Below are 115,343 nucleotides of genomic sequence, written 5' to 3'. Positions count from 1 at the left end.
CAGGAAGCCCAGGGCACAGAGCATGGATGGGTGGTCGGTCCGGATGGTGAAGGGTTCGACGTCGATCGCACTGTAGCTGCCGTCCTGTATCCGGGGGCCCACCATGCCGTCTGCGACCTCACGCCAGAGGGGCGGGACTTCCAGTCCCAGGCGCTCGCGCCATTGAGCCGCGGCCCGCAACGCCCACTGCCAGTAAGCCAGCTCGAACGTGGGATTCGTGACCGAGGACCGGCTGGCCTCGTAGCTTTCCTGTGCCGGAATCAGCGGCGGGCCAAGTTCGAAGCCGCGGTCTGTCCGGTGCGCAAAACTTGCCATGAACTCGGCGGATTCGGACACCACCTCGGCGAATTCCTCGAGGATTTCCTGCGACGGCGACGCCCGGTACACAAGCTCAGCCAGGTAGATGGGGTGCGGTTGCTGCCAGATCAGGAAGGTGCCGATAGGGCTGGGGCTCTCCCGCCCATCCGGCCCCACCTGCTTGGGCCAGCGGACGCCGTCGAACCCTTGGTTCCGGGCAGTGGCTCGTGAAGTTTCCAATACCGTGCGGTACCAGCGCAGTGACGGCAGCAGCAGCTCCGGCCGGTTCCACAGCGCGAAATGGGCGCCATGCCACCAATGCATCTCCAGGTGGAAGCGGCCGCGCCACGAGTTGCACACCAGCCCGGTCTCTTGCGGCGGGAGCGAGCCGGCGCAGTTGATGGCCGTGAGGTACTGCGACAGGACCACCCTGCGTTCCAGTTCCCTGGCGCGGGAATCGCCATGACCATCAAGTTCGACGGCGGCACCACCGGACCAAAATTCCGGCCAGTAGGTGCCGGAAGCGGCGGCGACGGCGCTGCCAGGGCTGTTGTGCCCGCTTGCGGGAGCGTCGTGGATGGCGGACCGGTTCGATCCGCGAGGTACGCAGCCGCCGCTGCCGGAGGGAAGGAACCCGAGCGAGATATCGAGGGTCTCGGGCGTTGATTCGGCACTGCTGATCCGGACGCAGTGGCGGCCGGTCTGCTCGACCCGGGCTTCGCCGTCGATAGACAGCTGATAACGGGCATCGTCCAGTTCCCGTTCCACGCGCCATCCCGGCGCTCCGCCGTCCTCAGCCCTGATGAGTGTGGTGGTGTGGGCGCTTGGGCGGCTCCAGTCGGTGGCGTTGTGCCAGGCCTCCGAACCGTAGGGGAAAGCCACTGATACCACCAGGCCGTGGCTGAGGGCGGGGGACTGGACCTGCAGGCCAATGTAATCCCGGTCCGGATGACAGGCTGTCCTCACGGTCACCTGCTGTCCGGCAAGGATGAAAGTGCTGGTCACCACGCCGATCCAAAGATCCAGGGTCTGGACGGGCTGCTCGATGTCTGCCGGCCGGAGCGGTTGTTCGAAGCTGTCCCGGACCAACGCAAAACCGATCCGGCCCAGATCCAGACGGTGGGGATTGGCCCGCAGCCAGGTCTCCGCCCGCGAGGTGCTGTCCTCCTGGTCGTCCACGATCCGGCCTGCCATGTCCACGTACGGGACCGGTCCTCGCGGAGAATCGTAGGTGACAGTGGAGCCGGACAGCTCGTAGGTTTCAGCGGGCGGAGTAGTGTGCCACCCCCACTGGGCCTGGGTCCCCAGGAGCGTGCCCGCCGGCGGTTCTCCGCGGTCTTGTACGGGGTAGGCATCCGGGAAGGACTGTAGCCCGGTGAGGTCAACGGTGAACGCAAACTCGCCGTTCCCCACTGAGACGGGGCTGCGCGGATCAAGGGTGCGCTGCTCAACATTGTGCCGGCGGACGAGGGCTTGGCGGTTGATGTCGGCGGGCGCGGCGGGGGCTGCCGGACTCTCATTGCTGGCTTGGCTCTGCACGAGCTGCGTCCTCCTGTTGCTGTCGTCGGTGACGGCGTTGAGACGAGTTGGAAACCGGTTTCTGACCCGTCCCAGTCTTTAGCGCCGCGCTTCTGCTGTCAACCTCCCTGGCCCGGCTGCCAGTTTTTAGAACGGCAACCATTGCCGTTCCCGAAAGTTGCTGATACTTTCCAAGAAAACGGTTCCCAGAAAGTGTTGGTCAATGGTGCGAAACATCTTCAAGAAAACGGGCAAGGCTTTTGCCGTGACAGCGATAGTGGGCCTGATGGGTCTCACGGCAGCATGTTCCGGCGGTACGAATCAGGCGCAGGACGGAAACGTCGAAATCAGGTTCTCGTGGTGGGGGAACGAAACCCGGGCGAAGCTGACGAATGAGGCGATCGCCGCGTTCGAAGCGGAAAACCCGGGCATCAAGGTCAAAGCCGAGTATTCGGATATCAGCGGATACTTCGACAAGTTGGCCACCCAGGTGGCCGCCAATGATGCGCCCGATGTCATTACTTTGGGCGGAGCCTATCCTGCCGAATACGCCAACCGCGGCGCCCTGTTGGACCTCGCGGAGGTGAAGGACTCCCTTAACCTTGGCAGCCTGGATGAGGGGACTGTGCGCAACGGTCAGGTGGACGGCGTCCAGTACGGCGTTTCCACTGGAGCGAATGCCTTGGCTATCGTGGTCAACCCGGCAGTCTTCCAGGCGGCAGGGGTGGAGATACCCGACGACGAAACGTGGACCTGGGATGACTTCGCGGCAGTGGCCGCCAAGGTTACCGCGAACAGCCCCCAGGGAACCTACGGCACCGCCACTGTCCTGACGCACGATTCCCTGGACGCTTTTGCCCGGCAACAGGGCGAGGCCCTGTACACCGCGGACGGGAAACTGGGCATTGACCAGGACACCGTGGCCGACTTCCTGGAGTATTCGCTCAAGCTCAGCGAGGCCGGTGGCGCTCCGGGGGCGTCGGAAATTGTGGAGAAGCTGAACGTCAGTACCGAGCAGACGTTGATGGGCACCGGGCAGGCCGCCATGATGCTGAACTGGAGCAGCTCCATTACCGCCCTGGGAAAAGCCAGCGGGGCCGAGCTGCAGTTGCTCAAGCTTCCCGGGGAAAATCCCACGCCCGGAATCTGGTTGCAGTCCTCGCAGTTCTACACCATCTCGTCCCGCACCAAGCAGGCTGACGCCGCGGCCAATCTGGTGAACTTCCTGGTCAACAATGAGAAAGCGGCCAAGAGCATCCAGAACGATCGTGGCGTGCCCAGCAATTCGGAGATGCGGGCCGCCATTGCGGAGAACCTTAGCGCGCAGGGGAAGGTGGAGTCCGCGTATATCGACGAAATCGGGGAAGTGGAGTTCGCGCCCACGTTCATCGGTCCCACAGGATCCACGGCGGTATCTGAGATCACGGCCCGCGTCAGCACCGAAGTCCTGTTCAGACGCCTCACGCCTGAAGAGGGCGCCGCGCAGTGGATGCAGGAGAGCAAAGCGGCGATCGGACAATAATCCGGCAGCACCGGGGCTCATACCGGCTGCTGGTAGGGTCTGCCCATGGATGAAAACCTGGGGAAGTTCATCGACGATTTTGCCGAACTGGTGCGCCTGGCGCAGTCCGGCCAGCACCGCGTGAAAGCCGGAACGCAGCTGCTGGATACGCTGACGGAGCATCTGGGAGTGCCGGCGCAGGGCTTGTCCCTGGTAGTGGAGGAGGTCCCGCCGCACCGCTTTGTAGATGCCGACATCATCATGGCGGAACTTGCCGCCGAGGGTGCAGACTTCCGCTTGGTGGGCATCGGCGGTGGAGACCAGCGCCACCACCAGACGCTAAGCGACATGCTGCAGCAATCGCAGTTCTTCCCACAGTTCCCGCTGTCGCAGCCGGACTACAGAAATTTGGCTGTAGGCCCGGATGAACAGCGGCAGGCCGTAGCACTGGGGTTGTGGCTTTTCCATTTCAATGGCCAGCCAATAGCGGTCTGGCAGCGGGACGCAAACCCCCGGTACGGGCGGGCTACCGCTTCCCTCGAAGTCCTTGCCGCAGATACCGGCGCCACCGCGGACTTCCTGGCGGAGTTTCGACGCCGAATGCAGCACCAAAGCGTCCTGAAGGGCCAGATTATCTCTTTGGTGATGGGGGAGTACGGTCCCAGCGCCGCAGGTGTGACCTTCCATGCGCGCCCGGTCCTGCCGGCGTCGGAAGTTATTCTGCCCGACGGATTGCTGCAGAAGGTGTCAGGTCATGCGGTGGGCATCGCTGAACAGCGGGAGGCGCTCAGCAACTACGGGCAGCACCTCAAGCGCGGCATCCTCCTGTACGGCAAACCGGGGACTGGCAAGACCCACACCGTCCGCTATCTCCTCAGCCAGAGTGAAGGAACTACGGCGATCCTGCTGTCCGGCGGATCGCTGGCCAGGATATCGGACGCCGCCATCATGGCCCGCGCACTGCAGCCATCGATTGTTGTCCTGGAGGACTGTGACCTGATAGCCGAGGACCGCAGCTTTGGCCACGGACCGCAGCCGCTCCTGTTCGAAGTGCTGGACGCGATGGACGGCCTGGACAAGGACGCGGACGTAGCCTTCGTCCTCACCACAAACCGTGTGGACATGCTGGAACGTGCCCTGGCCCAGCGGCCGGGCCGCGTGGACCTGGCGGTGGAAATTCCGCTGCCGGCCGTGGATGAGCGGATCAGGCTGGTGAAGCTTTACGCACGGGGAATCCCGTTCAGCGAACAGGCAATCCAGGATGCGGCAACCCGCACCGAGGGGACCACCGCCTCGTTTGCCCGCGAACTGGTGCGGCGGGCTGTGGTGAGTGCCGCCGTCGAAGGCGTTGCTGTTGGCGATGGACACCTGAGCGCGGCGGTTGGCGGGCTGATGGCCGACGGCGAGGCCCTCACCCGCAGCCTGCTGGGCAGCGGTCCGGAGTCGCCATCAGGATCCGCGCCAGCGTGGCCGCAGGCTAACTAAGCCGTGTTCCCCGGGGCGGCGGCAGGCAGCCGGGACACTGCTTCTTTGCTGACGGGAACCGCCGTGGATCCATCCGAACCCGGCTCATCTGTGCGGTACCAGGCCTTTGCATGAAGCTGTACGACGGCGGCAGGGAAGTCCCAGCCGGACCCATCCACGGCGTCCTGCCCAATATAACCAGCTTCCCGGCAGTCCAAGGGGGCTCCGGGGAACAGTGCGGATGACGTGAGTCGTGGAACGTCCAGGACCTCGTTGATGACTTCGGGCTCGTCGTTTGGTGCCTCCCTTCCAAGGTGACAGGGCACTGTACCGTTGGTGGTAGTGTCCGTTCGAGCCACGTCCGCCCGGGATCCTACGAATCTGGCCGGTACATGTCACCAGGCGTACGCTTCGGGTGCCTGGCCGCCTGGCCCGGGCCAGATCTCGTTCAGGGCATGAAGGTGCTCGGTGGAAATCGTTAGCTTCAGGGCGTCGAGGGCACTGGTAAGTTGATCAGCTGTTCGAGGTCCAATGATAGGGGCGGTGACGGCGGGCTGGTGTAACAGCCAAGCGATGGCGAGCACGGCCGAATCGACCCCAAGTTCATCGGCGAAGCGTTCGTACTTCTCGATCTGGACAAGCCGTTCGCCGAGGCGGTCGAGATCCTGTGATCGGGACCGGTCGGTCTTGCGCAGGACACCTCCGAGTTGTCCACTGGCCAGGGGGGACCATGGTAAGATTCCCATCCCGTATTCCTGTGCTGCCGGGATGACCTCGAGCTCAACGAGTCGTTGCGCGAGGTTGTAGACCGACTGCTCCGTGACGATGGGGAGCTGGTTCCGGGCAGAAGCGTGTTCACGGTATTGGGCAATATTCCAACCGGCAAAATTCGACGACCCGAGGTAGAGAATTTTGCCTTGCGCTCGGAGCGTCGTGAACGCGTCGAGGACTTCATCGATAGGAACGGCCCGGTCAATATGGTGCATCTGAAAGAGGTCGATACGGTCGGTCTGCAGCCTCCGCAGGGAAGCGTCGACAGCGGCGCGGATGTGCAGGGCGGATAGTCCACGATCGTTCTTGCCATCGCCCATGGGTCCATACGCTTTTGTCGCGAGGACGAGGCAATGCCTGTTGTTGCGCGTTCGCATCCAGTCGCCGAGTAGTTCTTCGGACTGGCCGGGTTGGTCTCCCCACGGGTGGCCGCCGTAGACGTCGGCGCTGTCGATGAAGTTGATGCCGTTGTCGATTGCGAGGTCGAGGATGCCGAAGGACTCGTCCCGTCCGATGACGGGGCCGAAATTCATCGTGCCTAGGGCAAGTCTGCTGACAACGGCACCCGAGGAGCCGAGGCGCGTGTATTCCATGCCGGATTCTTTCTCGAAAAATGGTTACGGACGGGACTGGAGCCGATCGGGGAGGAAAGGGAGCGGGGCAGTTAATGCCTGGTTGATTGCCGGGGTACGAGCAGGGGATCGAAGCGGGTGCGGACCTTCGAGGGCGGCACGGCGTTGAGCTGTTGCAGGAGCAAACGTGCAGCGTGGGCGCCCATTTCATGGGCTGGCTGCCGGATGGATGTCAGGGGCACTACCGCTGCGGAGGCGAAGTCGATGTCGTCGTATCCGATGATTGCGATCTCGCCGGGAACCGAGATTCCGTGCCGCACGAGGCTTTGTAGCACTCCGAGCGCGACGTGGTCATTTGCGGCGAAAATTCCGTCAGGCCGCTCGGTCGGCGGGAGGTCTGCTATACGATCGCCGACGTCCCGGCCAATTCGGGGGTTAAGGGTGGCGGTCTCGATGAAGGTGAATTGGGCGCCCGCAGCCTCGACCGTGGATCGCGATCCTTCGTAGCGTTCGCGCATTTGGTCGACGCTGAGCGGTCCTCCGACGAAGGCGATATGACGGCATCCGCCCTGAAGGAGGTGCTCGCTCGCCATGGAACCGCCGGCGATGTCGTCGAGTGAAACAGAGGAAAAGACTCCATCTCGGTCGGCACGGTCGACGAGAACGACGGGGACGTTCCGCTGTCGGAACCGTTGAAGCATCGCGGTCGAGCTTTGAACCGGTGCGATGAGAATGCCGTCCATTCGCTGCCGTTCGAACAGGTCGAGGTGCCGCAGTTCCCGTTCTTCGGAGTCGTAGCTGTTGCCCACGATGATCGAGTAACCGGCCAGCTCGGCTTCTTCTTCAGCTCCAAGTACCACGTCGGCGAAGAACGGGTTGGTGATGTTAAGGACCGCCATGCCGATCGCGTTGCTGCGTCCGGCCCGAAGCTGCCTGGCGGCAGTATTGGGAACGTAACCGAGATGGGTGATGGCTTCGGCGACACGGTGTGCGGCGGAGCTGGAAACGAGCTCGGGTCGGTTGAGGGCATTGGATACCGTGCTAACGGACACGCCTGCCCTTGCCGCGACGTCCCGGATACCTATCTCACCCATGGTCCCCCTTTAGACGCCTGAGGCTCTGAAGCAACTTGATGCGGTTGTCAACCTTACCTGCGGCCGGTCCGTGAACGAGCGTGAAGCCTAGGTGTTCCTTGGTCGGTGAGGTGAGCCGAACTGTAAAGCCATGACCGCTGGAGAGAGCAATAGTGGTGCTCCTGTCAGGGACGACCGCTAGACCGGCACGAGAGCGCAGCACCTGCCCGGACAGCTGCGGCGGAGTATCGAAGGTGAGGGTGATCGAGCCTTCCTCGGCCTCGGACATTTCGCACACCCGGCGCCCGTGGCTGGCAATTTCGAGGCGATCCTCTTTGGGGTCGCCGGAGGAATGCGACACCATCAGGTACCCTGCCACAACACGCCACTCAGGATCTTCAGCTATATAGACGTCGGGGAAGGCCGACAACAATCGCGTTTCGTCACGTCCGAGCCAGAGGATTTCGTAGTGCACCGGATCGATGACCAGGGAGCCATGGCGCGCGACCGTCATGATTTTTCTCCAAAGCCGGTATTAGCGACCCAGCGGACAAGCGTCAGGAAAGCCTCCTGGTGCCGGATGGAACCGTAGGACTCTACACCGTGACCGAGAGCAACATATGCAACCCGACCCCAGTCCGGACGACCGTCGATGACCCAGATGAGGGGATGCGTCATCCCGTCCTCGGTGTGGAAAGCCAGAACCTGGGCCTGTTCCGATGTTTCAAGGTGAGTGTACCGCTCGTCGTAAACCGTGAAATCGCCGAGACTCAATTCAACAGCTGTGTCGGGGACGGCCTGAATGAGGGCGTTGCCTATCTGGGGGTGCATGGTAGTTCCCGGCACCCAACGGCCTCCGAGCAGTGCAGCCCATCGAGCGTCGTCCCTGAAGGCTAGAGCGGAGGAATGCGACGCCAGTACTCCTCCTCCTCGGCGTGAATGGGAGGTGATGGCGTCGACGATGGTGGTCGAGTCGGGTGCTTCGTGGGACAGGTCGCTGCTGGCGTTGACTATGAGGACCCCGGCGTCCGCGAGGGCCTCGAGGACTTCCGTCGGCGCGTCCGTGCTGACAACGTGAACATGGTTATACCCGTTATCGAGCAGTAGATCGGAGATCTTTTTACTGGTGGCGGGGAGAGCGTGCCACGGGTCGCTGTGCTGCCCTGTCCCGACCAGCAGCACGATGTTCGGAGCGCCCGCGGTTGGGCCGCCGTCAGTCATTGATCCACGTGGAGCGGTCCGGGCACAGGGCGTCGAGCTCTTCCCACAATGTGTGCGGTATTTCGATGTTCATGTTGAAGATCGCTTCGTCAAGCTGCTCAGGGGAGACGACTCCGCAGATTGTCGAGGAGACGCGGGGGTCGCGCACCGAGAACTGGAGTGCGGCCGCACGGAGCGGAACGCCGTGTCGTTCGCAGGCGGAACCCATTGCATCGACTGCCAACAGAAGATCGGAGTGGGCTTCGGTGTAATGGTAGCGGCTGGTTGACCGCGGCCAGTCGGCGAGTAATCCGCCCCCGTACACGGCTGCGTTCATCACACCGACCCCCGTCCGTGTGGCGGCGTCGAGGAGGCGGTCTGCGGTGCGGTCCACGAGCGTGAAGCGATTGTGAGTAATCAGTACATCGAAGCGTCCGGTTTCCACGAACTGCTGGAGCATGCCGGCAGGCCCCCCGGAAATACCGATGTGGTCAGCGTAGCCCTCGTCGCGGAACTGCTGCAGCGCATCCACTGGCCCGCCGGGTGCCACCGCCGCGTCAAAGCCGATGTGTTCCGGGTCATGTAGATAGAGGATAGGCACGCGATCGAGCCCGAGACGTTCGAGACTTTCCTCAAGTGAGGCGCGCAACCGCCCGCCGTCGAAAGTGTTCGTCGTCGGATCTCGGTCCAGCTTCGTCTGAATAATGAATCCGTCAGGTAGCCCGTAGCGCTGGATGGCCCTCCCAATACGACGTTCGCTCTCACCATCGCCGTAATTGTTCGATGTGTCCAGGATATTCACCGGCCCGGTGAACGCCCTTCCGGCCGTTTCCAGGGCGGCGTTTTCACTGACCGTGAGCCCGTGCACAGGGGAAGACACCCCCCATGCAGCGGTGCCGAGACAGAGACGCGAGACTCGCAAGCCTGTTCGTCCGAGAACACCTGATTCAAGAGTGGGTTGGGTCATTCGAATTCGTCTCCTCCGCGGAAGCGGTCGACCAACACTGCGGCGAGCAGGATGAATGCCACAATCAAGTCGAGGTAGTCAGGGTCAAAGAACTGGACGTTGAGGATGTTGGTGATTCCGGCGATGACCAGCAGGCCGAGCAGTCCGCCGAGGGGGTTGCCGACGCCGCCGCGGGTGATCGAGTAACCGCCGATCATGAGTGCCGCGTAGATCTGGAACTCAAGCCCGGTCCCGAGTATGTTGGACGCCGAACCGAGTTGTCCGACGTACAGGATCCCGCCGATGGACGCTCCCACCGCGCTGATCACAAGAGCGATTACCCGCACTTTCGACACCGAGATTCCCGCCCGGGCGGCGGCGCGATGGTCACCGCCCACAGCTTGCACCTTGCGTCCGACCCTCGTATGCGCGATGAACCCGGCGGCGATCAAGGTGAGGCCTGTTCCGATCAGCAGGAGAGTCGGGAAACCGAGCAGGGCACCCTGCGTGACGTTGTACAGCGGATCGATCAGCGTCGTGGGAGGGGCGTTCACCACAGTCGCCTGGCTGAGTCCGCGGAGCAAAGTGAGCATGCCTAGTGTGACCGCAAGGGGCTCGGCGCCAAAGTAGACAATGACGAAGGCGTTGGTGAGGCCGACGACGACACCGACGCCGACTGTGATGGCGGCGACCAACCACGGGTTAAGGCCGGTTGCGACAAGCTGGTTGAAGACCACAGCACCGAAACCGACCATGGAACCAATGGAAAGGTCGACGACGCCCGCCAGCAGTGCGAAGGATGCCAGCACGGCGACGATCAGGGGGATGGCAACGTTCACGCCGACGATCTGGATGTTCGACGGGGCAAAGAAGTCGGGCCCGACCCAGACCAATCCTACGAGTAGGGTGAAGGCGAGAGTCGTTGTGATGCTGCCGACTGGTCCGCTAAAGGAATGGAGGGCTCGCTGCCGTAGAGACTGCGGGCGGTCCTCGAACAACGGCGGGCTCATGGTGGTCATCGCGTGGTCCTCTTCAGCCGGGCACCGTCAATGCCTACAGCGGTGATCAATAGTGCGCCTTGGAAAACGAACGACCAGGCCGGTGGCAGCCCGAAGAAGGCGATGGACGTCGGAATCGTGGACAGGAAGCCGACGCTGAGCAGGAGTACGAGCAAGTTTCCTTTGCCGCCTGAAAGACTGATGCCGGCGAGGATTACTGCTCCAATAACGATCAGTTGGAAGCCAGCCCCGGAGGCGGGCGTAAAGCTCGGGTTGACGGCCGAAAATAGGACGCCAGCGAGGCCGGCAACAGCGCCGGCGCCGGCGAAGGTTGCCAGGCGAATACGGCGGAGGTCCAGGCCTCGCGCTTTGGCCGCCCGGGGATTGCCCCCGACTGCAATGAGCCTGCGGCCCCAGCGGGTGAAGGTCAGGGCAAGGCCGAAGAGGACGATCGTGATCACCATGGGCCAGAAGATGTTGGGCAGTCCGAGGAATCGGCCGAGCCCGTACTCCCGCAGGGCGGAATTAGAGGGGATCTGTGCGGATTTGAAGAGAAGCAACATGATCGCCAAACCGCCGAACCCCGTCGCCAAGGTCACGATGATCGGGTTGAGTTTCCCGAATACGACGATGATGCCGTTGAGTAGACCCCACAGAGCACCAGCTGCAAGTCCGAGGATAACGGCGGCCAGCGTAGGTAGTCCGGCGTTGAGTGCGCTGACAGTAGCCCATGCACTCAGCGTGAGGGATACGGGGAGGCTAAGATCCAGGAGCCCCCCACTGATTACAATCAAGGCCTGCGCGACCGCCAGGATGCCCACAATGCCCATCGTGAAAGTCACTGCAAGCAGGGTCTGGGCTGAGAGGAAATCGGGGCGGACTATCAGTGTGGCCGCGCAAAGAAGTGCCCAGACGCCGGTGATGCTGACCGCATCCCGGAAAGAGGTGAAGGTATGCGTGTCCTTAACCGAGTGATGGGGCTTATTTGACGGCCCGGTGACAACCGGATCGTTGTCAATGATGTGCGATGTGGTCATGGTGTGGTGTCGTCTCTGACCTGTCCGGTCGCTGTCATGGCTGGGTGGCACCCTAGAATTTGCAGAACAAATCGTGTTCGGTGGTCCCCTTAGGTGCAGAGGCGAGTTCGGAGACACGCTCATCTATATCCGGGATTGCTGCGGCCTGCTCCTTTGTGACCGGGCACGGCTTCACACTGACCGCCGCGTTGTCGCCGGCGTCCTTGACCTCCGGTGCGTTGCCTTCCGCTACCTGATCAGCGATCTCGAATGCGGAGGCCGGGTACCCTTCAAGGAAGTACATGACACTTCCCGCGAGGTTCGGATCGACGTTATCTCCGGTAATCAGCCCACCATCCTGACCCCAGCCCATGATCGAGCCATCCCGTCCAAGCTGGGTCGCTGCTTGTAGCGCACCGACGACAGCTTGGTCGTTCAACCCAACGACAAGGATGTTCTCCGCCTCGGGGTGCGCGGCGAAAACGCCGGGCGCGTTGGCGAGGGATGTAGTGAGGTTACCGTCGGCTTCGTAGGAGACATAGTTGTCCTCTGGAATGTCGGGACAGGTTTCCTTGATCGCGGTTCGGGCGTTTCCGGTTCGCCACTCGTTGATTTGGCCAGCCGAGGTTCCTTCGGCCGAGATGACCAGGTCGACGTCGCAGTTCCACTTTTCCTTCGCGAGCTGGGCGAGCTTGGTTCCTCCCTCGGTGCCAGCAGCGGCGTTGTCGACTCCTACGAAGTACCACCCGGGCTGGGCGATGTCGAAGGTCACCACAGGGATGCCAGCATCTTTGTATTTTTTAGCGATCACAGGGTTAGCAGAGGGCTGGCCATTGAACATCATCACCATGTCCACGCCCTTCTGGATGAAGATGTCGGCGTTTTTGGTAGCTGTCGCTTCACTATTGTCATTGGAGAGCTCAACGAACTCCCAACCCCGCTGCTCCGCCAAACCCTTAGCGACATCGCCCTGGAGCTCCTGCCAGTCAGCGTCAGGTTGCCCCCCGACTGCAAAACCCAAGGTAAATGCTCCCTCGTCGACCGATCCGGAACTTGAGCTTCCTGTGGATGCCCCGACCGTGCTGCACCCGGTGAGGGCAAGGACGGATACGGTCAGGCCGACGAGGGTGTTACGGACCAGACGTCCGTGCGTGGTGAAATGCGTCATTGCAGTGTTCTCCTGATAGGTATTTTCCGGGGCTTGTTGTTCGATGTAAGCGGTTGTGCTGAGTGAGGTCGGTGTCAAACTACGAGGGAAGACGTATCCTCAGGTGTTTCCACGTCCGCCGGAATGGCCCCTGTAATGAGCCCGACGATTTTCTCGGGTGTTACGTCGGTGACGTCCCGGGTCGCTATGGTCCTACCAAGGCGCATGACCGTTACACGGTCGGCGACCTGTACGAGCTGCTGCATGTTATGGCTGACGAGGATGACGCTGACACCGCGGTCACGTAACCGGCCGATGAGCTCGAGAACCTGGGCGGATTCCCGTACCCCGAGCGCTGCAGTGGGCTCGTCGAGGATCACGATTTGCCGTCCCCAAATCAGCGCTCGTGCGATCGCCAGGCATTGTCGTTGTCCGCCGGACATGCCGCGGACGGAGACGTTGACTGATTGAATGCCAACGCCGAGGTCCTTAAGGACCTCCCGGGAGCGCGCCCGCATGCCTTTGTCATTGACGATGTTTAGGGCTCTCAGGAGGGGATTCGTGGAAAGCTCCTCCCGTCCGAGATAGACGTTCTGCACGGCCGACATGGTGTCAACCAGGGCAAGGTCTTGATAAACCGTCTCAATCCCCGCTTCGAGTGAATCCGACGGACGGCGGAAGGAAACTGGTTGCCCTGCCACTTCGATTGATCCGGCGTCGGGCGTGACAGCGCCGGACAGGATTTTCAGGAACGTGGACTTGCCGGCACCGTTATCACCTACCAGTCCCATGACTTCTCCTCTGCGAAGCTGCATCGAGGCGGCGGAGAGTGCTATGACAGCACCGTAGCGGCGCTCGATATTGCTTGCCTGCAGGACGATGTCATGGCCTGCAGGAGCCGGAGTATTCATCATTAAGGACCCCTTTGTCCGCAATAAAAACGTTTTAGATGGAACGATTCAGACCAGATTGCCACGGCTTGCAGATGCCGTCAAGAGTCTCACTCACTCATTAAATGAATCAGAGGCCCGGTTTGGCCCGCCCGGAAGTAACCGCTGCACTTGCCTGCCACACTCAGGGGCGAGGAAAGCCCTCACCAGGAGCCTGCTGGGCGGCGGTCCGGAGCCGCGATCAGGATCCGCGCCGGCGTGGCCGCAGGCTAAGTAAGGCGTGTTCCCCGGGGCCCGCGTACCGGAACGATGTCCCGCACTGCAGCCACGGCCGCAGCCGCACTGCTAAAGGTCAGGAGTTCTTCGAGCAGGAACTTGGTGGGCACCATCAGCCGCAACTTCCCGGCCGTTTCCGCCCCCAGGATGTCCGCCACCGCCATCCACTGCGAGGTGCTGGCCTCGGTGGTCTGGTGCCTTGGATCCTGGCCGGGGCGGACGGCGGCCAGGAAAAAGTAGGTGTCGAAGCGCTTGGGCTGGTCTTCGGGGGTCACCCAGTTGGCCCACGGCACCAGCGCATCGGCATCCAGCAGCAGCCCGGTTTCCTCGAAGACCTCACGGCGGGCGGCGGCCAGCAGCCGGGACGCTGCTTCTTCCTTGCTGACGGGAACCGCCGTTGATCCGCCCGAGCCCGGCTCACCTGTGCGGTACCAGGACTTTGCATGAAGCTGAACGACGGCGGCAGGGAAGTCCCCGCCGGACCCATCCACGGCGTCCACCCGGCCACCGGGAAAAACGACCATACCGGCGGCGAAGTCCATGGTGGAAACGCGGTGCTGGATGAAGACCTCGAGTCCGCGCCTGGAACCCGCGGAACCAGCGGAATCGGCCGGGTCGCGGACCAGGATCACGCTGGCGGCTAGCCGCGCCTCTACCGGTTCAGACGTGGATCCGTCGCTGCTGTTGTCCGTGTCGCTCATGCGCCACTCTTTCTGTAACCGGCTGCGCTGATCATTGATGAAGCCTACGCCGCGGGGACCCGGTGTCTCCGGCATGGGTAACAACCGTCCTGGACCTTTGGCGGTCCCTGCCAAGGCTGACTAATCCAAGAATGTACAGCAGATCAACGCCGTCCGCGCGGATCTCGTATCGTGCCCTACGGGGACGGTAGGCCTAGCCGGGCGCGGCAGATCCCCCGGAACGGGTGCCGCGCCCGACGAGTACTCTGGCGGATCAGCGGCAGGTGGGAACTGCGTACGACGCGCTGTAGTCGGCTGTGCCGTCCGCGCCGGTTACCCGCACCGTAACCTCTCCGTCAGCGACGGTGCCGCGCTTGGCGTGCTGCACGACAGTGCGGGACTCGCCGGCGCCGATGTCCGAGAATGTGCGCGTCGCCACCGACGTGATGACGTCGATGTTGACGTTTTCGTCGTCGTTGTTCACGACCTGCACCTTGAGCTTCACGGCATCGCCTGCGCAGGTTGCGGCAACGTCGTAGTCCGGAACGGGCGTGGCACGGTAGGCCGTCGCCAGCCCGGTGAGCGGCTTGGTGATCGACGAGATGTATTCGGAGTGGTCGCCGGCGGTGAGGTTGTACGTGACGATCGCGCCGTACCCCTCGTCGGCGGTGCGCTGCGCGAACGCGGCGGCTTTCTCCAGCGACGTCTGTGTGAGGTCGATCGCGCCGGGCGCGAGCTGAGAGGCATCCATGCCGGGGATCTGCGGCGGCTGCCATGAGCCGTACCACGGATTCCAGGCGTAGTCGATGAGCTCGCCGGCACGGATGCCGTCGTACTCGGTGGCCTCTGCGGCGGGGCCGATGTTGTAGAAGGTGATCAGCTTGTCCGGATCCAGACGGTCGCGCAGCTCATCGACCAGGTAGACGAACGAGCTGGCGTTGGGCTGTCCGGTGCCGTTCTCGCCGTACTTCGACCATTCGTCATCGAAGTCGATGCCGTCGAGATCGTACTCGTCGACGGTGTCGGCGAGTTCCTCGGCGAAGGCGGCGGCCGCCTCACGCGACGGGAAGTTCGCCATGCCGGCGCCCTGGTGGTTGCCAAGGACCGACAGCAGCACCTTGGTGCCGCGCTCCTGCAGCGGGCGGATCTGGGTGTCCGCGTCCCGCAAGGTCTCGGTGACGCGGTCGTTAAGGTGCAGGTAGGCCGCGCTGCGGTCGACGTCGTAGTTGATGTTCGCCGCGAAGATCATGGCCATGTCGAAGGCGGGCCGGTTCGTCCCCTCGAGCGTGTAGTCGGCGACGTGCGCCATGTCATTGTTGTTGACCTCGACGTAGACGGCCCGTTTCGGGTCCTTATCCGCCGACGAATCCTCAGCGGATGCGGATGCCGCGAACGGCACTGCCAGTCCGGTCAGCGCTAGACCGAGCACCGCGGCAACGGTGATCCCCGTCCTCCGTCGTCGTGAAATGAACTTGTTCATGTCGTTTCTTCCTTTCGTTCGTCAGTGCATCCGGGGGAAAGCGTGAGGATCAGTGGGTCGGGTCTCCGAGGTCGAAGAGCTCGAGCTGCCGCAGGGTGACCGGATCGTTCCGCGCGACTACCCGTAGCGTGCGCGCCGTCACCGGCTCTGCGAAGGCGAACGGCGTGGTGCGGTCGGCGATCAGCGGCTCGCGGTGCGTGGTGGCAACGTCGCGCCAGTTCACTCCGTCGTCGCTGGCTTGCCACACGTACGCATGCGCGGGCGTATCCGCGGCCGCCGTGAGCGTCACATCGGTCACCGTCTGGGGCTGGTCAAAAACCCAGCCCGCGAAGGCCGCCGTCAGCGCCGTATCGGGCGCAACCCCATCATCGAACAGGGCGGCATGCGCAGGATCGAGGGGCCGGCCGCTGTCGCGGGTGAGGTCCGGGTGCCACCGTGCGGCATCCTCCTCGCCGGCCCAGAGAGGGCTGGCGGCGACCTCGCCGACGTCGGAGGTGAAGACCAGCTCCAGCTCGACGTCGCCTCTGAGCGCATCGACGGAAAGCACCGCAGGCTTGAGGGGGATGCCATCGAGCGTCGCAGAGACGAGGTAGCGGGCATCAGGATGCGGACGGTGGGCACGCACGCGCAGGCTGCCGCCGTCAGAGCGCCGCACACGGATGTCATCGAACAGCGGTGATCCGATCCGCAGCTCACCGGAGCCGAGCTCGAGCGGGTAAAGCCCGAGCGCGGCCCACAGCCACCACATGCTCATCTCGCCGTTGTCCTCGTCGCCCGGGAACCCCTGCCCGATCATCCCGCCGGCGAACAGACGGCCCGCGAGGCCGTGCACCAGGGCACCGGCCTGCCAGGGACGGTCGCCGTGCACGTGCATCCACGGGATTTGGTGCGCCGGCTGGTTCGAGAGAGCGCACATGCCGCTGCGCTGTGCGCGCGCCTCGCGCTGCTCGTGGATGACTACGCCGTAGCCTCCAGCGAAGGCGACATCCCCGGTCTCCGGCTCTGCGAAAAGCCGGTCGAGATGAACACGCAGACCGTCGCGACCTCCATACAGCTCGGCGAGTCCGGCGCCGTCGTGCACCGGGCTGACCGACATGCCCCAGCCGTTGGTCTCGACGTTGTCGCCGCCCCAGACACGGGGGTCGAAGGTCTCCGAAAACCGTCCGGCGGTATCTTTTCCGCGAAAGAACCCGTGCTCGGGATCGAACAGCGTTCGGTAGGAGAGCGCCCGGTTATCGAAGTACCGCGCGTAGGCCGCCCAGCGGGCGGTGCCGTCTCCTCCCCGCGTGGCAAGCCGGGAAGCGAGGCGGGCGATGCCGGCGTCTGCGATGCTGTTCTCAATGCTCCAACTCATGCCCTCGCGGACGTCGGAGGAGATATATCCGGTGAAACGACCGCGGGCGACGCCCTTGCGTCCCTGGCGCGGGTCGGCACTCGGCTCGCAGGCGTTGCGCCAGGCGGTTTCAAAGGCCGTCTGCTCGTCGAAGACCACGCCCCAGCGCTCCGCGTCAGCGAAGATCTGGTCGCTCGAGGTCCCCACCATGGAGTCGACATAGCCGGGCGCACTCCAGCGCGCCATCCACCCACCGCAGCGGGCCTGCTGCAGTAGTCCGTCAAGCATCCGTCCTGCGCCCTTTGCGTCGAACAGGGCAAGCGCCGGCCAAGCGGTGCGGTATGTGTCCCAGTATCCGTTGTTGACGTGCAGGTCACCGTGGGCCACGGGGGCGCCGGTGGTCTCTTCGCCGTGTGGTTCGGCGGGCACCATCGGGTCGGCGAAGCGCAGCTGCGGTGCCTCGATTGTTCCGGTGTTCTCGGCTGTGGTGTTGGGGTACAGGTGCAGGCGGTACAGGGCGCCGGCGATCTGCGCGCGCGCCTCGTCGTCGGCCAGGCCGCGCCAGGGCTGCCCGGCGGCGTCGGGTTGCGGCAGCTCCACCGCGCCGAGAAGGTCGTTCCATTGCGCGTGCAGCGTGTCGCGCAGGTCATCGAAGCTCCGGGACGCAGGCAATTCCTGCGCCAGGGAACGGCGGGCCTGATCGACGGAGAGGAAGGACTGCGCGATGCGCAGCTCGAGGGCACCCGAGGCGCTCACAGCGCCATCGACCACCTCGCCCTCACCCAGGATGATGCCGGCGAAGTAGGCGCGAGGCGGGTTGCCCCAGTCCGCGGTGCCCTCGGGCGTCCAACCGTCGAAGGTGCCGTGGTCGTGGAAGGTCAGCCGTCCCCGGCCGTCGGGAGCGCCGATCGAGAAACCCACGACAGCGGCTGCCGTGTCTGCCGCGATTTGGAAAGCGCCGCCGTGCGAGGTCGCCGTCATCTGGACGTGAGCGCCGCCGTGCAGCCGCGCCGCGTACAGGTGGGGACGCGCGTACTCGGTTTTGGGCACGATGTGCGGTATGGCGCCTCCGGGTGCCCCCATGAAGGGCCGAACCTGCAGCACTCCGCGGTCGCCGATCCAGGGGCTGGGCTGATGTGAGAACTGCAACGCCGCGAGCGGGCGGCCCAGTTCGTTATCGTGAACCGACCAGCGGTACGGCCAGCGGGTGTCGACGGCATCCGTTGCCGGGGTGAGGAAGCAGAAGCCGTGCGGTGCGGCCGTAATGGGGATGGTGTTGCCGCGTGAGAAGCGGCTGCCGGAGTGGCTGCCACGACGCGTGTCGACCCGTTCGGCGGGCGTCGGCTCGGCAGAGCTGGAGCCGGGGTCGTCCGACAGACTGCTGATGATCACCTCAATGAATCCCTCGACGAAGCAACCGGTAGGGCAGGAATCGGCGAGGCTGGGAGCGCCCAGCACCACCTCAAAGCTCGCGGTCTGACCAGCCCACGGCTCGAGCGAGGCGCTGTCGGCGTTCCACTGCTCGGGCATCGACCAGGCCGCTTCGAACTGCGCGGATGCCGTCACCGGCACGTCGTAGCGGTCACGCACCCGGGCGTCCTCGCTCAGTCGCGTGCCGTCGTCGAACACCACGTCAACGGTGACGGCGAGCGAGGCGTGCGGCGCGTGCACGGCGTCGGGCCCGTCGGCGTAGAAGGCCCAGTGCACGACGGTATCGGGAGCGACCGGCAAACCGGAGAGACCGGGCAACGGGACCCTCTGCTCCCCGCCCGCCGGGTCGAAGCGGAACGCATGCACCTGTCCGCCCAGGATGCCGGCGTGCGGGCGGGAAGAGGGCGGGTCCGCTGGTCCTGCGGCCCGTCGTAGCTGAGCCTGGTTCATCCCTTGACCGCTCCCTCTTGCACACCGTTGAAGAAAAAGCGCTGCATCACCGAGAACAGCACGATGATTGGCACGAGTGCGACCATGGTGCCCGCCGCGATCATGCGGGGGTCGGGCGAGAAGTTGCCGTTCAGGTATGCCATGCCGACCGTCAGCGTGTAGTTGTTCGGATCGGTGAGCACCATCAGCGGCCATAGGTAGTCGTCCCACTGGCCGATGAAGGTGAAGATCGCGACGACGCTCGCCATGCCACGCACGTTCGGCCAGACGATGTGCCGGATGCGTTGCCAGGTGGTGGCACCGTCGACGGTCGCCGCGTCGAGCACGTCGGTGGGGATCATTCGGCAGGCGGTGGCGATCAGCAGCACGTTCATCGCTGCGATGGCGCCGGGCAGGAATACGCCCCACAGGGTGTTTGCCAGCCCCATGGAGTTGATCGTCAGCAGGTTGGCGGTGATCGTCACCTCGCCGGGCAGCAGCATGGTCGACACCAGGATACCGAGGGCGATGAACTTGCCCTTGAACTTCATGCAGGCCAGGGCATAGCCGCCGAACAGGGACAGGACGACGTTGCTGATCACGGCACCGACGGCCACGAGCAGCGAGTGCCAGGCGTACATATACACCGGGATGAGGTCGGTGACCTTGATGTAGTTCTCGATGGTGGGGTCCGTGGGGATCAGCTTCGGCGGGAACGTATAAAGGTCGTCGGCCGGCCCCTTGAACGAGGTGGACAGCTGCCACACGAACGGGCCGATGACGAGCAGCAGCACGACAGTGAGCAGAACGTAGCGGCCGACGAGCCCGCCGAGGGTGGGTTTGCTGAAGTCTCCGGAGCCCTTGCGGCGGTAGCTGCGGTCCTTGCGGACAACCTGCTGCTCATGCTGCTTTTTCTGCTCTTCGACGCGACGTTCAGTCTGGAGGCTCATGCCGGCACCTTGGTCTTCTTCTCACGGTTCAGTAGTGCGATGGCGACGAGCGGGACGACCGTCAGCAGGAACAGCGCGACGCTGATGGCGGCCGCATAGCCGAGGTTTCCATTGAGGCCGGAGCCGACCTGGCGGATGAGCATGACGATCGACATGTCATAGCCGCCCGGGCCGCCAGTGCCGTTGGAGAGGATGTCGAGTTCGGTGAACACACGCATCGCCGACACGGCGACGAGCACCGAGATCAGCAGCACCGCGCCGCGCACGCTCGGAATGGTGACGCTGATGAAGCGGCGCACGGCACCCGCGCCGTCGAGCATCGCGGCCTCGTGGAGTTCCTTGCCGACATTTCCGAGCGCGGCGAGGTAGACGACCATGTAGTAGCCGATGCCCTTCCACACGGTCAGCAGAATGGCGGTGGTCAAGAGCCACCAGCGGTCGACGAGGAAGGCAACCGGCTGATCCACCATGCCCGTCCACTCGAGTCCCTGATTGATGATTCCCCGACTGTCGAACAGCCAGCCCCAAATGAGCGCGACGACCACCACCGAAGCAATCACCGGGAAGTAATAGGTGGTGCGGAACAGCGCGATTCCCGGGATGTTCTTCTCGACGAGCAGGGCCAGCAACAACGGCACGATGGTCAGCAGCGGCACGCACACCACCACGTAGATCAGGCAGGTGATGAGCGCGTAACGGAACTGCTCGTCCGTCAGTAGCCGCTCGTAGTTCGCGAAGCCGACCGGGTTGACCGGCTGAAGGGGGCGTGCATCCGTGAAGCTGAGCACCACGGTATTGATGAACGGCCAGAGGGAGAACATCAGCACCCAGATCACGGGGGGTGCCAAGAGCAGCCAGGGCGTGTACCACCTGTGCGATCTCATAAATCCTGCTTTCTTCGGGTACTGGTGTTCATCCAGACGGCGCGGTACGTCACTTGTCGATGCGGTTGTCGTTCGCGTACTGGACGATCTTGTCGAGCGTCTCTTTTGCGTCGGCGTCCCCACGGATGGCCAGTGCCATCTGCTGGTTCAAGTAGTCGGTCATCGCGCCTGTCCACTGGAACGGCGTGGCCTTGGCATCCTCCAGCGCGTCGAACATGACCTGCATGGCCTTCGCCTGGGCGGGGTCAAGGTCGCTGGAGACGGCGTCCATGACCTCATCGGTGCCCTCGGTGGTGCCGGGTGCGAAGCCTACGGCGAGCTTGGTGAACGCGACCTGGTTCTCCTGGTTGGTGGCGAACTCGGCGAACGCGAGGGCGGCGGCCTTGTTCTCCGAGTCGGCGGAGACGTTAAGGCCCTGTACGAACAGCGGCGGGGTGCCGGGGCGTGGCGCGGCGACGGTGTGCTCGAGCAGCGTCGGAGCCTTGGTGCGCAAGTCTCCGGCGAAACCGGATCCGCCGGTGGCGTAGGCAACCTTGCCCTGCAGATACATCTCAGCGTTGCCGCCATAGCTGCCGGTCAGCGCCTCAGCAGGCATGGCACCGGCCTTGTACGCGTCAGCATACTTTTGCACGATTTCGACGGCCTCGGGCGTGTTGAAAACGAAGGTGCCGTCATCATCCATGATCTTGATGCCGGCGGACACGAAGGTGTCTACGCCCGGCATCGACGAGACGACCTTGACCTTCCCGGCGGAGTCGGCGGCGACCTGCTTGGCCAGATCCAGCCACCCGTCGGTGGTGTTGGGCAGGCTATCCCCGGCGACGCCGTAGGGCTCAAGCTGCTCCATGTTCCACCAGGACTCGTCGCTGCCGAGGTACCAGGGCAGACCGTAGGTGCCCTGGACACCGCTGAACTGGCTGTATGCCTCCCAGCCGCCTTCGTTGTACTTGCCTGCCAGGCCCGGATCGGCCTTGTCGAGGTCGAGCAGTTTACCCGCCGTGACCAGAGGGAACGCGATGTCCGGCGGCAGATTGAGCACGTCCGGCAGGGTGTTCGAGTTCGCTTGGCTGAGGATCTTGTCCTGGTAGCCGTCACCCGGCTGGTCAAGCCAGTCGACCTGCACGTTTGGGTGCTCCTCCTCGAAGGCTGTGATGAGGTCCTCAAAGTACGAGGTGAACTTCTCGTTCTTCAACGACCAGGTCTGGAACTGGATGGTGCCGCTCAGTTCGCCCGAGGTGTCGATGGGGCCGGCTGCACTGCCGCCGCCCGCCGTGCCTCCGGTACAGCCCGTCAGGGCCAGGGCCGTCGCCGCGGCGATGGCAAGAGTGGATCGGATCTTCATGGACATTCTCCTTCGAAGGGGTCCAGATGCGCCAGCGTAGTTGGTTCGCATCCCTAAGCTAAAGCGTTATAGTGATAAGCATTACATACGGGTGCTTCCTCGTCCAGTTACGACTTGATTCAGTTCCAGAAAGGACTGCGATGTCTGCGACATCTCCCGCCGGTGCGCCACTGCGCTTCGGGGCCAACTACACCCCTTCGACGAACTGGATGCATTCCTGGATGTCGTTGAACCTCGACGACGTCCGCCGGGACTTCGAAGGTCTGGCATCGCTCGGCCTCGATCATGTGCGGATCTTCCCGCTGTGGCCGGTCCTGCAGCCCAACCGCACTCTGATCCGGGCCGACGCGGTGGCCGATGTGCGTGCTGTCGTCGACGTGGGTGCGGAGTTTGGGCTGGATGTCAGTGTGGACGTCATCCAAGGTCACCTGTCGAGTTTCGACTTCATGCCGTCATGGCTGTACACCTGGCACGACAAGAACATGTTCACGCACCCGGATGCGCTCAGCGGGCAGGTCGCCCTGATTGAAAGGCTCGCCGTGGCGCTCGGCGGGGCGAAGAATTTCCTGGGCTTCACCACGGGCAATGAAACCAACCAGTTCGCGGCATCCGTACATCCCTCACCGTGGCCCGTGACCACCGCGGAGGCCGCGAACTGGATCAACACCCTGCTGGATGCCGCCGATGCCGCAGCTCCCCACCAGGAGCACGTGCATAGCGAGTACGACGCTGCCTGGTACCTTGACGGGCACGGATTCACGCCCGCCCTCGCCGCGCGACTGGGTGCGATGACGACCGTGCATTCCTGGATCTTTAACGGCACCGCACAGCGGTATGGCGGGCGCTCGGAGGCATCCGATCGCCATGCGGAGTACATGATCGAAATCTCCCGCGCGTTCGCGAGCGACCCACAGCGGCGCATCTGGCTGCAGGAGGTCGGCGCGCCGTCGAACTGCCTGACGACCGAAGAGATGCCGGGCTTCCTCGAGGCAACGGTGCGCAACGCCGCGCGCAGCCAGAACCTCTGGGGCGTGACCTGGTGGTGCTCGCACGACGTCAGCCGCAGTCTGGCCGACTTTCCCGAGCTGGAGTACTCGCTCGGCCTGATCGACCAGTCCGGCGCAGCGAAGCCGATCGGCCGGCGCTTCGCCGAGATTATCCCCGAGCTGCGCGAACGGCGCGATGTCCCGTCGCGCCGGCTTGCCATCGTCATCGAGGTTGACCCCGAGGATACCCCGGTCAGCCGCGGCGCTCTCGCCCCGGGCGGGCCCATCTTCGACGCATGGGTGTCCGCCTGCGCCGACGGGGTGGACGCGACATTTGTCACGTCCACGGATGCCGCGGACGCTCAGGCACTTGCCGCCCGCGGCATCACCGGGTTGGCCCATCCCGACCTGTCAACGGGTGCATCGACGTATTCGTCCAACAACACCGTCGTCGGCTGAGGCAGCCTGCCTATGCCCCTTGGGGTGTGGTTTCCGGCTCAGCCCGGCGGGCCGTGCTCTCGCGCACCGTGAGTACCGGGCGCGGGCCGCTCCGGTCCGGCAGGATGGCAGGCGCGTCCAGTTGCTCGAGCAAGAAGTCCGCGGCCTGCTCGCCAAGTCGGAACGTGTCGCGGGTGAGGCAGGTGATCGACGGGTGCACGAGCCCGGTCACGACGGAGTCGTCGAAGGATGCCAGCGACAGCTCAGCGGGCACGGAGACGCCCATTTCCTGAGCGACGCGCAGCCCCGCGATGGCCATAACGTCGTTGTCGAAGACTACGGCTGTGGGGCGTTGGTGCCTGCTCAACAGCTCGCGCATCACCGATGAAACTTCGAGCGGCGAGTAGTCGGTCGCGATCACTTCGCCGGCCACGTCGCGATCGGCCAGATCCCTGAGCACGTCTGCGCGCAGGCGTGCGTGCTCGAATTCCTCCGGGCCGGAGATGTAGACGACGCGCCGATGGCCGATGCCGGCGAGGTAGCCAAAGACCGAATGCGCGGCCTGTGCATCGTCGAGCCAGATGGTCGCCGGATCCTCCGGGCTGGAAGGGCGACCGCCGATCACGATCGCGGGGAGGCCGAGCGAGCTCAGGATCGCCGGACGCGGGTCGTCTTCACGCGGGTCGAGCACGATGACGCCGTCAACCTGGTTGGCGCTGTGCCAGCGCCGGTAGGTCGCGATCTCCTCGTCCATGGAAGGTACGACGACGAGCTGCAGGCTAATGCGCCGTTGCGCCAGCGATGACTGCACTCCGGCAATAAGGTCGGTGAAGAACGCTTCCGTCCCAAGCGTGCGGGCGGGACGATTGACCGCGAAGCCGACGACGCCCGCGCGCGCACCGACGAGAGCGCGCGCGGTGGAACTGGGCTGCCACTCGTACTGGTCGGCGATCTTGAGGATCCGCTCGCGCGTCTCCTGGCTGACTCCAGGGCGGCCGTTCAGCGCGAAAGAGACAGCTCCGGCGGATACCCCGGCCAATCGGGCGATGTCCGCGATGGTGAAACGCTTAGCCTCTGACATAAACTCACTGTACTATATCCTTTTAGTACTAAATCGGTTTAGTGTTATTTCGCTTCAGTGGTGTTGTCACATGGCAATCCCCCGAACTACCCCTTCATTCTCACATCGCAGAGGAGCTCTACCGTGCACGAAGAGACCTCGCTCACCATCGGGCGCGTCAACCGCGTCCTCCTTGAGCGCGTCCGCCCCGCCGTCCACTCGGCCCGCATGCCGCTCGAGGTCTCCGTGCACCAGGTGCCGGGCGAGCCGATCAGCCCTGCCGAGGGCCTGGCCCTCGACTACCGGCCCTTCACTGTCGGCGGCATGTGGGGTCCAGCCTGGGGCACCACCTGGTTTCGTGTTCGCGGGGAATTGCCGGTCGAGTGGGCGGGGCGTAAGGTCGAGGCCCTCATTGACCTCGGCTTCGACGTGAACATGACCGGCTTCCAGTGTGAGGCCCTGGCCTACCGGCCGGACGGCACGCCGATCAAGAGCATCAACCCGCGCAACCAGTGGCTCCCCGTCGATGCCGTCGCCGGGCACGGGGTTGAGTTCTACCTTGAAGGCGCCTCGAACCCGACACTGCTCGACTACCACCCGTTCCTGCCGACGCAGGAGGGGGACATCCTCACCTCCTCACCGGAACCCCTGTACCGCGTGCGGCACATGGATCTCGCCGTCTTCGAGCCAGAGGTATTCGAGTTGTCGCTTGACCTCGACGTGCTCATCGAGCTGCAGGCCGAGCTGCCCGAGTCCTCGCCGCGCCGCATGCGCATCCTGAAGGCCCTCGATGACGCGCTCGACGTGCTCGACCTGCAGCGCATTGTCCAGACCGCGCCGGATGCCCGTGAGAGGCTGACGGAGGTGCTCGCGTCGCCCGCTGAGGCAAGCGCCCATCGCATCGCCGCCGTTGGCCACGCTCACATCGACTCCGCCTGGCTTTGGCCCCTGCGGGAGACGGTCCGCAAGGTCGCCCGCACTACCTCGTCGATGACTGCGCTGATCGACGAGCAGCCGGAGTTCAAGTACGGCATGTCCAGCGCCCAGCAGTACGCATGGGTCAAGGAGCACCGGCCCGAGGTCTGGGAGCGTGTGAAGGCCGCCGTCGAGGACGGACGCTTCCTGCCGCTGGGCGGCATGTGGGTCGAGTCCGACACCGTCATGCCGACCGGCGAATCGCTCGTGCGGCAGTTCTCGCACGGGCAGCGCTTCTTTGAACGCGAGTTCGGCATCCGTTCGAAGGGCGTCTGGCTGCCCGACAGCTTCGGCTACTCTCCCGCCCTGCCGCAGCTCATGCGCCGAGCCGGGTTTGAATGGTTCTTCACGCAGAAAATCTCCTGGAACCAGCGCAACGTCTTCCCGCATCATTCCTTCCTGTGGGAAGGCATTGACGGGTCTCGGATGTTCACGCACTTCCCACCGATGGACACCTACAACTCACAGCTAAGCGGCATGGAGGTTGCCAAGGCCAGCCGCCAGTTCAAGGAAAACCGCGTGGCGACCATGTCAATCGCCCCGGTTGGCTGGGGTGACGGGGGCGGCGGCACCACCCGTGAGATGACCGGTCGCGCGGCGCGCATGGCCGACCTCGAGGGTTCGGCGAGGGTCGAGTGGAAGCACCCCGATGACTTCTTCACAGATGCGAAGGCCGAGCTGACCGACCCCGCCGTCTGGGTCGGCGAGCTGTACCTCGAGCTGCACCGAGGAACCCTCACCAGCCAGCACGCCACGAAGGCGCTGCACCGCTGGGCCGAGCACGCGCTCATCGAGACCGAGCTGTGGACAGCGACCGCCGCCGTACAGCTGGGCGCGGAGTACCCCTACGAGGAGCTTGACCGGCTGTGGCAGTTGGTGCTGCTGCACGAGTTCCATGACATCCTGCCCGGTACATCGATCGCGTGGGTGCACCGCGAGGCCGTCGAGGTGCTCTCAGGCGTGCTTGCAGATGCTCAGGCGTTGTCGGCCACGGCACGTCAGGCTCTGGCCGGGGAGGGTGACAAGGTGCTGCGTTTCGTGCCGACCTCGGTCGACAACGGTCGCGCGCTCGGAGCTTCCTTCCATACCCGGTTGTTGAGCGGGGACGCCGAAACCGAATCGAGCGGTTCACTGAGCGACTTGGAGAGCCGAAGCGACCGAACGCAGAACGGACGCGTCCCGGTACTCATCTCCGTCGGAGGGCTCTCGGGTGTGCGTTCGGATGCTCAGGTCCTCTCGACTGCGGCGCCCCACGCGCGGGCCGGCGAGGGCAACAACGTGCTTAGTTTCGGGCCGGCCCCAGTCGAGAACGGTCCAGCAACACTGCACCCGGAGGGCGGCGGCTACCGCCTCGAGAACGGTCTCGTCTCGGTGCTTATCTCCGCCGAGGGGCTCATCACCTCGGCAGTCGATAAAACGATCGGTCGTGAGGCGATCCCTGCCGACCAGCCGGCGAACCTTTTCCAGCTACATCAGGACTTCCCGAACATGTGGGATGCGTGGGACATCGACCGCTACTACCGCAACCGCGTCGACGACCTCACGGCCGCGTCCTCGGTTACGGCGTCCGTCGCGGACGGCGTCGCGACCGTCGTCGTGAAGCGGGAGTTCTCGGCGTCGAGCATCGAACAGACAATCATGCTGGGTCCGAACTCACGAACCGTGGTGCTGCGCAACGACATCGACTGGTATGAGACCGAGAAGCTGCTGAAGCTGGCCTTCCCGCTTGACATCTTCGCCCGCGAGACAGCGGCGGAGACACAGTTCGGCTTCCAGCGCCGCGCGACCCACGTGAACACGAGCTGGGAGGCGGCGAAGTTCGAGACCTCCATGCACCGCTTCGTGCTGGTCGAGGAGGACGGCTTCGGCGCCGCGCTCGTGAACAATTCCATCTACGGGTACGACACGTCCCGGGCATCCGATGATGACGACCTCACGACCACAGTCCGGCTGTCGTTGCTGCGTGCCCCTCGATTCCCCGACCCCGACACGGACCACGGCCACCACAAGATCGAGGTGGGCTTCGTCATCGGGGCGGATGCCGCGATCGCAACGGCCGAGGGCATAAAACTCAACGCCCCGGCAACGCTCGTGCGTGGCGCGAACGAAGTAGAGCCACTGATCTCGGTGACCGGCCAGGGCATCATCGTATCGAGCGTTAAGCTCGCCGACGACCGCTCGGGTGACGTCGTTGTTCGCGTGTACGAGTCGCTCGGCCGGCGCACGCGGGGCGAGCTGTCCGTGGGCTTCGCATACGCTGGCATCCGCGAGGTCTCGCTCATCGAGGACAACATCAATAACGCGCGCACCGGCTGCGAACTATCCCTTAAGCCGTTCGAGGTCCGCACCCTGCGCATCGCACGGGCCTGACCCGGCACGTCCGAACCGGGAAAATCACAGCCGCTGGCGGACCTCGCCGACGGCACGAGGATTCTGCGACTCCTCAGTTGCACATAGCGTGGAGGTGGTCATGAACAGCGTAACTATGGCTGTGGATATGGGCGGAACGAAGGTCGAGGCCGCTTTGGTGGACGCGCAGGGTGCGGTGTTGACGCGGAGCCGTCGGCGTGCGGCGACAGGCCCGGGCGCGGGACCTGCCGAGCTGCGGTCCGCGGTGCAGTCCGTTGTGGCGGGGGCGCTCAAGGCGCAACCGCCGGGGTACCTGCTCGAGGCGGTGGGAATCGGCAGTGCAGGCCCTATGGACAGCGTGGCGGAGACGGTGTCACCGTTGAATCTCCCCGTCCGAGACTTCCCGATCGTCTCGGTCGTGCGAGATGTCGTAGGAGAGACGCTTCCGGTCAGAATGGCGCTCGACGGTCTGTGCATTGCCTTGGCAGAGTCCCGCTTCGGTGCCGCGACGGGTGTCTCAACCAGTGTGTCGATGGTGGTCTCCACAGGAATCGGCGGCGGGATCGTGATCGGCGGAGCACCGCTCGTCGGCGAGCACGGCAATGCCGGGCACATTGGTCAACTCCGCGTTTCCAGCGAGGAATCTCCGGAGTGCGGGACGGTCGGCACCCTCGAGTCAGTTGCTTCAGGGCCGGCCTCGGTGGCGTGGGCGCAGATGCAAGGATGGACCGGCCAAAATGGCGAAGATCTGGCGCGCTGTGCCCGCTCCGGTGACAGACTGGCACGGGCAGCGATCGAACGATCGGCAAAGGCGGTTGGTCAGGCACTCGCAGGAGTCTGTGCGCTGCTGGACGTTGACCTCATCGTCATCGGCGGCGGGTTTTCCCATGTCTCTGACGACTATGTCGGCCTGGTCGAGGCGTATGCGCACCGCGCTGCCGTATTGCCCGCGGCGCAAACGGTGAAGGTCGTGCGGGCTGCGCTCGGCTCCGACGCCCCCCTTGTTGGTGCGTCCTTGCTTCGACCCTGACCATCTCATCGCGGGAACACCCCGACCAGGGAAGTACTGCAGAGCACGTGTTGTGGCCCCGGGGCATTGGCCAACAGGCTGTAGGGCAATTGCGGGCCACTCCGCAGCAAAGCCCGCATCTAACAATCGTTGGAGCCGGAGAAGCCTTTCGCCTCCGCCGCTCCCGCGGAGCGCCGGGTGTAAACTGGACCAGCCCATAAGGGTGGATTTATCACGACAGGGGAGCGCCGCCGTCGTACTCCGCAGTAATGCGAAGACGGATGGGCGCTGAGAGTGCGGGCTGCCGCAGACCCTCGAACCTGATCCGGTTAGTACCGGCGCAAGGGAGTCGAGTTCTCAGAGTTACCGGACAACGGGTTATTTGCCCGCCGGAATACTCTCCCCTCCTGTACCTCAGGAGGAAGAAATGACAACTGTAAGCACTAAGAAGACCGGCAAAAGCTGGCGCGTAGTGGACATAGTGGTGGCTGCGCTGATCGCGGTGACCGGTGGCGTGATTTTCTGGGCATGGTCCCAGGGCGCCGGCGTGGTGTCCGCACCGATGAACGCGGTGTACCCGCCGCTGACCGGCCTGATCGCCGGCGGCTGGATGATCCCGGCGGTGCTGGGAATGCTGATCATCCGCAAACCGGGCGCGGCGATTTTCTGCGAAACCGTCGCTGCCACCGGCGAACTGATTATGGGCTCGCAGTACGGTGTGACCGTGCTGATTTCCGGCCTGCTGCAGGGCCTGGGCGCCGAGCTGGTGTTCCTGTTCCTGGTGTACGGCCGCATGAGCAAAGGCCGTTTCCTGCACCAGAAGTACAACCTGACCGCCGCGCTGCTGGCCGGGGCGGCCGCCGGACTGTTCTGCGGCCTGAACGACTCCTTCATGCCCTGGGGCTGGAACATCCTCTACCCGGGCGCTGACAAGCTGGTGTACATCATCTTCTGCGCCATCTCCGGCGCCGTCATCGCCGGCGCGCTCTCCTGGGTAGCAACGCGCGGCTTGGCCAAAACCGGTGTGCTGAGTTCCTTCGCGTCCCGCAAGGCCGCTACGGAGCCCGTCTTCAACTGATGCCAACAGCCGACGACGGCGTCCGCCCCGCCGCCATCACCGCCCAGGGGTGGGGGTGGCGGCACGCCGGACGGACCACACCGGCCGTGGCCGGCCTCGACCTGGACATCCGCCCCGGCGAACGGGTGCTCCTGCTGGGCCCGTCCGGATCCGGCAAATCCACCCTGCTTCACGCCCTCGCCGGGGTGCTGGGCGATGAGGAGGACGATGCCGACGAATCCGGTTCCCTCCTGATCGACGGCGCCCCACCCCGGGACCAGCGTGGCCGAGCCGGTCTCATGCAGCAGGACCCGGAAACCCAGGTGGTGCTTTCGCGCCTGGCAGACGACGTCGCCTTCGGCGCCGAGAACCTGGCCGTCCCGCGCGACGAGATCTGGCGGCGCGTCCACGAAGCCCTGGAGGACGTAGGCCTGCGCGACTCTGGTTCAGGCTCTGCCGGGGGCGGGCTGGAACTGGACCACCCGACGTCGGCCCTGTCCGGCGGGCAGAAGCAGCGGCTTGCGCTCGCCGGCATCCTGGCCATGCGTCCCGGTCTGATCCTGCTGGATGAACCCACCGCTAACCTGGACCCCGCCGGTGTGCTGGAAGTCCGCGACGCCGTGGCCCGGTGCCTGGATAAAACCGGTGCCACGCTGGTGGTGGTGGAGCACCGCGTCGCCGTCTGGAAAGACGTGGTGGACCGGATTGTGGTGCTGCAACCTGGGAGTTCCTCGGGCTCCGGTGTGCTGTTCGACGGTCCGCCGGACCAGGTGCTGGGGCAGGCGCGCGAACTGCTGACGACGGCGGGAGTCTGGGTACCGGGGTATGTTCCGGTGACGCGCCCGCGGACTGAGCCCGCTGCCGCGACCATGCTGCTGGCCGCCGAAAACCTCGCAGTGTCCCGCGGAAGGGCCACCCGCCGGGGGCTACGTAAAGTACCGCCCCCAGCCGTCCAGACAGGGGTACAGGCAACGGTCCGCGCGGGGCAGGCACTGACCATCACCGGCCCCAACGGGTCTGGAAAATCAACGGTGGCGCTGACTCTTGGCGGGCTGTTGGAACCGGCTGGCGGGACTGTATCGGCCGGCGTCGAGCTTTCCCGTGGTGCCGGGATCGATCCGTACCGCTGGAAGGCCAAGGAACTGATTGCCCGGATCGGCACGGTCTTCCAGGAACCGGAGCACCAGTTTGTCACCAGCCGGGTGCTGGATGAACTGACCTTCGGCCCCCGCCACCTTGGCCATGGCGACGAACGCGTGGACGAGCTCCTGGAGCGGCTGCGGCTCACGCATCTGGTGGACGCCAACCCTTACACGCTCTCCGGCGGTGAGAAACGGCGGCTGTCCGTGGCCACCGTTTTGGCCGCGCACCCGCAGGTGCTGATCCTGGATGAACCCACGTTCGGCCAGGACGCCAATACCTGGACGGAGCTCGCGTCCCTGCTCTCCGAACTTCTCGACGCCGGCACGGCCGTGGTGTCCGTAACGCATGACGCCGAATTCAGCCACGCCCTGGGCGGAACGGAGTTGGGGCTGACATGAGGCAGGAACTGACGATCCGAAGCAGTCAACAGTCCGAAAAAGCGCTGCTGACCCGGAGCAATCCGCTGGCCAAGTTTGCCGCCGTCGTACTCATTTCGATGGTGCTGGCGCTATCCGTCGACTGGGTCTCCGCCTCGGTGGCGCTGCTGGCGGAACTTGCGGTGCTGCCGCTGGCCGGGCTGACGCTTGGCCTGCTGTGGCGCCGCGGCTGGCCCTTGATTATTGCCGCTGCGGTGGGCGGCTGGAGCACCTCGATCATCGCCGCTGATGCCGGGAGGGTACTGCTCGACGTCGGGATCTGGTCCATCAGCGAAGGCTCACTGGAGTTGGGGTTCGGGTTCTTGCTGCGCGGCCTGGCTATCGCGCTGCCGGCCGTCATCCTGATGAGCTGCACCGACCCAACAGACCTTGCCGACGCCCTCGCCCAGAAAGCCAGGCTGCCGCACCGCTTTGTGCTGGGCACGTTGGCGGCGATGCGGCTGGTAGGGCTGATGGCGGAGGAATGGCAGACCATCGGCATGGCCCGGCGCGCCAGGGGAGTGGGCTCGCACGGCAGTCCGCTCCAGCGGATCCGGGCTACCTTGGGGCAGAGTTTCGGCCTGCTGGTGCAGGCGCTGCGCCGTGCCACCCGGCTGGCCGTCACCATGGAAGCCCGCGGGTTCGGCACCTCGGAGCGGACCTGGGCGCGGGAGTCCACCTACTCCCGCCTGGATCTCTGGGTGATCCTGGGCGGCATGGTAATCGCCGCTGCTGCGGTGAGTGCCGCCGTCGTGGCTGGGACCTGGAACTTTGTGTTTTAGAGGCTGCGCGCTGTATCCACAGGACAAAGGATGAACTTGCTCACCGGCAAGTAAGGTTTAGGGGAGCGCCGCCGTGAACGGTGCGACAAAACACACATCTCAGGGGGATCATTTGTTAGCTTTGTTGATCGGCGGCGGCGCACTTGCCGTCCTAATTATTGCGGGATTTATTTTCTACACATCGAGTATTCGGTTCGCCAAGCCCAATGAAGCCATGCTCATCACAGGCAAGAGCGATCCGAACACCACGGATGAAACGTCCGATGACCAGTCCCGCGTCATCATTAATAACCGGGCGTTCGTCAATCCCATCACCGAGCGCGTCAGCCACATTTCGCTGTCCTCGCGCCAGGTGGAAGTCACCATCGAAGCCATCTCCAACAACGGCATCCAGCTCAAGCTGACCGGTGTGGCCCAGGTAAAGGTAGGAGGTGACAAGATCTCCGTTCGCAAGGCGGCCCAGCGGTTCCTGGACCAGCAGGACGCCATTGACCATTACACCCAAGAGACCCTGTCCGGTTCGCTCCGTTCCATCGTGGGCATGCTGAGCGTAGACGCGATCATTAAGGACCGCGCCCAGTTCGCTGCCTCCGTCAAGGAAGAAGCCGAGCACTCGATGACCAACCAGGGCCTGGTGATTGATACCTTCCAGATTAAATCTGTTGACGACACCGGTGGCTACCTGAAGAACCTTGGACGTCCCGAGGCTGCGTTGGTGGCCCGGAACGCCAGCATTGCTGAAGCCAACTCCCAGCGTGAGGCGGCCGAAGCCAAGGCACTGGCCGATCAGAAGACTGCAGAAGCCGAGCAGAAGCTGGCCCTCCGTCGCGCGGAACTGAAGCAGGAAACAGACGCGCGCCAGGCCGAGGCCGACGCCGCCGGGCCACTTGCCCAGGCCGAGCAGCAGGAAGCGATTATCCTCAAGAACCAGCAGGTGGTGGCACGCCAGGCCGAGCTTCGCGAGAAGGAGCTCGACATTGAGGTCCGTAAACCGGCCGATGCCGCCAAGTACAAGGTTGAGACCGAAGCCGCCGCTGACCTGGCACGGCGTACCCGCATCTCGGAAGCCACGAAGGTCGAAGCTGCCGCAGAACTCGAAACCCGTAAGCTCAGGGCCGCGGGCAACGAGGTTGAGGCGAAGGCCCTGGCAGCAGCCAACACCGCCAAGGGCAACGCCGAGACCGAAATCAACAAGATCCGTGGCCTTGCGGAGGCTGAGGTCACCAAGACTCAGGGTATAGCGGAAGCCGATGTTGTTGGCCTCCGCGGCAGGGCCGAAGCGGAAGCCATCGAAGCCCAGGCCAAGGCGTACAGCGAGTTCAATGAGGCAGCAATCCTTAACAAGCTGCTGGAGGTTCTGCCGTCCATCGCCAAGGAAATCGCCGCTCCCATGAGTGCCATCAGCAACATGACGGTCATCTCCAACGACGGTGCCGCCCAGATGAGCAAGAACGTTTCCTCAGGCGTGCAGGAAACCGCCCAGCTGCTTAAGGACACCACCGGATTCGATGTGATCGAGATGCTCAAGGGCTTCGGCAAATCAACGCCGACAGTCGTTGAACCGGTGGTCACCGGTAACGGAGTCGTCGCAGACCCGAAATAGTCCGCCCTTCCTTCCCACTTGCTAAAAGAAAAGCGCGGCGTGCTGCCAGAACACGCCGCGCTTTTCCGTGTTGCAGGAGGGGCAAGTGGGGAGGAACGTTCGACGTCATCAGGGCAGGTGCAGCAGATCTCTGAGCTCAACGCTCAGCGAGCGGACACCAGACGAGTGGGGAGGACAAGCTCAGGAACGGGAAATGATCGAACACCTGCATCGGACAGGAGAAGGTATACCAGGTGATGCAACCAAGATTGACGCCACCGTAGGCCTTGCGGAGGTTGTAGAAGCAATCCTTAGCGCAGTACGGACACCTGAGTGGCCGAGACTGGTGGGTTTTAGGAACTGATGGGAGTCTAAGAATTGCCTACCGCTGGTGGAATCCGAAAACGTCAAGCCCTGGCGATAGCAGCTTTGGTCATGGCTGTACTTACAGTCGTGGCTTCGGTTGTGCCGTTTTTCTGGACAGACAGTTATCCGGTTAGACCGGTCTCCGCCAGTATGGTGATTGCCGGAGCAGGGCTCCTTTGCCTTTGTTATTTCTCAAGCGTCCTCCTGCCTGCAGGAACACGCGCACGAGAATTCACGGTGATTGGGTCCGGCATGGTGGGCATGGCGCTACTCCTGATAGGCGGACTTACGCTCGTCGAAATCTATAGGCCAGCTTCGACCTAAGGACTAATAGCGGCCTGTCCATCCGGGAGGTCGCGGCCGCGCTGAACGTCACCAAGAGTTCGGCCGCCTGCCACTGCCACTAGGTGGGTCGAATTCACTGGAGGTCATAGGGTAGGCCTGTGACAAACGAAGCGATCGTCATCGGCGCGGGAATCGGCGGCCTGAGTGCGGCGCGGGCCTTGAAGCTGCGCGGCTGGTCAGTGAGGGTACTGGAGCAGAGCGCCGCACTGCCCACCACCGGAACCATGCTGGGGATGTGGCCGGCGGCGATCAAGGCGCTGGACGGGATCGGGATTGATGAGTCCGCCCGGCGGGCCGAGGGCTGGGTCCGTATGGCTTCGGGTGCCGGATCGGGGCTGTGGACGCCGGCCGGCCGGAAGCTCGTAGCCACTCCCGGCGGTATGGAGATGAACCTGGTGTCACGGCCGGTGCTGCTTGCAGCTCTCGCTGACGGCGTGGATATCAGCTTTAGTACCCGCGTTGACGGGCTTGGCCAGTTCGCCGGCGCAGACCTGGTGGTGGGGGCGGACGGCATTTTTAGTCGCAGCCGCCAAGAGCACTTCGGTGAGCAGTGCAGTGCCCGTTCGCTGGGAGCAGTGGCCTGGCGCGGAACAGTCAAGGGCGCTGTGCCGGAGCACGGTGAGACCTGGGCCCCCGGTGCCCTGTTCGGCATCACGCCTGCGGGCCCTGAAGCCACCAACTGGTACGCCTGCATCACCTCAGGCCAGGTATTCCCAGCTCCGCACCTGCCGCATCTGGAAGAACACTTCGGATCCTGGCAGGGGCCCGTCCGGGAGGTGCTGGACAGGATCAAAGAGGGCGCTGTTCTGCACCATGAACTCTTCGAAACGCCAAGGCTGCCATCGTTCGTGAGTGGCCGGACGGCACTGCTGGGCGATGCCGCGCACGCCATGGGCCCCTTTCTGGGCCGCGGTGCCTGTGAGGCCATCGTTGACGGCGTGGTGCTGGGCCGGTCCCTGGCCCAAGCTTCCACCCTCGACGACGGCCTCGCCGCCTATGACAGGGCGCGCCGGAGGCCCACACAGCGACTCGTGCGGTCCTCTCGCCTGATGGGCCGCCTCGCCATGATGGACCGCGGGGCCAAAGTGCGGGACTCGGCACTGGGCGGGATAGGCCGGTTGATGATGCTGCGGACCAAAGGGCGTTGAAGACGGCAGAGGCCCCGGCCAAGCACTTCTGACCGGGACCTCTGTTGGCGAGTGATTAGTTCTTGGCCACTTCCAGTTCAATCACGGCCCAGGAAAGCGCTGGCAACGTAACCCGGAGTTCGGAGCCGCTTGCCTTCGCGCCGTGCAGCGGTCGCAGTCCGACGCGGTCCGGGCTCTCCTGGGTGTTCGCCGTCAAGCGATCGCCGTCTTCGGGAATTTCCAGCACCTCTGCACGGAGCACCCGCCGGGCATCGAAGCCACGCAGCGCAACCTCAACGTCGGCCGCTTCCTCCAGGCCCCGATTCGCGAAAAACAGCGCCAGACGGCCCGTTTCTTCATTCCAGGTCGCGCTGACGTCCACCAGGTCCGTGCTTCCGAACCGGGCATTCTCGTACTTGTCTGAGTCAACGGACAAGCGCAGAATCTGGCCCTTGGCGAGTTCAGCCATGCGCGCAAAGGGGTGGAAAATGGTCTGGCGCCAGGCCGGTCCGTTTTCTTCGGAGAATATCGGCGCAATGACATTCACCAACTGTGCCTGGTTGGCGATCTTGACCCGATCGCCGTGACGGAGCAGGGAGTTCAGCAAGGTACCCACGACGACGGCGTCCGTCACGTTGTATTTGTCTTCGATGACCCGGGGGTGTTCGCGCCAGCCGCCTTTGCTGATCTGGCTAAGCTGGTCCTCCGAATCGCGGCCGCGCTGGTACCAGACGTTCCATTCGTCGAAGGACAGGTTGATGCGTTTCTTGTGCTTCCCCTTAGCGCGGACTGCGTCGGCGGTCGCTACTACCGACTCAATGAAGTAATCGGTGTCTACTGCGCTGGCAAGGAAGCTGGCAACGTCGCCGTCATGCTCCTGGTAGTAGGCATGCAGCGAAACATAGTCCACTTCCTCGTAGGTGTGGGTCAGCACGGTCTGCTCCCAGGCTCCGAACGTTGGCATCCCGGAGTTGGAGCTGCCACAAGCCACGAGCTCGATAGTGGGATCGACCAATCGCATTGCTTTCGCAGCCTCCTGCGCAAGCCTGCCGTACTCGTCCGCAGTCTTGTGGCCGATCTGCCAGGGCCCATCCATTTCGTTGCCAAGGCACCAGAGCTTGATGTTGAAGGGGTCTTTGTGTCCGTTTTCGGCACGCAGGTCAGAAAGGTATGTTCCGCCCGGATGGTTGGCGTATTCCACGATCTCGCGAGCGGCGTCCACGCCCCGGGTGCCCAGGTTGATCGCTTCCATGATCTCGGTGCCCGCCTGCTGTGACCAGTCCACAAATTCGTGCAGGCCGAAGGCATTGGTTTCCAGCGTGTGCCAAGCACCGTCCAGCCGTCGAGGACGCTTTTCCCGGGGACCAACACCGTCTTCCCAGTTATATCCGGACACAAAGTTTCCGCCGGGGTATCGGATGACGGTGGCCCCCAGTTCCTTCACCAGTTTGAGAACGTCCTGGCGGAATCCGTTGCTGTCGGCCTCGGGGTGCCCGGGTTCGTAAATGCCGGTGTAGACGCAGCGGCCCATATGTTCAACGAAAGAGCCAAAAAGACGGTGGGGGACTTCTCCGATAGTGAAGTCACGGTCCAGGGTGATTGTTGCGCGTGCCATGTGAGAGAGTCTCCTTTTTGATCAGCACATTGTTTTGTGGCGGCCGAAGTGCAGGGTTAGGTGCCCGCCAGCCCGGTCGTCGCAACACCCTTGATGATCTGGCGCTGGAAGAACAGGAACACGAGGATGAGTGGCAAGGCCGCCAGCAACGCGGATGCCATGTTTTGTGCGTATTGAATGCCGTAGGCGCTCTTGATGGTCTGCAGTCCCACCGGGAGTGTCAGGATGGACGCATCGTTGGTGGCGATGAAGGGCCACAGGAAGTTGTTCCAGGCGCTGATGAACACAAAAATTGCGACGGCGGCAAGGATGGGGCGGGAGAGCGGCAGGATGATCTGGGTGAAAATTCGCATCCTGCTGGCGCCGTCCATCACCGCAGCTTCTTCCAGCTCACGCGGAATCTGGTCAAAGAACTTCTTGAGCACGAACACCATGGCCGGGTGGATCACCTGGGGCAGGATGACCGCCCAGGCGGTGTCGATCATACGGAAGGACACCATCTGGTAGAACAGCGGAATCATCAGCACAGGCGGCGGAATGATGATGGAGGCAACGATCACCGTCATCAGCACCTTTTTCCCGCGGAAGTCGATCCGTGACAACGCGTAAGCCACCAGGGCCGAAATGATCAGGGTGATGATCGTGATGGCCGCTGAGGTATAGAGCGAATTCCACGTCCACAATGGAATGTTGCCATCCTGGAACACCTTGACGAAGGCCTCAGCCGTGAAGCCTGACGGCGGAATCCAGCTGATTTTCGGCGCAGCAGCGTCCGTTTCGCTCTTGAATGCCGTGACGGTTGCCCAGGCGAAGGGAACCATCCAAAGGACGGCCAGCAGGGCTGCGACTGCCGTAACCGCTGCCTTGCCCGCGCTGATCCTTTGACGGGGCTTTGGTGCTGTGGGAGTAGCGGTCCGGCGGGGGGCCGGGCGTGTGAGTTCCTCTGTTGCCATGGTTATGCACTCCTGCGTCGTGCGATGACGAATTGAAGGACCGAAACGATCACGATCAGTCCGAAGAAGATGTATGAGATGGCTGCGGAGTAGCCCAGCCGGTATCCGGTGAAACCTGTTTCAAAAATGTATTGGACCACCGGTCTGGTGGAACCGCTGGGACCACCGGCCGTCATCTGGTAGACCTGATCGAAAATTTTCAACGATGCCAGGACCTGCAGGAGGACGATCATCACCGTGATCGGTGCAAGCTGGGGCAAGGTGATGGAGAAGAACTGACGCCAGGCTCCCGCTCCGTCCAGGGAGGCCGCTTCGTAGTGCTGCTGGGGAATGTTCTGCATGGCGGCCAGGTACAGCAGGAAGTTGAACCCTACGGTCCACCACACAGTGGCGATCACGATAGACCACATGGCTACGTTGGGGTCGTTGAGCCAGCCTATTTTCGGCAGGCCAATTTTCGACAGGGAGTCGTTGATAAGGCCCAGTTGCGGGTTATACATCCAGGTGAAGAAGAGCGAGACCACAGTGGAGGCCAGCAGGTACGGAGCGAAGTAGGACAGCCGCCACAGCCATTGTGCAGGCAACCCGACGTTGAGCAGGGCTGCCATGACCAGGGCAACCAGCACCAGCGGAACGGTACTGATGACAGTGAAGTAGAGAGTGTTGCCCAACGAACGCCACATACCGGCGTCAGCGAGGGCCTCGGCGTAGTTGGCCAGGCCAATCAGGTCGTCGTTGGCTCCGGTGAGGGACTTGCCGGTCAGGCTCATGAAGAGGCCGTAAATTAGGGGCCAGACCAGGAACACCAGGAAGAACGCCAGGAAGGGCGCGGAGAAGGCCCAGCCGTTAATGTCGTTGCTTCTTCGGCGGTGCGAAGCGGGCGAGGCCGGAGGGGGCGTAGCTGTGGGTCCGGCGGGTTGGTTAATGGTTGCTGTGGAACTCATCAAGGACTCCTTTGTCACTCACTGTCACTCGGTGTCATCAGACCGGGTTGGGTCTGGAAAGAAGGGTGTTGGTCCGCTCCGCAAAGGCGTCCCAGCCGACGGAGGCCTTGTCGCGGCCCAAGAGTACGTTCTGTACGTTCTCCGCAAAGAAGGTCTGCCAGTCGGAGCCGGAACCGCTGAACCAGGAATCCGGATCGTAGGCAATGATGTCCGCTGCGTTCGCGTAGTGAATCTGGGGTGTGAGTCCTTTGTACTCCGGAGACTGGACAACCGGCTGGTAGGCCGGAATATGGCCGGCCTCGGCCCAGGACAAGGAGCCTTTGAGGATGTCGCTGACGAACTTGTACACGGCGCGCCGCTTGTCGTCGTCGACCTCCAGTTGCCGCGGCAGGACGAAGGAGTGCGAATCGGCGTAGGCAGCCGGCGTTCCATAGAGCGTGGGGATGGTGGAGGCATCGAAAGGCAATCCGGCCTTCTGCAGGGTGGGCAGTTCCCAGACCCCGCTGAACAGCATCCCTGAGCCACCGCGGGCAAATTCGGCGATGCCCGTACTGATGTCACCGCTCTTGGCGGCTACAGTGTCGTCAAACAGCGACGCCATAAAGTCCAGGGATTCGATGGCTGCATCCCGGTCAACCTGCATCGGTTGCCCGGGGGTCAGGACCATGTCGACGCCGTGCTGCTTGTAGAGAGTGTAGAAGAGACGCCACATCTGGGACCCGCTGCCCAGGTATCCGAAAGACAGGCCATGAGACTGTGTGACCTTCTGCATCTCGCGGGCCACCTGCAGAAACTCCTGGGGGGAGGTCGGAGCCTGAAGCTGGCCGTTGGCTGCGAGGACTCCGGCTTTCCCGGCAACGTCTGTGTTGTAGAACATGACAAAAGGGTGGGAATCCAGGGCGATGGAAAACACCTGGCCATTGTGCTGGCTCTTTTTCCAGATCCTGGGGGCAAAGCTGCCTGCGGTGACGCCATGCTCAGCCAGCAGGGACATGTCCCAGGGATCGATGAGCCCGCCCGGGGCATAGCCGGGAACCCGGCTGGCGTGCATAATAGCGATCTGCGGCGGGCGGCCTCCGGCTGAAGCCATGGCCAGCTTCGTGTAGTACGGCGGACCCCACGCCAGGACTGTGGGGTGAACTGCAAGGCCGGGGTTGCTTTGGTTGGCCCTGTCGATCATGGCCTGCATTTTGATGCCGTCCCCGCCGGACAGGAGATGCCAGAACGCGATGTCCTGCACGGCCGCGTTGGCGGGTCCGCCGCAACCAGTCAGGCCGGATGCCAGGAGCAAACTGCCCAATGCCGCTGATCCTGTGAGCAGTTGACGCCTGCTGACTTGTTTCCCGGCCGAAATATCGAACTGCTTCACCAGTCACTCCTTTGGATGGGTCCGCTGAAAAAAGTAGCCTCGGCACACCTCCTAATGGACTCTCTTCGTGAAGCGAGAAGGCGATGTGACGCACGCCTCACATTACATCGATGTAATAGCGCCCACAAGAGAAATTGTTAGCGCGAACAATCTGATGCTTCGATCTCACTTAGGCACGGGAGCTGTCCCGTTCCACGATCGTGTGGGCAACCGTTGCCACTCGTTGGCAGCTGGTGCGGTCCGCCATCCGCTCTGTGAGCAGCCGCAATGACTCATCAGCTATCCGGCGTTTGTCGAAGGAGACCGTGGTCAGTGCGGGCACGGCGTACTGTGCGTCCGCGATATCGTCAAAGCCGGCTACGGCAATATCTTCCGGGACCCTGATTCCCTTCTTCCACAGGACGCTGAGGGCACCAATGGCCATCGAATCCGTGAAACAGAACAAGGCCTCGGGAAGGGGATTTGACTCCAAAAATGAGGTCAGCGCTTCGGCGCCGGTTTGTGGGGTCCATGTTGTGCAGCGGATCAGCAAGGAATCGTCACGGCCGATGCCCAGCTCACTCAAGGCCTCGTGATACCCACGGGTGCGGAGGATGGCTACAGCGGAACCGCGGCCCGTGTCCGCCCCAAGCACCGCGATGCGGCGCCGCCCGCTCCTGGCAAGTGTCAATGTCATGTCCCGGGCGGCGGCAACGCTATCCACCCAGACCCGGTCAGCCAGCGTTTGGGGCACTTCTCCCAGCATGACCACGGGAGGCAGGGTGACGCCGACTCTGACTGAACTCTGATTCAGGACTACGGGATTGAGGATGAGACCGTCGATGAGACGGGCCCGCGCCTTGGACAAAAGATCCTGTTCGCGCCGGGGATCTGAGCCGGTTTCCTCAATCTGGACACTCCATCCCTGTTCATGGGCAGCCTCCACCACATTGTGGGCAATTTCAGCTGAGTAGGGCGTAGCAAGATCCGGCAACGCCAGTGCGATCACCCCGGATCTGCCGTTGCGCAGGCCGCGGGCCGAAAGGTTGGGCACGTAGTCCAGCTCGAGAATGGCTTGCTCCACCCTGAACCTGGTGGATTCGTTGACGGGGATTACCCCGTTCATTACGTTCGAGACGGTCTTGGGCGAGACGCCTGCACGGCGCGCGACGTCCTTGACGGTGGCGCGCACGGCACCCCTTTCAGAGATTCCCAACGAGCGCCGGCAGCAGCAGCGGCGGCCGCTTCCGCTGACGCTTGTCTACTAATGCTACCGTCCACGGGGCCACGGATGTCCTTGGATTGGATCGGTGCAGTACCGCTGGCCCCAGGCGGGCGCTACTGCGCCCAGACAAATCATCAGATGTCTGACTAGGATGTAGTGGTGCAACAAGAACATACTCTCGTCTATCAGGCCCCGGCTGAAGGCTGGCTTGAAGCCTTGCCTTTGGGGAATGGCAGGCTGGGCGCCATGGTCTTCGGTGGGCAGGAGTTGCCGTCGGCACCGGACGGCAATCACCCGTGGGGACTGGAGCACAGGTTTCAGCTCAATGACAGTTCGGCCTGGTCAGGATCGCCGCAGAGCCAAGCTCTGGAGCCTCACTTCACGCGGACGCAGGCCGATGCCGTCCTGGGGACCAGCCGCCGCCTGATTAGCGAGGGACGCCACGCGGAGGCCCACCAAGTGCTCCGAAAACTCCAGCACCGGCACTCGCAGTCATACCTGCCGTTTGCCGACCTCTTCCTCGCGGTATCTCCGGCGCAGAGCCCGGGGCATACCACTGCAGGCCACATAACGTCTGATGTTAAAGCCCGGCGGCATAATCGCTCCCTCGACCTGTCCACAGCCGTCCACACCACGGCCTATGACGTAGACGGGCATGAAGTCCTGATTGAAGCTTTTGCCAGCCATGATCCCTCCGTGCTGGTCATTACTGTGGATACCGATGTGCCGGAAGGCCTGGATCTCAGTGTCCGGCTGGATTCGCAACTGCGGATCCTCAACCGCACCAGCACCTCCACCCTGGCGGCCCTGGAACTGAAGATGCCGGCCGACGTCGTACCGTCCCATGACGGCGGCGGCGTGCTGTATTCCGACGACGATTCCCAAAGTCTCCAGGGCGCCGTCGCCGTCGCTTGGGAACACAACGGGACGCCCGTCGCTGACGCGGGCGGGGGATTTGACGACGGCGGCCTGGCCGCCGCGGGAGTGCGCCGTGCCACAATCTACGTCACCACCGAAACAACGTTCCGTGGAATTGGCCTTCCCCCTGAGGGAACTTCCCGGTGCGCTGCTGGCCGTGCCGGCGCGCGTCTGGGGGCGGCCGCGACAATCGGTGCAACCGCTCTGCTGGCCCGCCACAAGGAAAGCCATGCGCGGCTCTACAGCAGCTCCGGTATCAGCCTGGACGTCCCCGCCTGGACGGGCACCAGCACAGCCGGGCGGCTCCTGTCCGCCAACGCCCACCCGGACGGGCCGCTGGCCGCCGACCCCGGACTGGCGGCGTTGCTGTTCAATTACGGGCGGTACCTCCTCATTTCCAGCTCCCGGACGCCTGCTCCGGAGGCCGGGAAAGGCAGCGGCTGGCGCGGAACCCCCGCCAACCTGCAGGGCATTTGGAGCGATGAGCTTCCTGCGCCCTGGAGTTCAAACTTCACCACCAACATCAACCTGGAGATGAACTACTGGGGCGCCGAGCCCACCGGCCTGGCGGAATGCACCGGGCCGCTGTTTGCTTTGATCGATGCGTTGCAGGAAACAGGGGCCGCCACTGCCCGGGAGTACTACGGTGCCCGCGGCTGGACCGCCCACCACAACTCGGACATCTGGGCGTACAGCAAACCAACAGGCCACGGCGAGCATTCACCGGAATGGTCCTTCTGGCCCATGGCCGGGCTCTGGCTGGTCCGCCACCTCTGGGAACACTTGCAGTTTGCTGCCGATCCGGTAAGCCGCGACGCTTTCGCCCGGGACACGGCCTGGCCGGCCATTAAGGGTGCCTCTGAGTTCGCCCTGGACCTGCTGGTCGAATTTCCCGATGGCTCTCTGGGAACCAGCCCCTCCACCTCTCCGGAAAACAACTTCCTGGCCGGGGAGCAGGCAGCGGCAGCCGGGGAATCGTCCACCCTTGACCTGGCACTGATCCGGGACGCGCTGGACATGCTATTTTCCCTGGCAGCCGAGCTGGGAAAGGAAGACGACCTTGTAGTGGCTAAGGCCCGGGCTGCCCGGCCGCTGATCCCCGAGCCCGCCGCCGGACGGGACGGGAAGCTGAGGGAATGGCTCGCGGACCCGCCCGAGTGGGAACCGACCCACCGGCACCTAAGTCACCTCTACCTCGTTTACCCGGGAGATACGCCGCTCGATCCTGTCCTCGAAGCTGCTGTGAACCGCAGCCTCGACGGCCGCGGGGACGAGTCCACCGGCTGGTCATTGGCCTGGAAGATCCTGCTCCGTGCCCGGCTCCGCCAGCCGCACAGGGTGGGGGACCTCCTCAGGCTGTTTTTTCGGGACATGGCCACACCTCGGGGCGGTCACAGCGGAGGTCTGTACCCGAATCTTTTCAGCGCCCACCCGCCCTTCCAGATCGACGGCAACCTCGGCTTTGTGGCCGGCCTGGCCGAGTGTCTCCTGCAGAGCCACCGCACCTGTGGAGGGGCACCGGAAATCGAGCTGCTGCCGGCGTTGCCGGAGGAACTTCCCGACGGCGCGGCGGCCGGACTGCGGGCACGGCCGGGAGTGGAGGTGGACCTGGAATGGAAAGCCGGTGTCCTGACTGCGGCCAGCTTCAGGTCAGCCGTGGACCGCCACGTCCTGATACGTTACGGCCGCCATACTCAGGAGTTGCACCTGCAGAAGGGCGAGTCTGTTGCCCTGGTCCTGGACTGCTTCCCTGACGACGGGCACGAGTGAACGCGGGACGGCTAGGCTTAAACCATGATCACCCGAGCCGATGTGGGTCAGGCCGCCGCCAGAATCGCCGGGCTGACCCGGCGCACGCCTCTGCTGGAAGCGGACGGCGGCAGCTACCCGGGGCCGGTCTGGTTCAAATGCGAGTTTCTGCAGCACACCGGTACGTTCAAGGCGCGTGGCGCTCTCAACAGAATCCTCGCCAGCAAGGAACGCGGTGAGCTGAACGCTGAGGCGGGGGTAGTGGTGGCCTCAGGCGGGAACGCCGGCCTCGCCAATGCCTACGCTGCCGTCCGGCTGGGGGTTCCGGCCACGGTCTTCGTCCCCGAATCGGCCCCGGCAGTCAAGGTCAGGAAGCTCGAAAACATCGGCGCCAGGGTGGTCCAGGGCGGCTCGGAATATGCAATCGCCTATGAGGCGGCCGTTACGCACGCGGCCGCAACCGGCGCCGTCTACTGTCACGCCTATGATCAGCCGGAAATCGTGGCAGGGGCAGGCACCGTGGGTTCAGAGCTGCTTGAACAGCTGGACGGCATCGACACTGTCCTGGTGGCCTGCGGCGGCGGAGGGCTGATGGCGGGGATCGCCGCAGCTGTTGAAGGACAGGCCAAAGTGGTGGCCGTGGAACCTGAAAACGCGCCAACCCTCCACGCGGCGCTCGCCGCGGGAAAGCCGGTGGACGTCAGCGTCCGCGGCGTTGCCGCTGATTCCCTGGGTGCCCGCCGCATAGGTGAGATCGGTTTCGCAGTGGCGGTCCGCACCGGCGTCGAAAGTGTCCTGGTGCCCGACGCCGCTATTGTGGCTGAGCGTTCACGGCTCTGGAACGAGTACCGCCTGGCGGTGGAGCACGGTGCCGCCGCCGCATTCGCGGCCCTGCACTCAGGTGCCTATATGCCCGTTGCAGGGGAACGCGTCGTCGTTATCCTCTGCGGCGCCAATACGGATCCCGCGACGCTGTAGCCGCCTTCAATTTACCTAAAAATCCCTGTCGAGCGGGCCCGTCTCGGTGACTGGGGCGAGGGATGAAGCTCTGCCGGTGGTGCTGGTGACGGATGACAGCGGGCTCCATACCATCGCTGCCGCGGTGCTGGAGGTTCGGAGGCTTGCTGAGCCGCTCACGGGCATGCCCAGTGTCACGGTGATTACGGTACTGGGCACCCCGGCGATGGTTGCTGTGGTGGCGGTCATGGTGGCGAGGAAGGTGACGGCGCTGCGGTTCTTTACGAAGTTTGCGTTTGTATTAACTGTTCCCAGGTTTACGGTACTGCCCGGGCGCTGTATGTCGATGGTGTCTCCGTTGTTGCCCAGACCCACGATGTTGCCGTCCCGGAGGCGAAGGGTCACGGGTAGTGCAGCACCGGTCCATCCCGGGGTGACGGATGCCAGGTTTACCTGCTGGCTGTAAGTGAAGGTGAGGGTGTCCCTGGGATCCGGACGGCCCTCGAAGCCGGTTCCGTTGGTTGCCTGAACGTTAACTCCGCGCAAAGGACTGTTGTCCACACGCCTTCCGCCGACGATCGCGGATACCGTTTCCCTGCCTGCACCGTCCGTGAGGATGGCGCGGATGTCGTACTGGCCGTCGGCAACGGTGCGGGTGTCCCAGAGGCAGGAATAGGGTGCTGCCATAACAGTGCAGCGGGTAGCCCATGTGCTGGTGCCCGCCGGAGCTGTCTGGAACCGGATAGTGGTGACACCTGCCGTTGAGTTGGCAGCGGCGTTGAGGGTAGCGATACCGGTGAGATAGGTGCCCGGATCTTCGATGGACACTGAGGAAACGGTGTTGTCAACGATCCTGTTGATGACAGCAGTCGACGTCGTGCTGTTGCCGGCCTCATCAATGGCAGTGGCACGGAAGCTGTAGGAGGCGTTGGCGAGGGTGGTTGTGTCGAACCGGCAGGAATAGGGCGCCACGGTCATGGTGCAGAGCGGCACCCACGTGCTGGTCCCCGTGCGGGCGTACTGGATCTGGGCCTGGGCGACGCCGGAGTGGGCGTCTGCGGGCATAGCCGTGAAGGAGCTGACTCCCCGTAGCGGGCTGCCGGGATCGCCCATGGTCACAATCGGGGCCAGATTGTCCACCATGATGTCGGTGACCGGTTCCGAGAAGGTGGAAGAGAGGCCCGAAACAGCAACGGCGCGGAGATCGTAAGACCCGCCATTGGTAAATTGCGATGTGTTCCAGGTGCAGTTGTAGGGGGCAGCCAAGTTTAAGCAAAGGGCGTTCCACTTGTTAGCACCGGCAATGGAATACTCCACACGGACGGTGTAAGGCGTGTTGCCCGGGCTGTACAGCATGGTGGTCAGGGTTACGGTTCCGCGCTGGACTTCGCCCGGATCTGTGAGGATAACGGCGAACGTGTTCGCTACCGTGGTTTCTACCGGCTCGGAAGTGGTGGAGAGGCCTGCGTTGTCCGTGGCCGTGGCACGGAGACTGTAGGCGCCGTCCGCCACTGTCTGCGTGGCCCAGGTGCAGGCAAATGGGGCCACCGTCACGGTGCAGAGGGTGGTCCATACGCCGCCGGGTGGCTGGTATTGGAGCTCCACATTACCGATGCCGGATTCGGCGTCGCCGGCATCGGCAGTCAATGTGACGTTGGCCCGCACGATGCTTCCGGGACTGGCCATGGTGACTGAAGGCGGCATCCAGTCGGCGGCGGTGCCAAAAGTGCTGCCGGCGTTGGCGGTGCTGTCCGTGAAGGCAGCCGAGGAGAAAGCAGTGGAGGTGGCAACGACCAGGACCCCCAGGGCGGCCACGATCCCTACAGCCGTACCTGCCTTCAAGCGCCCCTTCCATGAACTTTGTCTGGCGCCGATGGGAAACGGGGCAGGCGAAGAAGCACCGCCATCACCATCCCCGTCCTCGTTAGCGCCCTGTTCTTCAGGAAGCGGGCCGAACACAGCTGCAGCCACAGCGAGCAGTGTGAGTAGGCACCACAGTGCCAGCGCGGGGAAATTACCGCTTCTCAGCCACAGACCGGGGAGCCCCACAGCAGGAACAAGAACTCTGGCCTGGCCGGTAATCTGCCCACGGTCCAGAGGAGTGCTGTCAACGGTGGCGTTGGCATCCCCGGCCGTCACAAACGAGCCGTCCGGGTTCTCCGAGACGATCCGATGAAGCCGGGTTTTTTCCACACCGCTGGGTTCCGCTGATGCAGGGCTGGTGAATTCCACCACGCCGCCCAACGGAACTTCCTGGCCAGGGCCGAACGCTGCGGCTATCACCACGTCGCCGGCGCTGATGTGCGGCTCCATGGAACCGCTCTGGACCACGGAACCATGCCAGCCCAGCAGGACAGGGAGAGCTGCAATGAGGGCAAGGCTCAACAGTACGCCCAGATAAAGCCGCGACAGCGTAGAGGCCACAAAAAGCGCCCAGCCATCAGCGGAAAATAGCCGGTCCCACCAGGAAGGATCCCGGGCAGACCCGGGATCCTCCCGGTTCACGGAGTCAGGATCGCCACAGCTCCAGGACTAAGGCGTTGCCGGCGAGGCGTCGGACTGGAGTTCCCACACCAGATCAATGCCCACCCGGGCACCCTGCAGTGCGTTGACGTCGTCCTGGCCGAGGCCGGTGGTATCGAAACGCCAGGTCCCGCGGTAGCTCTGCTTTTCGCCGGGCGTACCGGCCGTCTTCCAGGCTGCGCCCCCGGTGGCGAAGTCGCGGTTTACAGTGGCAAGTGTGGAGATGGGCAGCTCCGGGACGGTGTTTAGCGTGGGGATGAACCCGGTGCAGTCATTGAAGGAACCGCCGGTGCCCTGCTCCAGATCAAAGAAAATCCTGTTCTCCAGGCCCTTCGCGGTAATCAGGTTCTGCGTGTAGGCCCGAACTTCGCCCGGAACGGTGGAGTTGGAGGTGACCACGATGCACTTCTCGCCCGTCTGGCCGGGGACGATGTTCTCCACGGTGAAGGCGGCAGCGCCGAGATCATCGTCAGTGAGGGTGACGTTGCCGGTGCTCCAGGCGCTGCCGGCGTTGCGGGTGGAAGCCGTAAAGGCGGCCTGCGAGCCTTGCCACACCATGCCGCCGGCGACGAGGACGGCAAGCGGACCGGCTGCAAACACGGCGATCTTACGGATACGGGCAGAAGGGGTTTTCATTACTGAGACCTTGTCTTAGAACCGATAAAACGAATGTTTGCTCGGCCTATCCAGAAAGACACCCCCAGGTATCCCGCTGCCCCCAAGCACTGACATCCCCCAATGTACGGCATGCACCGTCATACTTGACATTGCGCGTCATAAAGTTTAAATAGGGCCATCAGAACATCAGCAAAAAGAAGCCAGCAAACGTGCACACGATGCCAACGGTGGTCAGGATCCAGCCGACAATCAGGACGGGGTTGTCATGCCGGGGTTCGGCCAGGCTCCACCGGGCAGGATGGCAGAGGTCATAGTGGAGGACGATTTCAGCGCCTGGCTTCAGCCCGACGGTTTGCTCGGCTGTGTGCAGCGAAATATGAGGCGAGTTCCCGGCATCGGACCACCTGAACCCCTTAAACCCTCCGGCTTCGAAAACCTCAGCTGTGGTGCTGGTCCACGGGCAGCGGTATTTGGTAATGACCCAGCCGGCGATGATCAGCGGTATTCCGGGGACGAGGCCCACCCAGCTCATCAGCTCCAGGATGGCGCCAAGATGATCTACGGGCTCTGGCATGCTCTGATTTTATGCTGAGTCCGGGGAGCGTGAAGCACCCCGGTTGGGTTCCGGCCCGGCAAAAGCGTGATTAGGATGGAAGTGTTAGCCGCTGGCGGTGCCGGCGGGAACCAACCGTAGGGAGAAACACCATGGGTTTGGATGACAAAATCGGTAACGCTGCCGAGAAGCTCGGCGGCAAGGGCAAAGAGACCACCGGCGAAGCAACCGGCGATAAAAGCCTGCAAGCCGAGGGCAAGGGCGATCAGACCAAGGCCGATCTGAAGCAGGCCGGCGAGAAGGTCAAGGACGCCTTCAAGAAGGATTGATTCCTGTTACATGACGAAGGGGTGCGGTTCCCATAGGAGCCGCACCCTTCCTGTATCTGCCTGTACTCCACTGAGCTTCGCTGGGACTGTATGTGGCTAAGGCGGGCTTGTTCGCAATGTTTTGAGACAGGGGTGGCATTTTGGCGGTTTTCGTACTGATTCATGGTGGCGGCTCCACCGCCTGGGACTGGCATCTCGTCAGACCACTGCTCGAGGCATCGGGGCATGACGTCATCGCGGTCGATTTGCCTATCGAGGACGAGAACGCCGGGCTCGAGGATTATGCCCATGTAGTAGTTGCAGCGGTCGGCAATGCCCGGCATGTCATCGTGGTTGGTCACTCGTTGGGAGGTTTCACGGCGCCCTTGGTCTGCGACGAGCTCGCAGCGGACGGTCTCATATATCTTGCGGGAATGATCCCACTGCCGGGCGAGACCTTCGGGGACTGGTGGACCAACACGGGCCATGACCGCGAGAGGATAAACCCGGACCAGCAGGCGTCGTTTTTCAACGGAGTCCCTGAAGACCTGGCCCGCCAGGCTCGCGACAAAGATCGCGACCAGCAAGGCGAATGGATGGCCCGGCCCTGGCCTGCCCAGCGGCACCCCGCCGTCCCCACCAGAGCAATACTGTGCCGCGACGACCAGTTCTTTCCCGCCGCGTTTATGAGACGCCAAATACAGCAGCGGCTTGGAATTGAGCCGGTGGAAATTCCGGGTGGACACTACGTCACCTTGAGCCATCCGGACGCTGTAGCTGCGGCCCTGAACGGCTTCTCCCAGGAGCTCGCCCAAGCGCGGGACAAATAAGCGCGGGACAAATAAGTCCGGGCAAGGAACCCCGACAAAGTAACCCAAAGCGGACCGAGGACCTTGGCTGGATGACGGGAAGTCGCAGCTCAGTGCTCCAGCCGTTGGCCCAGGGTTCATTTGCCCGCAATCCCGGCCTCCTAGCCTGAATCAGCCCCCACGAATTATGGCCAAGGAGACAATACGTGTGCACTGAAGAGAAGGATTGCGGCAGCCAGGACGCCAGTTTGGCGCTTGCTGACGCTGAGCTGAAAGCAATGGGGTTGAGCAGGCGACGCATCCTGCAATCCGCCGGTATCCTGGCGGCCGGCTCGGTGTCTGCTTTGGGCGCCGTGCGCCCGGCCGCCGCCAGCCCTGGAAACAACGATCCACGGCTCACCTGGCTGGTAGGCGACCACCACGTGCACACGCAGTTCAGCCATGATGCCAAGTACATGATCAAGCAGCAGCTCGACGCCGCGGAAACCTAAGGTGTGGACTGGCTGGCCCTGACGGAGCACAGCAACTTCGGGCGCGCAAACAACGGCGGTGCGGTCAACTCGAACAAAGAGATCCAGGCCCAGCGTGCCGCCCGCCCGGACCTGCTGATCTTCCAGGGCCTTGAGTGGTACATCCCGGGCGCAGAGCACGCTTCGGTGCTGGTAACGCCTGGCCCGAATGAAGTCAGCCTGTTGCGCACGTTCGAACTCGTCTGGGATGGCAAGCTGAACCAATGGGAGAAGCCCGCTCCGGGTACGGCCCAGGTGGAAACGTTCGAACGCAAAGCTGTTGAAGCCATCGCCTGGCTGGCCGAACAGCGGCGGACGGGCTACGTGGCCGACGTCGTGGCACTGGCGAACCACCCCATGCGCCTTGGCATCGATTCGCCCCACGAACTCCGTGCCTGGCGCGACGCGGCCCGTGAGGTGATGATCGGCATGGAGGGTGCGCCCGGTGCACAGGGTTCTGGTACCGGCCAATTCGCCGTGCCGGGCGATCAGCGCGGCGAGTACACCAACAACCCCAGCCAGTTCAGCTTCGCGGGATACCCTCTCGACGCCTACCGGCCCTACGGCGGCTTCGACTGGGCAACGGCCACCGTGGGCGGCGTCTGGGACTCCATGCTGGCCGAGGGGCTGCCGTTCTGGATCACCTCGAACTCAGACAACCACCTGACGGTCAAGGACACCTGGAAAACAGGACCCTACCCGGCTGAGCAGCCCTATCTCAGCCTCCCCAACGAATTCGACCGTTGGTCCGTGGAGGGCAAACGCCCGGATCCGTTCGACTCGGGCGAGCGGCAGGGCGGAAGCGACTTCTGGCCCGGGCAGTTCAGCCGAACCCACACCGGCGTGACCGAGCGGAGCTACGCAGGAGTCCTGCAGGCAATGCGCAACGGCCGCATGTGGGTTGACCATGGCCACCTGCTCCAGGGCCTGGACGTCCGGGTACGTCCGCTAAGGAACAAAGGCAACAACGGCAGGAACGGCGTCACCCTCGGTTCCCGGCTTAGCGTGAGCCGCGGCGCCGACGTCGAAATCTCCATCACGATAACCGCCACCGACTACCGGAACGCTGCCGGCATCCTTCCGAAGCTGGCGCACGTCGACGTCATCGGTGGCCCGGTCACCGGTGCGGCGGCGGACCGGGACAGCATGCGGGCTGAAGGCACCACGGTGTGGAAGCAACTGGACGTCTCAGGACGCACTGGCACCTTCACCATCACGCATGTGGTCAAGGACGTCCAGCAGTCCTGTTACTTCAGGCTCCGCGGCAGTGACGGAAACCGCAACGGGACCGGCTACCACGGTGCTTCCGTTGATCCCGCCGGCCCTATCCGGCACGGCAACAACCTGGGCGACGCCGATCCCTGGGTGGACACCTGGTTCTACGCCAACCCGGTGTTCATCGACGTGGCGTAGGACAGGCGGTCAGTCCAGCTTCAACGCGCTCACGGTCACCGGCCCCTCAAGGACCACCCGCAGCGCACTGAACCCGTCCTGCGTACCCAGATCAAAAGTCACCTCGCCGTTGACGGCAGGATCCACCGCGGCGGAACCGGCATCTGCCCAGGTACCTCCGTGGGCCGGCAGTTGCAGCGCTATCCGGGCAGGACCTGTCGAGGAAAGACGGAAGGTGGCGCGCATTGGTGTGCCACCCTCCCAGCCCCGGTAGACCGCCGTCGCCCTCTCCTGTGGGGAAGAAGGCGCGACGGCGGTCCCGGCCAGAGGTGTTTCCGGCACGAGCGCCAGGTTGCTGTGGTGGTCAAAATGTTCGGCGCGGATCCATTCACCGCGTTGGCGTTGGCGGCTGCCTTCACCCGCGACAGCCAACTCCACGCCCAGGGGGAGGCTGCTGGCAGATGGGCCTGCCATCAACTCATACTTTCCGGGCTCAACCACCATCCGGCCTTCCGTCACGCTGAAAGTGGCAAGCCGGTCCACAGGAACAGGAATGGTGACTGTGCGGCGCTCGCCGGCGGCCACGTCCACGCGGGCGTGCGCCACGAGAAGGCGCCGCGGAAAGTCGAAGCGGTGGCCGGCGCAGGCGGCGTAGACCTGGACCAGTTCGTTGACAGGGCGGGTACCGGTGTTGCTGACCACAACCTGCAGGGTGGTCTCCCCGTTTTCCTCAGCGGCCGGAACCAGTCCACAGGACTCATAGGCCACCTTGCTGTAGCCAAGGCCGTGGCCCAGCGCGAACAATGGCTCGGCGTCGCTGTAGAGGTAGGTGCCCCTGGAGGCGATCAGGTCGTAATCCAGGATGTCCGGCAGGTCTTCGTCCCGGGCCCACCAGGTCTGGGCCAGCCGGCCGGTGGGCTCCGCGTCACCGCTGAGTACGTCGGTCACCCCGTTGCCCAGCTCCTGCCCCGCATGGGATGTCCATGCAATCGCGGGAATGTCAGCCAGCGGCCCCAACGCGTACGGGTAGGAGGAGACGATCAGCAGGACCGTCCGCGGGTTTGCTTCCCGGACCACCCGGACCAGTTCCTGTTCCTGCTGGGGCAGCGCGAGGGTGGAGCGGTCGATGGTTTCCCGGCCACCCAGATGGGGATCGTTGCCCACGACCACGACGGCGACATCAGCCGCGGCGGCTGCCTCACGGGCGGCCTGCTGCCCGGAGCGCAGAGTCCGCAGCAGGAACCTGTCGGCTGTTTCCTCAGTGTTGGCCGAAAGAGCGGCGCTTCCGGTATGGGACTCAATCCGGAGCCACTTTCCGGAGCCGATGTGCTGCAGGGCCACGGTCCCGTCCGAGGCGGTGTGGAACCGGAAGGTCTCCTGGACCACCCAGCCGCCCACGCGGTCAGCGGACGCGGAGAGGTAGTAGCCGTTCGCGGCAACAAATTTCCCGCTGGACGTGGATTGCAGGGTGCATTCGCCGCCGCCCCAGTCCTTGAGGAGGAAGGAGTGGTTCTGACCTGGGGAGGCTTCTTGCGCTGCGAGCCCGGAACCTCCTGTAGCAACGCCCAAGTAAGTGTCGGTACGCAGGCAGCGCAGTGTCACCTGGTCCACGCCCGCCTCGGCCACCACATCCCCGTACCTGGCAGTCAGGCCGTCCGCGAGGCTTATCTCGTTCTGCAAGGTTCCGCTGTACCAGTCACTGAGGACTGTTGATCCCAGTGCACCTATCACCGCGATTTTGCCGGGCCGGTCCCCGAGCGGAAGGAGGGGCTCGACGCCACAAGGAGCGTTCCTCAACAGCACCACAGATTTCCGGGCTGCTTCACGCGCCAGCTCCACATGGGCCGCATCGCCCACAAGGTCCGCGGGCAGCAATCCGTACGGGCCGCTGTCCGGCTCGAACTCACCTGTCCGCTCACGCAGGACCAGGAGCCGGAGGACGGCCCGGTCAATGTCCTCCTCGCTGATCAGTCCACGTTCCAGGGCGGCATGAAGGTGCTCCAACGACGGCAGGGGATTGTCTGAGTCTTCGGTGAAACTGTCCACCCCGGCACGGAGGGCGGCCGCATAAGCTGACGGGCCGTCGTCGAAGTACTTCTCCGCGGTGTACAGCGACGACGGGGCTCCGGCGTCAGTAACAATGGCCAGTTCATCCCCTCCGCGCCACGTGCGAAGCTCGGACGCCACCAGGTCCGAGACGTGGGCGGGCCTGCCGTTGACCAGGTTGTAGGAGAGCATCACAGCTCCTGCCACACCGTGCTCGATGGGGCCGCGGAAGGCAGGAAGCTCGTACTCATGCAGCACACGGGCACGGAGTTGGCTGCTGGTGACGTTGCGGTCGGCTTCGTTGTTGTAGGCCAGGAAGTGCTTCAGGGTGGGAACCGTCAGCCAAAAGCGTTCATGTGTGCCTTTCAAGCCTGCGCAGTATGCGCTGGCAAGGCTGGCCGTGAGATACGGGTCCTCAGAAAATCCCTCCTCGTTGCGCCCCCAGAGCGGGTGGCGCAGCGGGTTCACCACCGGCGCCCACACATTGGCGCTGACGCCAGAATCCAGGGCCTTTTTCCCCCGGAGTTCCAGGCCCACGGCAGTTCCCACCCGGCGGATCAGGTCTTCATCCCAGCTGGCGGCGAGGCCCACTGGCTGCGGAAAAACAGTAGCCCGGCCCAGCCAAGCAACGCCGTGGGCAGCCTCCGCTCCGGTGTGGAATGACGTCAGGCCAAGTGACTCGATGGCGGGCGCGTGCTGGTGCAGCATTGCGATTTTCTGGTCGCGCGTCAGCCTGGCCAGCAGGGTCGAAGCGGTTGTGGGTGAAGTGCCGGCCTGGGCTGTCGCGTCGGCGGCGGGGGCGGTGGAAGTGGAAGGCACGCTGATCCGTTCGTGGGCAAAGTTGTTTAAACGCTTGCGCGCTGAGGACATTTCAAACATTGTGGCATCTCGCTATGTGAGCTGCAACACAAGAAGCCCTTGCGCTCTAACCGGCCCTCCCCTAGGCTAAACGCAATCGAATCGTTTCGACATTATTTTCCTTACCGCCCCTGTGGTCCTGCAATGATCAGCAGTCCGTCCGGCACATGCGCGCCGGTGTCAGGGGTGTCCTGAAAGTCCACACAAAGGAGTGCAGAACATGCTTGGAAACTTCACCTCCCCGGAACCCACGCCGCCTTTGACACGATTGGCAGGCGGAAGCGTCGGGCGTCGTTCCTTCCTGGGGATCATTGGCGGCGCCGTCGCCATGGCGGCCCTCAGCGCCTGCAGCAGCGGCGGTGCGGCGCCTCAGGCCACCAGTTCGGCCGGCCTCGCCGAAGCAACAGCCAAGCTGGTGCCGGATTACATCCCGTTGAGCATCGTCACGCCGGATATCCCTGGCGTGAACGGTTCGGCCCCCGGTTTCACCAGCATCCCCAAGCTGGTGAAATCCGTACAGAGTGTCCCGGGCAAGGGTGGAACCTACACCGTGATGACTCCTGCCTGGTGGGCCATTCCCCAGGCAGACAACAGCTACTTCAAGGCCGTCAACGAACGCCTGGGCGCCACGTTGAATTTCCAGGTCAGTGACGGCAACACCTACGCGGACAAGATTCAGACCGTCCTGGCCTCTCCCAAGGACGTTCCGGACTGGGTGGTTATCCCGTCCTGGAACCTGCCGCCCCGGTTCGGCCAGGCCGCGAAGGGCCTGTTTACGGACCTGTCCGAGTACATCGCCGGTGACAAGGTGAAGAAGTATCCCAATCTGGCCAACCTGGAGACGGCGGCATGGAAATACAGCTGCTTTGAGGGCGGACTCTACGGCCTGCCCTACCCGGCGGCGCTCATCACGGACGCCTTTTTCTACCGCAAGGACCTGTTCGACGAGCTGGGGGTGGCGGCACCCACGACGGCTGACGAGTACCTGACCCTGGCGAAGGAACTGACGGATCCGGCCAAGAACCGCTGGGGTTCTGACGACGTCTGGAACGGCGCCCAGATCATGCACGGCGTGGTTCCCAAGTGGAAGCTGGTGGACGGCAAGCTCCAGAACAAGTTCGAGACGGACGAATACCGTGCCGCCCTGGAATGGGGCGCGAAACTCTTCGCCTCCGGCGCAGTGCACCCCGATGCAGTCGCCGGCAACTCCCAGCAGGCCAAGCAGCGGTTTGAGTCCGGTGCCGTGCTGATGACCAACGACGGCCTGGGCGGCTGGCACGAGGCCCTGGGCAGGGTGCTGCCCACCAACCCCGGCTTCAAGATGGAACCGATGGACTATTTTGCTCCCGACGGCGGCAAGCCCACCCTGTTCCGCGGCTCACCGGCCGCCATCTTCAGCTTCATCAAGAAAACCGACGACCGGGCCAGGGTGGAGGAGCTGCTGGCCATAGCCAACTTCGCTGCGGCCCCCTTCGGCACCGAAGAGAACATGCTGATCAACAATGGCGTCGAAGGCGTCCACTACACGCTGGACGCGCAGAATATCCCGCAGGCCACGGAGCAGGGCAAGCAGGAAGTCACCAGCACCTATGCCTTCCTGGTCAACGCGGCGGTGGTGAACAACCATGTCCAGTACCCGGGCTACGTGAAGACCAAAACCGAGTGGGAAGCCCGGCAGGCGCCACACGTGATCGACGATATTTTCTACGGCCTGCAGATCCAGGAACCCAACAAGTTCGGTTCCCTGGGAGCCCCATTCGAGGACCTCGCAAAAGACATCCTCCGGGGACGCAAGAGCATTTCTGACCTTGACGGCGCCATCGATACCTGGAAGCGCAACGGCGGCGATGAACTGCGTGAGTTCTACGCAGGGTTTCTGAACGCGTAGGACCCGCCGTGACCACTACAGAATCCATCCCCGGAACCGCGGTTACAGGGGCGGCTGCCCGAAAAGGCAGTCATCCGGCAACAGAACCTGACTCTTCAGGGGACCCGCCACGCAAGAAAGCCGGGTTTCTGCTTCGGCTGAAGCGGGACAAGTCCCTGGTGCTGATGACCCTGCCGGCCATCGGCCTGCTCCTGGTCTTCGCCTACGTCCCGCTGCTGGGCAACATTGTGGCGTTCCAGGACTACTCGCCCTTCGTCGGCATCGCCGACAGTCCGTTTGTGGGCCTGGACAACTTCGCCCGAGTGCTCGGGGATCCGGGCTTCTGGCTGGCAGTGAAGAACACCCTGGTGATCACCGCGTTCCAGCTGGTCTTCTTCTTCCCTATCCCCATAGTCCTGGCGCTGCTGCTGAACTCGCTTCTGTCGCCGGCGCTCCGGTCCACGATCCAGGCCATCGTCTACCTTCCGCACTTCTTTTCCTGGGTGCTGGTGGTTTCCGTTTTCCAGCAAATCTTCGGCGGAGCGGGACTGCTGAGCCAAAGCCTCAGGGCGCAGGGCTGGCAGCCCATTGACGTGATGACCAATCCGGACACCTTCCTTTTCCTCATCACCTCGCAGGCAATCTGGAAGGACGCCGGCTGGGGCATCATCGTGTTCCTTGCCGCACTGAGCGCCATTGACCAGGAGCAGTACGAGGCTGCCGCAGTGGACGGCGCCAGCCGCTGGCGGCGGACGTGGCACATCACGCTTCCCGGACTGCGTGGCGTGGTGATCCTGTTGCTGATCCTCCGGCTGGGCGATGCCCTTTCTGTCGGATTTGAACAGCTCATCCTGCAGCGTGACGCTGTGGGTGCTGAGGCCTCAGAGGTCCTGGACACCTTTGTCTACTACACGGGCATCCAAAACGGCGACTGGAGTTATGCCGCCGCTGCCGGCCTGATCAAGGGAGTCGTTTCCCTGGCGCTGATCCTGGGTGCCAACAAACTTGCCCACCTATTCGGAGAGAGCGGGGTGTACTCAAAGTCATGAGCACCATCAGCAAACAGGACAAGAAATCCCCCATCAGCTCGTTGCTGCCCAAGCCACCTGCCTCACGCCGCAAGAATCCGGCCAGGCCTGCCTGGGAGGAAGAGCCAGGGCTGGCGGCCAAGATCGGCAAAGCCGCCCTGCTCACCTTCGTCGTGCTGGCCGTAGTCGGGCCGCTGTATGCGATCGTCCTGACCAGCCTGTCCACCCAGGCGGCCATCACGGCAGCCGGCGGAATGGTCGTGGTTCCGGGCGAGCTGACCATCGACGCCTACCGCCAGATCATCAGCGGCGGCGTGGTCACCCGTGCGGTGCTGGTAAGCGTGGGAGTGACCGTGGTGGGAACCCTGCTCAGCATGGTGGTGTCCGTGTTGTGCGCCTACGGGCTTTCCCGCCCGGGTTCCTTCGCCCACACCCCGCTGCTGTTCACGCTCCTGCTGACCATGTTCTTCAGCGCCGGGATGATCCCCGCCTTCCTGCTGGTCTCCGGGCTGGGCCTGATCAACACCTACTGGGCGCTGATCCTCCCGGGAGCCATCTCGGTGTTCAACATCATCATCCTGCGCGGGTTCTTTATGGGTATCGACAAGGGCATTTTGGACAGCGCGCGGATCGACGGCGCCAGCGAGTGGCGAATCCTCGCCCAGATTGTGCTTCCCATGTCCAAGGCCGTGACCGCGGTGATCGCCCTGTTCTACGGCGTGGGCTACTGGAACGCCTTCTTCAACGCGGTCCTGTACATCAATGACAGCGCCATGAACCCCCTCCAGGTGGTCCTGCGCTCCTACGTCCTCCAGGGCACGATGGTCCCCGGCCAGATCGCCGTTGGACAGGGCGCGGCCCCGTCCCTGGCGCTGCAGATGGCGGTCATTGTGGTGGCGGTTGTTCCGATTCTGCTGGTCTACCCGTTGGTGCAGAAGCACTTCACCAAGGGCGTCATGATCGGCGCAGTGAAGGGATGATGCCGCTCAGCACCGGAAGCGCGCCGTCACTCGCGGGTCGCCGTGGTGGTGCGTTCCACCAGCGACGGCACAATCAGCCTGATCTCCACGGGCTTGTCAGAGTTGAGGCGGTCCATGACCATTTCGACGGCGGCACGTCCGATGTCGTGGGCGGGGATGGATACTGCCGTCCAGGGTTGGGCGGACGCCATGGCGGCATCTTCCGGGGCAATGGCCACCACGGACACATCCTGCGGGATCTGCAAGCCGCGCAGTGCCAGGGATTCACGCAACATCGGGAGGAGTCCTTCGTTGTGGACCACCAGCGCGGTGGCCGGGTCAGGGCCTGCGAAGACGGCGTCCAGGGCTTCGGCGAGGGCAGCGGTAGTGGGTTCGCAGGCCTGCCGGACGCCGGTGATATCCGCCGCCGCGCACGCCTCTTCGAAGCCCTTTCGGGCACGGTCGGCATAGGTGGCGTGGCGTTCCAGGGACGCCTGGGGCGAACCGATGAACCCCAGGCTGCGGTGCCCCAGGCCGGCCAGATGCCGAACAGCCGTGCGCGATGCTGCAGCGAAGTCGAAGTCAACGCAGCTCAGCCCTTGGGGATCATCCGGGAAACCGATCAGAACCGCAGGCTTGCGGAGCTTGGCAAGCTGCGGGATCCGGGGGTCGCTGGCCTCGATGTCCATCATCAGCAGCCCGTCCACAATGGACTGCGAAGTAACCCGGTGGATTCCGTCGGCGTCGTCCTGGGTGAGCAGCAGCACATCCTGGTTGTAGTCCCGGGCCGTGGTGACCACCGCGGCCACGAACTGCATGATCACACTGACATTAACGTCAGCGCGGAGGGGAACCATCAAGCCCAGCACGTTGGACCGGCTGGACGCCAGGGACCGGGCGCCGGAATGGGGGCTGTAGTCCAGCTTCCGAATCGCCGCCATGACCTGCTCCCGGGTTTCCTCCGAAATGGTGCGTTTGCCGCTCAGCACATAGGAGACAGTGCTGGTGGACACTCCGGCCGCCCGGGCTACATCAATCATGGTGGCCACGGGCCACTCCCTTCATTCGCGCGTAGAACTCCAAGCATAGCCAGCACAGAAACTCTCTAACTGACTTCTGTTCGATAACTTTCGACTGCAGAACCCTGAGAGCACAAACTCACCCCCTACTTCTGATTGAAGCGATTCGACCCATGACAAACCAACCTTCACCACCAGCGCCTGGCACCCGGCCAGCACTGGCCTCCCTCACTGGTACCGCGGGACTGCTTTTTGGAGCGGACTACAACCCGGAGCAGTGGCCCCAAGAGAGCTGGCCGGAGGACATCCGGCTGATGCAAAAGGCCGGGATCAACCTGGTCACGGTGGGTGTGTTCAGCTGGGCCCAGCTGGAACCGCGGGAAGGTGCCCGCGAGTTCGGCTGGCTGGACCGCATTCTTGACCTCCTCCATGAGGGCGGCATCCGGGTGTCGCTGGCGACGCCTACCGCTTCACCGCCGCCCTGGTTGGGCCATGCTTATCCGGAAACCCTCCCGGTTGACGCGGACGGCCGTACCCTTTGGTGGGGTTCCCGAAACCAGTTCAATCCCTCCTCGGCGAAGTACCGCCGGGCTGCGGCCGCAATTACAGAATCCCTGGCCAGAAGGTATGCCAGCCATCCGGCGGTAGCCATGTGGCATGTCGGCAACGAGCTGGGACAGGTCAGCTACGACGACCATAGCGCCCTGGCCTTCCGGGCCTGGCTGATGCGCCGCTACGGTTCCATGGAGGAGCTCAACCGGGCGTGGGGAACGACGTTCTGGTCCCAGCGGTACGACCACTGGGACGAGATCATGCCCCCGCGGAGCGCCCCCTACCTGATCAACCCCAGCCAGCAGTTGGACTTTCAGCGGTTCACCTCACACCAGCTGCTGTCCCTTTACACGGCTGAACGGGACATCATCCGCCGCTATGACCCTGTCAGGCCGGTGACCACAAACTTCATGGGCTTCTTCCGCGGCGCCGATTACTTTGCCTTCGCCAAGGAGACGGACGTGGTGGCCAACGACTGGTACACGGATCCGGCCGATTCACAGTCACACCAGTTCGGCTCGCTGACTCACGATCTGTGCCGTGGGCTGGCCGGCGGGCAGCCGTGGCTCCTGATGGAGTCCGCCACCTCGGCCGTGAACTGGCGTGAGCACAACGTTGCCAAGGAGCCGGGCGCACTTCGCGTGGACGCCCTCTCCGCCGTAGCCCATGGAGCTGACGGCGTTTGCTACTTCCAGTTTCGCCAGTCCAGCTTCGGAGCCGAACGCTTCCACTCGGCTGTGGTGCCGCTGGCCGGAGAGGACACCCGGATATTCAGGGAAGCCGCAGACCTGGGGACAGACCTGAAGAACCTTCGCCAACTTGCCGGGGCGGACGCCCAGGCCAGGATTGGGATTCTTTTCGACTGGAACAGCTGGTGGGCTGCCGAATCCCCGGACAGGCCCAGCAGCCGGCTGGACGTACTGGCCCAGCTGCAGGCCTACTACAGCCCGCTCCGTCGGAGAGGGCTGGCGGTGGAGGTGGTGCATCCGTCGTCGGACCTGGGCCGTTTCGACCTGCTTCTGGCGCCCAGCCTGTTTATTCTGACTGAGCCTGACGCAGACTCACTGTACGCATTTGTCCGCCGCGGCGGGCGGCTGGTGGTGGGCCCGTTCAGCGCCGTTGCGGACAGCAACGGCCATCTTGCTCCCGGCCGGTTCCCGGCAGTCCTTTCCGGACTGCTGGGCGTGGACGGTGAGGAATGGCGGCCGCTGGCGGAACCGGTCGAGGTGATCTTCGAGGACCACGCGGCAGCCGGGGGGCAGCGGCACCCGGCGCAGATTTGGACGGAAAACCTGGCCCTGCACGGAGCCACAGCTGAGGCGATGGCCGTCTTCGGTGAGGGGTGTCTCGAAGGCCGTCCCGCCGTCGTACGCCATTCCACAGGGGAGGGCAGCAGCTGGTATGTCGGGGCAGACCTCCCGGCCCCGGCGCTGGACCTGGTGTTGGCTGATGCGCTGAAATCCGCGGGAATTGGTTCGCTTCTGGCCGAGTCGGTGCCGGAGCAGGTGGAGGCAGCCAGCCGCGGCGGACACCTGTTCCTGCTGAACCATTCCAGCACGGAACAGGCCGTGCATTTGGGCTGGTCTTCGGTGGACCTGCTCACGGGAACTGCGCAGAACAGCCGGCTCACCCTTGCCCCTTTCGGGGCCCTCGTACTCAAAGAACCAGGAAAATAGAGGAACAGCATGAAATTCACTGACGGCTACTGGCTGCTGCGCAAGGGCTTCACCGCCCTGCACCCGAAGGACGTGGTGGATGTGGAAGCATCCCCAAACAAGCTCACCGTCTATGCACCCACGCAGCGGATTGCCGACCGGGGTGACGCACTGAACTGTCCGCAGCTGACGGTCACTTTCGAATCTCCCCTCCCGGACGTGATCGGCGTGACCATTGAGCACTTCCAGGGTGGCCTGGACAAGGGCCCGCATTTCGCCCTCAGGGATGGGAGCGCCGAGGTAGCCATCACCAACGACGGCGGCAAGGCCACCTTCACGTCCGGAGGCCTCACCGCCAGCATTAACACGGCGGGAGACTGGAACGTTGACTTCCTGGGGGACGGGCGGCTGCTAACCAGTTCGGTGCCGCGCAGTATAGGCCTGATCACTGACCAGGACGGCCGGCAGTTCGTGCACGAACAACTCACCCTGGGCGTGGGTACCAATGTGTACGGCCTGGGTGAACGGTTTGGCGCCCTGGTGAAGAACGGGCAGTCAGTGGACATCTGGAATGAAGACGGCGGCACGTCCAGCGACCTCGCCTACAAGAACGTGCCCTTCTTCATCACCAACGCCGGTTATGGAGTGTTCGTCAACCATCCGGAGCGGGTGTCTTACGAGATCGGCTCCGAGGTGGTGTCCCGTACCCAGTTCAGCGTCGAGGGCCAACGGTTGCAGTACTTCGTTATCCACGGACCAACGCCCAAGGACATCCTCCGCCGGTACACGGAGCTCACCGGCAGGCCCGCCAGGGTTCCTGCCTGGTCCTACGGGCTGTGGCTCTCCACGTCCTTCACCACCGACTATGACGAAAAAACGGTGATGTCCTTCATCGATGGCATGGAGGAGCGCAACATCCCGCTCTCCGTCTTCCACTTCGACTGCCACTGGATGCGCGCTTTCCACTGGAGTGACTTCATCTGGGATCCTGCTACCTTCCCGGACCCTGAGGGCATGCTCCGCCGGCTCCATGAACGCGGGCTCAAGGTCTGTGTATGGATCAACCCGTACATCGCCCAGCGTTCCTATTTGTTCCGGGAAGGCGCGGAGCTGGGCTATCTGGTGAAGCGGCCGGACGGCTCTGTCTGGCAGTGGGATATGTGGCAGGCCGGGATGGGGCTGGTGGACTTCACCAACCCGGACGCCGTCACCTGGTACCAGGAGAAGCTGCGGGTCCTGCTGAACCAGGGCGTGGATTCATTCAAGACCGACTTCGGCGAGCGGATTCCCACGGACGTTGCCTGGCATGACGGCTCCGATCCCCAGCGGATGCACAACTACTATGCACAGCTGTACAACCAGACGGTTTTTGACCTGCTGACCAAGGAACTGGGGGAGGGTCAGGCCGTGCTCTTTGCCCGCTCCGCCACTGCCGGCGGACAGCAGTTGCCGGTGCACTGGGGCGGCGACTGCGAGTCCACCTTCGCCGCCATGTCCGAGTCCCTTCGGGGAGGACTGTCCCTGGCTTCTTCGGGTTTTGCCTTTTGGAGCCACGACATTGGCGGGTTTGAGGGCACGCCGGACCCTGAGCTTTTCAAGCGCTGGATCGCCTTCGGCCTGTTGTCCTCGCACTCGCGGCTGCACGGTTCCAACTCCTACCGGGTGCCCTGGCTGGTGGACGACGAATCCAGTGAGGTGCTGCGTCACTTCACTGAGTTGAAGATGCAGCTGATGCCCTATCTGTTGGGCGCGGCCGAGGAGGCGCACCAGACCGGGGCGCCGCTGATGCGTTCCATGTTTGTGGAGTTCCCCGATGATCCCGCCTGCGCCTATTTGGACCGGCAGTACATGCTGGGCTCCGGGTTGCTGGTGGCTCCGGTGATGGCTGCCGGTGGCTCGGTGGATTTCTACCTCCCGGCGGGAACTTGGACCCACCTGGAATCGGGTGAACAGCTCCCGGGCCAGCGTTGGCACCGCAAGGAGTTCAGCGTCATGGAGGCGGCTGTCTACGTCCGCCAGGGAACCATCCTGCCGCTGGGAACCGTCCGCGACAGGCCGGAGTACGACTGGTCCACGGAGATGGAGTTCAAGGCCTTTGCGGCGGAGGAAGGCCACAGCCAGACCATCACCATGCCCACCACCGACGGTTCGTTTGTCCCCGTGGAGATAACCGTCACGGCCGGCCGGGCGGTGGCAATCAACAAATAACCCTTGCGCTCTTACGAGACGCGTGTCACAGTAGCAGTCGATACGCTTCAACGATACGTATCGACGATTACCTCGGCGACCATGGCGAAAGGAAAACCGTGCCAACCAGCAAGGACGTTGCGGCATTAGCCGGCGTGTCCCAGAGCACGGTTTCCTACGTCATGACCGGCAAGCGGCCCATCTCGGAGAAGACCCGGCTGCGGGTCGAAGCGGCCATCGAGCAGTTGACCTACAGGCCAAATGCCGGAGCCCGCGCACTCGCCAGCCGTAAGTCCCAAGTGATCGGCTTGGTCATCCCGATCACTCCTGAGGTGCATCTGGGCTCCATCATGGAGTTCATCGCCGTTATTGCCGCGACCGCCCGGCGTTTCGACCATGATGTGCTGCTGGTGACGGACGAAGAGGGCAATCAGGGGTTGGAGCGCGTGGTGGGGCAGCAGCTCTGCGACGGCCTGATCCTGATGCAGGTCCAGGCCGACGATGAGCGGATTCCCGTGGTCCGCAAGCTGGGTGTGCCTGTGGTGTTTATTGGCATTCCGAACGACTCCACCGGACTCAACTGCATTGACGCCGATTTCTCCCGGGCCGGCGAGCTCTGCGTCGAGGAGATGGCCGGCGCGGGGCACAGCAGCGGCGTGATCATCGGCTGGCGTCCCCGGCTCGTGGGGAGCACGCTGAACTACGTTGACAGGTTCTTTGGCGGCGCGAACGCTGCCGCGGAGAGGCTGGGGGTATCCCTCGAGCATCTGCCGGCCACGTCGGATCGCCGGAGCATCGAAGCCGCGGTAGATTCCTGCATTGCTTCTTCGCCGGGAATGCCCGCCTTCGTTTCGCCGGATGTGACCGTCCTGGAACTTCTGCCCAGGATTCTTCGGGAGAAAGGCCTGGAGCCGGGGAGGGATGCTTCGGTCATAGGAGTGGGGCCGGTGCCCGAAGCCATGGTTGACCTGGAGGAGTCCACCATCTTGGATATCCAGCCAAGCCTGGTTTCGCAGCGGGCTGTTGAACTTCTCCTTCGCCTGATGTCCGCGGATCATCCGGATTCCGGCGGAACGCTCGAACTTATACCGCCCCTGGTCACCCACCGGCACGGTACCGCTGGATATTCACCTTCCGCATCACAACACGCGTCCTGACAGCCCGCACCACCCCGGCCTACCTGCAGCCGAAAAAGGAAACTCCCATTTGAGCAGCGTCGATACGTATCGATGAACCAGACATGACAGCAATCTCCTTCCAAAACTCAACAGCAACAGCCCACAACCGGCCCGGGCGATGACGCTCCGGCCCCTCACAAAGGATCTGATAATGAAGTCAGCAATCACCCGTACCAAAACCGCCGCATTCGCCGTCACGGCGCTGGCCGGCATTCCCTTGGTTCTGTCCGGCTGCGGATCAAGCACTGCTTCCGGAGGCGGCGGACCGGTAACCGAGATTTCCGTCGTCGATTACTACAACAATGAGCCTGACAAATCGGTCATCGGGGACACTCTTGCGGCTTGCGGAACGCAGTCCGGAGTGAGCATCAACCGCGAAACCGTCCCCGGCAAATCCCTGATCGCCAAGGTGCTCCAGCAGGCATCCTCCAAGACCCTGCCCGACGTGCTCATGCTGGACAACCCGGACCTGCAGCAAATTGCCAAAACCGGCGCGTTGGCTCCGCTCTCTGACTTCAACATCAGCACCGAGGGCTACCCCGAAGGCATCTTGAGCGCGGGGACTTATGAGGACGAGGTCTATGGCCTGGCTCCCACGGTAAACACCATTGCGCTCTTCTACAACAAGGACGTCCTGGCCAAGGCCGGAGTGACGCCCCCGCAGACGTGGGACGAGTTGAAAGACGCGGCAGCGGCCCTCACCGCAGGCGACCAGTACGGCCTGGCGTTTAATGCCAACGCCACGTATGAAGGCACCTGGCAGTTCCTCCCCTTTATGTGGTCCAACGGCGGCGATGAGAAAAATATCGCCACACCCGAGGCAGCCGAGGCCCTGCAGCTCTGGACTGACCTGATCAGCAGCGGCTCGGTTTCATCCTCGGCGCTGAACTGGACCCAGGCCGATGTGAATGACCAGTTCATCGCGGGCAAGGCGGCCATGATGGTGAACGGCCCCTGGCAGATCCCCGTCCTGGAAAAGCAGGCTGCGCTTCAGTACGGCGTGGTGAACATCCCGGTCAAGGAATCAAAGCAGACGTCCGTCGGCCCGCTGGGCGGAGAGGTCTGGACGGTGCCGCAGACCGGGAACAAGGACAAGCAGGCAAAGGCCGCTGAAGTTGTCGCCTGCATGAACAGCGACGAAAACCAGCTGGCCATGGCCAAGGCCCGCAACACCATCCCTTCGAAGACCACGGTTGCCGCACGATTCGCTGCCGAGAACCCCAAGCTCGCCTCCTTTGCCGAACTGGTGGAGACGGCCCGGGCCCGGACCGGCCAGCTCGGTGAGGAATGGCCCGCCCAGGCAACCAAAATCTACACGGCCATCCAGGTTGCATTGACTGGCCAGGCCAGCCCCGCGGACGCCCTCAAGCAAGCCCAGGAAGGCTAAGGGCAGGTCCCATGACAACAACCGTCGAGCAGGTATCCCCGAAGGTGGTGCAGGCCGCCACCGGCTCCGCCACCAGGCGCCGCCAGGGTTACAGGCGCCGGGAGCGGGTCTACCAGTGGCTCTTCCTTGTGCCGGCAGTAACGTACCTGGCGTTGTTCTTTGGCTACCCGGTGGTGAAGAACGTCCTGATGAGTTTCCAGGATTACAGCACCAGCACCTTCTACACAGGCGAAGCCCCCTGGGTAGGATTCGCCAACTACGCCACTGTTATCTCGTCGTCGCTGTTTTCCACGGCGATGGTGAACACCGCGCTGTTCACGGCAGGCTCCATAGCCGGGCAGTTCGTGCTGGGCCTGGGCCTCGCCGTCTTCTTCAAGCGCAGGTTTCCGCTGAACGGGATCCTCCGCTCGCTGCTGCTCCTGCCGTGGCTTCTGCCGCTCATCGTTTCCAGCGCGGTCTGGCGGTGGATCCTGGACAAGGACAGCGGAGCCCTGAACAACTTCCTGGAAAGCCTGGGCCTCATCAGCACGGGAATTCCGTGGCTGACCAGTACCTCACTGGCGCTCGCGGCCGTGATGGCAGTGAATATCTGGATCGGCATCCCATTCAATGTCACCGTGCTCTACGGCGGACTGCAGGACATTCCGGACGAGCTCTATGAGGCCGCATCCCTGGACGGTGCCACCGGCTGGAAGGCGTTCCGGCACGTCACCTGGCCCATGCTCCGGCCGGTGGTGAGCGTGGTCCTGGTACTGGGCGTGGTCTATACGTTGAAGGTCCTGGACATCATCCTGGGCCTGACCAACGGCGGCCCGGCCAACTCCACCCAGACCATCGCAACGCAGTCGTACGCGCTGTCCTTCCAGGACTTCAAGTTCGGCGAAGGCGCGGCCATGGGCAACATCCTGGTTGTGATCTCGCTGGTATTCGCGGTTCTCTACCTCCGTGCCAACCGACGCGCCGTCGACGAGTGAGGACTCCATGAGCATCAAAACAACTTTCGACGCCGGAACGCACCGGCCGCTGCGCAGTACCGCCGGCGCAGCCAGGGAATCCAAGCGGTGGGGAACCACTGCCCTGGCAGTACTCTTCCTGGCGATCATGCTGTTCCCGGTGTACTGGATGATCAACGCCTCGTTGCAGCCCAACGGGGCGACGCTCCAGACTTCCTGGCTGCCGCTTTCTCCCGACTTCACGGGCTATGCAACAGCTATCAGCCAGCAGGGCGGGAATCTGGTGACCAGCCTGGTGGTGGCACTGGGCAGCGTGCTGTTCAGCCTGGCCATCGCCGCGCCGGCAGCCTATGCGCTGGCGTACTTCAAGGTCCGCGGGGCTGGCATTGTGCTGTTTGCGATCCTGATCAGCCAGATGATCCCCGGCATTGTGGTGGCCAATGCGCTGTACACCGCGTACAACGACCTGGGGCTGCTCAATTCCATCCCCGGACTTATCCTGGCCGACTCCTCGCACGGCATCCCGTTCGCGATCCTCATCATGAGGGCGTTCATGAACAACCTGCCCGCGTCAGTGATTGAGGCAGCCAAGGTGGACGGCGCCGGGCACCTCAGGGCTTTCTGGTCCATCGTCCTGCCATTGAGCCGCAACGCACTCATCACTTCCGGGCTCTTCACATTCCTTTTCACCTGGAGTGATTTCCTCTTTGCGCTAACCCTGACCACCACGGACCAGGTCCGCCCCGTGACGTTGGGGATCTTCCAGTACATGGGTGCCTACGTGAACGACTGGAGTTCAGTGATGGCGACGGCGGTCCTCGCCTCCATCCCCGCCATCATCCTTCTCATTGCGGCCCAGAAATACGTGGCAGCAGGCACTACCGGCGGCGCTGTCAAGTGACAGCCAGCACCCATCAGCAACAGTTTCGAAAACCAATTAACCAAGCACAGGAGATGCAATGACTGACAACGCCACCATCCGGGTCACCGTCTGGAGCGAGAACCGCCATGAGCAGGAACACGAGCACGTGGCCGCGTTGTACCCCAAGGGAATGCATGGGGCGGTGAAGGAGGGCATCGAGGAGAACCTGGGTGCCGCCGTCGAGGTGCGGACCGCCACCCTGGACGAGCCGGAACATGGCCTCACCGAAGAAGTCCTGGCCAACACTGATGTGCTGACCTGGTGGGGGCACATGGCCCATGGCGACGTCGACGACGAAATCGTCGAACGCGTGCACCGGCACGTCCTCTCCGGGATGGGGCTGATCGTGCTGCATTCCGGTCACTGGTCCAAGATCTTCACCAAGCTCATGGGCACCACCTGCACCCTGCGCTGGCGGAGCGAGCAGGACCGCGAACTCGTCTGGACGGTTGACCCCACCCACCCCATCGCCAAGGGCGTGCCGCATCCCATCATCATTGATGAGCAGGAGATGTACGGCGAGTTCTTCGACATTCCCACGCCGGAGGAGCTGGTCTTCATCAGCTCCTTCAGTGGCGGCGAAGTGTTCCGGTCCGGCTGCACCTTCCGTCGTGGCCACGGCCAGATCTTCTTCTTCAGCCCAGGGGACCAGGACTACCCGGTCTACCACCACAAGGACATCCGCAGGGTCATTTCCAACGCCGTTCAATGGGCGGTCACGGACAGGCCCCGGCGCGAACTGCCCGAACTCCTTCGCTACGACACCAACGAGTTCTTCAAGGGCGCCACGTACCAGGGCGCTGCCGCCATCTACGAAGGCAGCGACGCATGAACCGGCCATTCGCCACCATCGAGGAGGACGGCACACCCCTGAAAGTTGTGGTGGTTGGTGCCGGGGCCATGGGCCGGGCGTGGCTGGCGGCAGTGGAAGCCTCACCGCTGGTGGAACTCCGCGGCATCGTGGACCTGGACCTTGACGCAGCGCGCGCCAGCGCCGCGTTGATCGGAGAGCCTGACCTTCCGGTGGGTGCCGGAACTGCGCAGTTGGCGTTCGACGTCGGTGCCCAGGCGGTCATTAACGTCACCGTTCCTGCGGCCCATCATCCGGTGACCACGGAGGCTCTCTTCGCTGGCCTCCCGGTGCTGGGCGAGAAGCCCGTAGCCGCCACGGTGGCGCAGGGACTGAGCCTTGCCGCGGCCGCCGATGTCACGGGCCAACTTTTCATGGTCAGCCAGTCACGCCGCTACAACGCCCACCTGTTCGCTGCCAAGGCGCAGGCCGCCTCATTGGGCCGGCTGGGAATCCTCTCCGCGGATTTCTTCAAGGCCCCGCACTTCGGCGGATTCCGCGACCAGATGGATCATCCGCTGTTGCTGGACATGGCTATCCACCAGTTCGACATGGCTCGTTTCCTCCTGGATGCAGATCCTGTCTCCGTATTCTGTGAGGAGTTCAACCCGCCCTGGAGCTGGTACCGGGGCGACGCGGCAGCCGTGGCATCCTTCGAGATGTCGGGCGGTCAGCGCTTCATTTTCAACGGAAGCTGGTGCAGCCCTGGCCAGGAGACCTCCTGGAACGCGGCCTGGCGGCTGGGCGGCGAGCACGGAACCGTGTTGTGGGACGGCGAGAACCTGCCGACGTCGGAAATTTCCGTGGTCCGGACGGATACCGGCGTCGCCGGGGAACAGTCTGCCGTTGCGGACCTGGGCGCCGACGTCCACGGCTCCCTGCGCGAGTTCGTCACCGCCCTTCGGACGGGTACGGCTCCGATGGGCCAGGTCCATGACAACATCCTCAGCCTGGCCATGGTGGAGGCTGCGATCGAAAGCGCCGCCGCAGGCCAGCGCATCAGGATCGATGACCTGCTCCAGCGCAGCTATGACACCGCGGTTCAGGATGAGCGCCGGCCGGACGTTGCCGAAGTGTTGGGTTCATGGTCCGTGGACGGCTCCTTCTCCGCTGCCGCGCTGGGTTCCGCGGGACTGCCGATCCACTGACCCGATGTGGCGCAGGCGACTGGATGCCGCCTGCGCCTCATCGACCGCTACAAGCTAGCTAGTTCTGGACACCGGCTTCCAGCTCACCGGACATGGGGCCAACCTTCTCCTTTTTCTCCTTCTTTTCTTTCTTGGGTTTTTCCGGCCCGGGGGAGGAGACCAGATCACCTACCTGGATTCCACGGCCGTTGGTGCATATGAAAACCCGCCCGAACTTATTAGGGTCAGCGCCGAGGCAGGCACCGGTCCAGCCCCATTGGTGGGCGTCGTCGTTGATCCGTATCCAGGAGGCCCCGGCGTCATCAGAGCGGAAGAATCCGCGAGTGCCGTCGACAACCCCGTTGAGGTAGATGACCATATGGCGGGCACCTTTGGCTGCCTTGCCGAAGGCCACCTGGTCAGCCGAGGAGACTCCGCTGGAAACCTGCCGGTAGGAGACGCCGGCATCCGTGGATCGCCAGAGGCCGCCGCCCGCAGCGGATAGCCAAACATTCCCTGCGCGGTCCGTCACGGTTTCCAGCACACCGGACCCGGTTGGGAGGCCGCTCTGGGTTGCGGAGAATGAGGTGCCGCCATCGCTGCTGGCATAGGCAGTTCCGGTGGCGGAATCGAACGCATAGAAGCGGGCCGGATCAACCCTGTCCGCTACCACTTCCAGGCCGCGGGGCAGCCCCGCTACCGCGGACCAGGACGCTCCAAGATCGGCGGACCGGAAGGCCGGTTGGCCTGTAGTCGACCACACCACTGCGGAGCCGTCTGCTGCCGGCACAACATGGCCCGGATCCGTGATGCCGACGGGCTCGGTGGGGAACGGCTGCCAGCTGTCGCCGCCGTCGAGTGTGTACGCGCCGCGATGATCACCCCAACCGGAACGAACCAGGAAACCTTCGCGGAGGTGAGCGTATTCGATGGAAGTTGAGGTGCCGAAGATGGGGTTTGGATCCATTCCGCCGGGAGGAACTTCCGTGAGGCTGGTGTGGCGATACGTCCCGATGTCTCCCAGCGCGCTGTAGAGGGGCGCGGAAGCCCAGGTGGGGCTGGCGACGTCGAGCACCGCTGTCTCTTCAAGTCCTTGGGCCCGTACGGACCAGGTAGTGGATAGGCCCTTCTCCGCGTCGGTGGCGTTGTCCGTCCCGAAGATGGTGGCTCCGGTGCCGAACAGCACGCGGTCCGGATTGAAGGGGTCAATTTCCAAATCGCCGATCATCCAGCCCAGCTTGGGTTCGCCATGCCAATTTAGGAACGGCGAGGCAGATGTGTCCATGACCTTTTTCTCGGTGATGGAAGTCCAGGTCTGCCCGCCATCCACGCTCCGGAAGATGTCATCCACCGGACCCCAGCGGCCCATGGTGGCGGTCATGACGGTTCCGGGGTTGCTTGCATCCACGGCCAGCCCGGCGTAACCGAACCCTTCTTCGGTGCCGCTGTTCGGCCGGAGCGGGGTGATGTCCGTCCAAGCCGGATCCTGCGTATCGAACTTCCACACGGCGCCATCGTTCATGACATACGGGCCGGGCAGATCGCCGTAGGTCACATAGAAGTTTCCGTCAGCACCGAGTTGGCCGTGGTGGGCGTAGAACCCGGTGGGCTGGCCGGGCAGCAACTGCCATGACTGCCCGCCGTCCTTGCTGCTGTAGATACCCCCGGACTTGTCGGCAGCACCGACATAGATTTCGGTGGGCCCGCCGTCTTCTGCCGGAGCGCCAAACTCGAGGAAGGCGATCCCGATCCCGGGATCACCCTGGACGGGGAAGGGCTCGTGCTTCAACCAGCTCTGGCCAGCGTCCGTGCTCCGCCATAAGCCGTCGTTACGGGTACCCAGATAGAGGATGTTGTTATCGCCGGGATCAACCATGAGCCGTTCGCCCATGGAACGCCCGTCCTCATTGCCACCGGCCTTGAACGGCAGATCCACGCGGCTGAATGAACCGCCTCTGTCCGCTGAGCGGAAGAGTGCCGCATTCCCCGCCCATGGCTGCGTGTAGGTTCCGCCCAGTACGTAAAGGTTGTCCGGGTCCACGGGGTCGGACGCAAGCGCTTCGATTCCGGTGTGGTTCCAGTCGTCCCAGCCGATGAAGTCCATCAGTGGCTTCCAGCGTTGCTGGTCCTTATCCCACCGGTAGGCTCCGCCGATGTCTGAGCGGGCATAGGCAAGCCCTGGCTCTGTGTCGCTATAAACGATTCCGGGGACAAATCCTCCACCTACAATTTCCGCGTTGGACCAGGCATATGCAGGGGTTTTTGGGTCATCAGGCCGTTCCGGCGGCGCGGCTGATGCGGCAGGTCCGTTGAGCAGCGCGGCAACGAGTCCTCCCGCCGTGAGGAGGGTTGCGGTTCTTCGGGCAGCGGACATTTCCTACACTCCTTTGTGATTGATTCGCCGCACGCCAAGCCCCGCCAAGGCGAGGCCCTGGTAATCGGATGTGGCGCGCGTCACCACCCTAGTCGAATCGATTCGATATGGGAATGCCTGCTCGTCGCCCTATGAGACCCTCGTAGAGAACGTCTGTGCTGAAGCGGTCCCGTCCGCGGGCGGGGAGAAGATGCCCACGATTCCAGGCGACGGTTTATCGCACCAAATGGATAAACGGCCCTCAATCTCTACCTGAGGGTAGGAAACTTCGACCAAATAACTCATGCATGATATTTTTTAACCATGACGCAACAAACTGCTGAACATGTTGGAGTGCTCCTGCGCAACGCCCGCAGTGAGAAGGGCTGGACTCAGGGCCAACTGGCTGCCGAGCTCGGAACCAGCCAGAGCGCCATCGCCAGGATGGAACAAGGCAAGCAGAACCTCAGCCTGAAAATGATCCAGCGGCTGGAGAGCATCTTTGGCCGGAGCATCGTCAAGGTGGGCCGGCCGCAGATGACGCACCTGCGGGTGGAAGGCGGGCACACCCTCTCCGGCGCTGTGGATGTCAACAGCAGCAAAAACGCCGGTGTAGCGCTCCTGTGTGCCAGCTTGATCAACCGGGGCACCACCATCTTGCGCCGGCTCGCCCGCATCGAGGAAGTCAACCGCATCGTCGAGGTGCTCAGCAGCATCGGCGTAGAGTGCACCTGGTTGAATGACACCGACCTTCAGCTCCGCCGTCCGGCTGTTCTCGACCTGGCCTCGATGGATGTGGAAGCCGCCCGCCGCACCCGCAGCGTCATCATGCTGCTGGGTCCGCTGCTCGACGAATCGGACCGGTACCAGCTCCCGTACGCCGGCGGCTGTGACCTGGGCACCCGCACCGTTGAGCCGCACATGCAGGCTCTTCGCCAGTTCGGGCTCGCAGTGGAAGCAGCATCAGGCTTCTACTCGGTCCAGGCTCCCAAGGACGATTCCCTGGATCGTTCCTTTGTACTGACCGAACGTGGCGATACCGTGACGGAAAACGCCATCATGGCAGCGGCGCACCGCCGTGGCACCACAGTCATCCGCAACGCCAGCCCCAACTACATGGTCCAGGACCTCTGCTTCTACCTGCAGATGCTCGGCGTCCAGATCGATGGCGTGGGCACCACCACCCTGAAGATCACCGGCAAGTCCAGGATCGACGTCGACATCGAGTATTTCCCGTCGGAAGACCCCATCGAGGCCATGAGCCTGATCACCGCGGGAATCGTCACGCACTCGGAAGTAACCATCCGCCGCGTGCCCATCGAATTTATGGAAATTGAACTGTCCATCCTGGAACAGATGGGCCAAAAGCTCGTGGTGTCCGGGGAGTACATGGCCCGGAACGGCCGTACGCGACTGGTGGACGTCACTACCGTCCCCTCCAAGCTGCGCGCACCGGAGGACAAGATCCACCCCATGCCGTTCCCCGGCCTTAATATAGACAACCTGCCGTTCTTCGCCGTGATCGCGGGCAATGCGCAGGGCCAGACCATGATCCACGACTGGGTCTACGAGAACCGTGCCATCTACCTCACGGAACTGAACAAGCTCGGCGCCCAGGTGCAACTGCTGGATCCGCACCGCATTTACATCAACGGGCCCACCAAATGGCGCGCCGCAGAGGTTGGCTGCCCGCCTGCCCTTCGCCCGGCTGCCTGCCTGTTGCTGGCCATGCTGGCCGCGCGTGGCGTGTCCGAGCTGAGGAACATCTACGTCATTGAACGCGGCTACGAGGACCTGGCGGAGCGACTGAACACCATCGGGGCGAAGATCGAGTACTTCCAGGACTAATCCCGCATTGACGCTGGTAGCACAATGGAAGCATGCGTACTTTCGGCGTCGAGGAAGAGCTCCTGATCGTAGACCCGCAGACGGGGGAGCCGCTGGCCCTTGCGGATGCGATGCTGTCCGGGCGCTCCATAACGCCCTCCTCGGGTCCAGCCCCTGAACCGGAGGCAGCCGATGCCAGTGAGGTGGCGGAGGACGACCATCAGCTTGGCCTGAGTGCCGAACTCAAGCTGGAGCAGATCGAGACGCAGACCCGGCCAGGCCTGACCTACGAGGAACTGCTGCTCCAGATCAGGGCAGGCCGCGCCATGGCAGACGAGGCCGCACAACGGCACGGGGCAAGGGTGGCGGCACTCGCTACCTCACCGCTCGCCTCTACCAGCCACACGACGCCGGATCCCCGGTATGCGCGCATGCTGGAACGCTTCGGGCTGACCGCCCAGGAACAGCTGACGTGCGGCTTCCACGTGCACACCTTCATCGAATCCCCCGAGGAGGGTGTGGCGGTGCTGGACCGGATCCGCGACAAGCTCGCTGTGCTGACAGCAATAAGCGCCAATTCGCCTTTCTGGAACGGCGCCGAGACCGGCTTCGAAAGCTACCGCACCCAGGCCTGGTACCGGTGGCCGTCATCCGGACCGTCCGCCATCCATGGAAGCCTGACCGCTTACCGCCGGCTGGTAACCCGCCTGATGGAAACGGGCGTGGTCATGGACGAGGGCATGATCTACTTCGAGGCGCGGCTTTCCCGCAACCACCCTACGGTGGAGGTGCGGGCGCCCGACGTCTGCCTGCGCTCCGCGGATGCCGCACTGATCGCCGTGCTGGTCCGTGCACTCGTGGAGACCGCAGCGCGGGAATGGCGGAGCGGCGTAGACCCGCTCCCTGTGCCCACCGTGCTGCTGAGGATGGCTGCCTGGCAGGCAAGCAATGTGGGAATTAAGGGTGATCTCCTGGACTTTGGGACCTTCCGTCCCGCCCCGGCAAGCGACGTCGTCAATGCCCTGGTGGAGTACGTAGAGCCGGTCCTGGAGGACCAAGGTGAGCTTGGCCTGGTGAGGCGCGGTATCCAGGACATCCTGAACCGCGGGACTGGTTCCACCGAGCAGCGCGCTGCACGGGACCGGGCACTGGAACGCGACGATCCGGACGACGCCGGGCTCGGGGCCGTGGTGCGGCAGGCCGTGAGGCTCACCATGCTGGAGGCTGACACCGTTGACGTGGACGAGGAAGCCGCGCCGGAGCTGCTGCGCGTCCGGCGCGTCCCCGATCCGCCGAATCCGGGCAGCCACTCGAGGTTGGCTTTCTAGTGGCGGCGACGTACGCGTTCCGTGCGGAATTGTGGCAGTACCCGGGCGAAGCCGGCTGGCATTTCCTCACCCTGCCGCCCGAAGCTGCGAAGCAGATCAGGGAGGAAAGCGCAGGCCGTCGGAAGGGATTCGGCTCGATCAAGGTCATGGCAGAAGCCTCCGGCCTGACTTGGCAGACGTCCATTTTTCCCGATGCCAAGAGCAGCTCCTACCTGCTGCCGGTGAAAAAAGCCGTCCGGATCGCCGCCGGTCTGATGGCCGGAGACGAGGTGGACATCAGCCTCACCATTGAGGATGAGGATGAGGTGGTCCGCGGCGCAGGCAGTTTCAGGTACCCGGCCGGGTCCGGACCCCGCTAGATCTGCTTGAGTGCCTGCTCCAGGTCAGCCAGCAGGTCCTCGGGATCTTCCAGCCCCACGGAGAGCCGCACTACGCCGTCGCTCAACCCGATTGCCGCCCTGCCTTCCGGGCCCATGGCCCGGTGGGTAGTGGTCGCCGGATGGGTGATCAGCGACTTCGCGTCGCCCAGGTTGTTGGAGATGTCAATGATCTTCAAGGCGTCCAACAGCGCGAAGGCGGCGTCCTTGCCGGAGCGGCCGCCCGCCGTCGAAAGCTCCAGCGTGAGGACCGTTCCGCCGGCCTTCATCTGCCGCGCCGCGAGCTGGTGCTGCGGGTGGGACTTGAGAAGCGGGTACTTGACCCAGCTGACGGCCGGCTGCTGCTCCAGCCATTCAGCCAGGCGCAGCGCCGTGGCGGAGGAATGGTTGACCCGCAGCGCCATGGTTTCCAGGCCCTTGGTGAGCACCCACGCGTTGAACGAGGACAGCGATGGGCCCGTGTGCCGCATCAGCTGCTTGACCGGGCCGTCGATGAATTCCTTGGTCCCGAGGATGGCGCCGCCCATGACGCGGCCCTGGCCGTCAATGTGCTTGGTGCCGGAGTAGACCACTACGTCCGCGCCCAGCTCGCCGCAACGCTGCAGCAGGGGTGTGGCAAAAACATTGTCGACGACGACTGTGGCCCCCGCCGCGTGCGCCAGTTCGCTGACGGCTGCGATGTCCACAATCTCCTGCATGGGATTGGAGGGGGATTCGAAGAAGACGGCGGTGGTGGGCACGGACAGGGCCTGGCGCCACTGCTCCAGATCCGGTCCGTCAACGAATACCGTCTCTACACCCCAGCGCGGCAGGATTTCGTTCAGGATGACAAAGCAGGAGCCAAAAAGGGAACGCGCCGCAACGACGCGGTCTCCGGCAGCCAGCAGGGCACCCAGGGCGGTGAAGACCGCCGACATGCCTGACGCCGTCGCAAAGCATGCCTCGGTGCCTTCGAGCAGCCGGAGGCGTTCCTGGAAGGTGGCCACGGAGGGGTTGCCGTAGCGCGAGTAGACGAACCGTTCGTCCTCACCGGTGAACGCCCGTTCGGCCGCCGCCGCGGATTCATAGACAAAACCTGAGTTGAGGAATACCGGCTCGGTGGTTTCCTGGAACATCGTGCGGTCAAGTCCGCCCCGCACGGCCTGGGTGTCCGGGCTCCAGCCGGCCGCGTCCTGATTGAAAGCCATTTACGCCGTTCCGAGGTTGGTGGGCAGTCCGCGGTTCTTCCAGCCGTTGACCGTGCGCTCGCCGTAGCGGTCAGGCTCGCCTTCGAACCCTTCCAGGACGTTATAGGAAGTGAACCCGACCTGCGCGGCGGCGCTGGCTGCTGCTGCCGATCGGACGCCGGAGCGGCACAGGAAAACAAGTTCGACGCCGGCCTCCTCCGGGGCAAGTTGCTGCAGTTCGCTGATGAACTCCGGATTGGGGATACCACCGGCGAAGGTCCACTGGATGAAGATGGGATCGTTCTCCGTGGACTTGGTGTCCGGAATGCCGATGTGTGCCCACTCGCCTTCCGTGCGGACGTCCACCAGGACGGCGCCGGCCTCGAGTTTGGCCCACGCCTCCTGCGGTGTGAGATCGCCTGCGTGGCTCATGCGTGGCCACCGCCGGCAATGTCCGCTTCGCTGAAGTCCCCAGCGCCCAGCTGATCCACAGCGGTGGCGACGGCGGCATCCGCGCTGGCGATCGCTACTGGCAGCAGCAGAGCCTGGGCTACGATCACGCTGGCGCCGTTCCACGTGGCGGCTGGGCTGCCATGCAATACGTAACCTTCGGCAAGCGCGGCGGAAATGCGTTCACAGAAGGCACGGTCGTCCGGGCCGGTGATCAACCGGTAGGCGAGCTTTTCCTCAGCCTTTTGAACGGAATTTTGGTCAGGGGCAGGTGCGTCAGACATGACGGATCTCCTTCTCTCGCGCTTGCAGCTCGAATGGTCGATATGCCGAGTATTCACCTGAGGCACCCCGCCGCGAAAGGGAGGGTTGCCGACCGGACAGTCAGGGCTTGGCACCGGTACTCATTACTCACCAAAAAACGTAACACTCCGCCGCACGCCGGACCGCCCGGACGTCGTCATGTTGCGTAACCGTCGGGGAGTTGAACGGCTGGGGATCCCCGTGGAAGGCAAACCACGAGGGCCTGAACCCGGCGCAATACCGGCCTCAGGCCCTCGCGGCTCGGGCGGTTTATTCGGGTATTCCAACCATCGGGCCCAGCAGCCGGGAGCTAAGGATGAGAACTCCTACCAGCAGGAAACCGCTCCTACTCTCCTACTGCCTAGGCTGATTTTTGGAGGTTGGTCTTGGGCCCGGTTGTCCGGTTCGTTGCAGCCATTGGTGTACTCCGGTTTCGCTGAGGTGTGCGTTGACGTTGCGCGGTTGCACGTTGCTCTTGGACAGGCTGGGCCCATGAAAGCCGGCCCTGGGGAGAGGCTGGTGCTCAGTGTTCCTGAGTTTTGTGATGTGTTGCTCGAGTTGCCTGCGGAACTCAATCTCCGATCGGCCTTCGGTTTCAGATAGTTCCTGGACCAGGTTCTCAGCGGTGGAGAGGACAGCCCGTCCTGTTGAGGTAAGACGGATGTTGGCACTTCGCCCGTCTGCTGCAGGTTCCCTGGCAAGAAACCCGAGCCCTTGAAGGCGCTGGAGGACTTTGCCCAGGCTTTGCCGGCTCACGCAGAGGAGTTCCGCCATATCTGTTGCAGTGGCCGGTTCAAGTTCTGCCACTGCCTCCAGGACATCCAGCGCCCCTTTGGTGAGCTTAAGGCGGGCAAGCTGGCGGTTAAGCCTGCGCTCGGTGAGCCGTGCTGCGATGCCCACCAGTCGGTGGGTGGCCCACTGCTCCGGCCAAGGGCGGGGCGCATTCATGTGCCGCGGACCACCGGCGGGAACTGGCGATTCCGGATCCGGGGACAGCCCCGCAGGGTTGCGGGGCTGTTCCGGAATCCTGTCCTGCCCGCTCACGGGTTCTGGACGTTGTCCTTGGCGTCGACGGCGCGGTGTTTGACGTCGGCGGCAGCGTCCTGGCTTTCGGCCTTGACGTTCTCCACGCCCTCGGCAGCACTGGTCTTCAGCCGGTCCATAGCTTCCTGGGCCGGCTCTTTCAGATCCTGAACCATGTCCTTGGCCACGTCGGTGACCTTTTCAGCCAGGGGCTGAGCAGCGGTTTTGAGTTGGTCCGCTGCTTCGCGCTCTTTCTGGCTGGCCGGGATCAGGGCAGAGATGAGCATCCCGGCACCGAAGGCGACCAGGCCGGCGGCCAACGGGTTGCCCTGGGCCTGCGCCCTGGCCTGGGCGGGTGCGTCGGAGATTGCCGTGCCGGCGTCGGAAATTCTGGCGGATACGTTCTCCTTGGCTCCGTGAAGGCTGTCGCCTGTGCTGCTCAGAGCGTCGCCCGCATGGGTTGTGCCGGAGTCGGCGGCGCCCATGATCTTTTCCTTCACCCCGGACACCGTGCCCATCACAGAGCTTTTGACCTTGTCGGTCTGGCGGTGGACGATGTTGGACGGCGTGACCTTGTCAGCCACCGCGTCAACGTTGGTGCCCAAGCGCGCGCGGGTGGCTTCAATTTCCGAACGGATTGCATCAGGGTTGTCGCTCATCGGTTTACCTCACCTGGTTTTAGAGTTGGGGGTATCTCTGACAATGTTTCGCTGGTCTGGGGCAGACCCTTGATCTGTTTCAGTTCCTTGCGTCCAAGAGTTGCCAAAACTGCGGCAATGATGCCCCAGATAACGGCGACGATCACGGCTGCCCAGCCCAGATGCATGATGGCGCCCAGGGCGAACATCAACGCCAGGGACAGGAACACCAGGACGAAATGCCCGGCCACACCGGCCCCGGCGAGCATGCCGCCGCCTTTGCCGGCCTTGGTGCCGGACTGCTTCAGCTCTGCCTTGGCCAGCTCGACTTCCTGGCGTATCAAGGTGGACATGTCGCGGGTGACATCGCCGAGCAAATCACCAAGGGACGTGTTGTCCGCCTTGGCGTGCGCCGCAGTCGGTGCCGGTTCCGGTATCTGGCTGCTCACAGCTGACGTCCTTCGCTCGACCGGTACGGGTCATCCTCGAGCCGCAAAGGGGTATCTGTTGCGGTACCGGAGGGCAGTGACGTGGTGGATGCCGGGGCTCCGGTTCCTGCCAGTGGCTCGTCGTAATAGTCCGCGCCCGTTCCTGCCGCGAACACGGTCTCCTGCTGTACCGGCGCCGCGTACTGAGCGGTTGCCGGAGCCTGCACCGGGGAAGGCTCCGCTGAGCTCTGGGAAGCACTTGAGCCGCCACCACTAAGACCGCGGGTCAGCCGACCGGCCAAAACGCCGGCGCCTGCGGCCAACAGCAGGAAGGTTCCGGGACGGTTCCGGGCAAAGGTCTGGACTTCCCGGAGCACATCACCCGGCTCCCTGTTCTCAAGCCAGGAAGCGATAGATGAGGTGCGGTCCGCGGCCTGGCGGATGAGATCGCTGGCAATCCCCTGCTGATCGGGAGCGTCGGCCATGGTCTGGAGTTCGCCGGAGATCGTCCGGATTCCCTCGGCAACCTTCTGCTGCTGCGTGCCGGCCTGGCTGGACAGCTCCGAGCCCGCTTGGGACAGCAGGTCCTGGGCGCTGGTCTTCGCCTCGGAAGCGACGTTGGCGACTTCCTCTTTAGTGGTCTGGGCAACGCCCTGCGCTGCCGAAGCGGCGTGGCCGGCAACCTTGGAGGCTTCCTCCATTGCCACGTCCTTGGTGGACGAGGGACCACTGGGTGCATCTGCCGGCATCGCGGGAACCGGGGTGCCAGACGGGCCGGTGGTGCCTGGCGTCGAAACCTCGGGCCATGAATTATCAGTCATCATTACTCTCTTTCGGAAGGTAGCTGGTATCTGAACTTCTGGGCCAACTGCGTTAGTAAGCATGTTTACTAAGTAGATAGTAAGCACACTTGCTATCTGCTGCGCAAGAAAGGAAGCGAACTGTGTGTCACCAGATATGCGAAAGGGAGGCGGCCCGCTGGCCAAACTTCAGGCAGTGGGACGGTATCAGGACAGCCTGTTATTGCGGCGCTGCCCGCCGTATTCTGGGGACATTCATTACCTCCAGGAGGCATCATGCACACGGCAAAATCAATGATGGAAAACGAGCAGGCTCATCGCCTTCTTGAGAACTTCGTGACCCACCTGTCCCATGGCAAGGAATGGGCCACGCCTGGGGTGCAGGCCGCACTTCAAAGAGTGGTGACCGGGCTGGATACGGGGGTGGAAAATGCATCCCCTCGCCTGCAGATGCTTCTACGCCGACTGGCCGAGGATCTTGCCGGAGGCGTGGAAACACTCACCCCACGGGTTCAGGAGAGTCTGAGGCGCGCAGCACCGAAAGCCGCCCCTGACTTCAGGGACGTAGCTCCCGTTGAGGCCGGGAAATCCGGGTCTCGGATGTGGTTGTGGATGGTTGGGCTGCTTCTCATGGCTGGGGCCGGGGCGGTCGCGTGGCGCTCCTCGCGGACATCTGATGAAGAGGCAGCATCGTCAGCAACCGGACAGGGGGCCGGGGAGGCCGCTGTGAATGTGGATCCGGACCTGGCGTCCGGCCAGATTTGAGAAAAGGGCAAGGACTGGAGTGCTCCTGCTGAAGCAGGCGCGGGAAAACCACGAAGCACCGCCCGCCTCCGGAAGGAGGCGGGCGGTGCTTCGTGCCGGCAAGTCAGGTCAGCGCGGACCGAAGTTTCCGCCCAGGGGCGGGATACCTTCGTCGTCTTCGCGGCGCTCTGCCGCGCTGAGGTTCTCACCTTCGGCCGTCTCGTCAGACTCTCCGGTCGTGTCCACCAGGCCGTTCGTCTGGTCAAAGGCGTGACCAATCCTGTCGTCGCCCAGGTCGGCGAGCGAACCGGTGGAGCCGGCTGCCGTCGTCGTGCCCGTTGTGGTCGTACCGCTGCTGACCGGCTCTGCCGGAATCGGCGTAACCGTGACAGGCTCGACGGGGGTAATGGTTGCCTCTACCGTCTCCCCGGTGTCCTTCTTTGATCCGGCCACGGCTGCTGCCGCACCTGCTGCCGCAGCAACGCCCAGACCGGCGGCTACCTTGGAGAAGCCTGCCTTGCCTGAGTCGCCGCGGGTTTCCGCTGCATCCTCGACGCTGGGGGTGCCCATGGGTGCCCCGGAGCTGACGCTGCCGCGCCACGCTCCGCTGGCGTAACCCTCATCCTCGATGAATTCCTTGAACCGTTTGAGGTCGGCCTCCGCCTGGCGGTCGACGACGTTGAGCTTGTCGCCGACTTTTTCAATGATGCCTTCGGGCTCGTACTCAATGGTCAGCTGCACGGAGGTCTGGCCGCCGCCGACGTCTTCGAATTCAATTGCGCCGGCGTTGGTGGCGCCTTCTGTGGCGGCCCAGGCCACCTTGCGGTCGGGGATCTGCTCCAGGATTTTGGCTTCCCACTGCCTGCGGACGCCGCCGATCTCGGCCACCCACTGCAGCCGGTCATCACTGAGCTGCGTAACGCTCTTGACCCCGCCCATGAAGTGCGGGAAGTCCTCGAACTGGGTCCACTGGTTGTAAGCGGTGCTTACCGGTACGTTCACCAGAATGCGTTTTTCCACCTTCGTGCTCATAACGTCTCCTTTGTTTGTTACCGGGAGCTGATGCGTCGCCAGGATTCATCAGCATGCTTACCAACCTACCTTTTGGACGGGCTGGTTTCCAGAGCCAGGAACAATGACGACGGCGCGGGCGCCGGGGATGCCGTCCACGGGAGGGCGAGGAAGGGCGGCTTTCCTGCGCCTGATGCAGGGCTTCAGTCTCCGAGAATCAGCTGATGCAGCATATGGTCCTGCCACTTGCCGGCGATATTGAGGTACGCAGGTGCTCTGCCGATCTCGGTAAAGCCAAGGTGCGCCAGCACCTTCCTGGACGCGGCGTTGTGCAGCATGGTGGAGGCCTGGATCCGGTGCAGGCGCATCTTACGGGCGGATTTGGCGGCGAACGCCACCGCTGCCGTGCAGAGACCCTGTCCCGTATAGCCCTTATCAACCCAGTACCCCAGGTCCCCACTGAGAAAGGGGCCCCGGATAATTCCGGTGAGGGTTACGGCACCCACGACGTCGGCGCCGTCGAAAAGTCCCCAGGGCACCTCGGTGCCGTCCAAAAGCCGCTGCAGCTTTCCGGCAATCAGAGCGCCCTGGCGCTTCGCGGTAAAGAACTCCTCGGGCCGCACCGGCTCCCAGGGCGCGAGGTGTTCGCGGTTGCGGCGATAGGCCGCGGCCAGCGCCTCGGCGTCGTCAATGCTGAAAGGCCTCATGGTGACGTTTCCCAGCAGTTCCGATGACAGGCGGACGGTCTCAGACATGGTGTCCCTTCTGTAGGTAGGCCGCGGTTATCGTATGCCTAAGTCTGGCTGCCCTCCACGCCGATGCGGCTGGCCCGAAGTTGGTTACACGCCGGAAATTAGGCGGGTTCGCACTGTTCACGAATAAAGGCTCCGTTGAAACATTTCACACATAGCCTTCCTTCTGTAATCATCCGAGAAAGGCACCCTTCATGACAGCTGCTACCCGAAGAAGTTTCCTCCGCTATGTAGGCATGGCCGGCGGCGCCGGCGTGATGTACCAAACCATGAGCGCCATGGGTTTGGCTCCGGATGCAGCAACCCCGGCCTTTGCAGCCCCGCGGGCCGGTGAGCTCAAAGGCAAGGGAAAGAGCGTGGTCATCCTGGGCGGCGGAATCGCCGGCCTGACCACTGCCTACGAACTGGGCAAAGCGGGCTATACGGTCACCATCCTTGAGGGCAGGATGCGGCCGGGCGGCCGTAACTGGACGGTGCGTGGCGGAACAGAGGAAACGGACCTTCTGGGCGGCAGGCAGCGGGCAACCTTCTCCAAGGACCAGTACATGAACGCCGGCCCCGGGCGCATCCCCCAGCATCACATCACCATGGACTACTGCAAGGAACTGGGTGTGGCGGTGGAGCCGTTCACCAACATCAACGCGGACAGCTACCTGTACCGGGAAGGCGCCACCGCGCTTTCCAGCAAGCCAGTCCGGCACCGCGCTGCGAAGGCGGACGTTTACGGCTATGTCTCGGAACTGCTGGCCAAGGCAACCGACCAGGGGTCCCTGGACTCCTATCTCAGCGCCGCCGACAAGGAAAACCTGATCTCCTTCCTGCGAAACTTCGGTGCCCTCGGCAACAAGGTGGCGGGAGATCCCGCCGCGAGCTTTAAGTACGGACCCACCGGCAGAAAGGGCTACTCGGTGGAACCCGGGGCAGGATTGCAGGCCGGCACCCCTCTTGCACCGGATGCCCTGTCCGATGTCTTCGCGAGCGGCGTTGGCAACTACTTCTCTTTCGAGTTCGGGTGGGACCAGGCCATGATGATGTTCCAGCCAGTGGGCGGGATGGACAAAATTCCGTACGCCTTCGAAAAAGCGATCGGCAAGGACAAGATCCTGTATGGCGCGAAAGTCCTCTCCATGAACAACACAGCCGAAGGCGTAACAGTGGAGTACACCAATCCCGGCGGCAATACCAAGGCCATCAGTGCAGACTTCGCCGTCTGCACCCTGCCTCCGCAGATCGCGGCCAAGCTCCCAGGTAATCTCCCGGCAGACGTGACCGAGGCGCTCAAGTTCGCCACACCCAGCGACTCCGGCAAGATCGGCATCGAGTACTCGCGCCGCTGGTGGGAAGAGGACCACCGCATCTTCGGCGGCATCACCAACACCACCCTGGATCTGGGCAATATGTGGTACCCCTCCACCGGGTTCCTTGGCGAACGGGGAACCATGGTTGGCTACTACAACACCGGCGCCAATGCCCGCGCCTACAAGCAGCTCACCCATGACCAGCGGCTCCAGCGCGCCCTTGACCAGGGCGCGAAGATCCACGGTGACGTGTACCGGAAGGCTGTGTCGTCGTCGTTCTCTGTGGACTGGATGAGCACCGAGTTTTCAGAAGGCGCCTGGGTTGGCTGGCCCTCCCAGACGGACGCAAAGTACGCCAAACTGCTGGAACCGTCGGGCAATATCTACTTCGCCGGCGACCACCTCAGTCACGCTATCGCCTGGCAGCACGGTGCCATGACGTCTGCCCGCGCCACTGTCACCGCGCTGCACACCCGCGTCGCTGCGATGGTGGCCGGATGATCCGCAGTTCCGCCGCTCATACCCTTACTCCCGAAAGGAAGCCTGTGCTTCGACGTCGTATTTCCCTTGCGGTAGCTGTTGTTACCGGTTTGACCCTCGTCGCCGGTACCGCTATCGCCGCGCCAAAGGTTTTCGAAGACCTGACTGCGCCCAAGAACGGTACCGCCGTTTCCAACCTGCCCGCCGGGCAGGATAATCCGATGATTTCCAGCGGGGTAGCGATCGGTGCCAACACCGCCATTTACAAGACCAGTGGACTCGGGCCGTCCGCGCTCAACCTGGCAGCGCCGAACGGAACGGAGCAACGCTACATCGACACCGCGGTGTTCCCCGGCGCGGTACTGCCACCCGGCGTGACCATCACCGAGGCGCAGGGCATCAATGTCTTGCGCCGCATCGGGGAGAACCTGGCCCAGGCAGGATTGGATTACGACGACGTCATCACCATGCGCGTTTTCCTCCAGAACCCGCAGGGTACAGAAAAGGCCGACTTTGATGGCTGGAACCGCGCCTACCGGCAGTACTTCGCCAACACCAGCCTGTCCACAGGTGCCGCGGTGAAGGTTCCGCTTGGCTCGGCGGCACCCGCTGCACCAATGGTGGTCAATCCGGCCCGGCCGTCGCGGTTCTCACTGGAAATCGAAAACCTGCCCGTCAACGGCTGGCTGGTTGAGGTAGAGGTGGACGCGGTTTACCCGTCTCCCTCCGGCAAGTAGCAGCAGTAGAACGGTCCGGCGGTATCTCCGACGCGGGAGGAACCGCTGGGCCGCTCTACGGCACCGGGGTGCTTGGGGGTGGCAGGAACAGGTCGCCCGGCCGGTCACCATCTGCCCTTGGAAGGAGACATCTGCCTCAGTCGGTAACGAGCTGGAGGGTTCCAAGGGCGCTGAGCTTGCCGGCAAACCCAAAGGCCGCGTCGGTGAGCTCGGCCTCGGCAACCTTGCGTGTGCCGTCAACGTCGCCGTTGAGGACAGCAGGGGCGAAACGGACATGGGTGGCGTCTTCAATGCCCACAAAATTCAGCCAGTCAGCGAAGAAGGTGCTGCTGAAATCAGAACCGAAGGCAGCCGGAACCCCGGGGGCGTAGACGCCACTGGTATGGATGGCGAGGGCCTGCTTTCCGGCCATCAGCCCGCGACAGCCCGTATCCGGATTGAAACCAAAGCTCCAACCGGGCTGGGTGATGATGTCGATCCACTGCTTCAGGACGTAGGGAACACCCGCGTTCCACATGGGGATGTTGAAGACGTAGGCATCGGCGGCGGCGAACTGGTCGAAGACGGCGCGGGCCGATTCCCACGCGCTGGCCTGCTCGGGTGTTTGGTTTTGGCCGGAGAAGACAGCCATCTTGGCTGCTGCTGCCGTGCGGCCGAAAACCGGCAGTGCACCGTTGTCGAACAGGTCAAGCGTCTCCAGCTCAAAGCTCCCCCGGCCGGCATTCTGGACGGAATCGATGAAATGCCGGGCCAGGCGCAGGGAGTCGCTGTGGGCGTAGCGGGGAGAGGCATTGACGTGAAGGATGGCAGGCATGGGTTTCCTTTGGAAGGGCTGTTTGGGGGCGCTTCGGCCCCGCTACCGATCCTGACCCATGCCTCTGCAGGGCGTAAGAACGCACTATTTTGTGCCTGGGGCACTTCAAGGTGCCTTCCTGGAAGGGACTGCCGCCCGCTGAAAGTATGCTGGTTCCACAGGTGACTCGGAGGGGAAGAGTGTTGGGGAAATGACTCTCACGGCGGAACAGAAGCGTCAGACGGCACAGAAGCAGTACAACGCTTCTCTGGAACTCTGCCCGGCACGCCAGCTTCTTGAGGCGATCAGCAGCAAATGGGTGACGCTGGTAATGCTCGCCCTGGTGGACGGCCAGCAGCGCCACAGTGACCTTCGCAGGAGGATTCCTGGGGCCAGTCAGAAGATGCTCACCTCCACGCTGCGCTCGCTGGAGCGTGATGGCCTGATCTCCCGGCAGGTCACGGCGTCAGTGCCCGTCCGCACTGACTACAAACTCACGGCGCGTGGCCGTTCCCTCCTGCGGATTGTCTTTGACATGAAGGAATGGGCAGAACAGAACATGGACGGCGTTACCGCCTCCCGTATGGCACACGACACGCACCAGTTTCTGCACGCCTGACCTGTCGGCTCCAGCGTCTTGTTGATATTGCACTATTAGTGCAATATGCTGCACTAATGGATGAGAGTACAACAGCCCTGGCGGTGGCCATTGGAGGGCGTGTCAGGCAGGAGCGGCAATCCCGTGGCTGGACCCTGGATCAGCTGGCGGAAGCCACGGGCGTAAGCCGGCGAATGGTGGTCAACGTAGAGCAGGGCACCACAAACCCCAGCGTCGGCACCCTGCTCCGGATCAGCGACGCACTCGGTGTAGGGCTGCCGGCCTTGGTTGAGACACCTCGGCCCAGGCCGGTCACCGTGACCCGCAGGGGTGAGGGCGCAGCCCTGTGGACCTCCGCTGCCGGCGGCCGCGGAGTGCTGGTTGCTGGGACCCAGTCACCGGACGTGCTGGAACTCTGGGACTGGACGCTTGCAGCGGGGGACGAGCACACCAGTGAAGCCCATGCTGCAGGCACCAGGGAACTGCTCCAGGTCCACGCGGGTGCGCTCACCCTTTCCGTCGCTGACGAGACGTACGTCCTTCATGGCGGCGACGCTGTTTCATTCCCAGGTGACGCCGCGCACTCCTACGCCAACCACGGCGCGGACCCGGCACGGTTTTCGCTGGCCGTGTTTGAGCCCGGCGTTGGCAACGGGCACCGCCCGGAGGCCGGCGATGCGTGAGGTGCATACGCTGCACGAATTCCTTGGCCAGGCCTTCGTGGGTGCCGAAGTCCATGCGCTGCGGCCCGACTACCGGGCAGTCCTGCTGACCGTTGACGGACTGGTTCCCGGCCCGAGTGACGACGCCAGCGAGAACCTGTCGCAAGCTGCAGAGGCCTCAGCCCGATCAGCTCTTGCAGGGCAGCCGGTGGAGGAACTGCCGCATGTTGCTGCCTGGCGGGACGCTTACAAGGCCTTCGGCGCCAAGCCGCAACGCACGCGGAACAGCCTGGAAGCGCTGCTTCGCCGCGCGGACGCCGGCCTGCCCAGGGTCAACAGACTCACGGATATCTACAACGCCATCTCCGTCCTGCACCAGGTCCCGCTGGGTGGGGAAGACCTGGCCGGCTATTCGGGTGCGCCACGGCTTATCCGTGCTGTTGGCAGTGAAGCATTTGATACTGCCGCCGGCGGTGAAGACGTGGTGGAGCACCCGGAAGCCGGTGAGGTCATCTGGCGCGACGACGTCGGCGTGACCTGCCGGCGCTGGAACTGGCGCCAGGGCCGCCGCACCCGCCTGCATGGGGACTCCACCGCCGCGTTGTTCATCCTGGACGCGCTGGAACCCATGACTGACGAAGCACTGCAGGCCGCCGTCGGCAATCTTTCCGCCGAGCTGGCCCGGCTGGGACCTGATGTCCGCATCGCCAGCCGGTACCTCAGTGCCGCCACTGCCACCGAAGGAAGCTGACATGTTTAGAGTTCCCGTGCCCCCATGGGGCCTAGCGGTGACGGCGATCCTGTCTGTCCAGTTGGGCTCGGCTCTGTCCGTTGACCTGATTTCAGCGGTGGGTCCCGCCGGGACGGCGTGGCTGCGCCTCAGCATGGGCGCAATCATCCTGCTGGTCTTCGTCCGACCGCCGTTGCGATCCATCCGCCGCCGTGACGTCCCGGCGCTTCTGGGCTTGGGCATCACCACCGGGCTGATCACTGTAGGGTTCCTCGCCGCGATCGAGCACATCCCGCTTGGCACAGCCGTCGCCATTGAATTCCTGGGCCCGCTGACGGTGGCTGCCCTAAGAAGCCACAGCCGGCAGATGCTGGCCTGGCCCGCCGTCGCACTCGTTGGCGTCGTCCTCCTCACCCAGCCCTGGCAAGGCACCATCAACCTCACGGGCGTCCTGTTCGCAGCCCTCTCCGGCACCGGGTGGGCGTTCTACATCCTGCTGACGCAACGGATCGGCGACCGGTTCAGCGGCATAGGCTCCCTGTCCCTGACCATTCCCATAGCCGCCCTGACAGCCGGAATCATCGGCGTTCCGCAGGCCGCCGGACACCTGGACCTCGGCATCCTTGCCGCGGCCGCGGGGCTGGCGATCCTGCTGCCGGTGCTGCCGTTCGCGTTGGAGATCCTGGCCTTGCGCCGAATGACGCCCACGGCCTTCGGAACGCTGATGGCACTGGAACCGGCCGTCGGCGTCCTCCTCGGTCTCCTGATCCTGCACCAGCAGCCCACCGCAATCCAGGTAGCCGGCATCCTGCTGGTGGTCCTGGCCGGAGCCGCTGCACAACGAGGAGGCCAACGACGGCGGCCCGCCCCAGAGGTGCCCGCCAGTCCCGAGGATATGAAGCTGATCAACTGAGTAACGCCCCTCTTTTCCGCACCGCAAGGAGTTTCGATGTTCACTGGCCTCAGTGCCTTTCCCCTCACGCCCCTGCAGAATGATGCGGTGGATGAGGCCGCCTTCATTGGCCTGATCCAGCGCCTTGCGGCAGCCAAGGTCGACTCCATCACCGCTCTTGGCTCCACCGGTTCGTATGCGTATCTGGACGGCGGCGAACGGAGCCGGGTTGCCCGGCTGGCTGTTGAGCATGCCGGCGGTATTCCGGTGTTCGTCGGCATCGGAGCGCTGCGGACGTCACAGATACTGAGCAATGCCGAAAAAGCCGAAAAGGCCGGAGCTTCAGGGCTCCTGCTCGCACCGATGACGTATCAGCCGCTTACCGACGACGACGTGTTTGAACTTTTCCGTACCGTCACGGAACAGTCGTCGCTGCCGGTGATTGTGTACGACAACCCCGGCACGACGCATTTCACGTTCACGACGGCCCTGTACGGGCGTATCGCGGCGCTGCCCCGCATCGCCTCCATCAAGATTCCCGGCGTTCCGGCGGAGCCGGGGCAGGCTCAAGCCCGCGTGCAGGAAATCCGGGACGTGGTTCCGGCGCAGGTCACCATCGGTGTCTCCGGTGATGCCAAGGCGGCAGCAGGGCTGGCTGCCGGGTGCGACGCCTGGTACTCCGTCATTGGCGGCACGCTACCGGCGCTGGCCCTCCAGATCACGGAGGCTGGGAGGGCTGGCAGGTTCTCTGAAGCGCTGGCCGAATCAGACCGGTTGACCCCGCTGTGGCAGCTGTTCGTGGAGTTTGGTGGGAGCCTGCGGGTTGTCGCCGCCATCGCCGAACATCTGCGGCTCGCGCCTTTTGCCTGTCTGCCGCTGCCCATCCAGGGGTTGACTCCGGAGCAGCGAAACCGTGTTGCTGATGTTGTGGATGAACTTGGACTCCGGGGGTAAGACCTCCGGTAGGGCGCCCGGGGGCAAGGCCTCCCTGGATAAGGGTGCCAGCGGTGCCGGGGCAGGGGGACTGGCGCGGTACGTCTTCGCGGCAACACTGGTCCGGAGTGCCGACGGCGGGGCGGTGGTCGCCATTGTGCTGCTGGCCCACGCCTCCGGAATGTCCGGCTGGACTTCCGGACTGCTGGCCGCCTCGATTACGGCGCCCCACCTGCTGGGTCCGTTCATTGCCCGGTACCTGGATGCCGCCAGGGACGCACGCCGGCTGATTGCAGTTTCGGCCGCCCTGCACGGGTCGCTGCTTGGCGCCGCAGCCATCGCGATGACCACCGCAGGCGCACTGTGGCCTGCCCTGCTGCTGCTGGTTTCGGGGGCTTTCGGGCCGATGTTGACCGGCGGAATCAGCAGCCGCCTTCCTGCCATTGCCGGAGCCGGCCAACACAGCCAACGGAGGGCCCAGGGCTGGGATGTTGCCAGCTATGGGCTTGGCGGCACACTTGGTCCGGCCGCCGTGGCGTGGATTGCTGCTGCTTCCGACGCGCTCACGGCTACCTTGGTCCTATCCGGGGTTGCCGTTTTGGGTGCAGGTGCAGTCCTGGTCCTTCCCCGTCAGGAGCCACCCATAAACGCGAACGAGGTGTCCTTGCCGGGCCAAGTCCTGAAGCTGATGTGGGCACATGGGCCGATGCGCCGCACCTTGGGACTGACGATTGTTGTGGCCTTCGCGGTGGCAGCCCTGCCCATCTACGCCGTCGTTGCTGCTCCTTCCCTGGGCGGTGCCACCGTTGCCGGCACCCTCGTGGCGGGCTACGGAGCGGGCACCCTCCTGGGGTCCGCGGGGCTGATGATCCGGCCGCTCCGGCGGGATGCGGATGCCCTGCTGGGCTCGTTGGCGGCATTGGTAGGCGCGGCACTGGTGCTGGTGATTTTCACGCCCACCTTCGCCAGTTCGCTGACGGCCTACTGCCTGGCCGGATTGGCCAACGCGCTGTTCTTCGGGGCAACATTGGCCGCGCGCAGCGAGTACGCACCGGCCCAGTCCAGGGGACAGGTTTTCGTGTGGGTAGGCGCACTGAAGATCGCGGCAGGATCCGCCGGGACTGCGGTCGCAGGAGCGGCCGCGGCCGCGGGCGCAGCGGTGCCGCTGATCCTGGCTGCTGCGCTCATCGCCGTATGTACGGCGGCCAGCCTGCTGGACAGGGCCAAGGGCCGGCGGGCAACGGGCTAGGCATTCAGGAGCCCGTGCAGGCGCCGGTGATGCGCAGATGACACCGACACATTCTCAAAAGATCACACGTCAAAAGCACGGTTGGTCTCTATCGGTGTAAGCCCTGCCCCGAATTCCGAGGCAGCGGGCCGGGCGGCGAGTCTGCCGTGGAAGCTTAACCGACCTCGCCGGGAGCAGACCGCATTGATCCGCAAAAAAACTTTAGACCTCACCCATCCACTTCGTGGCCTCAGCCGAATAGTAGTTGACGCACCGGACACGGACCATGTGTCGGAGAACCTGCGAAAGCAAGCTCCAGTCGCGGTCCGGCGCAGTAACCAACTACTTCAGGGAGATTCAAATGCAAACGATCAAGCGCACAACCTTCTCGATCGCAGGCGTTGCAGCCGCCGCGCTGCTCAGCCTTACTGCTTGCGGCGGATCCGCCACGACGTCTGACTCTTCTGCTCCCGCCGCGGCACCGAGCACATCAGCGAGCAAGTCAGCCACCCCGTCAGCAAGCAGCATGGACCCAGCGGCTAACCTGGTTGGCTCAGGCTGCGCCGCTTACGCCGAGCAGGTCCCGACTGGTGCCGGTTCGGTCGAAGGCATGGCCCTTGACCCCGTGGCCGTGGCAGCCTCCAACAACCCCATCTTGACCACGCTGACTGCGGCCGTGTCCGGCAAGCTCAACCCCAAGGTGGACCTGGTCGACACCCTCAATGGCAGCGAATTCACCGTCTTCGCACCCGTTGACGAGGCCTTCGCGAAAATCGACGCAGCCACTATTGAAACCCTCAAAACCGACGACGCACTCCTCAGCAAGATTCTGACCTACCACGTGGTGCCCGGTCAGATCACGCCGGACAAGATCGCTGGAACCCACACCACCGTGCAAGGCGGCTCGGTCACTGTCACCGGTAGCGGCGATAACCTCAAGGTCGACGACGCCAGTGTCATCTGTGGCGGGGTCCAGACCAAGAACGCAACCGTATACCTGGTTGATTCTGTTCTTATGCCCAAGTAACTGAACTGTTTACCTCGTCACACCTGCAAGACATTTGCTGGTCCCTCTAAAGGCTTGACCAGGCCAGGACCGACAAAGGCTTGACCAGGCCAGGACCGACGACGCGTTGGGGCCTGAGCACGGTATCGCACCGTGCTCAGGCCCCTGTTGCTTTTAACGACTGTTTTAACCAATCCCCGCGCCCGGCCGTTGCGAAGCATTAACATGACTAAGCTTGGATTCCGGATCAAAGGCACTGACGGTATGGCGGCTCTGGCAGGCGTGGTGTCGGCCGCTGTCGTGCTCGCTGTTGCGGAGCTGATCGGTGCATTCTTCACTCCCAGGGCAACCCCGGTGTTTGCCCTGGGCTCGACGTTCATTGACTTCACGCCGTCTTGGATGAAGGACTTTGCGATCGCCACGTTCGGTACGAACGACAAGGTTGCGCTGTTTGTGGGCATGGGCCTGACAATCGCACTGCTGGCCTGCGTTCTGGGCGTAGTGGCCTACCGTAAGTGGGGTCTGGGCGTTCTGGGCGTGCTGTTCATGGGTGCCGTGATTGTGGCCTGCGTCGTGACCCGCGCCGGAGTGGGACCCGCCGAAGCCATTCCGTCCGTGCTGGGAACCATCTCCGGCCTCGTAGTCTTGCATCGCCTCGTGGTGCCGTTGCGGGGGTGGAAGGCGTGGCCGGAAGCACCCGCTGACACAGCGGCCGACGCCGAGGACCGGGTGGGAAGCGTCGGCACTAGCCGCCGCCGCTTCTTCGCTGCTGCCGGAATCATTGCGGTAACCGCCGGAATCGCGGCCACCGGGGGGCGGCTGCTGGGTGCCGCGCGGAGCAACATAGCGCAGGCACGCGAAGCCCTCCGGCTGCCGGCACCGGCTAAGGCTGCTGCCCCGGTGCCGTCGGGCGTCCAATCCCCGGTGGCGGGAGTTACCCCCTGGTTGACGCCAAACAATGAGTTTTACCGTATAGATACGGCCCTCAGCGTCCCGGAAATAAACGTCAATGACTGGGAATTGCGAGTGCACGGAATGGTTGAACAGGAGGTCATCCTCACCTTCCAGGACCTGCTCGACGCGCAACTGATCGAATCGCACGTCACCCTTACCTGCGTTTCGAACCCGGTGGGCGGAAATCTTGCCGGAAACGCCCTGTGGCTGGGCCTTCCCATCCGCGACGTCCTGGCGAAAGCCAAACCCACAGAGGGTGCGGACATGGTGCTTTCAAGATCCATTGACGGTTTCAGCGCCTCCACCCCACTGGAGGTCCTGCAAGATGATCGCGATGCCATGCTCGCCATCGGCATGAACGGGGAGCCCCTTCCTTTGGAGCACGGCTTCCCGGTGCGGATGGTGGTGCCGGGGCTGTACGGGTTCGTCTCCGCCACGAAGTGGGTGGTGGACCTGGAGGTCACCCGCTTCGCGGACAGCAAGGCTTACTGGACCGAGCGCGGCTGGTCAGAGCGTGGCCCCATCAAGACCATGGCACGGGTGGACGTACCCAAGTCCTTTGCAAAATTGCCGGCGGGGAAGGTCGCTGTGGGCGGCACCGCATGGGCGCAGACGCGAGGCATTACTAAGGTGGAAGTCCAGATCGACGACGGCGAGTGGGCGGAAGCAACCCTTTCCGCCGAAGCCTCCACCATCACCTGGCGCCAGTGGTCCTATGAGTGGGATGCCACGCCCGGCCCGCACTACGTCAGGGCCCGGGCCACCGACGGCACCGGTGAAGTCCAGACGGACAAGCGCGCCGATCCGGTGCCTGACGGAGCCTCGGGCTGGCCGTCGGTGATGGTCACCGTGCAGTAACTCTGCAGCCAGACGGCGTCGAACCCTGTGGCCTTCACCAGGGGTCAGGGCGTCAGGAACCCGCGGAGGCAGGCAATCCAGTCGGCAAATCCATCCAGGTGCGCGTCGTGTGAAGCCCCCGCGATATCTGCGCGGCTCACATTCCGGCCGCGGCGCACAAACTCCGCCTGCTGCTCAGGGCTGAACATGCCGTTCTGGCCATAAACCACCAGGACCGGGCAGCCGATGCTTTCCCACTCCGCCCATCGCTCCACGGTTTCCACGTGGGCCATGACAGCGCCCATCACGTCAGCATCGAATCGCGGCCACAGGCCGCCGTCGCGAAGTTCCAGGTCCGCCACCCAGGCCTGCTGGAGGGGCCCGCTGCCAAGATACTCGACGGCGGCACCCCGGTCCGCGAATGGCGCCGGCCAGGAGCTGAAGTACGCGGCCAGGTCGACGCCGCCGTGTTCCGGGCCGGTGCCTCCTGCGTCGCATTCGAGCAGTACCAGCCGCGATACCAGGTCCGGCCTGGCAGCCGCGGCCAGCATGGCGGTATGCGCGCCCATCGACTGTCCCACCAAAGCCACCGGCCCCGGTCCCAGGGACTCGATGAGCTTCACGACGTCAGCCACAAAAGCTTCCCGGCTGACATCGGCGGGTCTTCGGGTGCTGCCGCCATGCCCGCGAAGGTCCGGAATCAGCACGCGGTACCCCGGCAACGCTGCCGCAGTCGGCAGGAACTCACGGGCGTTGCCAGCCAGGCCGTGCAGGATCACGACGGCGGGGGCGTCACCACTGGGAGCCGCATCACCGGGCGCGGGGCCGCCGGTAATAACCGGTGCGCCGCCGTCGTAATAATGCGGCACGGCATCGCCGACATCCAGCAGCCGAGACGTCCATTGCCGGCGGGGCACTAATGCGCCGCCCGCCATTTCCGGGCGTGTGCCAGCACCGTTGCCACCACATGGTCCTTGGCCTCCGCGTAGTAGTTCATGTCCCGCCATTCGCGCTGCGCCAGTTCCTTCTTCACGGAGGCATAGAGTTCACGGTCTTCGGCGCTGACCCGCAGCCAGTCGCGCAGGTCCAGGTAGTCCGTGATCTCAGGCGCTCCGGCCGGATAGACGTGCAGGTGGACATCCTTTTCCGGGCTCCGGAACATCCGGTGATTGGGTTCGCGGACGCGCAGCACCAAGCCGGCAGCCTCCAACGCCGGAAGGTAATCCGCTTCGGCAGCGACGTCCGGAACCACCAGCAGCATGTCGATGACGGGTTTGGCGGCCAGCCCGGGGACCGACGTGGAACCGATGTGTTCCACCATCAATGCAGTCTTTCCGACGGCGCCACGCACCCTGGCAGCCAGCTCCCGGTACCTACGTGGCCACTCGTCCCGGTACTCGACCACCACGACGGGACGTTGCTCACGGCCACCGATCAGGACGGCATCCAGCGACGCGTCGTCGAGCTTTCCCACGGGGGTTTCGACGGGCTCGGTTTCGACGGGCTCGGTTTCGACGGGCTCAACCACCGATCCCCGCAAACAGTTCGCTGAGCTCGGCCGTGAGCTGCTTCCGGAGCTCCACCGTGCCGATTTCCCGCCCGTCGATGTGGTTCACCGGGGCCAGCAGCCGGATACTGGAAATGAGCCATACGGCGTCCGCCGCGTAGAGGTCCTCCGGCTCCAGGGGACCGTAGCCGAGCTCCCAGCCCGCTTCCTTGGCAGCCGCGAACAGCGCGCCCTGCGACGTGCCGGGCAGGATGCCGCTGTCCAGCTGCGGCGTGATCAGGCGGCGCGTTACCCGGGTGCCGCCGTCACCGTCGTCGGACGTTTCATAGTGCGCCAACAGGACGGTGGAGGTGGGGCCTTCCAGGACCCGGCCGTCCGCGGAGGTGAAGATGACGTCATCCGCGCCCATCTTGTGCGCGTGCCGCAGGGCTGCCATATTCACGGCGTAGGAGAGGGTCTTGGCTCCCAGCAGCAGCCACGGCGCGCGCTCGGCCACGGTGCTGTCATACCCGCGGTCAAGGAGTACGACGTCGATGCCCGTCTCGCGCTGCCGGCGGCCTGCCGCCGGGGGAGGGGACGCCTGTACCCAGGCGGTGGGGGTCGCTGTTCCTTCCGGGCCGCGGGTGGCGATCAGCTTGACCACGATCTCGTCGTCCTCCGGCGCGGCCGCCGGGTATTGCTCGCGGTACGCCGCTACAGCCGTGCCAACAGCGGCGCGCCAAACGGACTGGTCAGGAATCTCCAGGTCCAGCGCCCGTGCGGAGCCCTGCAGTCGGTTTAGGTGTGCCTGGATTTTCCGGACTTCGCCGCCTACAGCCAGCATGGATTCGAACACGCCATCGCCGCGGGTGGCGCCCTGGTCCGTGGCCATCAGCTGCGGCTGCGACGCGTCAGCCACACGGCCGGCGGGGTGGGAGGGGTCCAGGAAAACAAGCACCAATGGGGCGGGGGAATTCATTGGTCCAGCTTATCGGCCCGGCCCACCGATATGCTGTGGAGATTGCCGTCCGGAAGAGTTCCGGGCGGTCTGCTATCCCGGGGGTTTGCCTGTGTTCTGGCCTTTTTCTCTGGAGGGAGTCCTGCCAGGCTGGCTGGTCCTGCTCCTGACACTGCTGGATCTGGCAATCCGGGTGATCGCCGTGGGTGTGATTCCGGGCAACAGGCGGCCCACCACAGCCATGGCCTGGTTGCTGGGAATCTTCTTTGTACCGTTCCTCGGCATCATCTTGTTCCTGCTCTTCGGCAACTTCAAGTTGTCCAGCCGTCGCCGTCGCCAACAAGAGCAAGTCAATGAGCGGGTGCGGGCCGGCACCTCAGGGCTTGCCGACGTCGTAAGTTCCTTTGAGGGCCCCGAATGGGTGCAGTCGGCGGCGGAACTGAACCAGCGGCTGGGCTCGCTGCCCATGGTGGACGGCAACTCGGTGGAACTGCTTCCCGGCTATCCAGACTCCATCGGGGTCATGACCGAGGCTGTGCGGAAGGCCAAGCGGTACGTCAACGCCGAGTTCTACATCATGAGCTCTGACCACGTCACTGACGAACTCTTGACCGCACTGGAGGAGGCGGCCGAACGTGGCGTTGAGGTTCGGGTGTTGTTTGACCATATCGGCACGCTACGGGTCCGCGGCTACCGTACTTTCTTGAAGCGGCTCCGCCGGGGCAAGATCAAATGGAAGCGCATGCTGCCGCTGCTGCCCACCCACGGCCAGTGGCGCCGGCCGGACCTGCGCAACCATCGCAAGATCATGGTGGTGGACGGACTGGTGGCTTTCACCGGTTCGCAGAACCTCATTGAACCGTCCTATAACAACCCCAAGCACCGCAAAGTTGGCCGTGAGTGGGTGGAGCTCATGGCGCGGCTGGAAGGTCCCATCGTCACCACGCTTAACGTGGTTTTCGCCACCGACTGGCTGAGTGAAACTGACGAATCTCTAGAGGATCAACTGCAGCCCGAAGGCGAGCTGGCTCCAGGGAACATCTCCGCGCAAGTTGTTCCCAGCGGACCCGGATTCAGCACCGAAAACAACCTGCGCCTCTTCAACACCCTGATCTATTCAGCGCAGCATCGCATCTCCATCTGCAGCCCCTACTTCGTGCCCGACGACTCGCTGCTCTACGCAATCACCACCGCCGCGCAGCGCGGCGTGGACGTGGAACTCTTCGTCTCCGAAAAAGGCGACCAATTCCTGGTCCACCACGCCCAGCGGTCCTACTACGAGGCACTTCTGCAGGCCGGCGTGCGGATCTACCTTTACAAGGCCCCGGCGGTGCTGCACGCCAAACACTTCACCATCGATGACGAAGTGGCCGTCCTCGGCTCCAGCAACATGGACATGAGGTCCTTTTCCCTGAACATGGAAGTCTCGGTGATGCTCCTCGGCGCGGACATTGTGGACAAGATGCGGGCCGTGGAGGACACCTACCGGGATATCTCGAGCGAGCTTCTCCTTGAGGACTGGGTCAAACGGCCGCTCGGTGCGCGGTACGTTGACAACGTGGCGAGGCTGACGGCGACGGTGCAGTGACGGGGGGTCGGAGCTGCGGTGGCTATGGCTGGGTGGATGTCAGTGAGAGTTGGGTTGCTAGGCCCGTGAGTAGAATACTCAGTCCCTGTTCGAGTTCGGCGGCCCCGTCGTAGTCTGCCAGGACAGGCCCGAGTGCGCGAAGATGCGGGAAATCCTTGACTGGCAGGCGGTGCAAGCCAAGTCGGAGGACGGCTTCGTTCTCCTCGGGGTCCACAATGTATTCCTGAAGTTCGTTCAGGATGTGGCCATAGAGGAATCCGTAGTAGGCGCGGTAAACGTGAAGGGCATCATCGGGAGCGAAGCCTGCTTCTATCAGCAGTGCCAGTATCTGCTCCAGTGGGCGCAGTGTTCCCAGCGGGCGGAGCCCCAGGGGAGTCGAAAGGGGACGGGTTACAAGCAGCGGCACGACGTTGGGGTGCCGCAGGGCCAACAGGCGGAGGTCGTGGGCGATTCGTCGCAGCTGGGCCTGCCAATCCGGGTCATCAGCGAAGATGGCAAGTTCGTCAAGGACGAGTTCGGATACCCCGTCCAGCAGGGCCGCACGATTGGCCGCGTACCGATAGAGACTCATCGGATCCCGCCCAAGTTCCTGCCCGAGGCGGCGCATGGTGAGGGCTTCGAGGCCCTCGGCGTCAACAATTTTCAGCGCGGTAGTGAGTACGAGCTCCCGGCTTAGGCGGGCCTTCAGGGTGGACGCTCTGCTGGGTTCGTTTTCCGGGAATTCCATCGTGGGTCCGTCCTGTCGATTGCGTCATGCTTACCGTTGGGAACTACCTAAGGTTGCTTTATTGCCTAGTCTACGCTTAGTGTCTACAGTGTAGAGAAGTTGTTAACGTGGTTCCAAATGCCCGTAACAGCGTTTAAACGGGTAACTGTTTGATCGCTTGGTGTCCTGTGCAAGGCACTGAGTTTGAGTCGCTGTAGCAAAACGGCGGGCACCTGCACCGTAGTGAAAAGAGCCACCATGGCGCCTTCACAGTTTGACCAGTTTCTTCGCGAAGCTACCTACCATGACCCCGACTCAGATCAGGCCCTTGACCGGGATGCCCTTTATGGGCTGTACACCAGCTGGTGCTACGTGACCAAAAACCCGCAGGAACCGGAGCACCTCTTCTGGGCCGCTATGACAAAGCATGTCAGCCCCGGGCAGTGCCTTCGAATGAAGGGTCCCGCAGCCTTGGACTACATCGTGACCAGCTACCCGGCCATGGTCTGAACCTCATGACCACGACCCCCAGCAGCTACATTCCCAGGGAAGCTAATCAGCCGCGAGGAAAACGCCCGTGGTGCGCGGACTGCGACACTGATCTGTACCTCACAGCCCAATCCCCGGCCGTGACCGACCCGCGGACAGGCACCCTCGTCGTCGCCGTCCTATGCTCCCAGTGCAGCCAGTCCCGCGTACTGGACACCACGACAGAACACGCAGCGGCGCTTCCCGCCGGCCTGGTAAAGGGAGCGGATGTGGCCCACCGGACCGAGGGCTATCTGCATTGCGGGGAACTGATGCATGCACCCGCTCCCCGGGCCCCTACAGTGCAAACGTTTCCTATCCAGCCTGGCTCGGAGAACATACTAGGGGCGTACTTGACCACAAAAGTTCTACGTTGCCGGTGCGGGTTTCAGATGGAACTGCCCCGTTGACCAGCCCAGAATGACCGCCCCCGTTTCGCGGCAGAACCACCTAGGACACCAAAATCATGGACGCCACTTCACAGAAGCCCGTTTCCGGTCCTGCCGCTGAGACGCTAGGCGCGATCGAAAACCTGGATCTCACCCCGGCCGGCCTCGCCAATACCCCTGCACAGCAGGAAGACCTCGAAAGTATCGTCTATACCGGAAACAGCTAAGCACGGCCTTGCACTGGGGGAGCAGGGTGGGGTTCTGTGGCCGATCTGACTGTAGACTCCAGCTGCTATCGCCCGGGCCACCCCATCGGTCAGCGATTCCTCTGGATAAGTTCAAAATGTTGAAAGGACCGCGGTGCAAGCCGACCTAAGCCAAGCCGATGACACCGGGCAGCCGCCAGCGCCCCGCAGGCGGCCGCCGGACACCTGCCGGCGAATCATCCCGCGGACAGTAACGACCGGATCCCTGACATCACACGTTCACTCCCTGGCAGGTCCGCCAGGGTCTCCCGGACCTATATTCGTGTTGCTGCATGGTATCGGCATGTCTCACCGGTACTACCGGAAACTGCAGATACGACTGGCCGAATACGGCGATACCCACGCCATCGACTTGCCCGGTTTCGGTGGAACACCAAAACCGGGCAGGCAACTAAGCATCGGCCAATACGCAGTCCACATTGCGACGGTTCTCGAAAAGATGGGGGCCAACCGGGTTGTTGTAGTGGGGCATTCCATGGGCGCCCAATTCGCTACGGAACTCGCGGTCCATAAGCCCGCCCTGGTTTCACACGTCGTTCTCCTTGGCCCGGTCGTGGATCCGGAACGGCGGACTATCCGTCAGCAGTCACTTGCCCTGGGTCTTGATTCCCTGCGGGAAAGCCCGGTCGGAAATGCCATAGTCGTCTCTGACTACGTCCGATCGGGACTGCGCTGGTACCTTACGGAACTTCCCGTGATGATGGAGTACGACCTACAGGCCAGGCTCGCCCTGGTGAACCAGCCAGTCCTGGTAGTCCGGGGCTCGCGCGATCCCGTAGCCACGCAGAACTGGTGCCAAAAGCTCGCTGTTACTGCCCCGCGGGGACGGCTGCTGGAGATATCGGGACTACCGCATATCGTCCAGCACGGCGCCGCCGCACGCACCGCAACCGCCATCATCTCCTTATTGAACGACGACAACTGAGCACAGGTGTAGGGAGAAGTGTCGTTCATTCTTTGCTGTGGCCCTGGTGACAGGGTGGTTAACCTGCAGATCACGACAGCTCAAATCCTTGGACTGGGGTCAATTGCTCGGCGGGAAGGTGGGCCCGTCGCCGCCACTGCCTTTTCTCCTGTTGGCCTTGTCGATGGCTTGTGCGGCTTTGGCTTGGGCTCCGCTGATGTGGCTTGAGTACTTTCCGTGGGTCTTCTCGTTGGCGATGTTGCCGACCTTCGCGATGCCATTTTTAACTTTGTCAGGGTTGTTGCTGACGAACTTGAGTGCTGCGGCCGCTAGGGACGCGGCCTTGCTTCGTCCACTGAATATGCCCACGGATAATTCCTATCGGTCAGGGAAGCCTAAAGCTGGGTTCCACGGATTTCCAGCGTAGATGAAGATGAACCTGGTGAGGGCAAATTTCTGCAGTCAGCGGTGCTTCCCTGGTGAGGAAGGGGCATGTGTTGCCGGGCGGCGGCAAGCGCAGCCACCCGGCAACACTTGCATGAAAAGGGCTACCCGGTGACCTCGAAGGTGATCATTTCGGTGAATTCCCGGCCGTGGACGTCGGTGGCGGTGACGGTGGCGGTATGCTCGCCGATGGCCAGATCGGCCGGCAGCTTCAGGCGCCACAGGTGGGAAGTGCGGTCATGGAGGCCGCCGCCATGCACTAGTTGCTCGAGGTTGGCGACCGGGTCGGTGTACTCGGGGCCGATCAACGGCACGTCGGTGGCGGTCATCGACTGGGTGCGGGTGGCCTCGGTGGTCTCGCCGCCGTCGATAGATACTTTTACGGTGGCACCGGTGGAGCCAAGCCAGAAGTTGGTAGTCAGCCACGTTTCCCCGACTTCGCTCCGGGTTACTGCATTCGGGTTCTGCAGGGCCGGAGCCGTGCCCAGCTGGTCCGCGTACTCGGCGACCCAGGCACGGTAGGTGGGGGAGTTGATGCCCAGGGCCATCTGGTCGGTACCCTCATCGCCGGTCGCGGTGAAACGTTCACGGATTTCGCTGTTCTTGATGTCCAGGGTCACCACGCCGGGAGGAGTCCCGTCCCGTTGCACGGAGGTGGGGTAGCCCTCTTCGAGGACGCGCCCGCCGTACCAGTGGCCTGAGACGGCGGGAACGGTCAGGTGGGTGAACGGCAGGCCCTCCGCACCGAGTGTGTCAGCCCAGCCGGCCAGGAGGTCGCCCTTGCGCAGGTTTTCCGACATGTGGGTGTGCCCCGCCAGCGAAATCACCTCACGGCCTTCGAGGATCCCGTAAATCTCCTTTAGCGGCTGGGTGGAGTGGGAGTCGCTGTAGAAGAACTCGAGAAGGGGGCTGTGCGCGGCCAGGACGATGACCCGGTCCTTGGGCACAGACGCGATGTCGGTGCGGAGCCACTCCAGCTGACGCTCACTGAGGCCGGAGGTGTAATTGCTGCGCGCCGGGCCGGTGTACATGATGTTGCTCAGCGCCACAACGTGGGCCTTCCCGGCGTCGTAACTGTAGTACTCCGGGCCAAACTGGGCGCGGTAGGTGTCGAACTCATGCTCGCCGTCGAGGGCGTCGAAATCGATGTCGTGGTTGCCGGGCAGGAAGCGTGCCGGGCCGTTAAGCATGGAGGTCAGATTGCGGGTTTGCGAGAAGAGGGAGAGGTCATTGCCCACAATGTCGCCGAGGAACAGGGCGCCGCAGCCGGCATAGTCGGTGCGGGCGGCGAGATCAGCAAAGACACCGTTGCGCGCGAATCTGACTTCATTCTGGTTGTACGTCTGGACGTCGGCACCGAGTACACAATGCTGCTCGGGGGACTGGGTGAGGTTGCTCTTGGCCAGGGGGAAATTCACCTTGTCGGGCAGCGCTCCGGTAGGGGCAATACCGCCATACTTCAGCTTGGGGGAGCCTTCGGGGAGATGGTTGTAGAAGAACTGGGCGACGTTGTCCTCGTCCACCGGCACCTGGTAGCCGCGCGGCTGGGTAACGAAGACCGTCATGTTATCGAAGGCAGGCAACTCGTAGCGGCCCTGGCCGTCAGTGATAACGACCTCTCGACCGTTGGAGACAGTTACTCCGGGCCTGCCCGGCTCACCGGAATCCTGGGTGGAGTTCCTGTTCTTGTCCTCGAAGACGGTGCCGTCGAGAGTCTGCTGGTCCGCTTCCGTTGCTTTGACGACGTCGACACCTCCCCGGTAGGCGGAGGCGGCCCAGCTCGTTTCTGCGGGTGCAGTGTCAGCACCTTCGACATCAACACGCCGGACTTCGGTGCTGACCGTATTGGTTCCGTCCGTGACGGTGAAGTAGTACTCGTACCACAGCTTGTCCATTGGTTCGAACACGTCGAGGACGTATTCGAACCTGTCGTCCTGCCCGGCCTTCATGTTGTGGGCCTGGAATTCCGCGTCAAGGTTACTGCGCAGGTTCAGGGTGACGGTCCGCACCTGCTGGTCGTCGGTGGCGGTCGCCGCAAAGGCGAAGTCTGCTGCGGGGTTAAGGCTCTGGGCGGTCACGTCGATCACCGAAGGGTTCGTCGAATCGGCCGGAAGCACCATGAGGCCTGCCGGAACCTGGTCCGCAGTGACACTGCCAGGCGTTGCTGGCGCAGTTCTTAACAGGGTCTGCCGGGAGTGGTCCTCAGGGTTGACCGCATATTGGATGCCCTGATCAACGAAGGTGTTGTCGGCGCCTGCAAGGTTGTAGTACGCGCGGTTCTGGCCGGAACCAGTGTTCGTGGCGATCTCCAGCCCCCGTGGCGAGCCGTTGGCCATGCCTCCTGTGAATATCTCGACCAGGTTCTCACCCATAACCAGGGCGGAACCGAACTTGGCGTTGAAGTCAGCGCCGGTCAGTGCATCGTTCTGACCGTTCTTAATCCAGAAAACCAGCGTGCCGCCCGGCGCGATCGAAACGTCACGCTGTGCGGCGGGCCAGTCCACCACATTGGAGTTGGTCAGATCGGTGCGGGGGTAGAGGTAGCGGAGCGTGTAATCACCGAAATCGACAGCTTCGGACGTGGCGTTGTAAACCTCAATGAACTCGAAGGCGTCGGCACCGCCCACGTTGGATGTATCGGGCGTGACCTCGGTGATCTGCAACGGCGCTGTGGACAGCATCGGGTCCGGCTGGATGGGGGAGTCGGGAGCGGCGGTGGCGGGGCTCACCATAGCGCAGGTGGTCAGCAGAGCCAGCGCGCCAGCGGTTAAGCCAAGGGGACGGAACAACCGGGTTTTTTTGACAGTAAGGGGTGGGTACACGAGAGGGACCTCTTGTTCAGTGATAGCCGCCCATCGGGGCGAGAGCACTCTCGACTCTTTACTATTCGAATGAACGGGAGCCGAAGGAGAAGTGAAGTATCTAGACCGGACGGTGGAGTGCTTTGAAAGGACCCGTCTGCTGAATCTGCATCCGCCTAAGAACCACGCGGGATCTTGTATTTGCGCACAAGCGCAATTACGCTTAGCTGCAAATGGATGAGTTAAGCACAATCTTTCTCGCTTTGGCTGATCCCACGCGCCGTGCACTGTTGGAGCAGCTGAAGGGTGGAGAGTCGACGGTTACGGAACTGGCGGCTCCGCACGCAATCAGCCTGCCGTCTGTTTCACGCCACCTGACGGTACTTGAGCAGGCGGGGCTTATTACGAAAACGAGGACTGCCCAGTGGCGGACCTGCCGCCTGGACCCGGCGCCGCTTGCACAGATTGAGGATTGGATGCGTCCGTACCGCAATTTCCTGGGCTCGCGCCTGGACCGTCTCGATGCCCAACTTAGCGGAACGCCCAGCCCACCTGACCAGGGCACTGAACCAGAGGAATAGATGATGACCGGCCACACACAGGATCGAAGTTTCACTCTCACCCGGGTTCTGCCGGCATCCCGGCACGCTGTCTTTACCGCCTGGACTGACCCCGCGCACCTGTCCTGGTTCTACAACCCCGACATGCCTACGCCTTCCACTCCCATTGAGGTTGACCTGCGGGTCGGAGGAATCTGGAAACAGCAGATGGTCGTCAATGACGACCTTAGCTATCCCACAGGAGGGATTTACCTGGAAATCGTGCCGGACGAACGACTCGTGTTCCGCTGGGGAGCAGTTGGCGGCTGGCCGGAACTGGCCGGCGAAAATGAGCTGCTTGCCCCTGTTGTCACAGTGGAGCTCAAAGACCTTGACACGGGCGCGGGTGCCGGCACGGAACTTGTCCTCACCGTGCAGTTCTCAGAGCGCCTGGACCTCAACGAGGTACAGCAACTCATCTCCGGCGGCACCCGGGAGGGCTGGGGTGCAACTATCGACCGCATCAACGGCAGCACTGCTGTTATAGCTCATCAAATATGAGCCCGTCTGATTCACATTTGCTGGCCCAGCTGGCCAACGAACGCACCCACGTGCTTCGAGCTGTGGACGGGCTAGCTGAGGCCGCAATGGTTCGAGCGATGGTCCCTTCGAGCTGGACCATGACGCGGCTGCTGAACCATCTGGCTTACGACAATGAGATGTTTTGGATATCAGCTGTTCTTGGCGGTGACCCTAGGGCGATTACGTCCCTCCGCAACGGTTGGGCGTCCGAGCCTATGTCTGGCTCAGAAGCAGTCAGGATATACAAAGAAAAAATCGCGCTGAGTGACGAAGTATTGGCGCAGGTTGACCTGGATGCACCTCCTTGCTGGTGGCCGCCCCCGACTGTTTTTGGGGGACCCCCCATGTCTGATGGCCGCGAAGTTGTGTTCCGCGTGCTTGTCGAAACGTCTACCCATGCGGGCCACCTCGACATCGTGCGCGAACTTATAGACGGACATCAAAACCTGGTTGTGGAGTGAGGAACGATGGCCTGAAACGCGCAGTCAGCAGCTCAAACCTAGGCAAGCGCCCTGAGGTAGCGCCCCCGGACCACGCGCTGGGCGACAAGAAGAAGCGGGAAGAGCAGCCGCCATGGCTGGGTCGACGCCGCCCGGGTGAGCGAGCGGATAGTGAGGTGGATTTCGTCGCCACGGCGGTGGACATAGAAAGCTTCCTCTCCATCGACAGGGTGCCCGGGCAGCGTACGGTAGGAAAACCCGCACCGTTCCGGTTCGTTGACCACGGCCACAACCTCCACGGGCTCCACAACGGTGACGCCGAACAAATGCGCTGTGACGGTGACGCGCTCGCCGGAGGAGGCCGGGCCAGTAGAATCCACGGAAAATCCACTGGCCGTCTTGACCTTCCACAGCAATACGGCGTGGGCGGCACGTTGCCAGGCAGTGTCGCCACTGCCGATAAGTGCCGTCACTTCGGAACGGCGGTACCTGGCATCGGTTGGAGGCCATCGGTCAAGATGCGGGCTTGTCATGCGTCATTTTTTGAGGCGGCCCTCACCATGCGGATTTCCCGCACGCCTTCGTCCACCTGGCTGGTGCCGTCCGGCACGAATCCGTGCTCCCGGTAGAAGGCCTCGGCGCGTGGATTTGGATCGGTTACCCAGAGCGCTGCAGATTCGTTGGGTCTGACGACGGCGTCCAGCAGGGCCGATCCTGCACCTGACCCGTGAGCGGCGGCAAGGACGTACAGCACGTAGAGTTGCACGCTCAGTTGGGAATCCCCATCCGGCGCGGGTCCCGACATCGCGACGCCGACCACCCCGCCGTCGCGTTCTGCCACCGCAACGCGGTTCTCGCGGTATTGCTCGTCGGACAGGGCCGCTGTCCAGAACCGCTCGCGGTAGGCGACCAACCCTGGATCGTCGAGCGCACTGTCAGGCATCAAACCGCGGTAAGTCTCCTGCCATGAGCGAACGTGTATCCGTGCCATGGCCGGCGCGTCCTCCACTCGGGCAAGGCGGACTGAGACGGAGGGATCCATAGAGCTGCCAGCCTACTTCAGGGTCGCGGTGGGGTATTGGTCCGGGTACTCCGCACCCAGCGCCGACAGCACGCCAAAGGCCTTGTCCCGGATTTCCTGGTATTCGTCGTCGGGATCCGAATCGGCAGTGATGGCACCGCCGACGCCGAGCGACAGTTCCGTCCCGCCCGCACTGTTCACACGGGACACCAGAGTCCTGATCGCCACGGAAAGGTCGGTGGCGCCGTTGAGCGAGAAGTAGCCAATTGCGCCGGAGTAGACACCCCGGGGTGCCGCTTCCAGCCGGTCAAGGATGGCCATGGTGCTGATTTTCGGCGCACCGGTCATGGAGCCTGCCGGGAAGCATGCAGCCACAGCTTCGGCGCGGGAGGCCCCCGGCAGGAGCTGCGCGTCGATGGTGCTGACCATCTGGTGCACGGTGGCGTAACTTTCGATCGCGCACAGCCGGCTGACCTGCACCGAACCGGGGACGGAGAAATGGCTGAGGTCGTTGCGAAGCAAGTCCACGATCATGATGTTCTCGGCCCGGTCTTTCGGCGACTCCTTGAGGTCACGCCGGAGTGCTTCGTCGGCTACGGGATCGGCACCCCGGCGGCGGGTTCCCTTGATGGGTTCGGCGCGCATGCCGCCGTCGGACGTGATCTTGAGGAAGCGCTCCGGCGAGGTGCTGGCCACCGCCAGGGCGCCGAACCGCAGGTAGGCCGCGAACGGTGCCGGGTTGCGGTGGCGCAGCTGCCGGTAGGTCTGCCAGGGGTCAAAAGCGCCGGACGGGACGTGGGCCGTCAGGGAAGTGGTGAGGCAGACCTCGTACGAGTTGCCGTCGGCGATCTCGCGCTGCGCCGCCACGATCTTGGCTTTGTACGCCTGCCCGCTGTCCCGTGCGGTGAAAACGGGCGCAACGGGCTCTGGCACTGTTGGTGCAGGGGAGGGCCCGACGGCGGAAATCACCTCCGCTGCCTCCTCAAGCCAGGTGCCGGCGTCGGGAGCATCAAGGGCCAGCAGCCACGCGGTTCCGGCCACGTGGTCCAGCACCACGGCCCGGCCCGCGAAGAGCAGCGAAACATCCGGCAATGGCGACGCCACGTCCGTGCCGCCGGTCTCGCGCTTGAGTTCGTAGCCCAGGAAGCCCAGCCAGCCCAGCGTGAAATCGCCTGGATAATCCTGGGGAGTGCGGACAGCTTTGCGGCCCCAGGTGCCATCCAGCCAACGGAAGAACGGGCCGGAGATCCGGACGGCGGCGCGGCCGGTTGTGAGGTGGGTGATCCCGGAGCTGTGGCTGACCGTCTGGCCGAAGGTGCCGCCGTCGTCAGCCAGGATGCTGAACCGGTTACGGGGCTGGGAGGCGTCCGCCGGCTGCTGGTCCGCGTTGGAGGAATCGAGCCAGGCGGCGCTTGCCGAGCCGCCGTAGAGCCGCTCGAACAGGGCAGCCGCATCCGGACGTGAGTCGATCTTCCGGGTGAGCAGCTTCAGACCGCCGCGGCGCTCGGCGAGTTCCGGCTGCAACACCGTTGCCAGCGCCGGCAGGTGGGACAGCGCGGCGAGGACATCATCCGGAGCGGTGCCGTCAGCCAGGTTCCGGATCACAACGTCGGCGTGTTCCGGCACGTTGTCTGCGCTCAGCAGGGCTTCTTCCTGGGCAGCCCACCGCTCCCAGAAGGGGTCGTAACTGCCGCCGTCACGGGCCAGCGCACGAAGCCTGCGTTCGGCCGTCGGTGACTCAGCCCAGACAACCGCGTTCAACAAAGGGCGGGCTGCTGCGGCGGCCGCCCCGACTCCCTCGATGAGCACTATCTCTGCCGGTTCCGTGACCCGCGCGGCGCCGTCGTCGTCCCTTTCCCAGTCCCAACTGGTCCAGGTGGCGCGCTCGCCGCGCCCCAGCGGTGCCAGCACGGTGCTGACATAGCGGACAATCCCGTCAGCCAGCCCGTCCCAGCCCGGGTAAATGTCCTCCAAGTGGAAGAGCGAGACCTTGTGGTGGACACGGAGGCGGGCCGCGAGCTCAACGGCCAGGGTGGTTTTGCCCGCACCGGAACGGCCGTCGACGGCGATAATCACGGGTGCGGGGATCATGACCACGAGCGTACCCGGTGAAGTCAGTGGATGAGCGCGAGCATAACGCCCACCGCAACAAAGAGGACGCCGAAGATCCTGTTCAGGATTCTCTGGCCGCGGACATCGTGCGTGAACCGCTGGAACCAGCGGGCGGCCAGGGCGAAGAAGAACCACATCACCAGGATGTCGATCAGCACCACAGTGCCGCTGAGGATGAGGTATTGGGGGAGCAACGGCTCGTCCGGGCGGATGAACTGCGGTACAAACGCCAGGAAGAAGACGATGGCCTTCGGGTTCAGCAGGTTAACCCACATACCACGGCGGAACATTGACCAGGCCGGTTCATTGCGGAGCGCGGCTACGGTTTCCTGGTCCAGGTCCGGCTTGTGCAGGTACTGCCGGATGCCCAAGTACACCAGATAGGCTGCGCCGGCGTAGCGGATCACGTTGAAGGCCACCGGTGAACCCGCCACCAGCACGCCCACGCCCAAAGCGACGACGATGACGTGCACCACTAAAGCAGCCTGCTGACCGAAAATCCCAAAGATGGACCGCTTGAACCCGGAGTTCAGGGAGTTGCTCATGGTGTTGATGGCACCGGCGCCGGGGGTGAAACTGATCAGGACGCCGGCTCCCGCGAGGGCCAGCCAAAGGGAAAATTGCACGTTGACCAGTTTAGTCGGCAGGACTCGTTGGAGACGGGCCGTATCGATGGCCCCGATGAATGGCGGGCATTCCGCACGGTCGTTCTGCCGCTCATGCTTCCGGGCATGGTGAGCGTGTTCCGCTCAGGCCACGTCTAGCCTCCTTCTGTCATTTGGCTAATAGCATGGGATGGACAGACAGGATTTCAATGACGCCTCAGCAAGCCCCCCGCAGGAACGGCCGTGCCACCATTTCTGATGTAGCTGCACTCGCCGGTGTCTCCCCTGCTGCCGTTTCAAAGGTCTTCAATAACACTGGGCGGATTTCCGAGGCCACGAGCGCGCGGATCCGCGACGCCGCCAGAAAGTTGAACTGGACCCCCAACGCTGCTGCCATCGCCCTCAGGACCTCGCGAGCGCAAGCAATCGGGCTTGTCCTCAACAGTTCGTCGCAGTTTCCGGATGTGGGCGCAGCGAACGTCGGACTGATATCCGGCATCGAGTCGATTCTTGCTCCGCGCGAGTATGGGTTGCTGCTTAACATCTTCATCACCGATACACACGATGAAGCTACGTTTTACCGGAACCTCGCTGAGCGGCAGCGCATGGACGGGATCATTCTCACCGATTCACTCGTGGGGGACACGCGCTTTGATCTGGTCCGGCAGTTGGGACTTCCCGCGGTGCTGATCGGTACGCCCTGGAAACCCGATGTCGTCGAGTACGTCGACGCGGACCCACCGAGCGCAGGGATACCCGAATCGGTGCAGCATCTTTTCAGCCTTGGTCACCGGCGCATCGCCTATATCGGGGGACCCGCCGAGTCGGTGCTCCCAAGCATCCGGCGTGCGGCTTTTGAAGACACTCTGGAATCCTTTGGGCTCAAACCGCACGCCGTGATCAGCACCAAGTACTCACCGGTCAAGGCGGCCAGCGAGACGGCGCGCCTGCTCGGTGAAGCGCACCCTCCCACGGCGATCATGTACGGCACGGATACGATGGCGATTGCCGGCATGCGCACCGCCCAGAGCCGAGGGCTTCGGGTGCCGGATGACCTGTCTGTGGTGGGTTTCGAGGGACTTCAGATTGGTGAGTGGATTGATCCGCAACTGACGACGGTGCAGCGCTTTGCGGTACAGCGTGGCCGCGCCGCGGCGGCCAAACTCATCGGGCTTCTCGGCGAGACCGTCGCTGAGGACGTCCCGCTCGAGAAGCCCGTGCTGGTGGTTCGCGGGTCAACCGGCCCGGCCCCGGAACGCTAGGTTCACCAGTCCAGGCGGATAATTCCCAGCTCACGGACGGGCGGGAGCTTCACCTGAATCACGCCGGATTCGTCAAGTTCCCATTCTGCTGCGCGGACTTCCCCGCCGTCGCCGAGGGTTCTGATGGCCAGGTCAGCGACGTTCAGCTCACCTCCGGCGGCTACCGCCAAACGCCCGACGTCGATGCTTGCGGTGAGTCCCTCAAGCGGCCACACCGTCCGCTGCTGCCCCCGCAGCGCAGCGCTTCCAGTTAGATTGGCGAAGACAAAGCTGTAGCCGTTGTCCTGTACCCAGCTGGCGCAGTCCACCAGGCCCGCGCCTTCCAGCCGTACCGCCGCACCGCCGCCGAGGCCCTCGCTTACGACGTTTCCCAGCAGGGTCAAGTGGTCTTGGAGCAGGACTTCCCCGTACAGCTCGGCGGCGTTGAAGGCGACAACCCTCACATGGCCCTTACCCACCGTGCCACCAAAGACTGCTGGCACCACGGCTTCGGACCGCGGGTACACCTCCTCCATGGGAAGGTCCGGATGGTCGGGCACAAATCGCCAATCCACCGCTACACCCGGTGGAGTCTTGAGCACGGCGAGCCTGGTGCCGCCGATTATTCGCGTCGCTCCGTCGAAGCCGGAACGAAGAGTGCTGCCTTCCACAGGCGTGATGTAGTTGTTCTTGACTATGGCATCGCGACGCTCGAGTATTTGCGCACCGAGCAACTCAGTGACAAGGAGCTTGCCGTCCGGCCTTGTTGGACCTGCCCCGATCACGATGAGTGAACCGCCGTTCCGGACGAACTCCTCCAGTGCGGAGGCGGACTCTGTTCCGATGTCCGCAACTTCGGGCAGGATTACCAGTCGGGTTTCAGGCGCGGTGAGACGGTGTTGGCTGCGCTCGTTCACGTACTCGAACGGTACGCGGAGTTCAACGAGAGCCTGGTAGATACCCTTCCCTGCTTCCCTCACGCTGGCGCTGACGTGCGGACCATCGACATCCCAGACAGAAACCTCCGCCGCGGGCCGTGCGTCCTGCAACAGCGGTGCTGCGGTCCGGTGCAGTTGGAACGCCCGTTCCACTGCGGGGACCCAGCGGGAGTCGTGAATACGCGCCGCGAACTTCGTGAACCAGGGAAATGCGCCGTGCACAAAACCGTCAACGATCCAGGTCACCGTCTCGGCTGAGGCGTTGACTGAATCCTTCCAGCGATACCCGTGGGACTCCGGTCCAACCGAAGTGATGAGTCCTACCGGCTTGGTGGGGTAGATCGACCGTGTTCGTTTGGCATCCCGTCCGGCCGCCCACTGCGCTTCGCCCTCATTCCGTGCCTGATGATCGACGAGGAAGAAGGGCACGTGTTTGCTGGCGACAGATTCATCGAGCTCGCGTGCCGCGAACGAACCGAGGTTGGGGATGAACCGTACGGACGGTTTGACCGCCTGGACCGCCTGATCCCAGTGCGCGACGAGGCTGCTCAGCCGACTACGCCGCCAGCGGTGGTAAGTCGACCACTGCTCTCCTTCGACAGGATCTGCGGACGTGGGCAGCTCAAGCCCGCTGGCATCGCGAAACAGCCGTCGGGCGGCATCCGTGTAGGACGGGCCATGGCCCTGCCACCGGTTGGCGAAAATCGCATCAACGTCGTAATCCCTGGCGATCTCGCGGGCAACCTCTGTTGTGAACTCCCAGTTGTAACCGCCATAGGCGTCCGTCACGTAGATGCCGGGATAAGCCCAGTGCTCGAAAAGCTCACCATCCTCTGTTCGGGCGATCCATTCGGGGTGGGCATCGACCACATCCTGATGAACCGCATGCGGATCGACCCGGGCCATAACAGCCATTCCACGGGAGCGCGCCAGCTCTACAACTTCCCCCAGGAGGTCGCGGTTCCCCAGGTACGAACTCCTGTAGTGAAGCGGGATTTTTGTCGGGTAGAAGGCGATGTAGCCGCCCGCACTGATGCAGATCGCGGTGGACGAGGTGCGCTCCATAACCTCCGCCCACTGGGCGATGTCGAAGGTGAGCGGGTCGTCTTCGACAAATGTCAGTTGTGTCCATCGTTGTTCGCCGTCGTACCAGGCCGGGGTGAGCAGGTGGCCCCGCTGCGTGTAGCTCTCCGTGGTCATTTAATTCCTGTCGTGGCGATGCCTTTGATGATGTACTTCTGGGCGAAAAGGAAGAACAGCAGAATCGGGATCAGGGAGACCAACGACATGGCAAACATGATGCCGATCCCACTTTGCGTTTCAGTGTCCACAAGCGACTTGAGCGCAACCGGAACTGTGTACAGCTTGGTTTTGGTCAGGTACAGAAGCGGCCCGAAGTAGTCGTTCCACGTCCAGATAAAGGTGAAGATCGTCGTCGTAATCAGCGCCGGCTGCATGAGCGGCAGGATCACTGACCAGAAGATGCGGAACGGACCTGCTCCATCGATCATGGCGGCGTGGTCCAGTTCCTTCGGGATGGTGCGGATGAACTGCACCATCAGGAAGATGAAGACGGCGTCAGACGCCAGCAACTTTGGTATCAGCAGAGGGGCGTAGGTGTTGGTCCAGCCCAGCTCTGCGAACAGGATGTACTGGGGAATGATCAGCACGTGGAACGGCAGCATCATGGTCAGCAACGTCAGGGAGAAATACAGCTTGTTCCCCCTGAAATTCAGGCGGGCGAGCGCGTAGGCGGTGAGGGAACAGGAAAACAGGTTGCCCAGGATTGACCCAACGGCGATGATGCCCGAGTTGATCAGGAACGTCGTGAAGGGGGTGCCGAGGGCATCCCAACCCCCCGAGTAGTTGGCGAAGGTGACTTCGGAAGGGATGAGGCCTGTTTGCGAAAGGATCAGGTTGCTCGGCTTGAACGAGCTGATGAGCATCCATAACAGCGGGTAAAGCATCAACCCTGCGAACAGGAGGAGGAAGATGTGTCGCCGCAGGTTCCTTGCGCGTCCGTTTTTGCGCCGTCGGGATTGGTTTTCCCCGTCCAGGCCGAGGTCGAGGTTGGTAACGGGGTTCAGCGTGGCCATTATTCGTCTCCGTAGTGGACCCAGCGCCGTGAGGCGATGAAGTTGATCGCGGTTGCGATCGCTATCACTATCAACAGGACCCATGCCATGGCTGCGGCATAACCCATATCGAAGTTAACGAAGCCCTCCTGATAGATGTAGAGGGTGTAGAACAGCGTCGAATCGAGCGGACCTCCGCTGCCACCGCTGACGACGTGCGCGGGGGTGAACGCCTGGAATGAGCCGATCATCTGGAGGATCAGGTTGAGGAAGATGATCGGGGTGAGCAGTGGGATGGTAATGGAGAAGAACCGCCGTACCCGCCCGGCACCATCGACCTCTGCTGCCTCCAGCAGCTCATCGGGTATCTGCCGGAGGCCGGCAAGGAAAATCACCATGGGTGAGCCGAAGGTCCACACGTTAAGGACAATGAGCGTCCACAGCGCGGTATCCGGGTTCTGGAGCCAACTCCCGGCCTCGATTCCGAAGAACGCAAGGACTGTGTTTATCAAACCGGAATCCCCGAACAA

At 63.5% G+C, this 115,343-nt stretch carries 101 protein-coding genes and 2 riboswitches (2 of these 103 running past the window's edge); of the genes, 49 read left to right on the top strand and 52 right to left on the bottom strand.

The genetic code is table 11. The features are described 5' to 3' along the window. Positions 1-1,836: the 5' portion of a hypothetical protein gene (locus ACWA13_RS16830; protein ID WP_463935449.1), read on the bottom strand. Its footprint begins 363 nt before the window's first position; the window shows 1,836 of its 2,199 coding nt (coding positions 1-1,836); its start codon is at positions 1,834-1,836; its stop codon lies off the left edge, out of view. Between the two features lie 202 nt (positions 1,837-2,038). Here ACWA13_RS16830 and ACWA13_RS16825 point away from each other — a divergent pair, with 202 nt between their 5' ends. Then, a complete protein-coding gene (locus ACWA13_RS16825) occupies positions 2,039-3,337 on the top strand; it encodes an ABC transporter substrate-binding protein (protein WP_463935447.1) in 1,299 nt (432 codons plus the stop codon). Between the two features lie 45 nt (positions 3,338-3,382). Continuing rightward, positions 3,383-4,801 (top strand): AAA family ATPase, encoded by a 1,419-nt coding sequence (locus ACWA13_RS16820; RefSeq protein ID WP_463935445.1) that lies wholly within the window; start codon positions 3,383-3,385, stop codon positions 4,799-4,801. Here the strand turns inward: ACWA13_RS16820 and ACWA13_RS16815 are convergent. The 16 genes from ACWA13_RS16815 to ACWA13_RS16740 form a co-directional block, all read right to left on the bottom strand. Continuing rightward, positions 4,798-5,139 (bottom strand): hypothetical protein, encoded by a 342-nt coding sequence (locus tag ACWA13_RS16815; protein WP_463935443.1) that lies wholly within the window; start codon positions 5,137-5,139, stop codon positions 4,798-4,800. The genes ACWA13_RS16820 and ACWA13_RS16815 overlap by 4 nt on opposite strands. A gap of 36 nt (positions 5,140-5,175) precedes the next feature. Beyond that, positions 5,176-6,144 (bottom strand): aldo/keto reductase, encoded by a 969-nt coding sequence (locus tag ACWA13_RS16810; protein ID WP_463935442.1) that lies wholly within the window; start codon positions 6,142-6,144, stop codon positions 5,176-5,178. Positions 6,145-6,215: 71 nt separating this feature from the next. Then, the gene (locus tag ACWA13_RS16805) at positions 6,216-7,217 is read right to left on the bottom strand and encodes a LacI family DNA-binding transcriptional regulator (RefSeq protein WP_463935441.1); all 1,002 of its coding nucleotides are present in this window, start codon (positions 7,215-7,217) and stop codon (positions 6,216-6,218) included. After that, positions 7,210-7,710, bottom strand: a complete 501-nt coding sequence (locus ACWA13_RS16800) for a hypothetical protein (RefSeq protein ID WP_463935439.1) — start codon at positions 7,708-7,710, stop codon at positions 7,210-7,212. The genes ACWA13_RS16805 and ACWA13_RS16800 overlap by 8 nt, the downstream gene beginning before the upstream one ends. Beyond that, complete coding sequence (locus ACWA13_RS16795) at positions 7,707-8,417, bottom strand: ThuA domain-containing protein (RefSeq protein ID WP_463935438.1); 711 nt, start codon at positions 8,415-8,417, stop codon at positions 7,707-7,709. Before ACWA13_RS16795 ends, ACWA13_RS16800 begins: the two co-directional genes overlap by 4 nt. Continuing rightward, entirely contained in the window at positions 8,410-9,363 is a 954-nt protein-coding gene (locus ACWA13_RS16790) for an aldo/keto reductase (protein ID WP_463935436.1), read from the bottom strand. The genes ACWA13_RS16795 and ACWA13_RS16790 overlap by 8 nt, the downstream gene beginning before the upstream one ends. Beyond that, the gene (locus tag ACWA13_RS16785; RefSeq protein WP_463935434.1) at positions 9,360-10,361 is read right to left on the bottom strand and encodes an ABC transporter permease; all 1,002 of its coding nucleotides are present in this window, start codon (positions 10,359-10,361) and stop codon (positions 9,360-9,362) included. Before ACWA13_RS16785 ends, ACWA13_RS16790 begins: the two co-directional genes overlap by 4 nt. After that, positions 10,358-11,377 carry an ABC transporter permease gene (locus ACWA13_RS16780; protein WP_463935433.1) on the bottom strand — a complete coding sequence of 340 codons (1,020 nt, stop codon included), beginning with the start codon at positions 11,375-11,377 and terminating at the stop codon, positions 10,358-10,360. The genes ACWA13_RS16785 and ACWA13_RS16780 overlap by 4 nt, the downstream gene beginning before the upstream one ends. Positions 11,378-11,429: 52 nt before the next feature. Then, positions 11,430-12,524 (bottom strand): sugar ABC transporter substrate-binding protein, encoded by a 1,095-nt coding sequence (locus tag ACWA13_RS16775; protein WP_463935432.1) that lies wholly within the window; start codon positions 12,522-12,524, stop codon positions 11,430-11,432. Between the two features lie 74 nt (positions 12,525-12,598). Continuing rightward, positions 12,599-13,417 (bottom strand): ATP-binding cassette domain-containing protein, encoded by an 819-nt coding sequence (locus ACWA13_RS16770; protein ID WP_463935431.1) that lies wholly within the window; start codon positions 13,415-13,417, stop codon positions 12,599-12,601. 245 nt (positions 13,418-13,662) lie between these two features. Continuing rightward, positions 13,663-14,370 carry an NUDIX hydrolase gene (locus ACWA13_RS16765; RefSeq protein WP_463935430.1) on the bottom strand — a complete coding sequence of 236 codons (708 nt, stop codon included), beginning with the start codon at positions 14,368-14,370 and terminating at the stop codon, positions 13,663-13,665. A gap of 253 nt (positions 14,371-14,623) precedes the next feature. After that, positions 14,624-15,829 carry an endo-beta-N-acetylglucosaminidase H gene (locus ACWA13_RS16760; protein ID WP_463935428.1) on the bottom strand — a complete coding sequence of 402 codons (1,206 nt, stop codon included), beginning with the start codon at positions 15,827-15,829 and terminating at the stop codon, positions 14,624-14,626. 49 nt (positions 15,830-15,878) lie between these two features. Further along, on the bottom strand, positions 15,879-19,043 hold the full coding sequence (locus tag ACWA13_RS16755; protein ID WP_463935426.1) for a glycoside hydrolase domain-containing protein: 3,165 nt from the start codon (positions 19,041-19,043) through the stop codon (positions 15,879-15,881). Next, positions 19,040-19,972 (bottom strand): carbohydrate ABC transporter permease, encoded by a 933-nt coding sequence (locus ACWA13_RS16750; RefSeq protein ID WP_463935424.1) that lies wholly within the window; start codon positions 19,970-19,972, stop codon positions 19,040-19,042. Before ACWA13_RS16750 ends, ACWA13_RS16755 begins: the two co-directional genes overlap by 4 nt. Further along, a complete protein-coding gene (locus tag ACWA13_RS16745; protein ID WP_463935422.1) occupies positions 19,969-20,808 on the bottom strand; it encodes a carbohydrate ABC transporter permease in 840 nt (279 codons plus the stop codon). Before ACWA13_RS16745 ends, ACWA13_RS16750 begins: the two co-directional genes overlap by 4 nt. A 97-nt stretch (positions 20,809-20,905) precedes the next feature. Further along, positions 20,906-22,198 (bottom strand): extracellular solute-binding protein, encoded by a 1,293-nt coding sequence (locus tag ACWA13_RS16740; RefSeq protein ID WP_463935420.1) that lies wholly within the window; start codon positions 22,196-22,198, stop codon positions 20,906-20,908. A gap of 140 nt (positions 22,199-22,338) precedes the next feature. Here ACWA13_RS16740 and ACWA13_RS16735 point away from each other — a divergent pair, with 140 nt between their 5' ends. Next, positions 22,339-23,643 carry a glycoside hydrolase 5 family protein gene (locus tag ACWA13_RS16735; RefSeq protein WP_463935418.1) on the top strand — a complete coding sequence of 435 codons (1,305 nt, stop codon included), beginning with the start codon at positions 22,339-22,341 and terminating at the stop codon, positions 23,641-23,643. Positions 23,644-23,653: 10 nt separating this feature from the next. Here ACWA13_RS16735 and ACWA13_RS16730 read toward each other — a convergent pair whose 3' ends face one another. Continuing rightward, entirely contained in the window at positions 23,654-24,703 is a 1,050-nt protein-coding gene (locus tag ACWA13_RS16730; protein ID WP_463935416.1) for a LacI family DNA-binding transcriptional regulator, read from the bottom strand. A gap of 123 nt (positions 24,704-24,826) precedes the next feature. Here ACWA13_RS16730 and ACWA13_RS16725 point away from each other — a divergent pair, with 123 nt between their 5' ends. The 7 genes from ACWA13_RS16725 to ACWA13_RS16695 all read left to right on the top strand — a co-directional run bounded on the left by ACWA13_RS16725 (position 24,827) and on the right by ACWA13_RS16695 (position 35,854). Further along, positions 24,827-28,027: an alpha-mannosidase gene (locus tag ACWA13_RS16725; protein WP_463935414.1), complete on the top strand. Its 3,201-nt coding sequence runs from the start codon at positions 24,827-24,829 to the stop codon at positions 28,025-28,027. Positions 28,028-28,127: 100 nt separating this feature from the next. Then, the gene (locus ACWA13_RS16720) at positions 28,128-29,036 is read left to right on the top strand and encodes an ROK family protein (protein ID WP_463935412.1); all 909 of its coding nucleotides are present in this window, start codon (positions 28,128-28,130) and stop codon (positions 29,034-29,036) included. Between the two features lie 208 nt (positions 29,037-29,244). Next, a riboswitch (TPP riboswitch) is annotated at positions 29,245-29,380 on the top strand. Positions 29,381-29,442: 62 nt separating this feature from the next. Beyond that, complete coding sequence (locus tag ACWA13_RS16715; RefSeq protein ID WP_463935410.1) at positions 29,443-30,093, top strand: ECF transporter S component; 651 nt, start codon at positions 29,443-29,445, stop codon at positions 30,091-30,093. Then, positions 30,093-31,613, top strand: a complete 1,521-nt coding sequence (locus ACWA13_RS16710; protein ID WP_463935408.1) for an ABC transporter ATP-binding protein — start codon at positions 30,093-30,095, stop codon at positions 31,611-31,613. The genes ACWA13_RS16715 and ACWA13_RS16710 overlap by 1 nt, the downstream gene beginning before the upstream one ends. Continuing rightward, a complete protein-coding gene (locus ACWA13_RS16705; protein WP_463935406.1) occupies positions 31,610-32,413 on the top strand; it encodes an energy-coupling factor transporter transmembrane component T family protein in 804 nt (267 codons plus the stop codon). Before ACWA13_RS16710 ends, ACWA13_RS16705 begins: the two co-directional genes overlap by 4 nt. 112 nt (positions 32,414-32,525) lie before the next feature. After that, positions 32,526-34,016: a flotillin family protein gene (locus ACWA13_RS16700; RefSeq protein WP_463935404.1), complete on the top strand. Its 1,491-nt coding sequence runs from the start codon at positions 32,526-32,528 to the stop codon at positions 34,014-34,016. 788 nt (positions 34,017-34,804) lie between these two features. Beyond that, positions 34,805-35,854, top strand: coding sequence for an FAD-dependent monooxygenase (locus ACWA13_RS16695; protein WP_463935402.1), 1,050 nt, complete (start codon positions 34,805-34,807; stop codon positions 35,852-35,854). Between the two features lie 55 nt (positions 35,855-35,909). Here the strand turns inward: ACWA13_RS16695 and arfA are convergent, their stop codons facing one another. The 5 genes from arfA to ACWA13_RS16670 all read right to left on the bottom strand — a co-directional run bounded on the left by arfA (position 35,910) and on the right by ACWA13_RS16670 (position 41,885). Further along, the gene (gene arfA / locus ACWA13_RS16690) at positions 35,910-37,448 is read right to left on the bottom strand and encodes an arabinosylfuranosidase ArfA (protein WP_463935400.1); all 1,539 of its coding nucleotides are present in this window, start codon (positions 37,446-37,448) and stop codon (positions 35,910-35,912) included. Positions 37,449-37,504: 56 nt separating this feature from the next. After that, entirely contained in the window at positions 37,505-38,401 is an 897-nt protein-coding gene (locus tag ACWA13_RS16685; protein WP_463935398.1) for a carbohydrate ABC transporter permease, read from the bottom strand. Positions 38,402-38,403: 2 nt separating this feature from the next. Continuing rightward, entirely contained in the window at positions 38,404-39,345 is a 942-nt protein-coding gene (locus tag ACWA13_RS16680; RefSeq protein ID WP_463935396.1) for a carbohydrate ABC transporter permease, read from the bottom strand. A gap of 37 nt (positions 39,346-39,382) precedes the next feature. After that, positions 39,383-40,714, bottom strand: coding sequence for an extracellular solute-binding protein (locus tag ACWA13_RS16675; protein WP_463935394.1), 1,332 nt, complete (start codon positions 40,712-40,714; stop codon positions 39,383-39,385). A gap of 169 nt (positions 40,715-40,883) precedes the next feature. Beyond that, positions 40,884-41,885 (bottom strand): LacI family DNA-binding transcriptional regulator, encoded by a 1,002-nt coding sequence (locus tag ACWA13_RS16670; RefSeq protein ID WP_463935392.1) that lies wholly within the window; start codon positions 41,883-41,885, stop codon positions 40,884-40,886. Between the two features lie 192 nt (positions 41,886-42,077). On the opposite strand from ACWA13_RS16670, the gene ACWA13_RS16665 reads away from it, so the two are divergent. Both ACWA13_RS16665 and ACWA13_RS16660 read left to right on the top strand, forming a co-directional pair. Next, positions 42,078-44,606, top strand: a complete 2,529-nt coding sequence (locus tag ACWA13_RS16665) for a glycosyl hydrolase family 95 catalytic domain-containing protein (protein ID WP_463935390.1) — start codon at positions 42,078-42,080, stop codon at positions 44,604-44,606. 24 nt (positions 44,607-44,630) lie between these two features. Next, positions 44,631-45,563, top strand: coding sequence for a threonine/serine dehydratase (locus ACWA13_RS16660; protein WP_463935388.1), 933 nt, complete (start codon positions 44,631-44,633; stop codon positions 45,561-45,563). A 15-nt stretch (positions 45,564-45,578) separates the two neighbouring features. Here ACWA13_RS16660 and ACWA13_RS16655 read toward each other — a convergent pair whose 3' ends face one another. The 3 genes from ACWA13_RS16655 to ACWA13_RS16645 all read right to left on the bottom strand — a co-directional run bounded on the left by ACWA13_RS16655 (position 45,579) and on the right by ACWA13_RS16645 (position 49,257). Further along, positions 45,579-48,047: an Ig-like domain-containing protein gene (locus ACWA13_RS16655; protein ID WP_463935386.1), complete on the bottom strand. Its 2,469-nt coding sequence runs from the start codon at positions 48,045-48,047 to the stop codon at positions 45,579-45,581. Between the two features lie 27 nt (positions 48,048-48,074). Further along, on the bottom strand, positions 48,075-48,701 hold the full coding sequence (locus tag ACWA13_RS16650) for a hypothetical protein (RefSeq protein ID WP_463935384.1): 627 nt from the start codon (positions 48,699-48,701) through the stop codon (positions 48,075-48,077). Between the two features lie 160 nt (positions 48,702-48,861). Further along, the gene (locus ACWA13_RS16645) at positions 48,862-49,257 is read right to left on the bottom strand and encodes a hypothetical protein (RefSeq protein ID WP_463935382.1); all 396 of its coding nucleotides are present in this window, start codon (positions 49,255-49,257) and stop codon (positions 48,862-48,864) included. Positions 49,258-49,388: 131 nt separating this feature from the next. On the opposite strand from ACWA13_RS16645, the gene ACWA13_RS16640 reads away from it, so the two are divergent. The 4 genes from ACWA13_RS16640 to ACWA13_RS16625 all read left to right on the top strand — a co-directional run bounded on the left by ACWA13_RS16640 (position 49,389) and on the right by ACWA13_RS16625 (position 52,275). After that, entirely contained in the window at positions 49,389-49,565 is a 177-nt protein-coding gene (locus ACWA13_RS16640) for a CsbD family protein (protein WP_463935380.1), read from the top strand. A 140-nt stretch (positions 49,566-49,705) separates the two neighbouring features. Beyond that, a complete protein-coding gene (locus ACWA13_RS16635) occupies positions 49,706-50,374 on the top strand; it encodes an alpha/beta fold hydrolase (RefSeq protein WP_463935378.1) in 669 nt (222 codons plus the stop codon). Positions 50,375-50,559: 185 nt separating this feature from the next. Continuing rightward, positions 50,560-50,844, top strand: coding sequence for a hypothetical protein (locus ACWA13_RS16630; RefSeq protein ID WP_463935376.1), 285 nt, complete (start codon positions 50,560-50,562; stop codon positions 50,842-50,844). A 3-nt stretch (positions 50,845-50,847) separates the two neighbouring features. After that, positions 50,848-52,275 carry a histidinol-phosphatase gene (locus ACWA13_RS16625; RefSeq protein ID WP_463935374.1) on the top strand — a complete coding sequence of 476 codons (1,428 nt, stop codon included), beginning with the start codon at positions 50,848-50,850 and terminating at the stop codon, positions 52,273-52,275. A 9-nt stretch (positions 52,276-52,284) separates the two neighbouring features. Here the strand turns inward: ACWA13_RS16625 and ACWA13_RS16620 are convergent, their stop codons facing one another. Continuing rightward, the gene (locus tag ACWA13_RS16620; protein WP_463935372.1) at positions 52,285-55,170 is read right to left on the bottom strand and encodes a glycoside hydrolase family 3 C-terminal domain-containing protein; all 2,886 of its coding nucleotides are present in this window, start codon (positions 55,168-55,170) and stop codon (positions 52,285-52,287) included. Between the two features lie 208 nt (positions 55,171-55,378). On the opposite strand from ACWA13_RS16620, the gene ACWA13_RS16615 reads away from it, so the two are divergent. Genes ACWA13_RS16615 through ACWA13_RS16605 form a run of 3 tightly spaced genes read left to right on the top strand, consistent with a single transcriptional unit; the run spans position 55,379 to position 59,033 of the window. Next, entirely contained in the window at positions 55,379-57,046 is a 1,668-nt protein-coding gene (locus ACWA13_RS16615; RefSeq protein WP_463935370.1) for an extracellular solute-binding protein, read from the top strand. A gap of 8 nt (positions 57,047-57,054) precedes the next feature. After that, on the top strand, positions 57,055-58,074 hold the full coding sequence (locus ACWA13_RS16610) for an ABC transporter permease (protein WP_463935369.1): 1,020 nt from the start codon (positions 57,055-57,057) through the stop codon (positions 58,072-58,074). Next, positions 58,071-59,033, top strand: a complete 963-nt coding sequence (locus ACWA13_RS16605) for a carbohydrate ABC transporter permease (protein ID WP_463935368.1) — start codon at positions 58,071-58,073, stop codon at positions 59,031-59,033. The genes ACWA13_RS16610 and ACWA13_RS16605 overlap by 4 nt, the downstream gene beginning before the upstream one ends. Before the next feature lie 26 nt (positions 59,034-59,059). Here ACWA13_RS16605 and ACWA13_RS16600 read toward each other — a convergent pair whose 3' ends face one another. Continuing rightward, entirely contained in the window at positions 59,060-60,052 is a 993-nt protein-coding gene (locus tag ACWA13_RS16600) for a LacI family DNA-binding transcriptional regulator (protein WP_463937959.1), read from the bottom strand. Positions 60,053-60,204: 152 nt separating this feature from the next. On the opposite strand from ACWA13_RS16600, the gene ACWA13_RS16595 reads away from it, so the two are divergent. The 8 genes from ACWA13_RS16595 to ACWA13_RS16560 all read left to right on the top strand — a co-directional run bounded on the left by ACWA13_RS16595 (position 60,205) and on the right by ACWA13_RS16560 (position 70,863). Next, positions 60,205-62,259 carry a beta-galactosidase gene (locus ACWA13_RS16595; protein ID WP_463935367.1) on the top strand — a complete coding sequence of 685 codons (2,055 nt, stop codon included), beginning with the start codon at positions 60,205-60,207 and terminating at the stop codon, positions 62,257-62,259. A gap of 9 nt (positions 62,260-62,268) precedes the next feature. Further along, on the top strand, positions 62,269-64,446 hold the full coding sequence (gene yicI / locus ACWA13_RS16590) for an alpha-xylosidase (RefSeq protein ID WP_463935366.1): 2,178 nt from the start codon (positions 62,269-62,271) through the stop codon (positions 64,444-64,446). A gap of 98 nt (positions 64,447-64,544) precedes the next feature. After that, positions 64,545-65,582, top strand: a complete 1,038-nt coding sequence (locus ACWA13_RS16585) for a LacI family DNA-binding transcriptional regulator (RefSeq protein ID WP_463935365.1) — start codon at positions 64,545-64,547, stop codon at positions 65,580-65,582. Positions 65,583-65,754: 172 nt separating this feature from the next. Continuing rightward, entirely contained in the window at positions 65,755-66,990 is a 1,236-nt protein-coding gene (locus ACWA13_RS16580) for a sugar ABC transporter substrate-binding protein (RefSeq protein ID WP_463935363.1), read from the top strand. Between the two features lie 11 nt (positions 66,991-67,001). Continuing rightward, positions 67,002-67,964, top strand: a complete 963-nt coding sequence (locus ACWA13_RS16575; RefSeq protein ID WP_463935362.1) for a carbohydrate ABC transporter permease — start codon at positions 67,002-67,004, stop codon at positions 67,962-67,964. A gap of 13 nt (positions 67,965-67,977) precedes the next feature. Then, positions 67,978-68,844, top strand: coding sequence for a carbohydrate ABC transporter permease (locus ACWA13_RS16570; protein WP_463937958.1), 867 nt, complete (start codon positions 67,978-67,980; stop codon positions 68,842-68,844). 58 nt (positions 68,845-68,902) lie between these two features. Then, positions 68,903-69,697 carry a ThuA domain-containing protein gene (locus ACWA13_RS16565; RefSeq protein ID WP_463935360.1) on the top strand — a complete coding sequence of 265 codons (795 nt, stop codon included), beginning with the start codon at positions 68,903-68,905 and terminating at the stop codon, positions 69,695-69,697. Further along, positions 69,694-70,863 carry a Gfo/Idh/MocA family protein gene (locus ACWA13_RS16560; RefSeq protein ID WP_463935358.1) on the top strand — a complete coding sequence of 390 codons (1,170 nt, stop codon included), beginning with the start codon at positions 69,694-69,696 and terminating at the stop codon, positions 70,861-70,863. The genes ACWA13_RS16565 and ACWA13_RS16560 overlap by 4 nt, the downstream gene beginning before the upstream one ends. 58 nt (positions 70,864-70,921) lie before the next feature. Here ACWA13_RS16560 and ACWA13_RS16555 read toward each other — a convergent pair whose 3' ends face one another. Next, positions 70,922-73,216 (bottom strand): sialidase family protein, encoded by a 2,295-nt coding sequence (locus tag ACWA13_RS16555; RefSeq protein ID WP_463935356.1) that lies wholly within the window; start codon positions 73,214-73,216, stop codon positions 70,922-70,924. A 303-nt stretch (positions 73,217-73,519) separates the two neighbouring features. Here ACWA13_RS16555 and ACWA13_RS16550 point away from each other — a divergent pair, with 303 nt between their 5' ends. Genes ACWA13_RS16550 through ACWA13_RS16540 form a run of 3 tightly spaced genes read left to right on the top strand, consistent with a single transcriptional unit; the run spans position 73,520 to position 76,709 of the window. Next, on the top strand, positions 73,520-75,043 hold the full coding sequence (locus ACWA13_RS16550) for a UDP-N-acetylglucosamine 1-carboxyvinyltransferase (protein ID WP_463935354.1): 1,524 nt from the start codon (positions 73,520-73,522) through the stop codon (positions 75,041-75,043). Positions 75,044-75,075: 32 nt separating this feature from the next. Further along, positions 75,076-76,350 (top strand): glutamate--cysteine ligase 2, encoded by a 1,275-nt coding sequence (locus tag ACWA13_RS16545; protein WP_463935352.1) that lies wholly within the window; start codon positions 75,076-75,078, stop codon positions 76,348-76,350. Then, complete coding sequence (locus tag ACWA13_RS16540; RefSeq protein WP_463935350.1) at positions 76,350-76,709, top strand: DUF1905 domain-containing protein; 360 nt, start codon at positions 76,350-76,352, stop codon at positions 76,707-76,709. Before ACWA13_RS16545 ends, ACWA13_RS16540 begins: the two co-directional genes overlap by 1 nt. Here ACWA13_RS16540 and ACWA13_RS16535 read toward each other — a convergent pair. From ACWA13_RS16535 to ACWA13_RS16505, 7 genes are all read right to left on the bottom strand, one after another. Then, positions 76,706-77,914, bottom strand: coding sequence for an O-succinylhomoserine sulfhydrylase (locus ACWA13_RS16535; RefSeq protein ID WP_463935349.1), 1,209 nt, complete (start codon positions 77,912-77,914; stop codon positions 76,706-76,708). The genes ACWA13_RS16540 and ACWA13_RS16535 overlap by 4 nt on opposite strands. Beyond that, complete coding sequence (locus tag ACWA13_RS16530; protein ID WP_463935347.1) at positions 77,915-78,325, bottom strand: rhodanese-like domain-containing protein; 411 nt, start codon at positions 78,323-78,325, stop codon at positions 77,915-77,917. It lies immediately after the preceding gene. After that, positions 78,322-78,627, bottom strand: coding sequence for a DUF1737 domain-containing protein (locus ACWA13_RS16525; protein WP_463935345.1), 306 nt, complete (start codon positions 78,625-78,627; stop codon positions 78,322-78,324). Before ACWA13_RS16525 ends, ACWA13_RS16530 begins: the two co-directional genes overlap by 4 nt. A 13-nt stretch (positions 78,628-78,640) precedes the next feature. Beyond that, positions 78,641-78,755, bottom strand: a riboswitch (SAM riboswitch). A 245-nt stretch (positions 78,756-79,000) separates the two neighbouring features. After that, a complete protein-coding gene (locus ACWA13_RS16520; RefSeq protein ID WP_463935343.1) occupies positions 79,001-79,690 on the bottom strand; it encodes a MarR family winged helix-turn-helix transcriptional regulator in 690 nt (229 codons plus the stop codon). Beyond that, entirely contained in the window at positions 79,687-80,328 is a 642-nt protein-coding gene (locus ACWA13_RS16515; RefSeq protein WP_463935342.1) for a DUF3618 domain-containing protein, read from the bottom strand. Before ACWA13_RS16515 ends, ACWA13_RS16520 begins: the two co-directional genes overlap by 4 nt. Continuing rightward, positions 80,325-80,756 (bottom strand): phage holin family protein, encoded by a 432-nt coding sequence (locus tag ACWA13_RS16510; RefSeq protein WP_463935340.1) that lies wholly within the window; start codon positions 80,754-80,756, stop codon positions 80,325-80,327. The genes ACWA13_RS16515 and ACWA13_RS16510 overlap by 4 nt, the downstream gene beginning before the upstream one ends. Next, the gene (locus ACWA13_RS16505) at positions 80,753-81,556 is read right to left on the bottom strand and encodes a hypothetical protein (protein WP_463935338.1); all 804 of its coding nucleotides are present in this window, start codon (positions 81,554-81,556) and stop codon (positions 80,753-80,755) included. The genes ACWA13_RS16510 and ACWA13_RS16505 overlap by 4 nt, the downstream gene beginning before the upstream one ends. 255 nt (positions 81,557-81,811) lie before the next feature. On the opposite strand from ACWA13_RS16505, the gene ACWA13_RS16500 reads away from it, so the two are divergent. After that, on the top strand, positions 81,812-82,300 hold the full coding sequence (locus ACWA13_RS16500) for a hypothetical protein (protein ID WP_463935336.1): 489 nt from the start codon (positions 81,812-81,814) through the stop codon (positions 82,298-82,300). 108 nt (positions 82,301-82,408) lie between these two features. Here the strand turns inward: ACWA13_RS16500 and ACWA13_RS16495 are convergent, their stop codons facing one another. Both ACWA13_RS16495 and ACWA13_RS16490 read right to left on the bottom strand, forming a co-directional pair. Next, positions 82,409-83,311: an SRPBCC family protein gene (locus ACWA13_RS16495; RefSeq protein WP_463935334.1), complete on the bottom strand. Its 903-nt coding sequence runs from the start codon at positions 83,309-83,311 to the stop codon at positions 82,409-82,411. 182 nt (positions 83,312-83,493) lie between these two features. Further along, complete coding sequence (locus ACWA13_RS16490; RefSeq protein ID WP_463935332.1) at positions 83,494-84,045, bottom strand: GNAT family N-acetyltransferase; 552 nt, start codon at positions 84,043-84,045, stop codon at positions 83,494-83,496. 191 nt (positions 84,046-84,236) lie between these two features. Here ACWA13_RS16490 and ACWA13_RS16485 point away from each other — a divergent pair, with 191 nt between their 5' ends. Together ACWA13_RS16485 and ACWA13_RS16480 are read left to right on the top strand one after the other, a co-directional pair. Further along, positions 84,237-85,841 carry a flavin monoamine oxidase family protein gene (locus ACWA13_RS16485; RefSeq protein ID WP_463935330.1) on the top strand — a complete coding sequence of 535 codons (1,605 nt, stop codon included), beginning with the start codon at positions 84,237-84,239 and terminating at the stop codon, positions 85,839-85,841. Beyond that, positions 85,838-86,557: a Rid family hydrolase gene (locus ACWA13_RS16480; protein ID WP_463935328.1), complete on the top strand. Its 720-nt coding sequence runs from the start codon at positions 85,838-85,840 to the stop codon at positions 86,555-86,557. The genes ACWA13_RS16485 and ACWA13_RS16480 overlap by 4 nt, the downstream gene beginning before the upstream one ends. Before the next feature lie 136 nt (positions 86,558-86,693). On the opposite strand, the gene ACWA13_RS16475 is transcribed toward ACWA13_RS16480, so the two are convergent. Further along, positions 86,694-87,371, bottom strand: coding sequence for an FMN-dependent NADH-azoreductase (locus tag ACWA13_RS16475; RefSeq protein ID WP_463935326.1), 678 nt, complete (start codon positions 87,369-87,371; stop codon positions 86,694-86,696). A 190-nt stretch (positions 87,372-87,561) separates the two neighbouring features. Here ACWA13_RS16475 and ACWA13_RS16470 point away from each other — a divergent pair, with 190 nt between their 5' ends. The 8 genes from ACWA13_RS16470 to ACWA13_RS16435 all read left to right on the top strand — a co-directional run bounded on the left by ACWA13_RS16470 (position 87,562) and on the right by ACWA13_RS16435 (position 95,211). Further along, positions 87,562-87,969 carry a winged helix-turn-helix transcriptional regulator gene (locus ACWA13_RS16470; protein WP_463935324.1) on the top strand — a complete coding sequence of 136 codons (408 nt, stop codon included), beginning with the start codon at positions 87,562-87,564 and terminating at the stop codon, positions 87,967-87,969. A 56-nt stretch (positions 87,970-88,025) separates the two neighbouring features. Beyond that, entirely contained in the window at positions 88,026-88,631 is a 606-nt protein-coding gene (locus ACWA13_RS16465) for a helix-turn-helix domain-containing protein (RefSeq protein WP_463935322.1), read from the top strand. After that, on the top strand, positions 88,624-89,361 hold the full coding sequence (locus tag ACWA13_RS16460) for a B3/B4 domain-containing protein (RefSeq protein ID WP_463935320.1): 738 nt from the start codon (positions 88,624-88,626) through the stop codon (positions 89,359-89,361). The genes ACWA13_RS16465 and ACWA13_RS16460 overlap by 8 nt, the downstream gene beginning before the upstream one ends. Position 89,362: 1 nt before the next feature. After that, positions 89,363-90,253 carry an EamA family transporter gene (locus ACWA13_RS16455; protein ID WP_463935318.1) on the top strand — a complete coding sequence of 297 codons (891 nt, stop codon included), beginning with the start codon at positions 89,363-89,365 and terminating at the stop codon, positions 90,251-90,253. Positions 90,254-90,289: 36 nt separating this feature from the next. Next, positions 90,290-91,186, top strand: a complete 897-nt coding sequence (locus tag ACWA13_RS16450) for a dihydrodipicolinate synthase family protein (protein ID WP_463935316.1) — start codon at positions 90,290-90,292, stop codon at positions 91,184-91,186. Then, positions 91,155-92,414 (top strand): MFS transporter, encoded by a 1,260-nt coding sequence (locus ACWA13_RS16445; protein ID WP_463935314.1) that lies wholly within the window; start codon positions 91,155-91,157, stop codon positions 92,412-92,414. The genes ACWA13_RS16450 and ACWA13_RS16445 overlap by 32 nt, the downstream gene beginning before the upstream one ends. A gap of 340 nt (positions 92,415-92,754) precedes the next feature. Next, entirely contained in the window at positions 92,755-93,420 is a 666-nt protein-coding gene (locus ACWA13_RS16440; protein ID WP_463935312.1) for a fasciclin domain-containing protein, read from the top strand. A 204-nt stretch (positions 93,421-93,624) separates the two neighbouring features. Next, positions 93,625-95,211, top strand: coding sequence for a molybdopterin-dependent oxidoreductase (locus tag ACWA13_RS16435; protein ID WP_463935311.1), 1,587 nt, complete (start codon positions 93,625-93,627; stop codon positions 95,209-95,211). 44 nt (positions 95,212-95,255) lie between these two features. Here the strand turns inward: ACWA13_RS16435 and ACWA13_RS16430 are convergent, their stop codons facing one another. From ACWA13_RS16430 to ACWA13_RS16420, 3 genes are read right to left on the bottom strand one after another with little or no spacing between them, the layout of a single operon-like run. After that, entirely contained in the window at positions 95,256-96,107 is an 852-nt protein-coding gene (locus ACWA13_RS16430) for an alpha/beta fold hydrolase (RefSeq protein WP_463935309.1), read from the bottom strand. Then, a complete protein-coding gene (locus tag ACWA13_RS16425; RefSeq protein WP_463935307.1) occupies positions 96,107-96,718 on the bottom strand; it encodes a GrpB family protein in 612 nt (203 codons plus the stop codon). Before ACWA13_RS16425 ends, ACWA13_RS16430 begins: the two co-directional genes overlap by 1 nt. After that, positions 96,711-97,655 (bottom strand): aminodeoxychorismate lyase, encoded by a 945-nt coding sequence (locus ACWA13_RS16420; protein ID WP_463935306.1) that lies wholly within the window; start codon positions 97,653-97,655, stop codon positions 96,711-96,713. The genes ACWA13_RS16425 and ACWA13_RS16420 overlap by 8 nt, the downstream gene beginning before the upstream one ends. A gap of 91 nt (positions 97,656-97,746) precedes the next feature. On the opposite strand from ACWA13_RS16420, the gene cls reads away from it, so the two are divergent. Next, on the top strand, positions 97,747-99,222 hold the full coding sequence (gene cls / locus ACWA13_RS16415; protein WP_463935304.1) for a cardiolipin synthase: 1,476 nt from the start codon (positions 97,747-97,749) through the stop codon (positions 99,220-99,222). A 22-nt stretch (positions 99,223-99,244) separates the two neighbouring features. Here cls and ACWA13_RS16410 read toward each other — a convergent pair whose 3' ends face one another. Next, entirely contained in the window at positions 99,245-99,949 is a 705-nt protein-coding gene (locus ACWA13_RS16410; protein ID WP_463935302.1) for a TetR/AcrR family transcriptional regulator C-terminal domain-containing protein, read from the bottom strand. Positions 99,950-100,186: 237 nt separating this feature from the next. Between ACWA13_RS16410 and ACWA13_RS16405 the strand changes: the two genes are divergently transcribed. The 3 genes from ACWA13_RS16405 (at position 100,187) to ACWA13_RS16395 (ending at position 102,036) form a co-directional block, all read left to right on the top strand. Continuing rightward, positions 100,187-100,438, top strand: a complete 252-nt coding sequence (locus tag ACWA13_RS16405) for a hypothetical protein (protein ID WP_463935300.1) — start codon at positions 100,187-100,189, stop codon at positions 100,436-100,438. 484 nt (positions 100,439-100,922) lie between these two features. Continuing rightward, positions 100,923-101,072, top strand: coding sequence for a hypothetical protein (locus ACWA13_RS16400; protein ID WP_463935298.1), 150 nt, complete (start codon positions 100,923-100,925; stop codon positions 101,070-101,072). 214 nt (positions 101,073-101,286) lie between these two features. After that, on the top strand, positions 101,287-102,036 hold the full coding sequence (locus ACWA13_RS16395) for an alpha/beta fold hydrolase (protein ID WP_463937957.1): 750 nt from the start codon (positions 101,287-101,289) through the stop codon (positions 102,034-102,036). A 99-nt stretch (positions 102,037-102,135) separates the two neighbouring features. Here ACWA13_RS16395 and ACWA13_RS16390 read toward each other — a convergent pair whose 3' ends face one another. Both ACWA13_RS16390 and ACWA13_RS16385 read right to left on the bottom strand, forming a co-directional pair. Further along, on the bottom strand, positions 102,136-102,384 hold the full coding sequence (locus tag ACWA13_RS16390; RefSeq protein ID WP_463935297.1) for an antitoxin: 249 nt from the start codon (positions 102,382-102,384) through the stop codon (positions 102,136-102,138). 179 nt (positions 102,385-102,563) lie between these two features. Further along, on the bottom strand, positions 102,564-105,191 hold the full coding sequence (locus ACWA13_RS16385; RefSeq protein WP_463935295.1) for a calcineurin-like phosphoesterase C-terminal domain-containing protein: 2,628 nt from the start codon (positions 105,189-105,191) through the stop codon (positions 102,564-102,566). A 302-nt stretch (positions 105,192-105,493) separates the two neighbouring features. On the opposite strand from ACWA13_RS16385, the gene ACWA13_RS16380 reads away from it, so the two are divergent. Genes ACWA13_RS16380 through ACWA13_RS16370 form a run of 3 tightly spaced genes read left to right on the top strand, consistent with a single transcriptional unit; the run spans position 105,494 to position 106,842 of the window. Further along, complete coding sequence (locus tag ACWA13_RS16380; RefSeq protein WP_463935293.1) at positions 105,494-105,841, top strand: ArsR/SmtB family transcription factor; 348 nt, start codon at positions 105,494-105,496, stop codon at positions 105,839-105,841. A 3-nt stretch (positions 105,842-105,844) separates the two neighbouring features. Continuing rightward, positions 105,845-106,360, top strand: a complete 516-nt coding sequence (locus ACWA13_RS16375) for an SRPBCC family protein (protein ID WP_463935291.1) — start codon at positions 105,845-105,847, stop codon at positions 106,358-106,360. Further along, a complete protein-coding gene (locus ACWA13_RS16370; RefSeq protein WP_463935290.1) occupies positions 106,357-106,842 on the top strand; it encodes a mycothiol transferase in 486 nt (161 codons plus the stop codon). The genes ACWA13_RS16375 and ACWA13_RS16370 overlap by 4 nt, the downstream gene beginning before the upstream one ends. Positions 106,843-106,880: 38 nt before the next feature. On the opposite strand, the gene ACWA13_RS16365 is transcribed toward ACWA13_RS16370, so the two are convergent. The 4 genes from ACWA13_RS16365 to ACWA13_RS16350 form a co-directional block, all read right to left on the bottom strand. Beyond that, positions 106,881-107,354 (bottom strand): DUF1990 family protein, encoded by a 474-nt coding sequence (locus tag ACWA13_RS16365; RefSeq protein ID WP_463935289.1) that lies wholly within the window; start codon positions 107,352-107,354, stop codon positions 106,881-106,883. After that, positions 107,351-107,764, bottom strand: coding sequence for an N-acetyltransferase family protein (locus ACWA13_RS16360; protein WP_463935288.1), 414 nt, complete (start codon positions 107,762-107,764; stop codon positions 107,351-107,353). The genes ACWA13_RS16365 and ACWA13_RS16360 overlap by 4 nt, the downstream gene beginning before the upstream one ends. A gap of 111 nt (positions 107,765-107,875) precedes the next feature. Beyond that, positions 107,876-109,933 (bottom strand): aminodeoxychorismate synthase component I, encoded by a 2,058-nt coding sequence (gene pabB, locus ACWA13_RS16355; RefSeq protein ID WP_463935286.1) that lies wholly within the window; start codon positions 109,931-109,933, stop codon positions 107,876-107,878. A gap of 23 nt (positions 109,934-109,956) precedes the next feature. Next, positions 109,957-110,580 carry a LysE family transporter gene (locus ACWA13_RS16350; protein WP_463935284.1) on the bottom strand — a complete coding sequence of 208 codons (624 nt, stop codon included), beginning with the start codon at positions 110,578-110,580 and terminating at the stop codon, positions 109,957-109,959. A gap of 188 nt (positions 110,581-110,768) precedes the next feature. On the opposite strand from ACWA13_RS16350, the gene ACWA13_RS16345 reads away from it, so the two are divergent. Then, positions 110,769-111,821: a LacI family DNA-binding transcriptional regulator gene (locus ACWA13_RS16345; RefSeq protein ID WP_463935282.1), complete on the top strand. Its 1,053-nt coding sequence runs from the start codon at positions 110,769-110,771 to the stop codon at positions 111,819-111,821. Between the two features lie 2 nt (positions 111,822-111,823). Here ACWA13_RS16345 and ACWA13_RS16340 read toward each other — a convergent pair whose 3' ends face one another. The 3 genes in view from ACWA13_RS16340 to ACWA13_RS16330 are tightly spaced (each overlapping or abutting the next) and all read right to left on the bottom strand, a layout consistent with a single transcriptional unit that may run on beyond the window. After that, entirely contained in the window at positions 111,824-113,938 is a 2,115-nt protein-coding gene (locus ACWA13_RS16340) for an alpha-amylase family protein (RefSeq protein ID WP_463935280.1), read from the bottom strand. Continuing rightward, the gene (locus ACWA13_RS16335) at positions 113,935-114,834 is read right to left on the bottom strand and encodes a carbohydrate ABC transporter permease (protein ID WP_463935279.1); all 900 of its coding nucleotides are present in this window, start codon (positions 114,832-114,834) and stop codon (positions 113,935-113,937) included. Before ACWA13_RS16335 ends, ACWA13_RS16340 begins: the two co-directional genes overlap by 4 nt. Beyond that, positions 114,834-115,343: the 3' portion of a carbohydrate ABC transporter permease gene (locus tag ACWA13_RS16330; RefSeq protein WP_463935278.1), read on the bottom strand. Its footprint extends 456 nt past the window's final position; only the last 510 of its 966 coding nucleotides appear in the window; its start codon lies off the right edge, out of view — the gene reads right to left on this strand; the stop codon is at positions 114,834-114,836. Before ACWA13_RS16330 ends, ACWA13_RS16335 begins: the two co-directional genes overlap by 1 nt.

The sequence above is a fragment of the Pseudarthrobacter sp. TRD_SC_9 genome, assembly GCF_055361265.1.
This window is presented reverse-complemented; position numbering and strand designations above follow the sequence as displayed.

Excerpts from the sequence above, each read along its gene's own strand:
- ACWA13_RS16490 (WP_463935332.1), bottom strand. The coding sequence starts at position 84,045 with ATGTCTGAGACCGTCCGCCTGTCATCGGAACTGCTGGGAAACGTCACC.
- ACWA13_RS16735 (WP_463935418.1), top strand. The coding sequence starts at position 22,339 with ATGTCTGCGACATCTCCCGCCGGTGCGCCACTGCGCTTCGGGGCCAAC.
- ACWA13_RS16580 (WP_463935363.1), top strand. The coding sequence starts at position 65,755 with ATGAAGTCAGCAATCACCCGTACCAAAACCGCCGCATTCGCCGTCACG.
- ACWA13_RS16740 (WP_463935420.1), bottom strand. The coding sequence starts at position 22,198 with ATGAAGATCCGATCCACTCTTGCCATCGCCGCGGCGACGGCCCTGGCC.
- ACWA13_RS16790 (WP_463935436.1), bottom strand. The coding sequence starts at position 9,363 with ATGACCCAACCCACTCTTGAATCAGGTGTTCTCGGACGAACAGGCTTG.
- ACWA13_RS16575 (WP_463935362.1), top strand. The coding sequence starts at position 67,002 with ATGACAACAACCGTCGAGCAGGTATCCCCGAAGGTGGTGCAGGCCGCC.
- pabB (WP_463935286.1), bottom strand. The coding sequence starts at position 109,933 with ATGATCCCCGCACCCGTGATTATCGCCGTCGACGGCCGTTCCGGTGCG.
- ACWA13_RS16775 (WP_463935432.1), bottom strand. The coding sequence starts at position 12,524 with ATGACGCATTTCACCACGCACGGACGTCTGGTCCGTAACACCCTCGTC.
- ACWA13_RS16600 (WP_463937959.1), bottom strand. The coding sequence starts at position 60,052 with ATGATTGATGTAGCCCGGGCGGCCGGAGTGTCCACCAGCACTGTCTCC.
- ACWA13_RS16365 (WP_463935289.1), bottom strand. The coding sequence starts at position 107,354 with ATGACAAGCCCGCATCTTGACCGATGGCCTCCAACCGATGCCAGGTAC.
- ACWA13_RS16810 (WP_463935442.1), bottom strand. The coding sequence starts at position 6,144 with ATGGAATACACGCGCCTCGGCTCCTCGGGTGCCGTTGTCAGCAGACTT.
- ACWA13_RS16685 (WP_463935398.1), bottom strand. The coding sequence starts at position 38,401 with ATGGCAACAGAGGAACTCACACGCCCGGCCCCCCGCCGGACCGCTACT.
- ACWA13_RS16470 (WP_463935324.1), top strand. The coding sequence starts at position 87,562 with ATGACTCTCACGGCGGAACAGAAGCGTCAGACGGCACAGAAGCAGTAC.
- ACWA13_RS16375 (WP_463935291.1), top strand. The coding sequence starts at position 105,845 with ATGACCGGCCACACACAGGATCGAAGTTTCACTCTCACCCGGGTTCTG.
- ACWA13_RS16445 (WP_463935314.1), top strand. The coding sequence starts at position 91,155 with ATGTTGTGGATGAACTTGGACTCCGGGGGTAAGACCTCCGGTAGGGCG.
- ACWA13_RS16650 (WP_463935384.1), bottom strand. The coding sequence starts at position 48,701 with ATGAAAACCCCTTCTGCCCGTATCCGTAAGATCGCCGTGTTTGCAGCC.
- ACWA13_RS16530 (WP_463935347.1), bottom strand. The coding sequence starts at position 78,325 with ATGAGCCACGCAGGCGATCTCACACCGCAGGAGGCGTGGGCCAAACTC.
- ACWA13_RS16820 (WP_463935445.1), top strand. The coding sequence starts at position 3,383 with ATGGATGAAAACCTGGGGAAGTTCATCGACGATTTTGCCGAACTGGTG.
- ACWA13_RS16660 (WP_463935388.1), top strand. The coding sequence starts at position 44,631 with ATGATCACCCGAGCCGATGTGGGTCAGGCCGCCGCCAGAATCGCCGGG.
- ACWA13_RS16770 (WP_463935431.1), bottom strand. The coding sequence starts at position 13,417 with ATGATGAATACTCCGGCTCCTGCAGGCCATGACATCGTCCTGCAGGCA.
- ACWA13_RS16755 (WP_463935426.1), bottom strand. The coding sequence starts at position 19,043 with ATGAACCAGGCTCAGCTACGACGGGCCGCAGGACCAGCGGACCCGCCC.
- ACWA13_RS16405 (WP_463935300.1), top strand. The coding sequence starts at position 100,187 with ATGGCGCCTTCACAGTTTGACCAGTTTCTTCGCGAAGCTACCTACCAT.
- ACWA13_RS16400 (WP_463935298.1), top strand. The coding sequence starts at position 100,923 with ATGGACGCCACTTCACAGAAGCCCGTTTCCGGTCCTGCCGCTGAGACG.
- ACWA13_RS16560 (WP_463935358.1), top strand. The coding sequence starts at position 69,694 with ATGAACCGGCCATTCGCCACCATCGAGGAGGACGGCACACCCCTGAAA.
- ACWA13_RS16825 (WP_463935447.1), top strand. The coding sequence starts at position 2,039 with ATGGTGCGAAACATCTTCAAGAAAACGGGCAAGGCTTTTGCCGTGACA.
- ACWA13_RS16640 (WP_463935380.1), top strand. The coding sequence starts at position 49,389 with ATGGGTTTGGATGACAAAATCGGTAACGCTGCCGAGAAGCTCGGCGGC.
- ACWA13_RS16485 (WP_463935330.1), top strand. The coding sequence starts at position 84,237 with ATGACAGCTGCTACCCGAAGAAGTTTCCTCCGCTATGTAGGCATGGCC.
- ACWA13_RS16500 (WP_463935336.1), top strand. The coding sequence starts at position 81,812 with ATGCACACGGCAAAATCAATGATGGAAAACGAGCAGGCTCATCGCCTT.
- ACWA13_RS16340 (WP_463935280.1), bottom strand. The coding sequence starts at position 113,938 with ATGACCACGGAGAGCTACACGCAGCGGGGCCACCTGCTCACCCCGGCC.
- ACWA13_RS16780 (WP_463935433.1), bottom strand. The coding sequence starts at position 11,377 with ATGACCACATCGCACATCATTGACAACGATCCGGTTGTCACCGGGCCG.
- ACWA13_RS16805 (WP_463935441.1), bottom strand. The coding sequence starts at position 7,217 with ATGGGTGAGATAGGTATCCGGGACGTCGCGGCAAGGGCAGGCGTGTCC.
- ACWA13_RS16450 (WP_463935316.1), top strand. The coding sequence starts at position 90,290 with ATGTTCACTGGCCTCAGTGCCTTTCCCCTCACGCCCCTGCAGAATGAT.
- ACWA13_RS16370 (WP_463935290.1), top strand. The coding sequence starts at position 106,357 with ATGAGCCCGTCTGATTCACATTTGCTGGCCCAGCTGGCCAACGAACGC.
- ACWA13_RS16335 (WP_463935279.1), bottom strand. The coding sequence starts at position 114,834 with ATGGCCACGCTGAACCCCGTTACCAACCTCGACCTCGGCCTGGACGGG.
- ACWA13_RS16515 (WP_463935342.1), bottom strand. The coding sequence starts at position 80,328 with ATGAGCGACAACCCTGATGCAATCCGTTCGGAAATTGAAGCCACCCGC.
- ACWA13_RS16505 (WP_463935338.1), bottom strand. The coding sequence starts at position 81,556 with ATGACTGATAATTCATGGCCCGAGGTTTCGACGCCAGGCACCACCGGC.
- ACWA13_RS16765 (WP_463935430.1), bottom strand. The coding sequence starts at position 14,370 with ATGAGCGACACGGACAACAGCAGCGACGGATCCACGTCTGAACCGGTA.
- ACWA13_RS16465 (WP_463935322.1), top strand. The coding sequence starts at position 88,026 with ATGGATGAGAGTACAACAGCCCTGGCGGTGGCCATTGGAGGGCGTGTC.
- ACWA13_RS16455 (WP_463935318.1), top strand. The coding sequence starts at position 89,363 with ATGTTTAGAGTTCCCGTGCCCCCATGGGGCCTAGCGGTGACGGCGATC.
- ACWA13_RS16435 (WP_463935311.1), top strand. The coding sequence starts at position 93,625 with ATGACTAAGCTTGGATTCCGGATCAAAGGCACTGACGGTATGGCGGCT.
- ACWA13_RS16720 (WP_463935412.1), top strand. The coding sequence starts at position 28,128 with ATGAACAGCGTAACTATGGCTGTGGATATGGGCGGAACGAAGGTCGAG.
- ACWA13_RS16535 (WP_463935349.1), bottom strand. The coding sequence starts at position 77,914 with ATGGCTTTCAATCAGGACGCGGCCGGCTGGAGCCCGGACACCCAGGCC.
- ACWA13_RS16715 (WP_463935410.1), top strand. The coding sequence starts at position 29,443 with ATGACAACTGTAAGCACTAAGAAGACCGGCAAAAGCTGGCGCGTAGTG.
- ACWA13_RS16385 (WP_463935295.1), bottom strand. The coding sequence starts at position 105,191 with ATGGTGAGCCCCGCCACCGCCGCTCCCGACTCCCCCATCCAGCCGGAC.
- ACWA13_RS16595 (WP_463935367.1), top strand. The coding sequence starts at position 60,205 with ATGACAAACCAACCTTCACCACCAGCGCCTGGCACCCGGCCAGCACTG.
- ACWA13_RS16525 (WP_463935345.1), bottom strand. The coding sequence starts at position 78,627 with ATGTCTGACGCACCTGCCCCTGACCAAAATTCCGTTCAAAAGGCTGAG.
- ACWA13_RS16545 (WP_463935352.1), top strand. The coding sequence starts at position 75,076 with ATGCGTACTTTCGGCGTCGAGGAAGAGCTCCTGATCGTAGACCCGCAG.
- yicI (WP_463935366.1), top strand. The coding sequence starts at position 62,269 with ATGAAATTCACTGACGGCTACTGGCTGCTGCGCAAGGGCTTCACCGCC.
- ACWA13_RS16360 (WP_463935288.1), bottom strand. The coding sequence starts at position 107,764 with ATGCCTGACAGTGCGCTCGACGATCCAGGGTTGGTCGCCTACCGCGAG.
- ACWA13_RS16800 (WP_463935439.1), bottom strand. The coding sequence starts at position 7,710 with ATGACGGTCGCGCGCCATGGCTCCCTGGTCATCGATCCGGTGCACTAC.
- ACWA13_RS16420 (WP_463935306.1), bottom strand. The coding sequence starts at position 97,655 with ATGAATTCCCCCGCCCCATTGGTGCTTGTTTTCCTGGACCCCTCCCAC.
- ACWA13_RS16645 (WP_463935382.1), bottom strand. The coding sequence starts at position 49,257 with ATGCCAGAGCCCGTAGATCATCTTGGCGCCATCCTGGAGCTGATGAGC.
- ACWA13_RS16615 (WP_463935370.1), top strand. The coding sequence starts at position 55,379 with ATGCTTGGAAACTTCACCTCCCCGGAACCCACGCCGCCTTTGACACGA.
- ACWA13_RS16785 (WP_463935434.1), bottom strand. The coding sequence starts at position 10,361 with ATGACCACCATGAGCCCGCCGTTGTTCGAGGACCGCCCGCAGTCTCTA.
- ACWA13_RS16710 (WP_463935408.1), top strand. The coding sequence starts at position 30,093 with ATGCCAACAGCCGACGACGGCGTCCGCCCCGCCGCCATCACCGCCCAG.
- ACWA13_RS16475 (WP_463935326.1), bottom strand. The coding sequence starts at position 87,371 with ATGCCTGCCATCCTTCACGTCAATGCCTCTCCCCGCTACGCCCACAGC.
- ACWA13_RS16760 (WP_463935428.1), bottom strand. The coding sequence starts at position 15,829 with ATGAACAAGTTCATTTCACGACGACGGAGGACGGGGATCACCGTTGCC.
- ACWA13_RS16705 (WP_463935406.1), top strand. The coding sequence starts at position 31,610 with ATGAGGCAGGAACTGACGATCCGAAGCAGTCAACAGTCCGAAAAAGCG.
- ACWA13_RS16750 (WP_463935424.1), bottom strand. The coding sequence starts at position 19,972 with ATGAGCCTCCAGACTGAACGTCGCGTCGAAGAGCAGAAAAAGCAGCAT.
- ACWA13_RS16410 (WP_463935302.1), bottom strand. The coding sequence starts at position 99,949 with ATGGAATTCCCGGAAAACGAACCCAGCAGAGCGTCCACCCTGAAGGCC.
- ACWA13_RS16605 (WP_463935368.1), top strand. The coding sequence starts at position 58,071 with ATGAGCACCATCAGCAAACAGGACAAGAAATCCCCCATCAGCTCGTTG.
- ACWA13_RS16795 (WP_463935438.1), bottom strand. The coding sequence starts at position 8,417 with ATGACTGACGGCGGCCCAACCGCGGGCGCTCCGAACATCGTGCTGCTG.
- ACWA13_RS16495 (WP_463935334.1), bottom strand. The coding sequence starts at position 83,311 with ATGAGCACGAAGGTGGAAAAACGCATTCTGGTGAACGTACCGGTAAGC.
- ACWA13_RS16460 (WP_463935320.1), top strand. The coding sequence starts at position 88,624 with ATGCGTGAGGTGCATACGCTGCACGAATTCCTTGGCCAGGCCTTCGTG.
- ACWA13_RS16440 (WP_463935312.1), top strand. The coding sequence starts at position 92,755 with ATGCAAACGATCAAGCGCACAACCTTCTCGATCGCAGGCGTTGCAGCC.
- arfA (WP_463935400.1), bottom strand. The coding sequence starts at position 37,448 with ATGGCACGCGCAACAATCACCCTGGACCGTGACTTCACTATCGGAGAA.
- ACWA13_RS16380 (WP_463935293.1), top strand. The coding sequence starts at position 105,494 with ATGGATGAGTTAAGCACAATCTTTCTCGCTTTGGCTGATCCCACGCGC.
- ACWA13_RS16550 (WP_463935354.1), top strand. The coding sequence starts at position 73,520 with ATGACGCAACAAACTGCTGAACATGTTGGAGTGCTCCTGCGCAACGCC.
- ACWA13_RS16480 (WP_463935328.1), top strand. The coding sequence starts at position 85,838 with ATGATCCGCAGTTCCGCCGCTCATACCCTTACTCCCGAAAGGAAGCCT.
- ACWA13_RS16345 (WP_463935282.1), top strand. The coding sequence starts at position 110,769 with ATGACGCCTCAGCAAGCCCCCCGCAGGAACGGCCGTGCCACCATTTCT.
- ACWA13_RS16680 (WP_463935396.1), bottom strand. The coding sequence starts at position 39,345 with ATGAGTTCCACAGCAACCATTAACCAACCCGCCGGACCCACAGCTACG.
- ACWA13_RS16730 (WP_463935416.1), bottom strand. The coding sequence starts at position 24,703 with ATGTCAGAGGCTAAGCGTTTCACCATCGCGGACATCGCCCGATTGGCC.
- ACWA13_RS16555 (WP_463935356.1), bottom strand. The coding sequence starts at position 73,216 with ATGTCCGCTGCCCGAAGAACCGCAACCCTCCTCACGGCGGGAGGACTC.
- ACWA13_RS16620 (WP_463935372.1), bottom strand. The coding sequence starts at position 55,170 with ATGTCCTCAGCGCGCAAGCGTTTAAACAACTTTGCCCACGAACGGATC.
- ACWA13_RS16565 (WP_463935360.1), top strand. The coding sequence starts at position 68,903 with ATGACTGACAACGCCACCATCCGGGTCACCGTCTGGAGCGAGAACCGC.